The sequence below is a fragment of the Halobacillus massiliensis genome, assembly GCF_900166625.1.
GTDB lineage: Bacteria > Bacillota > Bacilli > Bacillales > Halobacillaceae > Halobacillus_A > Halobacillus_A massiliensis.
Genome location: NZ_LT800499.1, coordinates 1,111,699 through 1,196,371 on the forward strand (window position 1 = coordinate 1,111,699; position 84,673 = coordinate 1,196,371).

Below are 84,673 nucleotides of genomic sequence, written 5' to 3' on the forward strand. Positions count from 1 at the left end.
AAGTATCCTATTAATGCAAACGAAAGAGTGACGGTTCTCATCCCACAGCTGCACCGCGATAAGGAAGCATGGGGAGAAGATGCGGAAGAGTTTCGTCCTGAACGATTTGAAGATCAGGAAAAAGTACCTCACCATGCGTATAAGCCGTTTGGAAATGGACAGCGGGCCTGTATCGGCATGCAGTTTGCTTTACATGAAGCGACGCTTGTCTTAGGTATGCTCCTTCAGCACTTTGAGTTTATTGACCACAAACAATATGAACTGGACATTAAACAGACCTTAACCTTAAAGCCGGGAGACTTTACGATTCAAGTGAAGCCGCGGAAGAAAACAAACTTCGTCCCAGTAGAACATAAGCAGGAAGACGATTATCCTGAGAAAAAGGAACAAGAAGAGCAGGCTCCGTCGATAATTGGTTTGGATGACCGTCCTTTACTTGTGCTTTACGGTTCAGATACCGGCACCGCAGAAGGAGTGGCACGTGAGCTTGCGGATCAGGCTTCTCTTCGCGGGGTGCGAACAGAAGCTGCCGCTTTAAATGACCGAATTGGATCACTACCAAAAGAAGGAGCGGTTCTAATCGTCACTTCTTCTTATAATGGACAGCCGCCAAGTAATGCCGGCCAGTTTGTTCAGTGGCTGAAAGAGCTCAAAGCTGAGGAGCTTGATGGTGTGCAATATGCTGTATTTGGCTGTGGTGATCACAACTGGGCAAGCACCTACCAGGATGTCCCGAGATTAATAGATGAAATGCTTGCTCAAAGTGGGGCCCATCGGTTTTCAAATCGCGGGGAAGGCGATGTGAGCGGAGATTTTGAAGAAGACCTGGATCAGTGGAAACAGCAGATGTGGTCAGACGCTGTTGAGACCTTTGGCCTGCAGGTGAATGAAAATGCAGCTAAAGAACAGAGCGCTTTAAGTCTTGAATTCGTAAAAGGCATCGGAGGATCTCCTCTCGCCCGCACGTATGAAGCTGTTTCAGCAGAGGTTTCCAAAAATACAGAACTCCAGTCAACTGAAAGCGGAAGAAGCACGAGGCATGTTGAGATCGCACTTCCAGAAGGGGTAACTTACCAGGAGGGAGACCATCTGGGAATACTGCCTGGCAATAATAAAGAGAACGTCTATCGTGTTCTAACACGATTTAAGTTAAATGACAACGACCAGGTTATGCTAACAGCAAGCGGCATCAGTGCCCCACATCTGCCATTGGACCAGCCGGTCAGCTTGAAAGACCTTCTGACCTACAGTGTAGAATTGCAGAATGCGGCAACACGTGCTCAAATTCGGGAGCTGGCGGCTTATACTGTCTGTCCTCCTCATAAAATCGAACTTGAAGCTTTGCTGGAAGAAGGGGTTTACCAGAAGAGTGTATTAAGGACACGTATTTCCATGCTGGATTTACTGGAAAAGTATGAGGCTTGTGAAATGCCGTTTGAGAAGTTTATCGAATTACTGCCTTCGCTAAAACCGAGGTATTATTCTATTTCCAGTTCACCGAGCATGAGCCCTCATACGGCAAGTGTAACAGCAGCTGTCGTTCATGGACCTGCCTGGAGCGGTAAGGGACATTACTCAGGAGTTGCCTCTAATTACCTGGCCGAATGTCAGCCGGGAGAAGATGTGATGATGTTTATCCGTACACCTGAATCCAATTTTCAACCTCCTGAAGACCCAGCGACACCTATGATAATGGTAGGACCGGGTACAGGTGTAGCTCCATTTCGTGGATTTCTTCAAAGACGATCTGTGATGCAGCAGAAAGGGAAGGAATTGGGTGAAGCTCATCTCTACTTTGGCTGTCGAAATGAGCTGGACTTTATCTATAAGGAAGAGTTCCAGAAATATGAAGAAGAAGGGATTGTCAACCTTCATACGGCTTTTTCACGCAAAGAAGAGTCACCAAAAACTTACGTGCAGCACTTAATGAAAAAAGAAGCTGAGATGCTCATCTCGATTCTTGAGCAGGGCGGCCGCCTCTATGTTTGCGGAGATGGAAGCCAAATGGCTCCTGATGTAGAAGCTTCCTTGAAGAATGCTTATGCTGATATTCATGAAACAGACGCAACAACAGCGGACGAATGGCTGAATCAGCTGCAAAAAGACGGTCGATATGCGAAAGATGTATGGGCTGGAATTTAAAAAAATAAAAAGTGCGATTTCTCCTTAAGTGGAGGATCGCATTTTTTACTTTCTCGTACTCACAATAAATATACTACAAAAAAAAAGCATGCTCGATGTGCCCCGGCCGGGCATTAAAATTCTATTCCTCAGGGTATCTGTATTAATATGAGGAAAAGGAGGAATGGAAAATGTCAGTGTTCGATTACAAAGTAAAGAAAAGTAATGGAGAGGATTTCCCGCTTTCTACTTATCAAGGAGACGTCCTTCTCATCGTAAACACCGCATCCAAGTGCGGATTTGCTAATCAATTCGAAGGTCTCGAAGAATTGCACCAAAAGTATAATGATGACGGCTTGCGTGTGCTTGGTTTTCCAAGCAACCAATTTATGAATCAGGAGCCGGTCTCTGATGATGAAATGGAACAGGCGTGTAAAGTGAATTTCGGCGTAACTTTCCCGCTTTTTAAGAAAATTAATGTGAAAGGAAAAGACGCCGATCCCCTATTTAAGCATTTAAAAGAACAGCAAAAAGGTTTTTTAAATGAAGAAATTAAGTGGAACTTTACTAAGTTTCTCGTCGATCGTGAAGGAAATGTCGTAAACCGCTACGCTCCAAAGGACAAGCCTAAAGAAATCGAGGATGATATTCAAAACCTTCTGTAAGCATTCAGATGTTCATGATCCGGGAAGCCATACCATCCATAGAATTTTGCCAGCTGATCATTTGAATCAGCTGGCTTTTTTAAATAATTTTATATGCATCCGTTTACAAATGTTTACAGGATTCCCTGGAGAGGTAATTCCCTTACATACACAAAAAATGATTCAAGACAAAGGAGAATGAAAATGGATATTCATAAGCGACAGCTCGGCGGGCAGCCGAAACAGACACAATCGAAGCAGCCGGGAATTGAATCGGAGATGGATCCGCTTCCCGTCCAGCCGCTTGATTATAAAGGAGCAGAAAAGCTGAAAGGTCAAGTAGCCCTGATTACAGGTGGAGACAGCGGGATCGGACGTGCAGTGGCTATTGCTTATGCAAAAGAAGGAGCTCACATAGCGATAAACTTTGTCGACGGTGAAGAGAGTGATGCTGAGCAGACGAAGGAATGGATCGAACAGGAAGGTGTTGAATGTCTGTTTGTGCCTGGAGATATTACTGAAGAAGAGACATGTAAACAGTTAATCGAGAAAACAGTCGATCACTTTGGAAAGCTTGATATCCTCGTTAATAATTCTGCCGTGCAATATCCGACGGAGGATCTTCAGGATATCTCTTATGAACAGTGGGATAAGACGTTTAAAACAAATATTTACTCTATTTTTCATTTAACAAAATTCGCGCTTCCGCATTTAAAAGAGGGTAATTCAATTATCAATACAACTTCTGTAAACCCTTATAAAGGGAACCCTATGTTAATTGACTATACGGCGACTAAAGGAGCGATCGTCGGTTTTACCCGCAGCATGGCAGCTAGTCTTGTTGAAAAAGGCATCCGTGTCAATATGGTAGCGCCAGGACCAATCTGGACACCACTCATTCCATCCACATTTGATGAAGAAAAAGTCGGCGAATTCGGAACAGATACACCAATGAACCGACCAGGCCAGCCTTCCGAATTGGTAGGTCCATATGTTCTCTTAGCTTCAAAAGAAGGTTCCTACATGACCGGCCAGTGCATTCATGTAAACGGCGGCCAAATTATGACATCTTAAGAAAGGAGGCCGTTTAGCATGAGTTTGCAAGAATTATCAGAACGAGAGGTTCAGCGAAAAACGAATGAATATTTTCAAATGGCAGATGTCATTTTAAGTGATGAAGAAATTCAATCCATCCAGGTAAATGATTTTGGACTGAACCGCCTGGATGAGCTCGGCCTTCAACTGTTTGTATATATCAATACAGACCGCTACTGTGCTAAAGAATGGGTGCTGTTTCCGCGCCAGACATGTCCGGAGCACCTGCACCCGCCAGTAACGGAAGGGGATCCGGGTAAAGAAGAAACCTTCCGCGTGAAGTTCGGCACTGTTTACTTATATGTAGAAGGTGAACCAACAGAGAATCCGAAAACCGAGCCGCCAGAAGAAGATAAAGAACATTTTACCGCAGCACACGAAGTAATTCTGACGGCAGGCGACCAATATACGATCCCGCCCAACACCAGGCATTGGTTTCAGGCTGGGGAAGCTGGAGCGGTTACGGCAGAATATTCTTCCCCAAGTACGGACGATTACGACATTTTTACACATTCGGATATTTAAAGAAAAGAAAGCAGAGCCTGTGAGGTTCTGCTTTCTTTTTTTAAATTAACGAAACCAATCAACAAGTGCAATCATGCAAAGCAGACCGCCTAAGAAAGAAAAAGTCGCTGCACGTTCATAGCCGTGACCATGGGTTTCAGGGATCAGTTCTTTATAAACAATAAACAGCATCGCCCCTGCGGCAAAAGCCAGCCCATAAGGAACGAGAAATAAGGCTGTGCTGATTAAATAGTAGCCGAGAAGGCTTGAAAGCAGTTCGATTACTCCGGTAAAAACCGCTAATGAAACTGCCGTAAGCTTGTTTACCTTTTGATTAACAAGGAACAGCGCGACAAGAAAACCTTCTGGAGCGTTTTGAAGTCCCATCGATAACGCGACAACAAGGCCGAGGTTTTCTACTTCACTGCCAAGGCTTGCCCCGACAGAAAGCCCTTCAGGAATATTGTGCAGCGTCATCGCTGCAACGAGCATAAAGGATTGATGAGGCAGTATTTTACCCGCCTGTCCATGATCGAGATCCTGGTGAGGAATGACATACTCCAGTACATTGAGCAGAAAAGCTCCTAATAAAACACCAAAAGCTAATACATATATATTTGTTAATTTCAACGAAGTCGGGATCAAACCGTAAGCGGCTGCTGAAACCATAATTCCTGCAGTAAAAGCAAGAATCATATCCATCTGTCTGTGGGAAATACGGCGGATGAGCAGAACAGGACAGGCGCCGATGCCTGTTGCAAGAGCACATAATGCCATTGTTAATATTTCTATTTCCATTAGCTTCCCCCGTCCAGTCACAGCTTTTTACACTATATGCTTCTTTCTTAAGTAAAAGAAGCACTTGTCTTAAATATTAGGGCAGCTATCCTCCTCATTTAGTCCAAGCACACATTTCTAAAATTAATAAGATAACAGTAATTGGGGAAAAGGAGGAAATGGCAATCGTGGAAAAAAACAATGAGCAATTTCATGACGAGGAAGTAATAGCGGAGGAAGAACCCTTACTAGAAGAGGAAGAGCTAAGTGAAACTCTAATGGATGCGTTAAATTTTTTGCTCCCTTTAATGGACGATTCAGCAGAGTCTAAAGAACATGAAGGGGCTGATGATCGTTCATGTGCACCTAAATGCTGTTTTGGCGGAATCAGTTCAGAAGCAATCAGACCTTGCCTGCTTCATTATACCTATCTATGGCTTAGAAATGAGGAGCAGTTCTGGTTTTATCCTACACTTTTAGATGAAAAATCCTTGGCAGGATACCGCTGGGGTGGTTCCAGCTGGGAATATTATGGAGTAAGTCTGCAGCAAATTCAGTCGTTTACTTGCGTAGAAGAGGAAGAATAGTGTAATGGAAGCTTTTTATAAGCTTCCATTATTTTTTTGTTTTCGCGAGCGGAATTGAATCAATAAAGTAGCTGCATGGACGTGCATTCTCTTCTCCATGAAAGTGGAGCTCATGCCGGATGAAGAAGATGTGAGAAACTGCGGTTCGTTTTCCCACAGTTATGTATTTTAGAAGAATTTTTGAATGAAGGAGAGCTTTAAGTGAAAACTACTGAAGAGGTGATTTTATGAGTAAAGAACAAAAGAAGACATTTAAAATGCCCATTGAAGCTGATGCTAAAGGTGAAATCGGCATGCAGAATTCCGTGAAGTCCGGCCAGCTCTTTGACGTGGAAGAAGAGCTTTCTGGAGATTCTGTAAATGAACATAATCAGCTGGAAGCATTTAATGAAGATCAGGCCGAAAAGGAAATCGGTCAAATTAATAATAATTCCTAACTTAATAGAGCACGGATTTCACTGGGATTACGAGGAAAATGAATAATTTTGGTCGTTAAGCTTACACTAATAATGCCTTTTTACAATAAAGGGCATGGAAAACAATTAAGGAAAAGGGTAAATTGTTTATGAGCCAGCCTAATTTTATGTACGTCATTGGGATCGTATCCTACATTTCCTGGGTTTTGCACTTGATGTTTAACCCCAGTCCTTATGAAGCCGCCGTCTTAAACGAAGGCTGGCTGTATCTTATTATCGCCGTTCCCGTCTATTTTATGTGTGTGTTTTTCTATGGATGGATGGAAAATAAGGGCTCAGAAAGTGCCGATATTATTTCTGATCAGGACCCGGTAAACTAAATAGCCATTTGTCTGTAAAAGCACGCTATCCGCGTGCTTTTACTCTTGAAGAATGACCCGATCTTTTTCTGATAGTGATAAAGACAAAAAAGGAAGGTAAGGACACGCTGTTAACGGTGTGTTCTTTTTTTGATTTTTTGAAACGTCAGTCCGTTCAATACGTAGAAAAATGTAAAGGAAGAATTGGGGGATTTTATGATTGGGATTCATGTGAAAGACAAGGATGATGCTATTTTAGTAACCTGGCAGCTCAGTAAAGTAGAGATTCCAAAATATGAGATTCTTGAAGTTTTGAACGATGACAGTTTTAGCGGTGAGGACGCGGCTGCTTATAGATTAGGGTTTCCTTATGGAACTACGGAAAGAATTATAATTATAACGAAGAAAGAGAACTATGTACTTTTTACGAATGATACGAACTTGAAGAACAAAATTGAACGGATGATATAGGGGATGGAAAGTAAGATAAATCCAAAATTTATTTCTTTTATAACTACATTTATCTTCATTGTTTTAGCGAATATATTATCTGATGAATTTGGATGGCTGATGACTATCTTATTGTTATTGCCGCTTCTCGTTTTACTATCAGCTATACAATCCACATTCTTAATAAATAGAGATTATCTCGTTCACCAAACCTTCCTTTTTAAGTGGCCGATATTAAGAAGGACAGTGTATCCTGAACAGGTTCAATCCATTAAATTTGTTCGGATTGGCTGGGCCCAAAAAGCAGCGGTTATAAAAATGAAAAACTCGAGAAATATCAGGCTTGGCGTGCTCGCACGCACAGAAGGCTATGACCATTTAGTGAGATTCGGAGAGGGAAATAATATAAACGTTATTAAAACAAAGGATTATTTAACATTAGAAAGAAGGAAGTAGCTAAATGCTGTCGTATGGGAGATCGAGGAAATGTCCCTCTTTCGATCTAAATTCAGAGAAAAAGAAAGCATGATTAGAGTTTTTTTTAGGAATATAATTGATTATTTCTTTCCTCTTCATTAGAATAAAGATATGAAACTGATTTCATATTATGGAGTGATGAAGTGTGCCAACGATTTCCGATGTCGCTAAACTGTCAGGGCTGTCTAAAGCTACAGTTTCGCGAGTAATCAACAACCATCCCTACATTTCTAAAGAAAAAAGAGAACGCGTAGAACAAGCAATGAAAGAGTTGGGATATGTGCCCAATCCTTATGCAAGAAGGCTCCGAGGCACACTGACAAGTACGATTGGCGTGATCGTTCCGAGAATAGTCAATCCCTTTTTCTCATATTTAATTAATTCCATTGAGCAGTCGGCTTTTAAAAATAATTATCAAGTGCTTATGTTTCAAAGTAATGAAAACAAAGAAAAGGAACTATATTTTTTAAACCTTTTAAAGAATCGTCAAGTTGATGGTATCGTGATGGCGGCTATTGAAAACGATTGGGAAGTGATTGAGCCTTACACCCAATATGGTCCCATTGTGCTTTGTAATGAATATCTTAATAAAGCAAATGTTCCTACGGTCAGGCTTGATCAGGTAAAGGGAGCCTATATAGGAATAAGGCACCTAATTGAAAAGGGTCACACAAAGATCGCTTATTGTACAGGTGGTCTATTTGCCGAAGATGGAAAAGATAAAGATCGCAATAAAGGTTACCAGCAGGCGTTAGAGGAAGCGGGGCTTACTATTAACCCGAATTGGATTTTTATTAATAAACATACAATGGAAGATGGAAAAAGTGTCTTAAAGAAGATGATGGCCATGAGCGATAGACCTACAGCCATTTTCACTGGAAGTGACGAGATAGCTGCAGGAGTAATTATTGCCGCAAAGCAAAAAGGTGTCAGAGTACCTGAGGATGTAGCAGTCATTGGATTTGATGATCAGCCTGCCGCTGAAATGATTGATCCTAAACTGACAACGATACGCCAGCCGATTGAAGAGATGGGAGAGAAAGCGGTCGAGCAGTTAATTTTGCAGATGAACAATAATGGGGCAGCAGTTGAAATTATTGAATTACCAGTGGAATTACAAGTTAGAGATTCAACATAATTTCGTAAAACAATCAGAAAAATTAAAAAACTATTGAAACCGATATCATACCTGTGTATAATACAAAGTAATTAAACAGAAAGTGTGATATCGGAACAAACGTAATATTTTTTTCGCCTTTTGTGAAACCGATATCACACGAAGTTAATTCACTCGTTAAGAAGTTATTAGTTCAGTTGAATGTAAGCACTATTTTGGATTTTTATTTTTTGGTGTTTTGTGAAACCGATATCATAAAAAGGAGTGGTTCAAGTAATGAAGAAAATTTTATCGGCTGTATTCGTTTCTTGTTTTGTTTTAGGGGGATGTTCGTTTTCTTCAGGATCAGATGGTGGGTCTGAAGATCAGCTCACAATCGAAATCTATCAAGGTAAAGTAGAATTCAAAGATCAGTTTGAAGAGCTGGCAAAAGAATATGAGAAAGAAAATCCTAACGTTAATATTGAAATTACCAGTGTTGGCGGAGGAAATGATTATGCCGGAACGTTAAAGACCAGGTTTGCCTCAGGAGATGAGCCGGAAATTTTCAGTGTTGCCGGGCCCACTGAAGCTCAAAATTTCGAAGATAATCTAGCAGATCTATCGGATACAAAGGCAGCAGATGCAGCTCTTGAAGGAACATTAGAGCCCGTTACAAAAGATGGTGAAGTTCAAGGACTTCCTTTTAACCAGGAAGGATACGGGTTAATTTATAACAAGCAAATCTTTGAAGAAGCAGGAGTTAACCCTGATGATATCTTGACATATGAAGATTTAGAATCGGCAGTGGAGAAGCTGGATCGCCAAAAAGAAGAATTAGGCATTGAGGCTGTGTTTGCCTTTCCGGCAAAAGAGAAGTGGGTTCCTGGAAACCATTTATCTAATGTGTTTATAGCTCCTGAATTTGACCAGAAAGTATTAAATGCCTTTGAGTCAGAGAGCGTAGAGCTTGAAAAAGGAGAAGAATTTCAAAGAATGGTAGATTTACAAAATGAATATTCCATTCAGCCGACGTTAACTCTGGATTACTCACAGCAAGTAGAGCAGTACTTCTCTTTGGGTAAAACAGCGATCATTCAGCAGGGAAACTGGATTTATCCTTCTGTTGAGCAGATGGATCCTGAATTTGCGGAAGAAAATATGGGGATTCTTCCAATTCCTGTGGAAGGTTTTGAAGGGAAAATGCCGGTTGGAATCCCTAATTACTGGGGTGTGAATAAGAACAATGATGACGCGACGATTCAGGCTTCTAAGGACTTTATTGATTGGATGTATACTTCCGAAACAGGTAAAGAAGCAGTCCTCAAAGATTTTAAATTTATTCCGGCCTATGAAGGGTTTGATACAGACAAAATTTCAGATCCTTTGTCTAAAGAAATTTACCAATACGCTTCTGAAGGAAATACGATCGGCTGGGTGCTCCTTGGATATCCGGGTACGTGGGGCGATGACTTGGGATCCTACATCCAGCAGTATGTAAGCGGTGATATTACATGGGAAGAGGTAGAAAACAAAGCAGTTACTAGATGGGAAAATTACAGGCAGGAATAAGAGAATTAAAATTAGAGCTGACAGCTTTATGCTGTTGGCTCTCATCATTTAAATATATAGGAGGATTTTATGAGCAATCGAACCTTCTCTTTCTGGTTATTTCTCTCTCCCGTTCTTTTCGGTTTAGGGATCGTTGTAGTTGTACCGTTTGTATATGGATTTATTTATTCTTTTACAGACTGGAATGGTTTAAGAGTTAATAATTTTCTAGGTTTGCAAAACTATATCCGTTTATTTCAGGAAGGTGAGTTTTTAAACGCTGTTTGGTTTACGACCAAGTTTGCGATTGTAGCCGTGATTCTGCTGAATATTTTTGGCTTGGCGCTGGCGTTAATCGTTACACGCAATATTAAAACCAACAGTCTATTACGTACAATCTTCTTTATGCCGAACTTAATTGGAGGCTTAATCTTAGGGTTCATCTGGCAGTTTATTTTTATCAGTGTATTTGGAGATGTAGCCGAACTCACCGGTATAGAAGGCTTAAACGGATGGCTTTCGACGGCCAACACCGGGTTTTGGGGGATTGTGATTCTAACATGCTGGCAGATGGCCGGTTACATTATGATCATTTATATTGCTTACTTAGAAAATATCCCGAAAGATTTAATTGAAGCGGCTAAAATTGATGGGGCCAGTGCTTTTCAACGGTTTAAGAACATTACCTTTCCGTTAGTGGCTCCTGCTTTTACGATCAGTATGTTCTTAACGCTTTCCATGTCCTTTAAAATTTATGACCAAAACTTGTCGCTTACAAATGGCGGACCGGCTAACCAAACACAGATGGTAGCCATGGATATTGTCAATACCGCCTTTTCCGATAATGACATGGCCTATGCCCAGGCGAAAGCCGTGATCTTCTTCTTGATTGTATCCGTTGTAGCTCTTACGCAAGTATATTACAACAAGAAGCGGGAGGTGGAGATGTAATGAAAAAGAATAACGAAAAGAGAAATATATATTCCATCGAAGTTTTAGGAATCATGCTTGGCCTGTTGTGGATTGCTCCCTTTTATTTAATGATCGTCAACGCCTTTAAGACAAAGCGGGATATTTTCTCTGGGGTTCTCGGTCTGCCGGAAGAGTGGATTACAGAAAACTTTGTGGAAGCTTTTCTTGATTTAGAGTTTCTTCAATCTTTATTCAATTCTGTGATGATTACGGTGCTGAGTGTGGCCGTTATCATTATTTTCTCAGCTATGGCTGGTTATGCTCTCCAGCGAAATAAAAGTAAACTCAGCGGGATTATGTTTTTCGTTTTTGTTGCCGCGATGTTGATTCCATTCCAATCCGTAATGATCCCGCTCATCGCCCTGTTTGGACAGGCGGATATGCTTAATGCCGGCGGGCTGATCTTTATGTATTTAGGATTTGGCTGCAGCCTTTCGATATTTTTGTACCATGGCGCGATGACCGGTGTATCCAAGTCAATGGATGAAGCGGCCATTATTGATGGAGCTAACCGTTTTCAATTATTCTGGTTTATTATTTTCCCGCTGCTTAAACCAATCTCAGTTACTGTCGGCATTCTGAACGTTATTTGGATTTGGAATGACTACCTGCTTCCTTCGCTGGTACTTAATGAATCCAATGCTACGATTCCTTTAAAAATGTTTTATTTCTTCGGTCAGTATACGAAGCAGTGGCACCTGGCGCTTGCCGGTTTAACGATCGCGATTATTCCTGTAATTATCGGTTACTTCTTTGCCCAGAAACAAATTATCCAGGGTGTTTCAGAAGGTGCAGTTAAATAGTTTAAGTGGAGGTTGTAATATGAAAAGGCATTGGTGGAAAGAAGCTGTCGCCTATCAAATATACCCCCGGAGTTTTATGGATTCCAATGGGGATGGGATTGGCGATATTCAAGGGATCAATTCTAAGCTGGACTATCTTTTAGATTTGGGTATTGATGTTATCTGGATATGCCCTGTTTACAAGTCTCCAAACGATGATAATGGTTATGATATTAGTGATTTTAAAGATATAATGGACGAATTTGGGACAATGGAAGATTTCCAGCACCTGCTTAAAGAAATTCATAAACGAAATATGCGGTTAATCATGGATTTAGTCATTAATCATACTTCTGACGAACATCCTTGGTTTATTGAATCAAAATCGTCGAAAGATAATCCGTACAGGGACTATTATATATGGCGGCCTGGGAAGGAAGGGAAGGAACCAAATAACTGGGCTTCTATTTTTGAAGGGTCGGTCTGGGAACTGGATGAAACTACTGAAGAGTACTACATGCATATTTTCTCCCGGAAACAGCCGGATTTAAACTGGGAAAATCAGCAGGTGAGGGAAGATTTATATGAAATGATTAATTGGTGGCTTGATAAAGGAATAGACGGTTTCCGAATTGATGCCATTTCCCATATTAAGAAAGCACCTGGTTTTCTGGACCTTCCCAACCCGGAAGAAGAGGAATTCGTCTGCTCATTTGACGGCCATAGGAATCAAGAAGGAATCCACGAATTTTTAAAGGAACTCAACAGCCGGACATTTTCCCGCTACGACATTATGACTGTGGGGGAAGCAAATGGTGTGAGTGTGGATGAGGCTAAAGAATGGGTCGGGGAACAAGAAGGAAAGTTTCATATGATTTTTCAATTCGAACATACTGACTTATGGGGGAAAAATGGCAGCAAACGACCAGATATCCATAAGCTTAAAAATATTTTTGAAAAATGGCAGACTACACTACATGGTTCGGGATGGAATGCTTTATTTTTGGAAAACCATGATCTTCCCCGTTCAATATCTGTGTTAGGAAATGATGAGGAGTATCGTGAAGTTTCCAGTAAATGTTTAGCGGTCTTTTATTTTCTAATGCAGGGAACCCCTTTTATTTACCAAGGTCAGGAAATTGGGATGACAAACGTTAATTTTTCATCCATTGAGGACTATGACGACGTGGCCGCTAAAAATTTATATCATCACGAGATTGAAAATGGAAAGAAGCATGAGGAAGTGATGGAGGCCATTTGGTATAACGGAAGGGATAATTCCCGCACACCGATACAGTGGAGTGGAGACGAAAATGCAGGCTTTACTTCCGGAGTCCCCTGGTTAAAGATCAATCCTAATTATAAAGCAATCAATGTAGAAAGCTCTTTGCAAGAGAGAGACTCTATTTTTCACTTTTATAAGAGGCTTATTCAGCTTCGAAAAAAGTATCCTGCTTTAATTTATGGTGACTTTGAACTTGTACTTCCTGAGCATGACCAAATATTTGCCTATCGCAGAACCCTGGAAAAAGAGGAAATTCTAATTATCACCAATCTGTTTGAAGGAAAAATAGAATTTAATTTGTCAGAGTCCGGGATAGATGAAGGCTCACTCGAATTGTTAATAAGTAATTATCATGGTTTTGAAGAAAAGGTATGGAAGCCATTTGAAGCAAGAGTATACAGGTTTACGTAAAATATCGTATAGGATTTTTATGATTTTACTTAAGTATTTTATTAAACTGTCCTTGCTGGTATAATCTGATCAATTTGTATTCTCTTCTAGCAATACCTGCAGTTTTTGTCGGGTTTTCTTGGTGTATTCTCCTTTTGCAAAGAAGGAAAAGCCATTCCTTTCGTTGAATAAGTTATAGAAAAGGAGAATGAGTCTTATGAAAAAGATCAGGATTGATAAGGTCTTCCGTGTAGACAGTAACGAAGAAGTTGATTTCAAAAAAGGTCTGCTGCTGATCGATGATAAGGCTATCCAATCAAACTGGACGGTCAGCTTATCCGACGTAAAGGATCCAGGCAGCTTTCAAGCTGAGGACTCGTCCTATCACTTGCGTTTAACAGACAGAATGGGACACACCTATGTGGGGACGGCAGGGACAGATTTAATATCTAACGATGGCTCAGTGCTGATGGTTTCAAAGGGAGATTTAACCGAAGAAGCCTGAAGCTTGTCTTCATAAAAGGAGATAGACACACAGATAGTGTCTATCTCTTTTTTAACGATAAGCATACGGATAATAACGAAACGGCGGGGTGTGATAAGAGGGTTGATTCCGCTCACAATTCTCGTACGGACCAATATAGGCGGCAGGCTGAACAGGTTCTGTCGTCTTGATCCACTGCTGCTCATCCATGCAGTACGTATGGGCCATCACCTGGCTCGGAGTAAATTTAAGGATATCAGAGCCTAAGATTACCTGCGGCACAGGTGCGTTAAAAATAGCGAGCAGATGAGTATTATCTTCAAGCGCCTGCTCATAGTGCCACCAGCCCTGCGGGACGTTGGTAACCTGCCCGGGAGTAATAGTGAAATTGATTATTTCCTGAGTGAATGGGTTTAAGATGGAGACTTGAGCAGAACCCGAAATGCAGTATACCAATTCGGCAGCGTTTTGGTGGTAATGAGGCTCCACGACATTGTTTTTGCTTAAAAAGATATCGAGCAGGGAAGAATTGTCCAATGTATTCAGTTGGTTGACCCCAAGCACGTTTATCAAGTTCTGATCATTCTTTTTAAAAAGCGGACTTTGATTAACGTCAAACCAAAATTGGGCAGACGGTGAGGAATAATCCATGTATTTAGTCATTGCTGATCACCTCTCAGACGTTAATAAGGAATAATGTACGGTATGATAGTTCCGCCCAATTGGTGAATGACTGCTTGTCTCAAATCCCCCATGTCATACTTTTATGTATAATGTAATCATTACTTTTAAAGAATCGGGGTGGAAATGCTGTGATGAAAAGTTTTTGGATCATTATATCCTTTGTCGTTTTTCTATTCACAGGCTATTCTGCTCCTTCTGAAAGTATGGAAAAGCTCACGTTTGATTCAGTCGACCAAACTTCGATTGATGAAGCAGAAGCTTATTATAAAGTCGTTCCAGCCAAACCGGCTAATTCAGCCGGATTCGCTAAGGAACAACACGATCATTCATCTGCCTATGTCCCCGGTCCTTTGCCTGTAGGTGAAGGGAAAACGACGACATATGAAAGCAGGCTGGCGCCGGACTCTTTTATAAAGCGCTCAGGATTTATATATGCAAGAAAGTATCAATCGAGTTATTTAGGATAGTCACTTACTTTTTATTTTGTTCCAAATGATATGGAAGGGAGTATAAGTAAGTGACCTCAAATACAAGCCAAACTATTGAATGCTTTATTGTCATTTTATCCATCCTGCTGATATTTTTCGGAACCATCTGGGTTTCCGGTAATGCTGCAGGGGCGGACTTAACGAACCACTTGCCCTCGTTATCGTGGGATTTAGTGAACACAGAGGAATTGAGAAAAATTGTTCCATTATAGAATTGCAAAAGAACCAGCTCTAACTTTAGAGCTGGTTTTCAACTTATAGAGGAACAGTTTCAGTATGGCAAAATTAGAGACAAGAGAATTAGCTCGTCGGATCCCCCGAGGAAATCGAGGAATCAGCCGTTTTTTTCTATATATGTTTAAAATTTTTCCACTAAACAAGACATGCTAACTATTAGGGCTTGTTCATTATTTTTTTGTAAAGTCTTCTTCTTGCAGGGTTCTCTTATATAGTATCGAACTTAATCATGGAGTTTAAATAGGGAAGGAGTGTGCTATTTTTGAAAAAATGGATGGTGTTAATGGCTGGGGTTTTTATTCTTTTGATTACCAGTCCTGTTCAAGGAGCCGATGTATTATCTGTACAGGACGCCAAAGAACAGCCCAATGGTACGGAAATTACAGTAGAAGGTTATGTCGTAGGTGTCCCAACTGCAGTCAATCAAGTAGAACAAAGCAGCTTTACGAGCAATTATGCCCTTGCTCTAGCGGATGATCCCGATGAAACACAAGTCAGTGAGATGATTTTTGTGAAGCTTGATAACAGCTATAGAAACGAGTTCGGCCTTGTGGACAATCCAGAGAATATCGGTGCTTTACTTAAAGTAGACGGAACGAGAGATCCGTATTTTAGTCATGAAGGAATAGAGAATGTTCGTTACATTCAAAAGAACTGCGGCGGAGGAGAAGATGAACAAACCCCGACCGGTTATTATGACAGTACGGAAGGGTTGTCAGGGGATGCTTTAAAGCAGGAGCTGCATGACATTATTGATGACCATACAGAATTATCGTACAGCAATGTGTGGGAAGCTCTAAGAGAAACCGATGAAGATCCGGATAATCCTGATCATGTCATCCTTTTATATTCTGGTCAGTCTCTTTCAAAATTTGATAACGGAGGAAATGTCGATGACTGGAACCGCGAGCATGTGTGGGCCAAGTCACATGGAGATTTTGGCACTTCCCGAGGACCGGGCACTGATCTTCATCATTTGCGTCCGACAGATGTGACGGTAAATTCAGCCCGTGGGAATCTTGATTTTGATAATGGGGGAGCTGCGCTGCCGGAAGCTTCGGAGAATTACTATGATGGAGATTCATGGGAGCCCCGTGATGAAGTAAAAGGAGACGTGGCACGTATGATTTTTTATATGGCTGTCCGCTATGAAGGAGATGGAGGAGAACTGGATTTGGAAATTGAAGATTACACGGGAACGAGCGGTCCGCATTTAGGGAAGCTCTCCACATTAAAGCAATGGCATGAAAACGATCCAGTTGACGCTTTTGAGAGAAATCGCAATGACGTCATCTACAATGATTACCAAGGCAATCGTAATCCGTTTATTGACCAGCCGGAATTTGTTGAACAAGTTTGGTAGTGTTCTTACGGCCAGTTGTCTAATTAAGGGATGAGAAGGAGTGGAGCGTATGGGGACTGTTTTAAGTGATTTGCCAAATAAGAAGCTTGTCCACCCTGATGGCCGTAAGATTACTTTCCTCGATCATGGAGTAGATAGGGACGGAGAATATCTATTACTGGAACACCGGGTACCATGTCCAAAGATGCTAAGCGGCCCTCACTGGCATCCACTGTTAACAGAAACCTTCCGTATAAAAGAAGGGGAATTGAAAATAGTCGTTGATAAAAAAGAGGAGATCCTCGGTTCAGGAGATCAGCTGACGGTTTACCCAAAGCAGGTTCACCACTTTAGGAATGAGGAGGATAGTGAATTAATAATAACACACCGTATTCAGCCTCCTAGAAATAATTGGAAAATATTTTCGCTGATTCACCACCTCGAATGCAACGGCAAACTATCAAAAAAAGGAATTCCTAAGGATCCCTTATGGCTGGGACTTGCCTGGGAATATATGGACGGTTATCTTTCAGGCCCGCCACTCTTGCTGCAAAAATGTGTGTTAGGTGGTTTGGCAAAGGCAGCTGGAAAAGCAGGATGTAAAACTTGGATATAAAACTCTCGTATGCCGGGAGTTTTATTTTTTGAATTTCAAAGTAGAGAAATATGAGGGTAGAGATTGGGGAGAAGCAAGTGAGTATTCACTATTTTATTATGGCTGGTTTCATCATTTTATCATTAGCCGTGGTGTTTTTTATAAAACATCCTCGCAGGGTAACGGTTAAGGTTGGATTGATTTGCTGGATATTATTAAGCGTCTATTTTCTCATCGAATATTTGGTGATCCAAAAGACAACAGCTGTTTATCAATTTATGGTACAGCCCATGAGTGACCTCGGGGTTACGGCTTGTGGAACAAATACATATGTTTTAGCACCTTACGACATCTGTTCACCATATCATTTACTTATGAATTGGACTTTTACCTTAACTGGAATCGTAATATTGGTTGGAGCGGTATACATTCATCCGCTATGGCCAAAGCAGCGGAAAACGAGAGCAGCAACGATATTATTCGTTATCTTTGGTCTGAGTTATGCCGTTTCTGGTGTTTTTCCGGCAGACGTTCATTTTCTTTGGCACACTTTAGGATCCCTGCCGGGGATGGTTGTTCAAATTCCTGCGTTACTTATGATTGCACTTTCGATTCGTGGCTCTATGCCGAAACTGTCGCTTTGGACGGCTCTTTGTGCGGTAGTTACTTCATGTTCACTGCTTCTTCTATTTTATCAGCCAGAATTTATTTACCTGCCGGCAGGACTGTTACAGCGTACCTTGTACGGTTCTGTATATTTATGGATGGCCGTCACCGCAATTTTGCTTTGGAACAAAAAAATACTGCTTAATAAATTCTTAATAAATTCTTAATCTAAATAAGAAAATCCATAATTAATAAAATTATTGATCATCGCCGCCATCTCTTTAGGCGGCTGGTCCATATCATTCGCAATCCAGTCTTTAATCACAGAGATTGCCCCGCTGATCGCAAAAGAGCTTAAATATCTCGATTCATCCATATTAACATCATTTTCATTCATCAGGTTATTCATCATAAAACGTCTCGTTAATTCCATCAACCGTTTTTCAAACGTAGGAACAGCATCTTTATTGAGAAAGGTTTGAAACATAAATTTGTTTTCAACGATGTATTCAAGAATTTTTTCTGTCAGCTGGCGTGATTCTTCTTCGATTTCGTAGCTGTAGCTGTTTAAATAACTACTCATATCCTCTGTAATCTCTTCTTCTATTTTCTCCAGTAAATCATAGTGATCGGAAAAATGGGTGTAAAAGGTCGAGCGGTTAATATCTGCAATTTCGCATATTTCTTTTACAGTAATATCAGAGATCGGTTTTTTAGAAAGCAATGTAATTAGACTTTCCTTCAGCACATTTCTCGTATATTTTTTACGGCGGTCCAGCTTCTCGTTCATTGTAAAAGCTCCCTTTTTGTTAAAGTTTTGTGACAATCCAACAAAACCCCAACATAGTGTTGGGTAACTGACAAAATATAGAAAACTGTTTGTTGAATATCCAACACCGTGTCAAATACAATATTAGAGTGTACCACTGGGATATGCAAGAGAGGATGACGTCTTATCGACCTGCCATCAAGAATTATTAAACATAGAAAAAGCATTGTTATTATTTTTATACTTGTTACTTTGATTAGTGCGGTGGCTCAGTTTGCCGTATCCGTTAACTATAATATGGTTGACTACCTTCCGGAGGATTCACCGTCCATGGAAGCGGTGGATTTAATGGAGAAAGAGTTTGATACACCGATGGAGAATGCACGGGTCATGATTAAGGATGTCTCCATTACCGAGGCGCTCGATTACAAAGAGAAGCTGGAAGGGATTGAAGGGGTTACGAGCATCATGTGGCTTGATGATGTCACAGATGTGAAAGTTCCCCTGGAAGTGTCCGATCAAAATACGGTGGAAGCCTATTATGAGAATGGAGCCGCTTTGTACTCTATCCATATTAATGAAGGGGATGAAGTGGCAGCGACTGATGCGATTTATGAGCTGATTGGAGAAGAGAATGCGATATCAGGGGAAGCGTTAGACACCGCAGTTTCCCAAAAAATGACTGGCAATGAATCCATGCATGCCGCAGCTCTCCTTGTACCTATTATTATTATAATCTTAATTTTATCCACAACTTCCTGGCTGGAACCTGTATTCTTCCTGACAGCTATCGGAGTCTCCGTCCTTATTAACTTAGGAACGAATATTTTTATCGGAGAAGTTTCGTTTGTCACCCAATCGGTGGCTCCTATTCTGCAGCTCGCGGTGTCACTTGATTATGCGATATTCCTGCTGCACAGTTTTTCTGACTTTCGAAAGGATGGCAGGGAGGCAACTGAAGCGATGAGGATGGCCATCAAACGATCCTTCCCGGCTATAACTGCCAGTGCTTCAACGACGTTCTTCGGCTTTACCGCCTTAACGTTTATGGAATTCGGAATTGGAGCCGACTTAGGACTCAATTTGTTAAAAGGAATACTGTTAAGCTTTATTAGTGTTATTGTCTTCTTACCGGCTTTGACTCTTATGTTCTATCCCTGGATTGACCGGACCCAGCATAAGCCGTTCATCCCAGCGTTTAAAGGGATCGGCAAGCGGGTAATGAAGCTCAGATTCTTAGGCCTATTTCTCGTTCTGCTCGTCATTGTACCTGCCTTCCTTGCCCAGCAGAACACTAATTTCCTATATGGAACGGGAAACCATCCAGAAGAGACGAGAGCTGCGCAAGATGAAGCGGCAATTGATGATACTTTCGGGAAAAATATGCCGATGGTCCTGCTGGTCCCACAAGGAGACCGTGGAAAAGAAGAAGAGCTTGTGCAGGATTTAGAAAGCCTGCCCGAAGTGTCCAGTGTCTTATCTTATGTTAACAGGGTCGGTGCAGCGATCCCACCAGCCTATTTAGATAAGTCGACAACCGAACAGTTTTACTCGGATAACTATGCCAGATTAACCCTATATACAGAAACAGAAGCAGAAGGTGAAGAAACTTTTTCACTGATCGATCAGATACAAGAAACGGCTGATTCCTATTATGACGATACCCATCTGTTAGGTGAAAGTGTCACCCTTTTTGATATTAAAAATATCGTCGAGAAGGATAATCAGCTCGTTAATATTCTGACCATTGTGACCATTGCACTGGTGCTGCTTATTACCTTTCGATCATTATCGATTCCGGTTGTTCTGCTGCTGACCATTCAGGCTTCTGTATGGCTCAATCTGGCCGTACCGTATTTTACGGACACATCGCTTGTCTATATCGGTTACCTGCTGATCAGTACGATCCAGCTTGCCGCAACAGTAGACTACGGAATCTTAATTACAGAGAACTACTATCATCTAAGAAAAGAAATGCCGGCAATGAAAGCTATTAAGAAAACAATTGATGATAAAATCTTTGCGATTCTTATCTCTGCCTCTATTTTATCGAGTGTCGGTTTTATATTAGGCTGGACTTCCTCCAACCCTATCGTGTCGTCTATCGGGCTTTTATTAGGGCGGGGAGCACTGCTTGCATTCATCATGGTTGTATTCGTACTGCCTGCACTGCTAGTCATATTAGATAAAGTCATTGAAAAAACAACGTGGAAATCAAATTTTCATAAGGGGAAATGAAGATGAAACATAAACGTATCACTGCACTTTCCATGTCATTTCTTCTCCTTCTTTCAACTATTCCTGTATCCGCTGAGGAAAACCCCTCTTCGGAAAAAGAGAAAACCGAGGGAGAGGGTTCCTATGCAGAGAAGCATGAAGTGGTATACGCCAATTTGGATGCTGCCGGGGACCAAAAGGAGATGTATGTGGTTAATAACTTTAGTATTCAGGATCCGGGGAAAATCGTGGACCACGGGCCTTACTCAAGTATTCAAAATTTAACCGATACGACAGCCATCGAACAAACGGATGATCGCGTGGAAATGACAGCAACTGACGAAGAATTTTATTACCAGGGGAATCTTGAAGATAAGCCGCTGCCATGGAATGTTGATATTTCCTATAAGCTGGACGGGAAAGAAATGGACCCTGAAGATTTATTAGGAAAAGAGGGTGCTCTTGAGATTCAGATCGAAACGAGTAAGAATGATGAGGCGGATGAAGTATTTTTTGAAAATTATCCGCTGCAGATCAGCTTCACACTGAATTCTAAACTCTATGAAAACATCGATGCCCCTGATGGAACACTGGCAAATGCCGGTAAAAACCGCCATGTCACTTTTATGGCAATGCCTGAAAAAGAAGGCAGCTTTACCTTAACCGCAGATGTAAAAGACCTGGAGATGGAAAGCATCGAGATCGCAGCAGTTCCGTCATCCCTTTCCATTGATGCACCTGATACGGGAGCGATGACCGATGATTTTAACTCCTTAGCTAATGCTACTTCAGAAATTAACACAGGCGTTGGACAATTAAGAAATGGAATTGCAGAGCTGAACGATGGCGCTGAAAGTTTATATAATGGCTCTGCTCAATATAATAATGGAATTCAAGAGCTGGATAATGGATCCGCAGAGCTTGTAGAAGGATCTGCTGCTATTCAGTCTTCCCTGCAGCAAATGAATGAAGCTGTCGGTGCCGGCACATCTGGTGATATCAATCTGGGAGATCTAACAGAAATGGAAGATGACTTACGTGAGCTGGCCGGCGGGCTGCAGGAAGCTGAAGATCGTCTTCGCAGCTTACAAGAACAGTACGGCCAGGCTCGTCAAGACCTCTCACAGTCTGTCGAATCTATCCCTGGCTATGAAATAGGTGAAGAGGACATTCAGGCTCTTTATGACAGCGGAGCTGACGAGGAAGTCGTCGATCAGCTTGTGGAAACATACGAAGCTTCTAAGGAAGTAAAACAATCGTATGGAAGTGCTGCAGAAGCATTTGATGCAGTTCACCCGGCACTTGAAACGAGTATAGGAACATTAAGCGAGATTAATACAAATCTTGATACAGTAACAGAAGAAGTCAGCGGCGCGCTTAAAAGTATCGATATTGATGAATCGATCCGCCAGCTCCAGGATGGTGTAGAGACCTTATCATCCAACTATAACAGCTTCCATGCCGGACTGACGGAATACACAGGAGGCGTCTCGCAATTAGCCGGTTCCTATCAGGAAATTCATAACGGTATAGGCGAATTATCGAATGGAACAAGCGAGCTTGAAAACGGAGCAACTGAACTTCAGGAAGGAACGTCCCAGCTGGCTGATTCTACAAATGACATTCCCGGGCAGATGGAGAGCGAAATCGATAGTATGATGGATGAATACGATACATCAGACTTCGAGCCCGTTTCCTTTGTATCTTCTGAAAATGAAAAGGTAGAATCTGTACAGTTTGTCATTAAAACAGAGAGCATTAAGAAACCTGCCGATGAAGAAGAAACAAACCAGGAAGAAGAGGAAAAAAGCTTCTGGACCCGTTTTCTTGACCTTTTCAGATAATAGATTAAAAGCTTCCCTTATTTAGGGAAGCTTTTTTTATTATTAGATGAATAAGTTTTAGGGGGGACCGTTTGTCATAGATTCGGACCGGGAGAAACATTTTGCTTTCCATGCTTGAACGGCGAGTTTTCCAGAATCTCCTCTGTTCTCTCCTTCCGATATTCTCGCCGTTTCCCCGGCCCTATATGTTTATTGAAGTAAAGAAACATTGTAATAGAATAAATCCGGTAGAAAGTTAGAAAGTGAAGGAAATTCCCTTTTTCCGTTTACCATGGTAAAGAGAGTCGGGCCTGGGGAAACAACTCGCTTTCCATGGGCGAACGGTGAGCTTCCTCGGGCTTTAAGCCCTCCGGATCTCACCCTGTTCTATCCTCTCATAGGAGTCTCGTCGTTTCCTCGGCACTTTATGTTTTTTGGAGTAACGGAACATTGAGAAAGAGAAGATTATTTCCTTTAGAGCGGTTGCTGAAACTCCAGCGTTCTGTTTATACCACCAATGATAAAGAGGCTGGGAAATGGCGAGACTCCTGCAGGGAGAAAGAGCCAGGGTGAGATCCACGAGTGCAACGAGCTAGCTCAGCGGCTCCCCGCGGAAAGCGAACTATTTCCCAGCCTCGTTCCTCCTTATACCATAAACGGACCAGTCTCTTCTCCACCAGGGAAGCAGACCAGCCTTTTTGATCAATTTCCATTTCCAGTTGTGATACACTGAAACTACTAAAATTTTCAAAACTGAAACAGGAGGGAAAAAGCATTGAACATTAAAACAGCCGACTTATGTGATGAGTATCCCGATAAAGTGAAAATCGTAGATCCGGTATTTTCAAGCTTTGGAAAAAGAAAAAGCTTCTATGGGCCGATTACTACCGTTAAGGTGAAAGATGATAATGTTCTCGTCCGAAAAGAACTCGAAGAAATTTCTCCTGGAACTGTTTTAGTCGTTGATGGAGATGCCTCCAAAAACTGTGCATTATTAGGCGGGAATTTGGCTGAAATCGCAGCAGCAAACGGAGCTGCCGGAATTATCATAAACGGTTACGTGAGAGATGTTCTGGAACTGTGTGAAAGTGATGTGGGTGTCATCGCATTAGGATCTATTCCTTTAAAAAGTAAAAAAGAAGGAAAAGGAAATGTGAATATACCCCTGGAGTTTGGGAACACCACATGGGTGCCAAATGATTATGTTTATGTAGATGAAGATGGGATAATTGTTTCCTCCGAATCTTTAGACATCTCAGCTGAATAAAAAAATGAAAGGTACTTTTAAAGGTACCTTTCATTTTTTATCAGTAATAGGGATTTCTTTGATAGTAATAGGGACTAACCATTTGACCCTGGACGCCACCTTGACCTGGAATCATACTTCCACCAGGCATGCCCGGCATCATGCCTCCACCAGGCATACCGCCTTGACCGCCGCCATTGCCCTGTCCGGGCATGCCCGGCATCATGCCTCCGCCAGGCATACCGCCTTGACCGCCGCCATTGCCCTGTCCGGGCATGCCCGGCATCATGCCTCCGCCAGGCATACCGCCTTGACCGCCGCCATTGCCCTGTCCGGGCATACCCGGCATCATGCCTCCGCCAGGCATACCGCCTTGACCGCCGCCATTGCCCTGTCCGGGCATACCCGGCATCATGCCTCCGCCAGGCATACCGCCTTGACCGCCGCCATTGCCCTGTCCGGGCATGCCCGGCATCATGCCTCCGCCAGGCATACCGCCTTGACCGCCGCCATTGCCCTGTCCGGGCATGCCCGGCATCATGCCTCCGCCAGGCATACCGCCTTGACCGCCGCCATTGCCCTGTCCGGGCATACCCGGCATCATGCCTCCGCCAGGCATACCGCCTTGACCGCCGCCATTGCCCTGTCCGGGCATACCCGGCATCATGCCTCCGCCAGGCATACCGCCTTGACCGCCGCCATTGCCCTGTCCGGGCATGCCCGGCATCATGCCTCCGCCAGGCATACCGCCTTGACCGCCGCCATTGCCCTGTCCGGGCATGCCCGGCATCATGCCTCCGCCAGGCATACCGCCTTGACCGCCGCCATTGCCCTGTCCGGGCATACCCGGCATCATGCCTCCGCCAGGCATACCGCCTTGACCGCCGCCATTGCCCTGTCCGGGCATACCCGGCATCATGCCTCCGCCAGGCATACCGCCTTGACCGCCGCCATTGCCCTGTCCGGGCATGCCCGGCATCATGCCTCCGCCAGGCATACCGCCTTGACCGCCGCCATTGCCCTGTCCGGGCATGCCCGGCATCATGCCTCCGCCAGGCATACCGCCTTGACCGCCGCCATTGCCCTGTCCGGGCATACCCGGCATCATGCCTCCGCCAGGCATACCGCCTTGACCGCCGCCATTGCCCTGTCCGGGCATACCCGGCATCATGCCTCCGCCAGGCATACCGCCTTGACCGCCGCCATTGCCCTGTCCGGGCATGCCCGGCATCATGCCTCCGCCAGGCATACCGCCTTGACCGCCGCCATTGCCCTGTCCGGGCATGCCCGGCATCATGCCTCCGCCAGGCATACCGCCTTGACCGCCGCCATTGCCCTGTCCGGGCATACCCGGCATCATGCCTCCGCCAGGCATACCGCCTTGACCGCCGCCATTGCCCTGTCCGGGCATACCCGGCATCATGCCTCCGCCAGGCATACCGCCTTGACCGCCGCCATTGCCCTGTCCGGGCATGCCCGGCATCATGCCTCCGCCAGGCATACCGCCTTGACCGCCGCCATTGCCCTGTCCGGGCATGCCCGGCATCATGCCTCCGCCAGGCATACCGCCTTGACCGCCGCCATTGCCCTGTCCGGGCATACCCGGCATCATGCCTCCGCCAGGCATACCGCCTTGACCGCCGCCATTGCCCTGTCCGGGCATACCCGGCATCATGCCTCCGCCAGGCATACCGCCTTGACCGCCGCCATTGCCCTGTCCGGGCATGCCCGGCATCATGCCTCCGCCAGGCATACCGCCTTGACCGCCGCCATTGCCCTGTCCGGGCATGCCCGGCATCATGCCTCCGCCAGGCATACCGCCTTGACCGCCGCCATTGCCCTGTCCGGGCATACCCGGCATCATGCCTCCGCCAGGCATACCGCCTTGACCGCCGCCATTGCCCTGTCCGGGCATACCCGGCATCATGCCTCCGCCAGGCATACCGCCTTGACCGCCGCCATTGCCCTGTCCGGGCATGCCCGGCATCATGCCTCCGCCAGGCATACCGCCTTGTTCCTGACCGTTACCTCCATTATCGCCATTCCCTCCATTCTGTCCTTGAGGAATTCCGCCTTGTCCGGCTCCTTGAAGGGAAATTGGAAAGCATACAACAGAGAGTTCTTCTTCCTCTGAAGTAGTGATCGTTCCTTCCAAACCGCCTTCAAAACCAGCTTCATCCTTTGGAATACAGACATAGCCTACCCGCTGTCTTGGATACGAGTAAGGATAATAATAATACATGTGACTTTCGCCTCCTTAACATACACCCTCATCGTATGCTTACCCTCTTTTTTGGGAACCTACTTTTTTAAGTTAACGAATCCCCAGTCATTATACTCATGAAATTATTATAAAAAGTGGGGTAGTGAAACTGAAAAGCAATATTATGAAGCTTTGTTGTTTCCTCAGACTGAATGTGTGGGCGGATATCTGTAATACTCTGACCTCTTAGGACGCCTTTAGCGGTGATGTCAATAAATACAGGAAACTCCCGAAAAACAAACATTTCTTCATGCAGAGGAGCCATCATGGTAATGGCATCATGAACAGGGCTTCCTTTAATAGCAGGGTTTCTTTTTTTATAGAAATTATAATAGTAATCTAGTAAAAGTTTAACGATTTTTGCCTTACCTTTTGAACCAATGTATGCAGCCATTTCAGGAGTAACAATCGCATGGTCAGTTACATTAAGTGGAATGATTTTTACGTTTTCCGCATATGTAAGAACGATTTTTACAGCCACTGGATCTGCGTGAAAATTTGCTTCCGAGACGGCCGTGACGTTCCCGGGAACCCAGAATGCACCCCCCATAATATAATATTCTTTCACATTCTCCATAAGGGATCGATAAAGGATAAACATGGAGGCTAGAGAGGTGAGACGGCCAATATTTACGATTGTTAGTTCATTCGCATACTTATTGATAATGGAAATGATGGTATAAAAGTTTTCGACATTACCGCTATACTCTTCGGGTATAATCGGTCCTAAACCGTATTCACCGTGGATTTCCGGGTAAAACTTCGGAGTTTCTCCTGTTTTAGGAACTTCTGCTCCACCTATAATGGGGATGTTTGGATGGACATTAAAAAGGTCAAATAAATAATGGACACTGGCCAAAGCTTTTTCTCTCGGGACATTTCCGTAATCCGCTACAATACCGACTATATCTATCTCATCGTTTAAATAAGCGTAAATAAGAGCGATCGTATCATCAATTCCCATATCTCCAAATATGAGGACTTTTTTACCCATTCTTCTTCCTCCTCACTTTTCCATATTTATACATATATATTCCGCTTAATATCTCCTTATCAATCCATTTATTTGTTATGACTCCTCGGTTTTTTCTAAACTGTAAAAAGGAGGTTGAGTTTCTATGAATCAATTATTTCTAGACCGGATCGGTTTTTCTAATAAAGGAAAAATAACTTTTAAAGATTTAGAAACCATTCTAAAAAAAGCAGCAAAGACCATCCCTTTTGAAAATCTGCGGATTATAAAAAAACAGACTAAACCGATTACAAAAAATAATTTAATAAATAAGTTATTGATCGAGAAAGAAGGCGGTGTCTGTTATGAAATCAATCCACTGTTGTATTACTTCCTTAAAGAGAACCAGTTTAATGTCTATATGGTCAAAGCAGCTGTAGAAGGATCTGAGACAGGGAAAACTCATGTCGCGCTTCTTCTTAATAGTGAAGCACGTGTTTATTTACTAGATGCCGGTTTTGGCGGCAATCTTCCACTCATTCCTGTACCTTTAACCGGAGAGAAGGTGGCAACAGAAAGTGGAGAATTCCAGATTAAATCAGTGAAAAGCGACGGCCTGTTATCTCTAAGAGTAAAGCTGAAGTCTAAAGATGAGCAATGGAGGACAGGGTATACTTTTTATCCGGAAGATATCATTACTGACGTTTCTGAACTAAATGAGATGCAGCACATTATTACAGAGCATGAGGCATCACCATTTAATAAACATCCATTAATGACCCGGTTTACTGATAACGGAACGTTAACCTTAACAAATACATCCTTTACCATCTGGGCCGATGAAGAGGTCCAAAAAAAAGAGATTAATACTAAAAATTTTCATCAGCTTGCCAATAAATATTTTCAGACACAAAGAGAAGTTTGACAATAATCACCAGCGGTAATTAGAGAAGTAGTTTGTTAAAAATGGAGGGTACGCTTGTGAATAATATATTAAATGGAACACTGGGGTTCGGAACGGCCCCTTTAGGCAATATGTATCGCGATATTCCGGAAGAGGAAGCTCTGGCAACAGTGGATGCGGCATGGGAGCACGGCATACGTTATTTTGATACTGCTCCTTTTTATGGTGCCGGTCTGGCTGAGCTGCGTCTTGGAAAAGCGCTGGATAAATATAATCGTGAGGATTATGTATTAAGTACAAAGGTCGGACGTTATATGCTTGATGAAAAAGAGAAGCCGTCCAGCGGAGAACTTTTTGAGCATGGACGAGATAATAAAGTGGTTACAGACTATAGTGCAGATGCCACACTCCGCTCCATTGAGCAAAGTCTCGAACGTCTGAATACGGATCGTCTGGATTTCGTTTATGTTCATGATGTGTCTCCAGACTTTCACGGAGATGAATGGCTGTCCCATTTTGAGACAGCAAGAACAGGAGCTTTTCGAGAACTGACCCGTTTACGAGAGGAAGGGGTTATTAAATCCTGGGGGCTCGGGGTTAACCGTTGTGAGCCGATTGAGCTTACGATGGAGCTTGAAGAAGCAAATCCGGATCTCTGTCTGCTGGCCGGCCGCTATACACTGCTGAGTCATGAGCAGGCCTTGCAGCGTCTCTTGCCCCGTGCTGTTAAGCAAAATGTGAAGATTGTAGCCGGAGGACCGTATAATTCAGGGGTGCTTGTGGGCGGAAGTCATTATGAATATGCAGAAGCGTCTCCGGAGATTGTTGAACGAGTAAAAAGAATTCAGCACATAGCCGACAGTTATGGAATAAGCGTGAAAGCAGCTGCGCTGCAATTTACGCTTGCACACCCAGCTGTTGCTGCTGCTATTCCAGGAGGAAGCCGTCCTGAGCGCATTAAGGAGGATCAGGATGCGCTGAAGGAAGACATTCCTGCTTCCTTCTGGCAGGAAATGCGCGAACAGAAAATCATCGCCCTTGAGGCTCCGACTCCAGTTCAAAAATAAAATGACAAAAAGCGGGTTTCTCTTTCGAGGAGAACCCGCTTTTTAATGATTGACAGGTAGACATATCTGTAAGATACTGTTGTTAAATAAATTTTACCGAGTAAATGGAGTGAACTGATGAAAGATATCAAACTATTGACTACTCATGAGCAGCTGAAAGCCCTCAGTGATACTTTCCGTTGTGAATTGCTTTTGCGCCTCATGGAAAAACCCCGCACCGGACAGCAGCTATCGGAAATATTTAATCTTTCGAGAGCTCGAATTCACTACCATTTAAAAGAACTTGAAAAAAATGATCTCGTCGAAATCGTTCATAAAGAAGAGAAGAATGGAATTGTACAGAAATTTTACCGTGCAACTGCAGGCGGATTTATTCCTGATCGCTCTCTGCTTCCTAATACAGATATGACAGAAACTGTCCGTCAGATGATGGTAAGCATGCTCGATCAGGCAAAACGAAGAATTCTTTCAGCACCGGAGGAATCGCTGAGAAATGAAGCTAATTCTCAAGATCCAGCAGAGTGGAAATATAGATCGAGTGCGTATGAAATTCATGCAAAAGAAGAAGATTTTATGAAGTGGCAGAAAAAGTTTGAATCCTTAATGGAGGAACTTTCGGAAATTCAGCGTTCAGAGGCGTCACCTGATGCCAAGCTTTATTATTTTCATATTCTTGGATTACAGATTGAAGAAGGTGGGTTTGAGAAAAGAAATAAAGAGTCGTAAAAAAGGGGCTCTTTTTTTTGACAGACAGTTAAAAATATTTAACCGTGTAAAAATTTTAAAGGGGTGCGATCGATGAGGCATTTACAAGCTGTTGAAGCAGAAAAGACAAGGTCTTTGTGGGAATCCAAATCGTTTATCTTATTAGCTGGAGCAACAGTCATTTCAAGCTTAAGTATGTCGATGTTTATGTTTATTCAGGCATGGTACATCGTTGAAGGTCTCGGCAGGGAAGCTGCTCTTGGTATTGTCCTCAGTTGTTTAACAGGTGCCCAGATCTTTTCACTTATTGTTGGTGGAGTTCTCTCTGACCGAAGCAGCCAGACGAGAATCATGAGTCTTTCAGAATTTTTTAGAGCTGCATTTGCTCTTGGTCTTGCTTCGCTTTTTATTTCTTTAGAAAATGTACCCATTTGGGTATTGGCAATTAATGCGCTTTTCTTTGGTGTCCTGGGAGGGCTTTTCGAACCGGCAAGAGATTCTCTTCTGCCTAAAATTATTCATAAAGATGACCTGACGAGGGCTAATTCGATTATTCAGGGAATGATCCAGACTGCCCTCTTCTCGGGTCCGCTTCTTGCCGGTGTGCTTCTTAGTGTCACCAGCTATAGTATTCTTTTCTTAACAATCAGCCTCCTTTTGGCGATCGCGGGGACCGGTGTTCTTTTTATTAAACAAACGTCTAAAGGGAAGAAAGAGACCATCTCCTTTAAGATTCAGCTCAAAGAAGGATTTTATTATACATGGAAGAAGCCTCTGCTTCGGGGGGTATTAATTGTGACGATTATCGTCAACTTCTTCATATCAGGACCGCTTATGATGGGGCTTCCTATTTTTGTAGAAGGTGTTCTAAAAGGGGGTTCGATCGATTTCAGCTTTGTACAAGGTGGCTTCACTCTTGGAATGATCATTGGGTCCATTGTAATGGGCTGGCTTAACTTAAGAAGGAAGAGAGGAGCATATGCTTTATACTTAATCGCGTTAATGGGAGTAGGGATGCTGGTATTCAGCCAAAGCACATCTGTCAGCATGGCTGTTGGGATTATTCTGTTCATCGGTATGCTTAATCCGGCGGTAAACATCCCGTTAATCAGTATGATTCAGGCCCATGCACATTCAGAAAAAGTGGGTCGTGTTATGAGTCTCATCCGAATGGGTTCTTTAGGACTGATTCCCCTTTCGTATGCTGCTGTTTCATTTATCTTAAGCTTCGGGATTGAAATTTCTACCATTATGGTTTGGAGTGCGTTTCCTCTTATCCTGACAACAGTCTTGCTGTTCTTTATGTTTCCTATACTTCGTGAAGCTGATTAATAGGAGGTTATCATTTGTGTGTATGTAACATTTACATTTTAAAAATCCATGTAGTAATGGTGTGTTTTTCATTTAGTACTATCATCGTATAACGACAGAGTTGATTGGAAAAACTTAATACGATAACCTTTTTAAAAGTAAGCTATAATAAATATTTGTTACATAAAAAATAATTGAGGTGTCTTTTAAGTGCAGACAAACCAGGACTTGCAGATCATTAGTGGAAAGTTGCGGGAAAATAAATATCAATTTGCAGACTCTATGGAACAAAGTGAGCATGGGAGTTTTCAAGATTGGGAGTTTCGAGCGGGGCTGGTTCAGTTTTTTGCGGATGCTTTAGAAAATGGAATAGAATCAACGAAAGAAGAAGTAAACTCCTGGGGCGAGAACATCGGCCAGCTTGCTGTGGACCACGGAAATCAGCTGGATGACTTGCTAAAAGCAACGATGAAATTTCGTCACTACTTGTGGGATATACTTGAAGAAATAGTTACGGAAGAGGACTTCTCAAAACAGACTATCTTTCAAGCAGCCCGGGTTGTTAATCCACTTTTAGACTACTCAATTTGTGCGTTTAGTACATCCTTTGTACGTTCATTTAAAGCTTCATTAGAAAAAGCACAGCAGGAATTCATGGTTTTATCGGCTCCTGTTGTCCCGCTTTTAAATGGCGTGGCCGTACTGCCGATCGTGGGCAGCATTGATGAGAAACGTGCCTTTTATATGATGGATACAGCATTAAACGAAGCCATAAAGCAGAATCTTTCATACTTACTCATAGATCTTTCGAGTGTATCGATGATTGATACACATGTAGCCAACAGCATTGCAAAAATTATTTCTTCTCTGGGATTAGTCGGAGTGACGGCCATCCTTTCAGGGATACGGCCAGAGGTTGCACAGACAATGGTAAGTCTCGGCATTGATTTTACCGCTCTTAAAACTTATAATTCTTTGCAGCAAGCTCTCTCTATTCATGTGTTTAATGGTTAGGGGGCAGAGTGACACTGTCCCCTTGAATTCCTGCACGTTAATGGACAGGTGCACAAAGATAAGCGTTAAGTTCCGATCATGAGACGAGGTAAATCGCTTTTAGTCTCTGTATATTAAAAAATCCTGCCTCAGAGGCAGGATTTTTCTTGTAAGCATTAATCTTTTTCTTCTTCGGCATTTTTTTTCTGTTGAGCTGCTTCTTTCTTTTCTTCGGCTGCTTCTTTTTTCTCTTCCTCGGCTTCTTTTTTCTCCTCTTCAGATTCCTTAATCTGTTTGTAACGCTGACGTTGACGGTATCCGTAAGTAGAAGAAAGAACTACACTTTCATCTTCAAGCGCAGAGCCGAGGGCCCCGATAATAATCGCTATACTTGTGACGGTCCAGGCAATATAGAAATAATTAATAAAACCGGTAGCTCCCGACAATTGGGATTCAAGCATACCAAATGGAATGATAACAATGACGGCAACCGAGAATAACAGGAATAACAGGACGTAATACATACTTACAGTTATAAAAAGGGTAAGAACGGTAGCCATATTATATAACCTGCTTAAATAACCAGACCCGTCATCCGGCTTTTTCTCCCAGAGACGGTGCGCCAGAATAATCCATCCCACCATCGCCAGTATGGAGACGATTGAAAGCATAGCCATGCGCCAAATCCCATAGTTATTACTGAGCTGCCACAGCGTTGGAAACACAAGGGCGTAAGAACCGGTGGTAAAAGCGATGATGACTACTTTCATAAAAGCAGGGAACATTTCCCATGGACGGTTCGCCCGCACCATTCCTGATAAGACCCTGAGTGCCCCGATAAATCGTGACTTCACGGTAAATCTGACATCAATATTTGATTCATCGTCATCCGGGGTTTCTCGCTGAAGAGGAGCAAACCGCTCAAAAGCCCGCTTCCCAACTAGTCTCTTAGAGCTTTTATTTTTTAACTCTTTATGCTGATCATCATCTTTATCTTGGAGCCTTTGTTCAGCTTTTTCCCGATCTGCCTCTGAACTTCCATAGTACATTTCATTGGTCAACTGCAGGATAGATTCACGAATTCTCTTTAACATACGTGCAGAACCAATTCCGGGGAGACTGATTAAAGCTACATGCTCTTCTTTATATGCCTCGGCTACAATTGGTTTCTTACCCTTAAATAACGGTAAATCAGTAAGACAGATTGCAAATTCCCAATCTTCCTCTAATTTTTTTTCTATAGTTTTTCCGAGTACTTCCAGTGACTTATCAGTGGACCCTGTCAAAGCATCTTCTACATACTCTATCTGCCATTGACAATCCTCATGCACGTAATAACTGAGCAAATCAGGCAGTTCTTTTTTTAAAGTTTTTGCTATATCATTTGGATAGCCTGGAGCAGTAATCAGTCCTAAGGTCCTTGTTGATTTGCTCATTTTGTTTCTCACCTCTATTTCCCCTGTTCATTTTATCTAATACTATATAACCATAATTAACTGCCATTAAACCTAATAAAGGATTAATACTTTAACAGTTGAATTAAGAATTGGTATTTATATACATAAAAAGGGATTATAATTATATTAAAATAATAAAAATAAAAAATTCTAGTTATTTGCTCAACTATGTTTTACAGGTCGTTTCAAGGGAATACACTCTTCAAATGCAAAAAGGAGTGTGAAGATTCATGGCAGATAAAAGTGGAATCAGTGATCAAGTAAAAGGTAATGCTAACAAAGCAAAAGGTGAAGCTAAGGATCAGATCGGTAAGGCAAAAAATGACCCAAATATGCAGACAGACGGAAAGAAAGATAAAGTAAAAGGCGCTACTCAGGATGAAGTAGGTAAATCCAAAGGTAATAACAGACCTTAAACAGAAAAATACACTTCTCGATTTATCGAGAGGTGTATTTTGTTTTGTGATCATATGGTATAACTTGATACACTTTGAAATAATGGAGTAAAACTTTGTTGGAGGAGAAAGCCCTGTAAGTTAACCGGAAGGGGAAGAATAAATGAATAATATAGTGTTTATTCATAGTGCAGGACCTCAGGAAAATAGTCAAGGCAGCTCACCATTTATTTTGAATTTAAAAAAATCCCTCACAACAGAGTATCAACTAAGAACCCCTAAAATGCCTGACCCTGAGAATCCCAGATATATAGCTTGGGAAAACAGACTTAAAGAGGAATTCTCTAAACTTGATGGTGAAGTTATTTTGATTGGTCACTCCCTTGGGGGCAGTGTTCTCTTAAAGTATCTATCAGAGGAAAGGTGCCCTTTCAATATTTCCGGCTTGTTTGTATTGGGATCCCCATACTGGGGGTTGGAGGAGGACTGGCAGTTTCCTGAGTTTTCACTTTCTGATGATTTTGCTTCCCGTCTTCCTGACATTAAACAAATCTTCTTATATCATAGTGTAGATGACGAAGTAGTCTCTATTGCCCATTATGAGCATTATATAAGGCGCCTTCCCGAGGCGGATGCCAGAAAGCTTCAACGTTATGGACATTTATTCAAAGAGGTACCTCCTGAGTTTCTTAAGGATATCTATTCATTATAAAAGGGCCGGAGTTTTATATTTCTCCCAGCCCTTTTTGCTTTTTACGCTGAAAAAACGCCAGCGACCAAATGACATTCAGCCAAACCAGCCCCGCAAGCAAACCGGCTGCTGTGTCTGTCGGATAATGAACCCCAAGGTAAACCCTCGACCATAAAACCATCCCAATGATTGATAATGTCACTACGGCTGCTGCTGTTTTAAGAATAAGACTTCTGCTTAAGTAAAAGACAACCAGTAAGAGCATTCCATATGTAAAAGTCGCATACATGGAATGCCCGCTCGGAAAAGCCTGCAGGCCGGATGAGGTCAAAGCCTCAACAGCTGGACGATCCCTGTCAATAATAGCTTTCAGCACATGGTTAACTTCTTTTACTCCAAAAAAGCCGAGGAAAATCCAAAAAACCATACGAAATCTTCCCAGCGTGAGCAGAAGAAGCAAAATCGCTGCTCCGATTCCAAAACAAATAAAATAATCTCCGAAATGAGTGAAAAAGCGGGCTTCTTCAATAACTGTCCCCTCATGAGAAGTAGTAAACCATTCGACGGCCCGATCATCCCACTTTACTATGTAAGATGTATCTGTGCGAACAGCCCAAGTTAATAAGATGAAAAGCAGCAGAGAACTGCCTGCTGTTATAAGTGATCTCTTCATGATCAATCCCCCACTCTTAAGATATGAAGCTGACGAATCTTTAAACATATCATGGTGCAAATTCCTTAAAATTGAAACGAATAATTCCTTCTAACGTAAAAGAAGGGAAGGATTTTTATTCTTTCTTCCGTATTATCATTTTAATGAAGAGAGGGAGGATGCCGTTTATGATATGGATTCAGGCTTTTATTTTTATAATATTGCCGATGATTTTACTTTTGCATTTATTAAAAAATGTTTATCCCGGCAGAAAGCTGCTGATTGCCGATTGGCTAGGAACCGGGATGTTCATCGCGTTCCTGTTTTTCATTGGGCCGTGGCATATTTTTATTTACTATTTAAGGTATGTCTGGGTTGTCTTATTTATTGTCACCACTTTTTTTGTCATTAAAAAAGTTTCCAGACTTCCTGTGAAGGGACCGAAGAATAAAAGTTATAAGTTTTCCATGGGAATTGCCATCTTCCTTACGATTTACTTTGGGTTTGTAGCTGTTACTGGGATTACTGGTTACTTTTTTACAGACAAAGAAAAGGCGATTAAGCTGGAGTTTCCTATGAAGGATGGTGTGTTTTCTACGGGCCATGGGGGAGCAGATCCATCGATTAATTATCATAATGAATACCCGCCTCAGCAATATGCCTATGATATTCTGCAAATTAACGGATTTGGGATGAGGGCAGCAGGCCTTACTCCTGATGACCTGGAAAAATATAAAATTTACGGAACCCCTCTGTACAGTCCGTGCAGTGGCGAGGTGCTTGCAGCAGTTGACCAATATGATGACATACCTCCGTCTCTATCTTCAGATAGTAAACCCGAGGATCCTGCCGGCAATCACATAATTTTGGCCTGTAAGGGAGCAGAAGTCCATATTGCTCACATGAAGCCTGGAACAGTGGAAGTAGAAAAGGGAGATGAAATGAATACAGGTGATATCCTCGGAGAAGTTGGAAACACGGGGAATACAACGGAACCCCACCTTCACATACATGCGGAAAAAGATGGGGTTGGTGTGCCGATTACTTTTAATGATCGATTTTTGAAACGAAATAGTTTAGTGTTCAACTAGTAAAAAGAGGAGGAAAACAGTGGTTCAGCTAATCGAAAATATATATGAGCTTTCAATCGTTATGCTGCTTATCAGTTCTTTTATGTTTTTTTTATATTTAAAGAAGCGAAAACGGGAAAGAAAACTCACTACTTTTGAGTGGGGAATGATGCTTATAATCCAAATCACTTTTTTTCTATGGGCAGGCAGTTAGCTTCTTCTCATATTGGATAAAAGTTAAAAAAGAGATAGAGGATTTATAGGAAAGTATGAAGAAAATAAATAGAGAAGTTTTAAATAAAAGGAGGTATTTTTATGATTAATCAGCTTGGCCAGGTTATGGTGTATGTGAACGATCAGGATAAGGCCGTGCGTTTCTGGACAGAGAAGGCCGGTTTTCAGGTGCTTGAAGATCAGGAAGAGGGAGGCATGAGATGGATCGAAATAGCTCCAGCAAATCAGACGGGTTCCACGATTGTGCTTCATGATAAGGAAATTATTTCCCGCATGTCTCCTGAATTAAACCTCGGGACTCCATCGCTTATGTTTTTTACGGAGGATTTGGATCAACTGTACAATGACTTTAAAAATAAAAATGTTACTGTAGGGGAAATCGTTGAAATGACATCTACACGTGTATTTAACTTTTCCGATGAAGAAGAGAATTATTTTGCGGTTATGGAAAAATAACGTATCCAAAAACCCCTTGAGATACGTAATCTTAAGGGGTTCTTATCATACATATTGTAAAATACGACCCAGCTCTTTATGTTCCTGATAGTTTTTTATAATCTTGCTTTTCTCAATCATCAATTTTTCTTCAGATCCTTGAAAAATCGGCTTTCGATCGGCAAACAAGAGAAATTCATTACTTAATTTTTTTAGTTCATACCAGTCATGGCTGATATATAGCAGCGTTTTTCCTTCCTGGTGAAGCTGCTTCAGCCAGTCAATGATGTCTTCTTTAGCCGCCAAGTCCACACCGGCTGTCGGCTCATCCAGCATACAGACGGAAGGGTTTCTCAGCAGACCGACGCAAAGATTCACCTTTCGTCTCCAGCCTCCAGAAAGACGCTCCACACGTTCACCGAACACCTCATGAAGTCGAAGCGTTTCAATCATTTTTGCTAAAAAATTTTCATCTGTTTTTTGTTTCTCAAGGCTGCTCCAAAAAGAGATTTGTTCTTTTACTGTCAGTTCTTCATATAAAGCAATGTCCTGAGGAACATAGCCTATGGCCTTACGTACACGGCTTATCGATTTCTTGTAAGGCGTGCCGGAAAAGGTAATCTCACCGTTGGACGGTCTTTCAATGGAAGCAGCTAATTTTAGAAAAGTGGATTTGCCGGCACCGTTAGGACCGATGATGCCGACAGAGCTTCCTTCACGAATGGTTAATGAAAAGGGATCGAGCACCTGCTTGCGTTTGTATTTCTTCGATACTTCCTTAAATTCAATCATGAATCGGCCTCCTTTCTAAGGTTTTTGTGTCAGCCAGTAATGAGGCCACAGCTCACTCCATCCGATATCCGCTGCCGTTAAAGTAAAAGAACCTATCGCAAGAAAGACGAGTCCCATAAGACTCCAACGTTTTTTTCCCATTCCCATAAATAAACTCCATGTCAGTAGTAAGGTCACTGTAAATACAGCCAACGCCCATAGGTTCCACTCTTGTACAAGATCCATTGGTGTCTCGGAAAAATAGAACAGTGCGTTTATCCCAAGAGCAAATGGAAGCAGGCTGATGATCAGGAAGACTATAAAATGGCCGGCAAAATAAGCATGAGCAGACTTCTGGATAAGAAGAATCCGCTTTAAACGGCCCGATTGTACATCTAACTGAATGGTTCTTAAGTAAAAAATGGATAATATCCACGCATAAAGAAAAACTAGCTGGATCACTGTCACCTGCCATTCCTGCAGGCGCAGTATTTCTATTTCAGGTTCCAGGGGTGAGCGTTCTTCAAAGCTCATTTGAAACAAAGGATTGGGTTCCCAGAAAGAATCCGAATATTGAAATGCTTCATCATAAGTGGTCTGTCCTGCAAGTTCCACTGCATTTCCAGCTTTTGAATTAAGCGCAAGCCTCATCAGCTCAGCTCCTAATGCTTCTTTTGCAAACACATCGAGCAGTGAATCTTCTGATCTGAGCCATGTGATCGTATCTTTTATTTCACCCGACTGTATGGTTTCTTGAAACCCTTCTTCTATAACAAATGCTGCTTCCATATCCCCTCGCTGCACTTCTTCATTTGCTGCTTCTCTTGATAATGGCATAAGACGAACACGGGAGGAGTCTGCCATTCTTTCCAGCACCAATTCAGAAAAAACGCTGTTGTCTTCATTAACAATTCCGATAGGTACAGCTGTCTGCTCGGCTGTATTTTTGAAGTAAGGATAGAAGACTGTCATGCAAATCAGTGGAAAAAGGAGGAGCAGCAGAGGAGCGACCGGACGCTTTTTCCATCGATTAAGATGTAAAGAAAGATAAGTAAGCATCGCGCTTCTCCTTTCCTAAGCCTGCGATGAGCCCTAGTATATTCAGGCCAATTCCCCATACGGCCAGATTGAGCAGCGAGTCAGTCTCCTGTTCGAGAAGAAACGCCTGAAATATATCATAACTGAACCTAAAGGGATTCCAAGCCGTCTGCAGCCATTCAGGAAGGTAAATGCCTGGAAGGAAGACACCTGCGCTAAGTGCTCCAATGATTGCAGCGATAATAAAGATAAGAAAGCGAAAGCTCAGTGGAATGTTCAAACTATAAAGCAGACCGGCAAGCGATGATATCAATAAAGCAATCAAACCAAGACCTATGTGCAATAAACTGCTGTATGGGATATCAGTTACTGCAACGTGGATAAACAAAACAAACAGCTCCAGTATAGTAAATAGAAGCAGCCACCATTTTAACTGTTTAACCAGCACATGATGGGCAAAAGTTAAATGAGCCATCCTCCACCTCATCTGAATGGAGGAAGTCATCGTCTTTCCGTCCAATACTTGATAAAACGCCATAAACAAAATAGCCAATACATGCGTAACTGCAATTACAGCGTGATTTTCCCAGCCGATACTCGCTCCGCTTATAACCAACTCCTCAACAAACGCGTCATTACGATCAAGAGCAAAGAGAGTATATGTCACGATAGCTTCTTGAAGCCGGATCGATCGTTCATCTGCAGGAAGGTTGCGAATATGTAAATCATATACCGTGTTTACGGCACTTTGTGATGCGGAAATATATTGAGCCCCGCTGCTTAAAAGAATATTCAGCAGTGAACCATGCAGCGGCTGATCCTTGCTCGTAATGACTTTTATCGGATCATTTTCTCCATTCATTAAGCTCTCTGTAAAGCCTTCCGGAATGATCATGATACCAGCGGCTTCTCCGTTTTCAAAGGCTTTAAATGCTTCTTCCTCATTCAAGGGCTCAAGCTTCATAGCCTGTTCCATCCGTTTCTCTTCAGAAATTTGGTGAATTAGCGCTTCCGTCTGGAAGGTTTGATCCTTATCGATAACTACAGCCTCCACGGGTTCCTGCTGCTCTGTAAAGAAGCTCTGAAGACTTAGAAAGGTAATAAAAAGCAGAGCGAGTGGTATAACTACAGATAAAAAAAGAGGGGCTGGCCGTCGAACGGTTGCCCTCATTTCATGTCTAAATAACGAGAACCCATTCATAGGGGCTGCCCTCCTCTAACTAATTTAATTAAAATCCGCCCATTCCGCCGAAGTTACCCATGATGGACATCATATGTTTTTCGAAATTCGCCTGGATTTCCATAGAAATTTTTTCCCACTCTTCATCTGTCATTTCCATGGCCTGTATCGTTTCGTCTTCACTTAAAGAAGGGAAGGATAAATCGTCCGTAAAAGTAATGTCCTGATCATAATTAAATTCAAAGTTCATACCGGCTGTTCCCACTTCAGGATTTTCTGCACTGCTTTCAATTCCAATTTCTGTGACTTGGTTCACCTTGTTGTCTTCTTCTTCCGTCATTGTTGTATTTAAGAAGCCGGAGACATCTGGAAATAACATCATACCCTCTTCATTATTCTCATTTGGTTCCTCGATGTTCAATGTAAAGGCAGTCTCTGAACCATTATCTACGTAGTCGGTATTTAAGACCAGTTCACCATTAAACGAATCACCTTCCATATCTCCTGCGAACCCGATGGTATAATTAACATGAAGTCCGTTATCGTTTGGCTTTCCTTCCTCTACATAGTTGATAGTAAAGCTGTCCTTTTTGCTTTCAGGCTGAATATTTACATCTACTGTATTCTTATAAGTGTCTTCATCTTCTTTTAAGTAACTGCTGGTAATCTCGATCATAACTTTTTCTTCACCTTCAGGCTGCAAGTTCATCGTCCATATTTGATGAGCAACTAAATCATCTTTCAGGTATGCTTCAATTGTTATGCCCTCAGGAAGTTTCAAATTTTCCACATCATTGATTGTTTTGTCGATTTCATCTTCAATTTTTATCATCGCACTTTCATTATCCTGCTGCATCAATGTCTGGGTTTCAAGCAAGCCTAATATGGCTTCATCTTCTTTCATTTTTTCTAGGAGAGTGACCAGCATTTGCTGAGCTTCTTCCTCACTGATTTCAATTGTTACTTTGTCATAGTTCTCTCCATCAAATTCTGCATTTTCCGTTAAAGAAAATTGATCTTCATTTAGTTCTTTTCCTAGTGTAACCATATAGTCTTCCAAAAGTTCTTTACTTTCCTCGTAAGTAAGCTGAGACTGCATAAGTTCTGCTATGTTAGGGAGTTCGGTTACTCCATTAACAGGCTGCCCTGATTGCTCCAAAAATTCACCATAGTCATCATTAGCCATAGCGAAATATTTATCATAAACAAAGGGGGCATGTAGAGCTGCTTGATCTTCATTTTGATAAAGTTCTACATTTCCAACGCTTGTGCCCTGCACCTTTAAGTCCAGGGCAGCTGCCATTTCTTTAGTTTCTGGATTGAGTTTTCTATTAACTTCAAGTTCAGAAGAAGACAAGATTCCTTGAGCCATGGCTAACTCCGGAACCATCTGCATGCTATCACCGCTGACCCGCATATCCATTGTCAGTGTTCCAGTTGATTCATTAGCTTCTTTGGCCAGCCGATCGCTTAAAGCTAAATAATCGCCCGCATACTGATCCATTCGCTCAAATTGCTCATCCATTGTGTTCTTCTGGGCTTTCATATACATCGTCATTGGATCACCCGTCCGCAGCACGGCATATGCAGTTACACTGATTACTAATATAACTAGTACTGTTAAAGCCATGATCAGCTTTTTGTTTAACCCTTTTTTTGTTTGTTCTGCGCTCATCCTTCTCTCCCTTTCGTCATTTACTCTTTTATAATTCCTCTAATATTACGAAAATGTTTCAAAATGGTTTCAAATATTGATAGAAAATGTAAAAATAGAGACTAATATACTTATATGGATAACTTGGGTAAGTCTTTTATAAATACTTTCTTCACCTCCGTATAAATGAATGATAGGCTCGTGCTGCACACCATCTTATGTATATGATTCATTACAGGAAAAATAGTGATGATTTTCATTATTTTACCTGTAACTTATTTATATTATAATACGTTTAGGTAATTTAACCTAATCTAAATCTGTTTTAAGTGAAAGTCTAGGGGACTATGCAGTTCTTTAGTATGAAAAAAGAGGATTATCAAACAGAAAATATCGATAAGTCATATGTGAATATGAGGAAAGTTATAGAAAGGAGGAAAAAATTGTTTCAGATTTATTTGGTTCTTTTATTACTGGGAGCTGTTATTGGAAGTTTTGCCTGGTGCCGCAAAAGAGGGGGAGAAGATCTCCAACACTCATGGCTTGTTACTTATCTATCGGATTGAATCTTTTATTAATGGTTATTTTATACATAACGCCTAATATCGAAGAACGTAATGTATTTGAAGCCCTTTACTTTATCCTCATGATAGGGATTCCGGCTGGATTTATTATAAGTGTCATTGCTCTGTACAAAAAGAGTGAAAATTAATACTTCCCGTTATCTCGTTTTTCTTATCACTAATTTTAATGGGAACCTTTATAATTTATTGTCTTACTAGTTTAGTCTTCTCACGATCTAAATCCACCTAAGGAGAAGTTGAAATGAAGAGAATCATTATTTTGATACGGATGGGGCTTTGCTTCACTTGAAGGTACATTTGAAAAAAAGTAATAAGTTATGAGGAGGGGTATTATCCAGTTAATAGTAGGCATATTGGCGATCATATCTTCAGCGCTGTTTTTAGTTTACTGGGGAAAGTCCGGCTATGATTATGAAGGGAGAAATAAGGGAGAGGAGGAAGAATAAATGCACTTTATCGTTAACCTCATTGAGTACTGCCTTTCAAGAAAAAAGACGCTCGTTTATGTAACCTTCAGCATGAAGGAATATTACAAAATTGCCGCTAAGTTAAAAGCAGGTTCCATTAAGTACCGAACGGCCACTACAGCTAATATGTCTTCCTCTCCAGGAGGGCCGTACAGTGATTATGGATCTGAATATAAGGTTTATGTCCAAAAAGAAGATAAAGACAAAGCGTTAGAGGCCATTCACCATTAAAGTTTTGTCCAATGCCGTTTATAAAAATAGGAAATTTACGCCACTTCATGATACCTTCCTTTCGATTATAAAATCGAGAGGTTTTTTATTTTATAAAGATAGAAAGGGTGTATGAAGATGAGCAATAAAATCTTTGCATTAGATGCAGGCCATGGAGGAAAGGATCCTGGAGCCACCGGACTAGGACTTAAAGAAAAGGATGTTGTTCTGGAAATTTGCAAGCAGATAAAGGGGTACATGGACAGCCAGTATCCAGGTATAGACTGCCGGCTGACGAGAAGTAAGGATGCTTTTACATCGCTTGGCGACCGCACGAAGAAAGCGAATCAATGGAAGGCCGACTGTTTTGTCTCTGTTCATATTAATAGCGCTGCTTCAAGCACAGCAAATGGGTTTGAATCTTTCATTTATACGACAGACGATGAAAAGTCAAAGTCCCACTCTCTTCAGCAGAAACTCCACTATCCCCTCGCGAAAATATGGACAGAAAAGGGGCGAAAAGACAGAGGAAAGAAAAAAGCGAACTTTGCGGTAATCAGGGAGTTTAAAGGAGCGTCCGTACTATTGGAGCTTGGATTTATTGTGAACCAGAAGGACAATCAACTTTTGCGACGTCAGGATTTTATAAAATCTAATGTTACCACTATAGGTGACGCAGTGGCTTCCTATTTCGGGATGTCGAAAACTAAACCTGAGACTCCTGTTTATCGAGTAAAAGTAGACGAACGGCAGGTAGGAGCTTTTTCAAAAACAGAAAACGTGGCTCGAGCTGTTACGACTGCTGTTAAGTCAGGCAAGAGTCGTATTAATGTGGAGCTCGTTAAATAAGGGTCTTTCTGGAAATTTACGCTGGGAATTTTACGAAGTGATTTGAAAAGAGAAAAGCCGGTTCTGTTAACTGTAGAAAGAGAAAAGAGGCCTGTGAAATAGCTCGCTGTACTCGCTGATTTCATCTTAGCTCTATCTCCCTGCACAAGTCTAGATAAAGAGCTGTTCCGTTTATGATGTATGAAGAAAAAGCGGCTGGGAAATCGCTCGCTTTCCGCGGGGAGCCGGTGAGCTAGCTCGTTACACTCGCGGATCTCACCCTGGCTCTATCTCCCTGCAGGAGTCTCGCCATTTCCCATCCTCTTTAAATTTAATGGGGGAAAACGGAACGCTGTAATCTCAGTAAGCTCTCTCATGGGATCGATCCTATCTTCTTAAATGTTTCTTTACATTAATAAACATAAATTGCAGGGGGAAACGGCGAGACTCCTATGGGAGGATAGAACAGGGGGAGATCCCGGAGGGCTAAAAGCCCGAGGAAGCTCACCGTTCGCCTATGGAAAGCGAGTTGTTTCCCCCGGCCCGGTTCTCTTTATTCAGGCAAACGGAACAGGACCTTATATTTTTGAATATCAGAGGTCCTCAGCAGAGAAGAACAGGGGGAAATCCAGAAGGTTTTTCCTGAGAATGCTCACCGTTTACCCATCGAAAGCGAGTCTTTTCCCGACCCGATATACTCCTCGACAACAATTCAGAACATTTTCAAAAATAAACGTTGTGTTCTTCCCTACCTTTTGAAATAATTGGTATTGAAACTGTAAACAAAAAATACTTACTTTTCCATAAAATAGAAAAATTACATTTTAAGTGTGAGAAATAAGATGAAATTAACGGTTCTATTTAACAATACCAGGCTATTACAAATAATAATAAAGCAGTTACATATATAGCTCATACGTACTCTGAAACAAGAATGCTTTTTTAAATAAAGATAATTGGAGAATACGGGAGGAGGGAGTACACAGGTTTTTCTTGTGTACGGTCGGATGAAAAAAATAGCTTGCTTCTTATTATTGTTCGTTGTCGGGGTTCTTGCAGGCTGCAGCGAAAGCACCAATAACGAACCGGAAGAAGAACTTCAGACGAGCGAAACAGCTGAAGCTCCGACGGATAAAGATAGCAGTACTCATTCAGATGTGAATGTTGAGGCTTTTGAATTTAATCCAGATGATACGATGGCCTGGATGAAAGCAGAACCTGGTCAGTATTCAGGAGAGGCATATGACGAAGAAGCTGTGAAAGCAGAGATTGACCAATGGCCGGAAGAATTAGAAGCTGAAGAATATTTTTCCAGAATGATGGCTTTAACCGCTGAAGATTATCGGGAATACCAGGAAACCCTGGACTCTGTGGAAGTTGAGTTTAAAGAGATCTCTGCATCGCCTGACGAAGAATCTGGCGAAGAAGGAAACTCGCTTCTGCCAAAACTTAATGTTCAAATTCTCCTCGATGCAAGCGGAAGTATGGCTGGACAGATTGACGGTGAAGTAAAAATGGATCTTGCTAAAGAGGCTATTGCTGAATTTGCTGATCATCTTCCAGAGGATACGAGTGTATCTCTAAGGGTTTATGGTCATGCGGGGAGCAGTGAGGAAGATGGCAAAGAGATTTCATGCTCAACTACCGAAGAAGTTTATCCATTGGGTGAATATGATAAAGAAACGTTTAATGAGGCATTGGATCAGTTTACACCAACAGGATATACACCAATTGGACTAGCCATGGAGGAAGCCGCAGATACCTTGAAAGAGGAAACAGGGGAAGACGTAGAAAATATTATTTATGTGGTAAGTGATGGGGATGAAACGTGCGGGGGAGATCCGGCGGCCGTAGCTGAGAAGCTGCATGCCTCAGAGGTTGAACCTTTAATCAATATTATTGGTTTTGATATTGCTGAATCGGAGCGTGAAGCTTTAGAAGCCATTGCAGAAGCGGGAGAAGGCGAGTATTTCCGTGCAGATACAGCACAAGACCTGCAGGAAACGTTTAGAGAAGAACGTAGCGAACTCATTGATCGATGGTATGAATGGGTAAGCGAAAATGTGACTGCAAGCTATGAGCAAGTCAGCGAATATGTCGATTTATCCAACGAGTACTCAAGTGAAGCTGTCCAACTAAGCAATGAAGAAGAGCAGAGGCAGAGAGATTTAACAAGATATATGGAAGAAGTGTTGGAAGATGCTGATACTATTGCTGTAAGAAGTATGATTTCCACCCGGGCTGTCAGTATGAGACAGCATATCCACGAAGAGTTTTTATCTATGCGGCAGGAAGCAAGGGAGAAAGGTCTCGCCATCCGTCAGCAGGTGCGTGAGAGAGGACTGGAAGAGAGGCAGGAGTTAAGAGAGCTCGATTAAAACCTTCTATAAAATACAACAAGCGCCGTTCAAAAAAGAACTGGTGCTTTTTATTTGAATAATAGTGGCTCATGCTCTATCACCATATTCTACCATTCTTCATAGAATACTATATGTCGAGTATAGGAGGTGAATAAGGTTATGAGTTGTCGCTGCAGCAAATGCGCTAAGAAAAAAGACAAACAAAACACTATCGTCCATCCGACTAGAAAGATTGTAAAAAAAGATACGGAAGTAGAAGTCGTGAAGAATATCTATCCTACTGAAGTTATTAACGTTCATAAGAAAGTAATTAAAAAGAAAAATTACTATCCAGTAGTGGAAAAAGACGTTTATGAAATCGTAGTAGAAGAATTCAATTGCGGGAAAGACAAGAACAAATGCTATCGTATCTGGTAGATGATACTGGAAAAGGAGAATGCTCCTTTTCCATCTTAAATACTATACATATTTGGTGAAGGGGCTTTAAAATGAAAGAAAACTTAAAGTTCGCATGGATAGCTGCATGGTTTGCCCTTGTCGGTCAATTACTTTTTTTATTGGTGTGTCTTTGTATACCGGTAACTGGGGTTATGTAATGTGGAGCTTTATAGTCAGCATGTCTGCAGGATTGCCTGGTGTCATTCGTACGAAACGGGCGCAGAAAAAAGCAAAAGCAGGCTTGAAAGCAGAGAGCACCTAAAAGGATTGTTTTTTGTCACAGAAAGGTCAGAACCTATTCACGAAATTGTTAAGTTTCCCGTTCGTGTCTTCATTATAATTTTGGTATAAATAGAGTGAGTCTAAAGACCTGAAAGGAGTTTACTCATGAAATTAAAATACATGTTTTTTCTAATTCTGTTTATTGCTTTTCCATTACAGGCTGGAGCCCATACCCATTTGGAAAACTCTGAACCTGTACAAGGCGAGACTGTAACAGCTGAAAATCCGCTGATAACTCTAAATTTTGATTCAGCTGTTCGGGATCCAAATACCATAATAGTTACCGATAAAAATGGTGAGGAGACAACAATTGAGGATATTAACCATTCTCCAGAAAATGTAATTGAAATTACTCTGCCAGAGAACTTAACAAGCGGAGAAATCGAACTCTTTTACAGTATCGTAGGCGAAGACGGTCATGTCATGGAGGAGGAACTTCCATTCACTTATGAAGGTCTATCAGAAGAGGAAGCGGCTGAATCTGAAGAGAGTGCAGAAGAACGGGCGGCGAAGATGGCAGAAGAATCTCAGCAGGAGGCTGAGCAGGAAACAGAAAAAGCCAATAATAGTGCTTCTGAAGAAGATACCACAGGGAACTCGTGGCTGCTGCCTGCTATCGCTGTCGGATTAGTTGCTTTAGCAGTCATCGCGTTTTTAGCTACTCGTAAAAAGTCATGATGTACGCGTTAACTAACGGGCTGTTGTATGTCTGTTATTCCATTATTTTAGGAGGAAGCTACCTGGCTTTGCTTCCCAAAGACTCCATAGTTAAAACTACCATAACTAGAAAAACGCTGATTGTAACGGCTGCTTTTATCCCGGTACTTGCTGCTTTTCCGATCATAGAGTTAGCAATAGCTATTAATGAATATCAATCAGGCGGGCTGCTTGAAAGTTTTAATTATGTGATCCATCATATTGAAACAGGCCAAGCATGGGCTGCTTTAGTTTTCTTAACACTTCTATTTGCTGCCGCCATGTTTTTAATTAAAAATACAGGAACTGCTTATTTCACAGGTCTGTTTATTCTGCTTGGAATCATATTGACTCAAAGTGTGGTCGGACACTCGGCAATTATGGCAAGCTATCAGGGTGCTTTATCCCATACCCTTCATCTTTTAGCTGTTTGTTTGTGGGCCGGCATCTTACTGGCAGTGAGCTGGTTTTCAAAAAACGAGCAAAACTGGCAGGCCTTTGTGGAATGGTTCACGTTTATGGCAGTTGCCTCTATAGTCTTCATTACATTCACAGGACTTATAATGACCTTTACGCTTACAGAAAGTATCGTTTCTTCATGGATGCTCTCTTATGGGCAGGCCTTACTGTTGAAGCATATCTTATTTATAGCTCTTTTGCTATTTGCGTTTATAAATGGCTTTCTCATTAGAAAGAAAGTCCAGGAGAAACCCTCTTTTTCACCTAGAATCTGGTGGAGGGCAGAAAGTGTAATCATCCTTCTTATCTTTTGTATCACCGGGTTTATGACAGAACAGGAGCCTCCCCATAATATTGAACAAACATTGAATCGGGAGAATGCATCCGTACTTTTCCAGACGTTTGCTTCTGTAGATATTCAGCCTGCCCTTGTTTTTGCTCCTAATCTGCTGAGTCTTTTCTTTTTCATTTTAGCGGGCTTTTTTCTTTTCTCTATATTCGTTATGTTTAAAAAAAGAGATTCTGCGATAGGAGCTCTTGCTATGGCTGTCATAGCTGTATTTAGTCTATATATTGGTCTGATGAGCAGTGTGACTTCCGGATAAGGGATTCCATGTTTAATGGAATTACAGATTGGGAAAAAATGTTGTGTACCCACTTCCAATAGAAAGGATGAGCACTATGGCAGGAAAATCACAGTATCAGCCCATCAGAGGGAATGGGATCGAATTATCAGATGCCCAGGAAGTTGTCTATGCTAAAGAATTCAAGCAAGCAGATATTGCAGGAGGCTATCGAAAGCCTAAAGTTGAAGAAGCAAAGCAGAAGAACCCTAATTTGAAGAAATAATGAACGATTTTAAAAGCAGCTTTTAATGAGCTGCTTTTTTTATTTACCTAAACTAGACATCTTCCATTAAGGGGCGTATAATTCAATTAGTTTCACTAACTAACTATTATTTGGGAGGGTGCGAATGAAAACTCATCGAACACTATTTTATGAATATGTTATGTTATACCGCCCTTATATCAATAAGTTAAATGAATGGCTCGCTCCATTTCATTTATATGCCTCACAGTGGTCCATTTTAAGTCATTTGTGGCAGCAGGGCGGCCAGACGGTCAGTGAGATTTCTTTACATAAAAAGGTGGAGAAACCAACAACAACAAAAATGGTTCAAAGACTGCTGGAACTCGAGCTTGTGGAAGTCACTTCTGGTCGTGATAAACGTACAAAGACCATTCAAATCAGTGATTATGGATTGGATATCTGTCAACAGATCGAAGAAAAAATAAGTGAATATCAGGCCTACCTTCTAGAGGACTTTTCAGAGGAAGAGCAGGAGCTGGTTATCCGTGTTTTACAAAACGTGTCTGAGAAAATAGGAAAGGGTAAAGGATGAGTGCAATGAATAAAGAAAAGTTGTGGACCAAAAGTTTTATATCTATTTCTGTAGTAAATTTTGTAATGATGCTCTCTATGTATTTATTAATCGTCACAATGGCTTCCTATGCTGTAGAAACACATGGGGCCTCTACAAGCATGGCTGGTCTCGTATCAAGTATTTTTATCATCGGTGTTTTGCTTGGCAGGCTTTACAGTGGAAAGGAAATCGTGAAGCACGGAAGTAAAAAGATGCTTCTGGCTGGTATTATATTCTTTGTACTCATTACCTTGCTGTATTTTATACCTTCTAACATTTATGTACTGCTGATGATTCGTATCTTACATGGAGTCGGAGTGGGGCTGGCAACAACAGCAACCGGTACGATCGTAGCTCAGGTGATTCCAGAGAGCAGAAAAGGAGAAGGAATCAGCTATTTCAGCCTTAGTATTATCCTATCAACAGCTATCGGTCCATTAATTGGAATTGCCTTAATCCAAAACTTTGGATATGCAAGTATATTTATATTTTCTTTAATTGTTGGTATTGCAAGTCTCTTCATTGCACTTCCCGTTGAGGAACCTCAAGTGGAATATAGAGAAGAACAAAAGGAACAGAAAGGGTTTAAGCTTTCAAACTTCCTAGAGCCTATGGCACTGCCTGTTTCGATCGTCATGCTTATAGCTGCACTGGCTTATTCCGGAACTTTGGCTTTTATTACCTCTTACGCGGCAGAGATCAATTTAGTAGGGGCGGGGAGTATGTACTTTTTAGTGTACGCTGTGGCTATTTTAATTTCCCGTCCATTTACCGGGAAGCTGATGGATATTAAAGGAGCTAACAGTGTAGTCTATCCCGCATTAATCCTCTTTGCGATCGGTATGTACATGTTGAGTCAGGCTCAAACCAGCTTAGTCTTTTTAATGGCGGCTGCCTTAATTGGACTTGGGTATGGAAACTTTCAATCTATCATTCAGGCTGTTGCTATTAAAGTGACCCCTAAGCATCGAATGGGATTAGCTAACTCCACCTACTTTATTATGATGGACCTCGGAATTGGAGCCGGCCCCTTTTTACTAGGTTATATCATTCCTGATTTCGGATACAGAGGACTCTATATGTCGATGGTCGCTTTAATTCTGGCTGGAATTTTAGCCTATTATTTTCTGCATGGCAGAAAAGACAGACAGATTACACTGTCTCAAATGGAAGCTTGATACAAAAAGGAGCGGTGTTGATACCGCTCCTTTTTATATTTTTGTAATGGTTTTAAGTTCAAAGTGATCGGCAACCCAGTCGAAATTTTTCCCTGCATGAAACAAATGCTTTTCAGAATAATTATTAATACCTTCCCACACATTATTATCTTTCACTGTAAAGGTATAACTTTCTCCTTCTGTGAAAAAACAGTGGTGGGGAGCGTCGAGCGCTTTTTTAAAAGACTCTTCATCTACCGCTTCATTCAATGACTTAGCTATGTTACTTATAATACTACGCTTACATTTTGCTTCAAATTGCATATCCTGCACCTCTTTTTTTAATGGTATTCTTTAATAAGAGTTTTACCAGAAATTAAGAGATTTATAACTTCATAGATTTCTTTTTTACATAAATGATAGGAGATGGAATAAAAGGTGAGGTTATTTAGTGCATTAGTAAGTTTAAGTTTAATCTGGGGTTTGTCTTTTGTATTTATTGAAAATCTACTGGTACCGGCAGGAGTGTGGGGGACTGTTTTTCTACGCTGCTTAGCAGGTGCCGTTATTTTGACTCCATTCTTCCTCCTGAAAAAGAAGAAGCTCTCTTCACCTCTGCCCTGGAAAGCTGTTATAACCCTTGGTATAGTGAATGCAGCACTGCCATGGGGACTGATTGCACTCAGTCAGACAGTGATCACAAGTAATACCGCAGCTGTCTTAAATGCCACAACTCCCATTATGACTGGATTAATTGGTTTCTTTATTTTTTCGGTAGCTTTAAGAAAGCAGCAATGGGCAGGAATTGCTATTGGGTTTATCGGCATCCTTGTACTTATGAACTTAGATGTGACCACCTTATTCCATGAGAACTTTGTAGGAATTGGAACGATGGTACTTGCAGCTTCGTGCTACGGATTCGGTTCTCAATTTACAAAACGTTATTTAAAAGGCCTTGATATTATTGTTCTAACAACTATTTCCTTATATATAGGGGCCGCTGCCGGTGCAGTACTTACAGCTATTTTCGATCCTTATTTTTATAAAACCATTCTCTTATCGGCAGATAGAAATCTTTTCATATCGCTGATTGGCCTCGGGTGCTTTGGCTCTGGGATTGCCCATCTTCTGCTTTATTACTTAATCAATAACGGGGGTCCCGAGTATGCCAGTACCGTCACATACTTAGTTCCGCTCTCCGCCTTGTTCTGGGGGAATTTTCTTCTAGGGGAACCTGTCACACAAAATTTAGTTGTGGGATTAATCATCATATTCAGCGGAGTCTTTTTAACAAGTCAAAATACAAAGTTTTTAAAAAATCGCCTCACTATGAAGGGAAGGGGGTAGAACGAAAATTCATCGCTCTTTTTATCGTTTTAAAGCGGCAGCCTCTCCTCGTAAACCAACGTAAAAAACTAATTTCTTATCTCTCGCTAATGTTATGATAGGAAGACATAAATATGGGGAGAGGGGCAATACATATGGTGCTGAAAATGGAGAATGTCTCCTTAAGGAGAGGAAACCGATGGATATTAAATAATATCAACTGGCAGATTGAAAAAGGAGATCACTGGGCACTGCTCGGCTTAAACGGCTCAGGAAAGACGCTGATTTTAAATCTCCTAAACGCCTATACTTTTCCAACAAAAGGAGAAATCAATGTACTTGGTATGCAGTTTGGCAAAACTTATCTTGCCGAGCGTCTGCGCCAGCAAATTGGTTTTGTTTCTTCTGCCATCCAGCAAAAAATTCACAGTGGTGATAATGCTTTTGAAGTCGTTTTAAGCGGAGCTTTTGCTTCAATTGGTTTATATGAAAAACCTTCAGAGGAGATGAGGGAAAAAGCGATATCGCTGCTTGAAGAGCTGGGCTGTAATGAGTACGCCAACCGAAATTATGAAACTTTGTCTCAAGGAGAAAGACAGCGGGTGTTGATTGCAAGGGCTTTAATGGGGGAGCCTTCTCTGCTGATTCTTGATGAACCAACTAATGGACTTGATTTTATTGCCCGGGAAAAGTTGTTAGAATCTATTGAAAAGCTTGCAAAGAAACCCGAAGCGCCGACTATGATTTTCGTGACACACCATGTAGAAGAAATTCTGCCTGTCTTTGATAAAACGTTGCTTCTAAAAGAAGGAGAGGTCTTTGCTTCAGGGGACACAAGATCCATGATTAACACCCATCAGTTAACTCACTTTTTTGAACTGCCTGTCGAAGTAAACTGGAAGCAGGAACGTCCATTTTTAGCAAAAGTAGAAGAGGCTGAGATTGACCGTTAGCAGAGACGTCTCCCGTTTCTATAAAAGGGCATTAAAAAAGCGTGAAATCTAATAAGATTTCACGCTTTTTTTCATTTATTTAGGGATTCATTTTTTATTTATTCTGTTGTTTCTTTCCAGCCTTCTTCAAATAACATTTTACCAGGCCACGTATAAGCCATCACTCCACCGTCAGCTGTAATCGTTTCGCCAGTTACAAATGAACTGTCTGACGATGCGAGGAACAATGCAACAGTTGCCATTTCCTCAGGACGGCCGATTCGGCCAAGTGGTGTTACCCATTTCTGTGCATCCCTGAACTCTGAGCCGCTTTCTTCTTCCTGTGATCCAGCCAGTTCGTCAACGAGAGGTGTTTCGATCGTCCCAGGAGCAAGTGCATTGACGCGAATGCCGGAACGCCCGTAATCAATGGCCATTGTTTTCGTCATATTAGTAACACCACCCTTGGCTGCATTATAGCCGGAACGATCCAGATCAGCCGCTAAACCAGACATCGACGTGACATTAATGATAGAGCCCCCATGATCAAGCATTAATGGAATCAAGAATTTACTAACGAGAAATGTACCACGAAGATCGATGCTTATGATTTTGTCGAACAGTTCGATCGGATATTCGTGCAGCTTTCCGCCTTCTTGATCCACACCTGCATTATTAAAAAGGACATCGATCGTTCCATATTTAGACTGGACGGTTTTTGAAAAACTCTCAACCATTTCATCTTTGGCTACATCCAGCCCGAAGGCTTCTGCTTTGCCTCCATCCTGTTCAATCTGCTGAACAAGTTCCTCAAGTTTATCCTTGCTTCTTGCACAGCAAAGCACTGTCGCACCTTCTTTTGCGTACAATTTGGCTGTCGCTCTTCCAATACCTGTGGAAGCACCTGTAACTACTGCTGTTTTATTCTCTAATTTTCCCATAACAAACGTCTCCTTTAGTAATCTTTTAACATTGTCTTCCTCACAGGAAGATCAGATAAACCTTTGGAAACGGATGCAAATAAAAAAACATCAATTAAACTAAATAAACGAAATGGAGACATAAAACAAGACCCTGACAAGTGTCAGGATCCGGCTGCTTAGATTGCTATTCAGCTTTATTTACTTTATAAATTTCTTTGTAGGCTTCTTCAGCCATCCATTTAATAAAATTCTTTTCATCATGCTTTAATTCCCGGCCAACTTTTTCCTTGAAATCTTCCATCAGACCAATATAAAGCTGGGTATGAGTCATGATATCCTCCTCGATATTTATTCCCCTGAATTAAACATCTGAGTTTCTCATAAATCTCTAGTGTCCTATTATATTACCATTATTTTCTTCGATAGAAAACATCTAATATGCATCTTTTTATTATTACAGATAAAGCCCTGAAATTGTCCTTAATTTTCTACGGGCACATAAGTTTCGGTAGAACGGTTCCGTCCTGGCCAGAAATAACCAAGGAACGCTCCAATTAATGCTGGAAGAATCCAACCGAGTCCAATTCCATAGAACGGTAAATAATCCATATAAAGTACTCTTATGGACTCTAGTGAAGCGACCTCTGTACCGGGAAGGCTTTCTGTTAACGCAGAGTAGCCGTCGATGATGCTGACGAATAGCGTCAGCACAACGGCTCCTGAGTAAACGCTGCGTTTATGGGCAAACAATGAGGAAAAGAGCCCTAGGAAAATAAGAACAATAGCAAGCGGATAAAGGAACATTAAGACAGGAAGCGCAAATTGAATGATGTTAGTTAAGCCGAAATTAGCAACACCGAAAGAAACGGCACAAAGCCAAAATACAAACGACTTATAGCTTACTTTCGGGACAATGCTGTGAAAAAATTCACTACAGGCCATAATCAGGCCGATGCTTGTTTTCAAACAAGCAAGTACGATAATAATCGCGAGCAGAATCGCCCCGAAAGCACCGAAGTAATTTTGAGCTACTGCTGCAAAGATCTGGCCTCCGTTGCTAAAGGTGCCGACCGCTGCCACGCTGGAGGCTCCCATATAAGTGATCAAACCATAAATCAGCATCATCAGCCCCATGGCAAACATTCCTGATTTCCAAGTGGCACTGGCAATCATTTTCGTATCTGTTATACCCTGCTGTTTGATCGCATGTATAACGACAATCCCTAAAGCGAGCGATCCGAGAGCATCCATAGTATTATAGCCTTCTGTAAAACCTGTCATGAAGGCAAGACTCGAATAATCGCCTATTGGTTCCTGAAAGCTTCCCATTGGCTGGACGAGTGTTACGATGACTAAGATAAACAAGAATCCTAAAAACGTCGGTGTTAAATACTTACCAATATAGTCCATAATTTTGGCGGAGTTTAGTGAAAAATAATAGACGATGGCAAAATAAATAAAACTAAAAATTCCTAGCCACAAACCGATATTGGTAGAAGATATAAACGGCTGAAACCCGACCTCAAATGGTACTGTCGCCGTACGCGGAATGGCGAAAAATGGGCCGATTGTTAAGTAGAGAGCCACAGAAAATGTCAGCCCAAACAGCGGATGAACACGTCCCGCTAAATCCCGAAGTCCGCTGCTTCCTGATAAAGCAATAGCCAGAATTCCCATTAGCGGCAGTCCCACTGCCGTTACTAAAAAGCCGCTCAAGGCCGGCCAGAAGTTTGTTCCCGCCATCTGTCCAAGCTGAATGGGGAAGATTAAGTTCCCTGCACCAAAGAACAAGCCAAACAGCATCGTTCCTATGATGGCGTAAGTTGAAAATGGTATTTTCTTTTCCATATGAATGTCCTTTCTAGCTGTCATTTTAAAAAATCTAAGGTAAACAATAAGGATAATAGTAACAGGAATCGAGAGAAGCGACAATGGCAGGATTAGCCAGTCTTCAAAACATGACAGTGAAACTTTTTTACTACTCCTTTTGTAAATCGATAATGGCAATAAATCTGAATAAGAGAGGTCCTATATGAAAGGAAAAACCATCCATTAAACCCTTGACTAAATCCCGGGGTTTTTATTTTTTTGGAGATGTTCACAAATCTGTACGATCTTTTAAATTCCTTCTCTCTATTTAAAAGTGTTATAATGTTTCATTGTTGCAATAATGAATAGTCATTCAATCATCGTAGAATGGAAGGATAACATGAAAAGTATTTGGCGGATTTTTACTAATGATATAAAGAACATCGGAACCAACTGGGTGGCAGCCTTATTAATAGGGGGATTGACCTTACTGCCCTCTTTATATGCCTGGTTTAATATTGAAGCTTCCTGGGATCCATACAGCCAGACAGACCAATTGCCGGTGGCGGTCGTCAATGAGGATGTCGGAGGGGATGTACGGGATCAGGATATCCATGTGGGAGACGAATTAATAAAGCAACTCAAAAATAATAAAAAAATGGACTGGAAGTTTGTCGACCGTAAGGAAGCGATGGATAAGGTTGAGTATGGGGAATATTTTGCTGCAATTATCATCCCTGAAGATTTCTCCGAAAAACTGGGAACCGTCGTAAGCGGTCAGCCTGAAAAAGCTGAGATAGAATACTATGTAAATGAAAAAACGAATGCCGTTGCTCCGAAAATTACCGAAACCGGGGCAAGTACGATTGTTGATCAAATTACAAGTGAGTTTATTTCAACCGTAAATGGTGTCATTTTTGATTTGTTTAATGACCTCGGATTAGAACTGGAGAAAGATCTGCCCGATATTAAACGTTTTGAAAACTATATCTTTGAAATGGAAGAAAGTCTGCCTGAAGCTCATAACTTGCTGGAGAATTCGTTAAACGATGCCAATAGCGCTCAGAAGATTATAGATGATGCTCAGGCTTTGATTCCTCAAGCGGAAAAGACAACAGCACAAGGACTGCAGACTATTGATGAGACAACGGCATTTTTAACAGAAGCGGAAAACCGCCTGAATGAAATAGAACCTCAGGTGGAAGAGGACTTGAATCGTATCCAGGAAGAAGCCAATAACGTTAATGAATTTATTCAAAGTGTGCAGGGTGCTGATATTGATCTTAGCGATGGAGAACGGTGGAGTCAGCAGATTGATGAGCAAGTGAATTCTTCTATTGAAAATATAGATTCGATTCAAGCGGCATTAAATCAGCTGGAGGAACAAAGTGCTGAAAGTGAAGAGGAAGAAAATACAGAAGAAGAGGAAAGCACAGAGGATGGAGAAAACCCAGCCTCACGTCCCGATCAAGAGCAGATTGACCAGGCCCAGGATCAATTATCTGCTTTAAAAGAAAGGTTGGAAGGTATCCAGGAAAACAGCGGAGAGATTCGAGCGTTTCTGGAAGAAGAACAGGGAGAAGCAAACGACCTTCTCAGTTCCATTCAGCAAAAGGCAGAAACAACAGCCGAGGAAATTGATGCATTTGTTACTGAATATAACGAAAACATCAAGCCTGTGGTCAAAGAAGAAGTAAATAGTGCTCAAAACACTTTAGCTAATGCTCGAAGTATATTAACAGAGATCCAGACGACGATTCCCGAAGTTGAACAGCTCCTTTCAAATACAGAAGGCAATTTGGCTGAGGGAGAAAAGACGCTGGATGAAATCCTTAAAGAGTTTCCTTATGTGAATGAAAAAGTGAATCAGTTAGCCGATCGAATCAGGGAAATCCAAGGAGAAACAGACATTAATGATATCATTGAACTGCTTCAAAACGATCCCGAAGCTGAGAAAGGATTTTTTGCGGAGCCTGTTCAGCTCAATAAGAATAGTTTGTTTGCCATCGATAACTACGGAACAGCTATGACTCCTTTTTATACGGTTCTTTCCGTTTGGGTAGGATGTCTGCTGCTCGTCTCACTTTTAACTACGGATGTCCATCATTTTGGAAAAGTGTCTGGCAATCAGGAATACTTTGGCAAGCTGATGACCTTTGTAACGATAGGCTTTCTGCAGACAATCATTGTCACAGTCGGTGATATTTTTGTCGTAGGAGCGAGTATCGCTGAGCCGGTCTGGTTTGTCCTCTTCGGACTGTTGATCAGTCTTGTGTTTATGCTTATCGTCTATACGCTCGTCTCTGTATTTGGGGATATTGGAAAAGCAATGGCCATCGTTATGCTTGTGCTGCAGATTGCTGGATCAGGAGGAACTTACCCAATTGCTTTGCTGCCGGAATTCTTCCAGACCATTCACCCATTTCTGCCTTTCTCCTATGCGATTGATCTGATGCGGGAGGCTGTAGGAGGAATAGTCTGGGAACGAGTATATCGTGATGTAATCTTTTTATCTATATTTGGACTGACAGCCTTAATGATTGGCGGATTCTTGAAAAAACCTTTAAGTCGTCAAACGAAAGCTTTGATGAAGAAATCAAGAGAATCAGGACTGTTTCACTAGTCTTTTAAATGTTTAACAAGAAGGACTGACCCTTAGTTGAGGATCAGTCCTTTTTTTCGTTGAAAAGTTATTGATATGGGCTTAGCATTCTTGTTCTCTAAAAAGTACTATGACTTGTAAAAACGCTTTTTAGTGAGGACAAATCCGATAGAAAGTAGTAAGGAATTCCCTTGTTCCGTTTACCTTAATATAGAAAGGTGGGCCAGGGGAAACAACTCGCTTTCCATGGGCGAACGGTGAGCTTCCTCGGGCTTTTAACCCTCCGGGATCTCACCATGTTCTATCCTCCCATAGGAGTCGCCGATTCACCAGACCCTTTATGCTTATTGTAGTAAAGAAACATTGGAATAGTGAGGACAAATCTGATAGAAAGTGGTAAGGAATTCCCTTGTTCCGTTTACCTTAATATAGAAAGGCGGGCCAGGGGAAACAACTCGCTTTCCATGGGCGAACGGTGAGCTTCCTCGGGCTTTTAGCCCTCCGGGATCTCACCCTGTTCTATCCTCCCATAGGAGTCTCGCCGTTTCCCCCGGCCCTTGATGTTTTTCGGAGTAACGGAACATTTTAGAAGAGCGTTCTCATTAAAGAGCTTACTGAGATTACAGCGTTCCGTTTACATCAGCATCATTAAAGAGGCTGGGAAATGGCGAGACTCCTGCAGGAAGATAGAGCCAAGGTGAGATCCGCGAGTACAGCGAGCTAGCTCACCGGCTCCAAGTACTGGGATTTTGTAACACGAATTTCTTAATACACTGAAATAGGACTGATCGTCATTTGTGTTTACATATCTTTATGGTGGAAAGGGCATTTTCCTTCAATCGGTTTAATGTCATCTCCAATAAAAGACTGTTTCCATTCATTGTGATCCGGATCTCCAAAGTGGCTGATATCCGGGTGCTTCGGCAGTCCATCCCAATTTTCTACTCTTTCGCGGACTTTTTCCCGTGACATAATTCCGCCTTTTTCCGTTCCTTCAAGACCTTGAAAGATCTTACGGGGCTGAAACCCTAAAACCATGCTGTTTCCTAAGTTTCTCGTTTTGCGCTGTTTGTACGCAGGGGCATTTCCGAATGTAAAAATAGGTTCTCCGCCAAAGTGAAAGTCCCAAAGGTAATGATCCGGATCTTCAGGAGCATCCTCCGGCCACGGAAATCTATCTTTTTCATGAAGATACTGAAGAATATCCCAGAATTGAGAACGGTAAAATTCTAAAGGCTTTTCTTCATCTTCAGGTTCTACAAAGATAAACAGCCCATGGCGTTTTGCCTCAGGGTTCTCAAAAAGTTTCAGAAAACTTTCCACGGCTTCTGGCAGGTGGTTCCAATTCTCTCGTTCAATATATGAATATCGTAATTCTCCCCGCAAATATCCGGTTCTCCCGAAGAAACACGGAAAGGTTTTATCTGTTACAATCCTGCTGAATGTGTTGAACTCTTTTTTGAGCCAGTCAGGCACATGCTTTCCATTAATAATCTCTTCTTTTGTCAGCAGGTAAGGACTTTGTTTCGTTAACATAAAGGTTCTCCTCTTTGAAAAAAATTGTATATTTTATCTCTGACTTGTTTTTCCTAAATAGAGGAAGATTAAACTTCCAATCCTTTCTTTAAGAAGGAGTATCTCTAGACTGGGAAGTCTTTTTTATAGTAATCAGAAAAATTAGGAGGAGTGAGCAGTCAAAAGATAACCCGCAAAGAAACTTCGAATTTCTGCGTTTTTTGTTTAAGCTGCTTTAAATGTGAAAAACATTTATTTAAGGTACAAAATAATGAAACTGAAAAACAGATTACTATTGTAAAAGAATAAGATTAACCTTTTGCGGCTGTTGAAGCTGCTCTTGAAAGCGTCGGTGTGTTCATTTTTTTCATATGCAAAGTGTGAACGACGATTCCAATGATGATAAGTCCAATTCCCATTGCAGCCAGTCCTGTTGGGAGAGGGCTGTTTAAAAGAAAAGCTTCTCCGGTAATTACGAAAAGAATCTGTGTGGATTGTGTCGCTTCTACAGCAGCTAATTTGCCCTGATGGTTTCTTACACGATTTGTAGCAATAAAAAACAATGTCGTTGCAATTACACCAGAACAGACGGCAACAATGAATGATTGAGTCACTTGGCCAGTACTGGGAAATCCAGTAGAAACGAAAGCAATTGTGCTGAGAATCAGCCAGAAAGGCAGGCTGGCCAATGTCATCCCTAATACTCGTTGAAAAGTATCAAGCCGGCCATCGCACACTTCCATCATTTTGCGGTTGCCGAATGGATAGGCAAAAGCCGCCCCAATAACAGGCAGGACGCCAATAATCATTTGAAGCCAAGATAATTCGTCTGCTTTTTGTTGTTGAATCAATAGAACACCTAATAAAATGAGAGAAGAGATGAGCAGAGCTTTCGTCTGGATACGATGTCTCTGCTGAACAATTCCCCTTTTTGTTGTAACCGTTTGAGTGAAAAAAGGAGCAAGCAGAAGTCCGGCAACAATTGTAAACTGCCAGGTTCCCGCCACGAGCCAGCCCGGTCCATAAGCAGCCGCATAAGTTAGTGGAGCATAGAAAAGGACAAAGCCGACGAAGCTCCATAACAGCCATGGAAGAGGATTATGTTTAATTTCACTAAACACCTGTTTTAAATTCTTTCGAAGGAGTACAATCAAAAGTAATAAAGGGACCATAAAAAGAAATCTCAAGGAAGAACTCCACATCCAGCTTCCTCCGGCAACTTCCATGGAACGATTTAAAATAAAGGTAACAGCAAAAAACATCGAAGACAAAATTCCGAGTGACAATTCTTTCATGAAAAGACCCCTTTGTATATTATAATTAATCAATAGTATATTATTATTTAACGAATAAAACTACTTTTTTTTAGTGAGGTTCTTCAATATGGATAAAAATAGTACGTGGGAATCACCCGAACTTCTGTCAAAACAGGTAGGATTAACTTTAAGAAGAATTAGAAACGAAAGAGGAATCAGCCTGCAGGAGCTTACTCATTTAACCGGTGTAAGTAAATTGACACTCGGAAAGATTGAAAGAGGAGAAGCCAACCCATCACTGACGATTATTTGGAAAATCGCCAATGGATTAAATGTCCCGATTTCCGCCTTGCTTGCAGAAAAAAGGGAAGTGCAGATTTCGAGAAAGAATCAAGGGAACATAGTTTTAAGTTCAGATGAATCATTAGCTCTTGAGACGATGTTTTCCATGTCCGGTTATGGTTCTATCGAAACCCATCGAGCCTTCTTAAAACCAAACAGTGAATATAAGGCTGAGGCGCACCAGCCCGGTGTGATTGAATATGTAACTGTAATGGAAGGAAGAGCGAACGTCAGGGTGAGGGAGGAAATATATAAACTGGACGAGTTTGATTCCATTCAGTTTAACGCAGACCAGGAGCATGGATATATTAATCCAGATTCAGAACCCGCTGTTCTTCATTTTGTCATGATTTATACCAATTCTTAAAAGGGAAGGCCCTTGGAAAGAAGGGGAGTAAACAATGGAAATAAAGGATCAACTAGTTGTAGTTACTGGTGCAAGTCGTGGTTTGGGAGCGGAAATTGCCAAGTCATTTGGCAGGGAAAAAGCAAACGTAGTTGTAAATTATTATCAGAGTGAGGAAAAGGCATGGGAAATCGCCCGGGAAATAGGAAGCCATGCTCTTGCGGTTCAGGCAGATGTAATGGATAAACAGCAGGTAGAAGACATGTTTATTAAAGCAGAACGCCACTTTAAGCAGCCTGTCACTACTGTGATTAACAATGCACTCGTTGGGTTTAAATTTGATGCGGTTAACAGGAAGAATGCTGAAACAATCACTTGGAAAGAATACCAGTCCCAGCTGGAAGGAAGCGTTAAAGCAGCACTGATTACGATTCAGGCTGGACTTAAAGGGATGCGGGAAATGGAATTTGGAAGAGTGATCAATATTGGGACAAATTTGTTGCAAAATCCTGTAGTTCCTTACCACGATTACACAACGAGCAAGTCAGCTCTGCTTGGCTTTACAAGAAACATGGCAAGTGAATTAGGCCAACACGGCATTACCGTGAATATGGTCTCCGGAGGATTGCTTGAGAAAACAGATGCCAGTGCCTCTACTCCAGATCAAGTGTTTGAAGCCATACGTGAGACAACTCCTTTAAAAAAGGTCACTTCTCCTAAAGAAGCCGCAGATGCTGTCTTATTTTTTGCTTCTCCATGGAGTCGTGCGGTAACAGGGCAGAACTTAGTGGTAGACGGAGGATTGGTAATGGACTGATCAACAAAGACTTCTGCTCCTTCTTATCAACTGAATAAGATATTAAGTTTTATATTGCTAAATCCCTTTAGGAAATAAAGTAGGGATTTTTGCTTTGTCATGAGATTTCAGATAAGAAAACAAGGATACTATATTTTTCTTTGGTGATTTCTGCTGACTAATTTTTAGTCATTAAAAAACTTTGCTTCCTGTATTAAATCTTTGAAAATATGGTTAATAATTCTATTTTTGAGGGTAAATGGTAGCTGAGAGAGAGGAGGGAGGGAAGTGGACTGGACAGTCGTTGTCATCTCTTTTTTAATCATTTTCTTCGGAACATTGGCTTTGATGAAATTCAATAACAAGAAGAATTAGGAGAGTGAATCAATGAAAAGGTGTCTGTTTAAACCGGCTTCGCTGTTGATTGTAGTGTTAGCATTGATAATATCCAGCTTCCACTTCTCGACGATGGTATATGCTCATTCTGATGAGTTTACTGCTAGCATGGAATCTAATGTCAGTCAAAAAGAGTTCAATCAAATCCGTAATGACCTTAAACATACTACTGCCTATAAAAAATATAAGGAAAAATCTAAAATTAACTCCATTTCCCAGCACAATATTGTGATTAACAAAGTAGAAGGCGCAGGCGGCGATTATGCTTATATTGAATTTGTTTTCAACAAGAATCAAGCAGCCAATAGCGATAACCTGGTTTATGCCCAGTTTACTTATGATCTAAAAAACAAACAAGTCATTACAGATCAAGGTTTATTTGCTGAATCGCTTGGTACAGATGGAAGTTTTAATATGAATGTGATGTATGGGCTGGGCGATGATGAAGTGGAGCTTTATAATGTCGATGTTGATAAAGATGGAAATCTCACTGATATTGATGGCCTCTCTATTACACAAGAACAAGTCCAAACAGACGCAAGTGGCAAAATCAAAGATTTACTTGGAAAGCAAGCCAATGGAGATGAACTGAAAAGCTTAGGTTTTTGTGAATATGCGGTTACTGCCCTCTGCGGAGCGGGAGGAAGTGTTGGATGTTATGCACTTGCTGGAGCGCTCGGAATTACTTCAGGGATCGGTGGTGTAGCACTAGCTGCTGTCTGCGGTATGATTGGCAGTCTTGGATGTGCCGCTGCCACGGATGCTATCTGCGGATAGAAAATTATAGGCTTGCCTTCCGGATTAATATTTGGGAGGCTTTTTTTGTTGGGATGGAAAATAAATAATTTATACAAAAATTTCTACAATATTTGCTAGTAGAAAAAAAGAGAGGAAAGCGCGAAACGGCTCACCTCACTTCCAATAATTTATTCAACCTATATATCCTTTTTTCAAGAAACAGAAAAACCTTCTTCTTCTTTCACGCCGCCTTTAGCTGCAAATTCATCAAGCAATGATCGCACTTCATCGGTGGAATGTGTACTCATCAGTTGATTTCTCAATTCACTGGCACCCCGGAATCCGCGCACGTAAATTTTAAAGAAGCGGCGAAGAGGTTTAAAGAGACGCGGCTCCATTTCTTCGGAATACTTATCATGAAGATCGAGCTGCAGGCGCAGGAGATCGAGAAGTTCTTCACTGCTATGCTCTTTTTTCTCTTTTTCGAAAGCAAACGGATTGTGGAAAATTCCTCGTCCGATCATTACGCCATCGATGCCGTATTTCTCTGCGAGTTCGAGTCCTTTTTGACGATCTGGGATATCGCCGTTGATTGTCAGAAGCGTATGGGGAGCGACTTCGTCCCGTAGCTTCTTGATTTCAGGGATCAGCTCCCAATGAGCCTCGAAATCACTCATTTCTTTTTTTGTACGCAGGTGGATGGACAGGTTGACGATGTCCTGTTCCAGAAGGTGCTTCAGCCACGGGCGCCATTCTTCCACCTTCGTATAACCGAGACGGGTCTTCACGCTGACGGGAAGTCCTCCCGCTTTAGCTGCCTCAATGATTTCCGCTGCAACCTCTGGACGACGGATCAGTCCGGATCCTTTGCCATTCCCTGCCACGTTCTGTACAGGACATCCCATATTAATATCCACACCGCGAAAACCCATTTTGGCCACACCGATACTCGTTTCGCGGAAGAATTCAGGTTTGTCCCCCCAAATATGGGCAACAATTGGCTGCTCGTCTTCTGTGAACGTCAGCCGTCCCCGTACGCTGTCTTTTCCTTTAGGATGGCAGTAGCTTTCCGTATTCGTAAATTCTGTGAAAAATACGTCAGGTCTCGCTGCTTCGGTCACGACATGACGAAAAACCACATCCGTTACGGCTTCCATAGGTGCCAGAACAAAAAACGGCCGCGGCAGTTCATGCCAAAAATTATCTTTCTTCATATATATGAACCCTTTCCTTATGGGAACCGTGTTCCCGAAAATTAAATAATGAAATGGCTTTTTTCTTATCTATATCCAGTCAGGCTGGATTTCAACCATTATATACTTTAATGGTATTAGACAAAAAGTGCAAGGGGGCCGGCCGTCTCAATATGGAGAAAAAGTTCTCTATGCTTTCCTCATCTTTTAGTTTGAGAGAGTTTCTCTTTAATAGGGTGAAACCCAAAAGGCAATTCCCTTTAGCAGGATTTGGAGCCTGAAAAAGCGTATAAGTTAAAGGAGAGGATTCTATCATAAAGGGAGATGTCCATGAAAAGCTTTATTGATATTCAACAGGAAGCATTTAACTTAGTGAAAAATAAAAAGTATGGGGAAGTCCTCGATCTTTTGGAAAATGCGAAAAAGGAGTTTCCTTTAAAAATGGATCGAATTGGTCATTGGTGTGCAGGAATACATATTTTACAAGATAATCATGGGAAGGCTTTAGAAGAACTGCGGGACGTTTTAAATCACGGGCTGTGGTGGAACCCGGTTATCCTGCAAAATGATCCTGATCTTAATCCTATAAAAAACTCTAAAGAATTTAGCGCAGTAATAAAAGATTGTACGACAAGCTACCAAAAGGAGAAAAAAGAAGCATCTGCCTATTTAGAAGTGAAAGGCAATCAGGAATCCCCTGTTTCACTTTTGGCCCTACACTGGAAAGGATCGAACAGCAGCGATTTTGCAGATCAATGGGACAAGCATGCTATTCATGCAAAATACCTCACGGCTTATTTGCAATCGTCCCAGTTGTTCAGTTATAACTGTTATTCCTGGGATGATTATAAGACAGCAGAAAAGGACATTCGAAGTAATTTTCAAGAATACCAGAAAAAATACAGTTCAAGAAATCAAACACATATTATAGCGGGAGCGTCACAAGGCGGAAAAACAGCTATAGAATTTATATTGCAGGAGAAGAAGGCAGACTTCAAAGGGTTTATCGCTGTTGTGCCATCCTTTACAAATACAATGGAATTGGAAGAAGCATTAAATAAAACTCCCTCGCCAAAAATTAAAGGGTGTGTAATCACAGGAACTGAGGATCCGTTTTACGAGCAAACCCTTCAGGCAGTTGAGATGTTAAATGATAATGGAATCAACTGCCGAATAATCGTAAAAGAAGGAATGGGTCATACCCTTCCCAATGATTTTTCTAGCATTCTTCAGGAAGCCGTTGAGGAAATTATGTTAGATTAAGCAATTTCTGTCCCCGCGGCCAGTAGTCAAGTGGCAGGTGATGCAGCATTATTCCTTCTTTTTTGAATAGCATTCACTCCCATAACGACAGCAATCAATTCTTCTGTTAACAGGGAATCTGAATTATTTCTTAATTCGAAAGCAGCAGCCTCGAAAAGCCCGTTCACTTTTTTGAAGGTGGCTGCTTCCTTTTTGTACTTGTCATAAATGATGTATTCTCTTGATAAAGCTGGTGATTCAATTTCATACTGCTCGGTGCTGGTCTTATATTTATAGCGTTTAGTAAAGAAGGACAAGGAAGACTTCACCTGACCCAGTTCGTTGCCATCAGAGAGGCTGACCGCCCATTTATTTGAAAAGGATGGGAACTTTCCTTCTATGACGACCTCTCCCTTTTTATTTTCAACATTTACGCTTGAAGTAAAAGCGCTTTTTAAATCGAGAGATCCGATTCTGTTTTCTTCTTTATCGTAAATATCTTTCTTGCCTTTAGAAAAGATGTGATCAGAGAAATAAATGTATTTTTCCATTCGAGGCACCTCCTGTATGAAATACGAATAAAACCTCTCATTTGTTTCAAGACCACCTCATAAAATTTAAAAATGGGAGCACGAGTATTTCCTTAGAAATCAAATCAGGGGGCATTCAATGGAACTAATCATTGGCGCGGGTGTAGCAATTGTGACGGCAGCCATTCCCTATTATTTGTACAAAAGAAAATTTAAGAAGTCTATGGATCTGCAATATTTCTTTTCAAGAAACGGCTGCTCGGTGAAAAAGGAGCTTTTTCAAGTGATTGATCAGACGAAAGAAACTTTGGATATTGCGATGTTTCTCCTTACACAAGAGGAATTCGTCAGCCACATTTGTCAGGCGTCACAAAGGGGCGTTAAAGTTCGTTTGATCTCAGACCGAAGGCAGTCAATCGAGCCCAATGACAAGCAGAAAGCTAACATAAAAAAACTTATTGAATGTGGAGTACCTGTGAAAGTTAACAGCTATGACGGCACGATGCATTTAAAAATAATGATCTCTGATAAGCAGACAGTCACAGCAGGCTCTTACAACTGGACATATTCTGCGGAAGAGAAAAATGATGAAGTGATCCTTATTTTACGAAACAAAAAATTGGCTGAGGAATGGGAACTGATTTTCGAACAGAAGTGGAAAGATCTTAAACACTATTCAAGCTTTAACTACTATGTATGTAAAAAAGGAGCCTGAGTAATAAGGAAGGGAGGTTGTTTATGGTTATAGTTATTGATGATTTGACAGGGAGTGAAGTAGCTTCTCTTCTAAAGGAGCATCTGGAAAGTATGCGTGAGCACTCTCCGCCCGAGAGCAAGCACGCACTGGATCTAGAAGGGCTGCGCAAGCCTGAGCTCACATTTTGGAGTGGGTGGGAAGGAGAAGAGCTGGCCGGATTTATCGCCCTTAAAGAACTCGATGCCACCCACGGTGAAATAAAATCGATGCGCACGGCTTCCACTCACTTGAAAAAAGGAATAGGCAGTCAGCTTCTTCAGCATGTCATTAATGTGGTTAAAGAGCGTGGGTATGAGCGCATCAGTTTAGAAACAGGTTCAATGGCTGCTTTTCAGCCTGCCAGAAAATTGTATGAGAAGTTTGGTTTTGAATACTGCTCTCCCTTTGCAGAATACCAGGAAGATCCCAATAGTATGTTTATGACAAAAAAACTGTATGAATAGAATGTAAAAGGCCCATCACTTTTAAATTACTTTCTATAATGAAACGGGCAGCGGGAAAGTGTGCTGTCATCATCTCTTATAAAATATTGACGCCATTCATAATTATCTTCATCTCCGTACTTCTTTAATTCAGGATGTGGCTCAATGCTGTCGTAGGTGACCAGACGCTGTCTGATTTTATTTTTAATTTTACCGGCATGCTTTTCGTTTAAATAAAATTCCTTCAGCACCCATCTTGGAGTAATGGCAAGCATGAAGTATGGAAAGTAGCGGCTGTCTCGCTTCGTATGACTTGGAGTACCACAATACATAAAATACGGCTCCCCGTGGAAGCAAAATTCCCATCCGTTGTTGTGAGGGTCTTTAGGGAGGCGGGCAGGCCAATCCATTTCATCATGATTCGTCAAACGGCTCAACTGTCTCCAGAACTCCGCTTCAAAGTCTTCCACCGTGTAGGTGGATGTTATAGAAACAGGAGTGTTGTAAAAAATAATGAGTGTGGCATATTTCCCGTAAGACTTTGCATTCTGTGTAAATACTTTTAAAAGCCTGGCAGTATCTTTAGATGTTTCTTTCTTGAGGAAGTCATCTACAAATCCATACCTTAAATGGTTTAATGCATAAGCCTGAGTGGCGGGAATACAAGGGAATTTATGTTGTTTATCAGTCATCTTACGACTGAATCTCTCTAAGGCCTCTGCTTTCCATCCGCTCAGCTGTTGAATATCTTTTTGTAATAAACTATAGAGTTCCATGCTATCCCTCCTGGCCGATACTATAGGATAGTTGAATCAACCAATTAGGTGAATGACTGATGAAAAATAGGCGGGATTTAAAGAGCTGAAAGAGCAAAAGAGGTTTTTCAGCAGCTGAGTGAAGAAGGTACCGTTGAAATGGAACTGCAGGAAAACGTTCTCGAGCTTATGGACAGGTCACAGATAAGTTTGGCGTCCAATGGCAGATTAATACTACTTCTTAAGCTTTAACTTCCTCCCTAAATAGTTTGTCTTCTAACAGCACTTGGCATTTCAATACAAAATCATATAGAATAGCATGAGGTCTTAATATTAGCTGTTACAAGGAAAAATGTTTTAGGAGGACAATTATGGAAGACTTACTTCAATTAAAAGATAAAAACATTGTGATTATGGGTGTTGCTAATCAGCGGAGCATAGCTTGGGGAGTAGCGAAGTCTCTGTATAAAGCAGGGGCTAACCTAATCTTTACTTATCGTAAGGAAAGATCTTACGGAAAGCTGGAAAAGCTTCTAAGAGAAAATGAAATCGAAGCAAAACTTGTTTTACAGTGTGATGTAAATAGTGATGAAAGCATTAAGGATGCTTTTGAAAAAATTAAAACCGAAGTAAATAGTATTTACGGAGTTGTACATTCGATTGCTTTTGCTCATCAGGAAGACTTAAAAGGCGGTTTTGTGAACACTTCCAGAGACGGTTTTGCTTTTGCACAGGATACGAGTGCTTATTCTTTAATCGCCGTAGCAAAAGCAGCAAAGCCGTTTATGGAAGATGGCAGTTCTATTATTGCAATGTCTTATCTCGGAGCAGAGCGTGTAGTTTCCGGCTATGACGTGATGGGTGTAGCAAAAGCTTCCCTTGAAGCTTCTGTTAAGTATCTGGCTTCTGACCTGGGTGCAGACAATATCCGAGTTAACGCGATTTCTGCCGGGGCTATCCGCACACTTGCCGCTAAAGGGGTTCCATCCTTTAATAAGGTCCTTCACCAGATAGAAGAAAATGCTCCTCTAAAGCGTAATGTAACACAGGAAGAAGTCGGCGACATGACGTTAGCGATGATGAGTCATTTATCCAGAGGCGTAACTGGGGAAATTGTATACGTAGATGCCGGATATAATATTATGGGACTATAGAAGAAAACAGCCGGCCTGAAAATGGCCGGCTTTGTTTTTATTGCTCACTATTTCCGTTTGATTTATTGATCTTCTTAAGCGTTGTGTTGATGTTATGTAAGCTTATTAATATGAATCCAAGCATAATAAACGTAACAATCTCCCCAGTGAAAATAGCAATGATTCCGAGTATCAAAAAGTATAAAGTAGACTGCCAGCTATCAAACTTCAAATGATCTCCCCTTTTTCTTTTTTTTACTATAACAAATGTTGGAAAAAATAAACAAGCTATTCTACTGTTCAATCATCTATTCCGTTGGAAAGGAAAAAGAATATAACGCTTAAAAGAATCATTAAAATCACTGGTCTCTCCACTAAAGTTTTTACTTCTTCATGATGAGTAGATTCGCTCATTTAAACAGAGGTTAACCAGTTCAGGAATTCATTTTTGAGCTTTTCATATATTTTTTCCAGTGAATTTTCAGTTACATCGCTTTACAAAAGGTGAACTTTGTCAAATTCTAATTATTTATAGCTTTTTTTGAAAAATTATGTAAAATAGTAATCGTGTATTATAATGAACAATAAACAGGAGTGGTTGACTATTTATTTAATAGTGAAGGAAATGAATGGTAGTATTGTAACATTAAAGGATACTTTAAAAAACAAAGAGAAGGTCCTTTATGATGCTCAGTCCGCAGAGCTTTTGGCGAAAATGTTAAACCTAAGCACAGAAAATAAACCTTCTTGGAAAGTTAAACGCCACTATGACTCCTTTGTACAACTTCTATAAGCTTTGAAAAAAGAATCCGTGCCGCTCACGGATTCTTTTTTAGCTGTGAATATGACCAACCAAACAGCTTTTCGGCCGAAAAAAGCCGACTGGAATTTGAATAAGAACCGTTTCTTTTGTCCTTTTGAGATCATAGATTTGGTCACATATATTTACATCGAAACCTAATAAAGGATGGCCATTCATTCCAAGTGAGCTGGCCGCTAGCAATAAGTGCTGAAGGAGAGCCCCTGCCTCCATATGCTGGATACGGTAGCCCCTGCAGCCGAGCTCTCCGGTATAAAAGTTCCGGTCTCCGGCAATATGAAGGCAGAGCGGAACTTGATAAAGGTTAAGGTTATGAAGACTCATGGCAGACTGAAGGGTATAACGGAAATCCCCTTCTTTTAGTTTTATTAATGAATGGCTGCGAGGATCATAACGGTAGGCTCCGTCAGAAATACCTTCCACATTATAAAAACAGCCGTAAATAAAGAGGGGGGACCTCTCCTCTTTTCTAATATCAAAATCGCCGTGGGAACTGAAAGAGTCGTAGGTTTCTTTAAACAAGGATGAGAGCTTGTTAACGTTTAAACCAGTCGATAAGAAATCCATTTCTGGTGAGTAGCGATTCCGACAGATAATGGATAAGTCTTTCATTTTTTTGTCCACTTGAGGAAGCATGGTTTTAGTGCTCGCTTCGTCATTATGACTTTCCTTATAGTTTAAATAACGAAAGACATTCGTAGATTCCTGCATGGAAGCTTGATTCATATTTTGAAGATCAGGACAATCAATGACTTTTCTTGATTTTTGGTAGTAAGTTGTTTTAATTGAGGGAATTTTGTTTAGTAACTCTGCAGTGGAAGTCATTTTTTCTTTGATTGCAGCAGGTTTATTTACAAATAAAGGAACGACGGCATAAATGGATTCCTCCTTGTCGTTAAGACCGAGAAGGTGATTGAGGGCTTGATCAAGAAATTGAAAATGTACTTTAGGTGAGAAGTGGAAATGAGAGCTGAGTTTTTGCAGCTGACCAATAATCACGCCTGCATCTAATCCTTGCAGACGATATGAAAAATTGTTGTATTTAAAAAAGTTCTTCCAAAACATTGTGGAAATGATGGCAACGGCCGGACAGTCTGAAAGATCAGAGTGACTGGCCAAAGCCTTGTTTAAATAGGAATCATAATCGCCCTCACGCAGTAAGAGAAGCTGATGATGTGCGGCATCGTAATGATAAATTCCGTGCGGAAGTTCTTCTGTTTTTAAATAAAGATATAGTTCATTAGGATAAAGGCCTCCTCCAGATGGAGCAAATCGGCGGAAGGATTGCATCGTTTCTACCGAATCTCCATCTTTCGGAAGAGAAGTCTGACTGAGCTGTGTCCATCCAAAAACATACCAGAGAAAGCAGCTTAAAGTATCTAAATCAAGCAGGGAAGATCCTTCCTGTTCTTTTAACGAAAGTGTTATTTCATGGGAAAGAGGATACTTTGGCAAACCGCGATAAATTTTAAAGGGAAGAGGGGCATCGTCCCAGTCGACGTTCCAGTCGGGCGGTACCACTTGGCTGCTTTGAAAGTGTAAATTATAGAGAAACGGGTCAAGCTCCATAATGATTTCCCTCCTTACTGTCTTTAAGGAAATGGATGTGGAAACGGGTTGAGTTCGTCAATCTTCAGGTCGCGTTTTGTATACCCGAGCCTTTTCGGCACAGTCAGTACTCTGTTCAATCCTGTCACACGAGTAAGATGATGCCCAAATGTCATCGGCAGCATGCCGGGAATAAGAACCTTAACACAATGTAATCCGTTGCGGCTGATTTCAGGTGTGGTCTGGTCGATCACGATAACATCCAAACTTAATTCACGTAAAACTTGTAAAATGTTTCGTAAGTCTTCAGTTAAATCAGGATTGCTGGCTGAAGAAGGAAAGCCCTCATCAAAACTCTGCATTGGACGATTCTGACGCAAAAGAAAGTGAAGACGTTCCTCCGCTTCCTGAAGACCATACAACATACCGTGATCATCCATTTTTTTCACAAGGGAAGAATGATCTAGCATTTTTAAGTAATCGCTGCGGTTTTTTTCAAATTCTTTGTTTAATGGCCTGATCATCCCAACACTTTCAAAAATGGCGCTTTTCACAGCTCTTACGGGGTCAAGGTGAGCGCCGGCTGCGCAAATCAGGTGAAGGCCTTCTGACTGTGGATCTCGCTTCTTCGTAATGGTCACGACTGAAGGTATACCATGTTCCATTGTTGCATTGTATAAAAATAAATCGTATCCCGCCTCTTCCCGCATACGATCAATCATTAAGTGGAGTTCTTCATCATGGGAAGAATAAGGGTCAATTGGGGGCAGGCTGAGTCTTGCATACCAAGTCATGAGAAAAGAATCTCGTTCTAAAACTTCCATAATTCCATGGAAAATGGCTTCTTCCAGGCTGCCGCCTAAAGCGCAGCCATTAGAGGTTTCAAACATAATTCCGTCCCCGCAGCCCATGCTGTAGTAAGCGAGCCGTTCAGGAACGAGGATGGGTTCTTCTTTTTGCAGCGAATATCCCCAAACCCAGTTCATTTTTTTATCGGGATCAAAAGCAGTAAATGGAAAGTCCGGTTTTGCATACTGTTCTTTCGAATGGACGCCCACATCTAAAGGGTGAAGTGCGCAGTCCAGGTTTCGATAACAATCGTAAACGACTGTCTTTTTTCCTTTAGGATCAATGCCGCAGGATCGTTCTAATCCTTCTAACATCGCCGTCATCTCACTGCTTGCATAACAATTAGTTCTTCCCGCTGTTCCTTCATTCCCATTAAATAACGGCAGATTAACGATGACGTCAGCGAATGATGTCTGCAGGTCGCTCATCCTGCTGTTGAACATTCCTGTGTTTGGGTCCAGATAATCTTTTGATAGAGCAGAACGTAAGTCTGTCATTGACCGGCACCTGTAACTGTTTTTACTGACTTTCAAACTTGGCTGAAGAGAAATAACGGCGGCCTCCGCTGAATCTTCAGGGAGATGGCTGCACACAGAACACGTCGCCTCCGGTAAAATATAATGCCGGGAACACGCTAACGTTTTCATGCTGACTTTATAAATATGATCCTCTAATAGTGAGGATTCCCCTTTCCATACCTTCTGTACTTCATTAAGAATCAGCTGCACCATCTGCATAAGAAGACTTTCTGAGAGCCACTCATCATTAATATTTTCCTCATTTTGTTTTAACGACTGCTGAATCCTCCATAAATCTGATCGATCGTCTGCTGCTAATATTTTACGACTATCTGCACATTGGGAGCATCCTTCCCGGTCTGGCTGAACCCATGGGCCGACAATCCCTTCTCCAAAGGATAAAAAAACGCGCATCCAATCAATCTTAAATTCACGGGAAACTCTTTCAGCATGTTGATGGTTCTTTGGGTTCCAGAAGTCATCTAATACGAGAAAAAATTTTGTTCCAGCAGGCAGAGGCACCTCCAGCTCCGGCAGTCTTTGCAGCTCATATTGAGGAGACAGTGCTTCTGCCACAGCATCTGCCAGTCTGCCTTTTCCTATAATGGTTAGAATTGAGCTCACGTTGTCTCCTCCTCTTTAATATCCACCCCGCAAATGCTGACAACTCCATCTTCTTCAAATGGTTCAAGAGATATTTTAAAGAATGTAGCCGTCTGGCTGTTTTGATGTAAAATTCTTAAAGCAGTTTGCAGAGATTCTGACAAATCATTTGTTTCATAGGCGGGAATATCAATAGTCTCAACTTCTTTATCCTGAAAGACAAACTCTAAAGGACTTTCGTGATCAGGTGATGTGCTGTTTTGTGCCTGTTTGAGAAGTGTAAGCAGTGCTTCTCTCAAAGCGAGTGTTAGGGTGAAACCGACCTTCCCATACCATTGACTGTTTAAGTCTTTCATCCAAACGACAGGAAACCCAGAGTTGTATCCTAAGCTGATCTCAGGCAGAATTTTCATTGTTTCTAAGGCCTGTAAATAATAGCGGCAGACATGATCTTCTACACGATTGAATTCTATTTTCGTAACATGACCGTTCCACTCCTGAGATTTAAGATGCCACCTGGCTTCTATACTCTTTTGTAAAGCCCGGGCAGCAGCTTCTAAAAATGTCTCTCCTGCTCCAAGCTGGAGTGAAGCAATTTCACCGTCTAATGAATCTGATAGCTTATTTTTCAATGGAAGCACGTATTGCTCTATCCCTCTTAATCCAGCTTCCCTCCTTGCTTCCTCGTGGGTCATTGCTCCGATAACAAGGGGACGGTGCAGTTTATTTGATAGAACATCGATTACTTGAACTTCACATTGAGAAAGCGGCAGTTGAGAAAGCTCTCCTTCTTCCCAATGGTGGAAAATACCTGTCTGGCGGGAAGTAAGCTGGCTGAAATAATAAAAAAACTGACCTTCGTTTTTTATTTCTGATTCTATTGTGTTTAAGTTTTTTACTCTCTTTACTGTTATTTGTCCTGAGACAAGAGGATGGTTCTTAAAAGGGTGCCATTTACCTTCTAACGTTTTCAAGTTCAAAAGATATAGATGATTGTTCGTGTGAGCTTCGGATACTCCGGTGATTTTTTTAAACGCTTCAAAGACAAGGATATTGGCAAGCATAGATCCGGCCGGAGAAGAATAGCTGCTGCTTTGGTGAGGGCTTTTCATAACGTCATTGTGAATGCTCCGCCATGCTGACTCCCAGCAGTTATTGGAATCCGGGCTTACCAACGGTCCTGCAAGTCCCCGCTCCCCAATGCACAGCGCAGAATTAAAAATTTTTTCTTTTTCTTTACACACTTCAAGAATGTTTCGCAGCTCTTTAACATTGCCTTCTTGAGAGACGTAAAAAACAACGTCAAAGTCTTCAATCACTTCATGCCACGATCCTCCATTTTCGATTGGCGAACTACTAATAATTACTTCAGCATCCATTTTTTTTGCGGACGCTTTTAATTCCCTTAACCTGGGGATACAGTCTTCCGCCGTCAGTGCATGTATGCTTGCGGCGCCGGAGGAGATCAGAGCAGAAACCAGACCAATAAGCATGGAACCTTCCCCTATGGCTAACGTTTTTATTTCACGATATTTTTGAAAGCGGAAGGCAGCTGAATCTCCAAAGCTTTCTAAGTACTCGATTTGAGAGGCGAATTTTTCCAGCACAGACTCTGGTAAAGTATGAGGCAGATCTCCGCTGACATCACGCAGAAATCCGTTTGTATATAGGGCATCTGAAATTGCGTATATCCGGTCCTTATAAGGCTGAGGCAGCCCATCCGTGAGACTGGCTAATGAATTCTCTCCAGTAAACATAGGCATAAGTTTTTCCACCCATTGAAATACGGTACTTCCTTCCATCCGGAATGAACCGGAGCTGTTCCTGAAATACACACTTCCACTAGGTTCGGGCATGAAAAAAGTGCCCCTTTTTACCTTTAAGCACATAGAGTGTTTTACATTCGACATGTCCTTCCTCCTTACCGAAGACTTCTTATAACGATTCTATGTTTATCCCTGTGTACCATATGTATGGACATAAAGCAGCCCCCTGAAGATCAAGCATCAGAGGGCTTTCTAAAATTAAGGTTTGAATTAGTAATTAACGACCGCCACAGCGTCCGCCGCAACCGCCGCAACCGCCGCCGCACCTAGCACAACCCGCACAGCCCGCACATCTCGCGCATCCGCCACACCCGGCACAGCGGGCACATCCGCCGCATCCCGCACATCCGCCACAGCCCGCGCAGCCGGCACAGCGAAAACACCCAAAACAGACAAACCCTATGCCTGGAAATAGGCGAGATTGGTCTTCATACACTACGGCTTGCTCACTTGGGACCATGTTATGAGTTTGAAACTCTCCTACCTCTAAATTTTGAATTTCATTTTGGAATTGATTCATTTTTTCAACCTCCATTGTGTTATAAAAAAGACGCTCAGCTTCTTTCACTTTCGTTAAGAAACCCATTCTCCAACAAAATATGAAGGGAGTCTGGGTTTTGTTACTAATGATGAAAACCTAGTTTAAATTGCAATTTGGAAAAATAATGCTCAGCTTATAGAAAAAGCAGCACAGAAAATTTATATTTAAGAGGAAGGGGGGACCGAACAAGTTCTGCGATTTAGAATAATCGATTGAAGATGAAGCAAAGAGGGGTTCAATTTCTCGACTACAGCTTTAAAAAAGGGAGGAATGTTTAAATGTTTTCACTGCGAGTGGATGATGATATTTCATTGAAGCTTTTGGAGAAGAAGGATGCAAAAGAAATCTATTCTTTAGTCGACGAACATCGAACTTATTTAAGGGAGTGGCTGCCCTGGGTAGATAACATGAAGAAGCAAGCAGACTATGAACCTGTGATTGAAATGTGGCTCAAACAGTTTGCCTCTAACGATGGTTTTCAAGCAGGCATTCTTTATAAGGGAAAGCTGACAGGAATGGCAGGTTTCCATGGAATCGACTGGTCCAACAGGAAGACAAGCATCGGATACTGGCTTGCAGACAATTATCAAGGCCGGGGGATTGTGACGAAAACAGTTCAAGGCTTAATCGATTGCGCCATTGTTGAGTATGGCCTTAACCGTGTGGAGATTCAGTGTGGAGTGGAGAACTATAAAAGCCGCAGTATTCCTGAAAGAATCGGCATGACTAGAGAAGGTGTCATAAGAGACGATGAACTTCTTTATGATCATTTCCATGATACGGTTCTGTACAGCGTTCTTGCTAGAGAGTGGGAGCATAAGAAATAACCATTTCCAATGAAGAGGAATGGTTTTTAGTACAATAGACGGATTTATACAATTTAAGGCATTTACTCTGGTTCTTTTCAAATGAAAAGTTATAATCACTGGTATACTAGCTGTGTAGGAAAAAGCGTCCATGGATATAGTTTTATACAGAGTAATAGCTGGAGAGGAAGAAAAAGAACATAGAGAAAATATAAAACTATAAAATTAAGAAAGAGTGCATAATCTATGTTGAGAATTTTTTTAGTAACAATAGATTTCGGGGGTAGAAAATCTTATGAAAAGGTTTTGAGAAATGAAAATATTCATGCGATATATTCAAGTTCAGATTTAAACACACAAGAAATAGCCTCTGTTTTTAAAGGAGAAAATAATACACCTCTTTACTTTGAGGATCGGCTAAAACCTATGCAATTAAAGGGGTTAGAAAAGATAGAAATCGATAAGTTAATGGAAACACATCCTGAAGTTTGTACTTCTTTTATGACGACTCCTCATCTTTTTGAATTCGAGGGTTTAGAGAATTTTTATGATTTATATAAAAGAACTTCTTCTTTGTTGAATGATATTAAAGCCATCCATACTTCAGGTAACATCCTGATAATAGCGAAATATTTGGTGGCCGGTATGCTGTTTAATCAGATAAAGAGAAGGCCGATTGAGGAATTGTGGAAATTTCCTGTTTTTCCCGTGTATGGTATGGTTATTGCTGAAAAAAGAGGAGATTGGTTTGGAATTTCCAGAGAGAATTACTATTAGAGGCGGCTAAAGACAATGAGGAGGCTGACCCGTGAAAGAAGAAGTCATTAAGAAAATTAAAGCACTCGAGGAAAGTCATTTAAAAATAGAAAACCGTAACTCTTCGGAACGTTTGGGAGAGATTTTATCTGATGATTTTTTAGAGTTTGGAAGTTCGGGAGGTATAATCACTAAAGAGGATTGCCTGAAGGAAGGGGTAACTTTGCATGAGCTGGAGATGTTCAACTTTGAACTTCACCCCCTTGGACCTGAAGCCGTTTTAACTACATATCTAGTAAAAAACTATACATTAAACCGAAACACACTGCGAAGTTCTGTTTGGAAGCTTCAGAACAACAAATGGCAGTTGTTTTTTCATCAGGGGACTGTTACAGAGATAGAACATGAAGTAAAAAGCATCTATACAAAATAGATGCTTTTTTAACTCTTAATCAAATAGTAAATATAATATTAGAATCAGCAAAATCAAGCAGCATGCTGAGGACTGGCAGCCGAATTGCCATGGCCACGGACTGTCGCAAGCATTACCATATCCACAGCCGCAAGTATCTCCATACCAGTCCCTGGCATCACCAAAACCTCCGCCGCTATCTCCGAATCCACTGCTTCGCTCTCTGGCGGATTCTTCATGATCACTGCTTCCCAGATAAGCATTTTTCAATAAACCTATCGTTCTCTCCTCCTTTCGATAGAGGAAGAAAATTGTTTTCTTCCTGCCAAGATATGATATTTTATGCTGGAAGAGTAGAGCTTGAATAAACATTTGGTCCACAAATCTATTAAAAAGGCTCTAATTTTAATATTAAGACTTTTAATTGACCCAAAAAAAGAAGCTCCATTTGAAATGGAGCTTCAAATTATATGGCGGGCGAGACATTACTCGTTTAGACTCGTTTTTCAACAAATCTCTTCATTCGTTCCGTGGCTTCATCCAGCTGCTTCAAGGAAGTTGCATAAGAGCAGCGCACGTGTCCTTCCCCGCTTTCGCCGAAGACATTACCAGGTACGACAGCTACTTGTTCTTCCTGGAGCAGTTGTTCGGCAAATTCACCGGAAGTCAGTCCTGTTGCTTTTATGGAAGGAAAGGCATAAAACGCCCCTCCCGGCACGGGACAGTTTAATCCAATTTCATTAAGACTGCTTACGATAAAGTTCCTTCTCTGTTTATAGCTTTCAAACATATCCTGCACGCTTTGTCTTCCATTTTTCATGGCTTCCAGCGCGGCATGCTGAGCCATCGTCGGAGCGCACATCATCGTATACTGGTGAATCTTCACCATTGCGGAGATAATTTCTTCAGGCCCTGCGGCATAGCCTAAACGCCAGCCAGTCATCGCAAAAGCTTTGGAAAATCCACTGATTAAAATGGTACGTTCTTTCATCCGGCTGACGGAAGGAAAGCTTGTATACTTTTCGTCATATGTTAATTCTGCATATATTTCGTCAGATAAAACAAGAAGGTTATGCTTCTCTATAACTTCAGCAAGCTGCTCTAATTCCTGACGGTTTAAAAAAGTGCCTGTTGGGTTATTCGGATTACATAAGATAATAGCTTTAGTTTTTGACGTAACCGCTTGTTCAATCTGCTCCGGTGTCACTTTAAATTCATTTTCTGCCTGAGCTTGAATGGTTACGGGTACACCTCCAGCCAGACTTACGGTTGGTACATATGCGACAAAACCAGGTTCGACTACGATGACCTCATCTCCTGGTTCCACCACGGCTCTAAGCGCAAGGTCAATAGCCTGGCTTGCTCCGACTGTTACAATTACCTGGTCTTCGGCTTCATAGCTCAACTGATAATTTTTATCTAGATATGTACTGATCTCTTTTCTAAGTTCAAGCATCCCGGCATTTTCTGTATAAGAGGTATAGCCTTGCTCTAAGGAGTGAAAGCTTTGTTCAATAAAATTCCATGGAGTGACGAAATCAGGTTCGCCGACTCCAAGAGAGATAACATCTTCCATCTGTGCCGCCAGGTCAAAAAAGCGGCGGATGCCTGATGGCTTTAAACTTGCGACTTGTTTAGAGATAAAAGATGTTTGCTTCATGGGGATACCACAATTCTTTTATCATCGTCGTCATCGTCATGCAGAATAATTCCGTCGTGTTTATACTTTTTCAACACAAAATGTGTGGTTGTAGAGATGACCGAATCAAGGGTAGATAATTTTTCGGAAATGAAGTTTCCAATATCCATCATTGTTTTTCCTTTTACAGAAACGGATAAGTCGTAGGAACCGGACATTAGATACACGGAATTCACTTCCGGAAAACGATAAATACGTTCGGCCACTTTGTCAAAGCCGACACCACGGGCTGGCGTTACCTTTACATCGACCATAGCGGTAACGTCTTCTTTATCTAATACTTTGGCCCAGTCTATCAGAGTCGAGTAGCCGAGAATGGCTTTCTTTTCTTCAAGACCGTCAATCAGTTCCCTGACTTCTTCTATACTAATCCCCATTAATTTGGCGATTTTTTCCACTTCTAGATTGGCATTTTTTTCGATTAGTTTTAACAATTCTACTTCTTTTTCATTCACTGCTAACACCCACTTCTTTATTATGCCTCTCATTCTATCAGTATAAGGGTTAAATTTAAATACTTAACATTGGGACGGAAAAGAGAAGGAGTTTACCGTTAACTCTTTACTTTAGCTTCAGATATGGCAGACTGGATTAACTCGATATGGCTAGTGATTAACTCTTTAATATTGTTATTGTCTGCTTCAGCTTTTTTAAGGTCAGCTTTCAACCTTCTCAGTTCTTTATAAAAAAGCTTCATTTCAAGATGTGTAATCATGTGAAAAATTCTTCCCCCTAAAAGTTCGATTCACCCACATTATTTACGAGAGTATGAGATTTTATTCTATTAAAAAAATAAAAGCCGAAAAGAACAGGGGATCCCTGTTCTTTTCGGCTTATGTCTGACACAGTTTGTCCAGCTCACTACTGCCTGTTCATTTTTTATTTGGTTTTAATATAAAAGCAATTACGCTATCATCACGGGCAAAATCCCAGTCCACAAATACATCTTGAACTTCGGTTTTAAATATCTCAGCAAAGTGAGTATTATTAAGGAGCAGTTCACCCTCCAGCTGCCGCTTAGCTACTCGAAGATTTTCATCAAAACCGAAAGAAATCAACTGCTTTTCAATAGGCACTAAGATACCTTCGCGGATCACAATTATGGCACGGGAACTCACCATATGGGAGTCAACATGTGCGGGAGCTTTTTCCGCCTGTTCACTAACCCATGAAATCTCTTTATGCACATCCTGTTTACCGGGATAATCGTCTGTCTGCTCCGGTTTTTCAGAGCTGACGCCGACAATGCATCCCGTTTGATTGGCAAGGTTCCAATCATAGTAAATCTGCTGTATATCTAAATCTGTAATACCTTTAATCTGTCCGAGAATTTCGGGCTCGAGTGATTTCATTACATATTCCCTGGTTGTTTTTACGGTTAGCTCCTGTTCTTGCTCTAAGAGAACTTGCTCAGTCGCAGAGACAAAACCGCTTAAATATATAAGTACATATGGCGGGCTGATTGTTACATGAATAGCTTGAGGACCTTTACCAAATTTGTCCCGCAGCAGTTTCCCGAAATTGTTAGCCATTTTCGTTTGCTGTTCTCTTACTTCCATAAAATCAAACATCCTTTTTAAAGAAGAAGCATTCAATCTTCCTCTCTATTTTATTTTAATATTTTTAGAATTTTATGTAAATATTTTTATGATTTTAAATTTATTTTCCCGGATAAATTATCAGAGAAACATCTTTTTATACTGTTTTAAGTAGGGTAGAAGAAACTCTTATTAAGCTGGTTCAAGCTGAAATTTTGCCTTAAGTCACAGCTCTTATTAAAATAGTAGCTATAGCAACTATTTTATAGTAAAGGAAGAGACTGCATGAATCTGGGCTTTCAGGATTATATAAGCATAAGAATACATCAGACAGATTTAAAGCTTACCGGCTATATAAAATCTAAGCTAGAACCTTATAATCTCGCACCTGAACAGAATCTAATTATGATGCTGCTGTGGGAAAATGATGGCTTATCTCAAAATAAACTTGCCGATCTTTTAGGGAAGGATAAGACAAATATAGCTCGAATGGCTTCGAACCTTGAAAAAAAAGGCTTTATAAGGCGTAATTATTCGAAGGAAGATCGCAGGAGTCTGCAGCTATATTTAACTGATAGTGGAGTGAAGCTTAAAGATAAAGTAATACCTGTGGCTGAAGCGTTTAATAAGACTGTAACAGAAAAGATTTCCGAAGAAGAAATAATAGAACTTGATCGGATATTAACAAAAATGGTACAAAATCTTGAAAAGGAAGAGATAAATGACAGAAAAAAAGCGTTATAAAAGAGAGATTAAAGATCATTGGTATGTGCAGTATAATGAAATGGGATTCCCAGCAATACAAAAAGGCTGGGTGTTATCTGTAGATCGCTGGCGTGACTTTGATCCTTTTATCTTAATGGCAGAGGACTGGTTTAAAAAAGGAACGTTTCCCGATCACCCGCACCGTGGTTTTCAGACAGTAACCTATGTAGTGGACGGCCGGTTAGAACACATTGATAATGGAGGCGGCCGCGATATTTTGGAGCCTGGGGATGTCCAGTATATGAACGCTGGCTGGGCGGCACGTCATGCAGAAGACGGCGTGGAAGATGATGTAGCTCATACGCTGCAGCTTTGGCTGAATCTTCCAAAGGAGCAGAAGAAGTCAGAAACAATCTATCAAAATATATATAATGAAGAAGCTCCAGTTGTGCCGTTTGAGGGAGGCTCTCTCAAAGTCTTCTCTGGAAAAGTGGCTGGCGTGGAAGGGCCGATGAATTCACTTGTTCCTATTACACTTAGCGAAATAACATTATCTGAAGGTACAGAGTTTACGCTTAATACTCCCAAAAACCATAATGCATTTCTGTACGTCCTTGCCGGTGATATAAAAGCGGGAGAAAACGAAGTCCGCTTAAAAAAGCATGGAGTTGCGACTTTATCGTTTATTGAAGAAGGAGAAGGAGAAAGCGAACTGAAAATCCGGGCTAATAAGAGGCGAACGAAAGTTTTAGTTTATTCCGGGAAACCGATTAAGGAAGAAATTGTTCCGCATGGACCGTTTGTAATGAATTCCATGGAAGAGATCCGACAGGCGTATGACGATTTTCGGAGCGGTAAATTCGGACCTCCGGCCGTTTAATAAAGAAAAGCGGAAGGGTAGTGCCCCCTGAAAGTTAGAGTTTTTATTATGCAGCTGATTGGCTGGTTTGAGTTCGGTATTGTATGGGACTTAAACCAGCCAATTTTGCTTTTATGCGTTCATTATTATAGTAGTTCACATATCCCTCAAGTTTTCTTTTAAGCTCTTCATAAGAAACCAGTTCTTCTCCGTAATACATTTCCTGTTTGAGAATCCCGAAAAAATTCTCCATCGCTGCGTTATCTGCGCAGTTTGCTTTTCTGGACATACTTTGAAAGATTTGATGTTTCTTTAAGGTTTTCACCCACGTGTTATGTTGATAATGCCAGCCTTGATCGGAGTGGATGGTTGTTCGGTATTCGGCTTCCGTTCGACACTGCTTCATTCAACGGCTTTAAAACAAGGTCCAGGGTTGGTCGTTTAGAAATTCCAAAAGAGACAATTTCCCCATTAAATAAGTCCATAATCGGGCTTAAATAAAGCTTCTCATTTCCTGCACATTTGAATTCCGTCACATCTGTGACTAATTTTTGGAGCCGTATTGGCGTGTGGAACCTGCGTTTTAATCGATTATGAGCCACTTTCCCAACTGTACCTTTGTACGATTTATACCGGGATTTTCTAGTGAATTTCTCACACTTCAATCCGAGCTCACCCATGATCCGATGAACTTTTTTATGGTTGATCCTATACCCCTGATTTCTAAGCTCGAAAGCAATGCGGCGATAGCCATATGTCCCGTTGTGCTTATGAAAGAGTTTCGTAATTATTTCTTTCCACTCTTTATTCGGATCTTCCTTCTGTAACTGCTTCTTCTGGTAATGATAAGTGGCTTCAGGAATGTCCACTCTTCGTAAAGCGTCTTTTACTTTGAATCCTTCTTGTTTGAGTTCGAATACCAGCGCTGCTTGTGCTTTTCGAGATAGGCGTCCGGATTCTCCTGAAAAGCTTTTAACTTTTTTAGATAAGAATTCTCTAAACGTAGGAGTTCATTTTCACGTTCCAATTGTTCTTCCCGAGTTGGTGCTTTTTCTGTTTTGGGTAACTTTTTCTTAGGTTTTTTTGACATAGAAGGCCGTCCTTTCGCTTTTTCCCGGAGGCCCTCGCTCCCTTCCTTCTGAAATATGTTGGCCCAGCTCGCAATTAAAGCAGGGTTGTTCAGTTGGAAGGCAATCGCAGTCTCCTGAAGAGAAGCTCCTGTCTGTTTCCTAAAGTTTAATACATCCATCTTGAATTGGACAGGGTGGACTTGTTTGGAATGCTTCCTTTTTAACCCTTCTTCTCCAAATGCTTGATAAGCACGAACCCAACGTAAGATTTGAGCATCACTAGGAATGGAGTACTTTTTAGCTAATAAAACGTATCCTTTATGTCCTTGAAGATATTCCCTTACCACCTTCAATTTAAATTCCTTACTATACTTTGCCATAGAAAACACCCCGGAAGTTAGATTTTTCACTCTAACTTCCGGGGTGCACTACCAAGA

The 84,673-nt window shown here is 41.5% G+C and carries 91 protein-coding genes and 1 pseudogene (1 of these 92 cut by a window edge); 59 read left to right on the forward strand and 33 right to left on the reverse strand.

Annotated elements, in window-relative coordinates; genetic code table 11:
- The 4 genes from B7E06_RS05530 to B7E06_RS05550 all read left to right on the forward strand — a co-directional run.
- Window positions 1-2,142, forward strand: partial view of a bifunctional cytochrome P450/NADPH--P450 reductase gene (locus B7E06_RS05530; protein WP_082233045.1) — the 3' portion only. Its footprint begins 1,038 nt before the window's first position; only the last 2,142 of its 3,180 coding nucleotides appear in the window; its start codon lies off the left edge, out of view; its stop codon occupies window positions 2,140-2,142.
- Between the two features lie 170 nt (window positions 2,143-2,312).
- The gene (locus B7E06_RS05535; RefSeq protein WP_082233046.1) at window positions 2,313-2,786 is read left to right on the forward strand and encodes a glutathione peroxidase; all 474 of its coding nucleotides are present in this window, start codon (window positions 2,313-2,315) and stop codon (window positions 2,784-2,786) included.
- 183 nt (window positions 2,787-2,969) lie between these two features.
- Window positions 2,970-3,839, forward strand: coding sequence for an SDR family oxidoreductase (locus B7E06_RS05545; RefSeq protein WP_082233048.1), 870 nt, complete (start codon window positions 2,970-2,972; stop codon window positions 3,837-3,839).
- A gap of 18 nt (window positions 3,840-3,857) precedes the next feature.
- Window positions 3,858-4,385: a cupin domain-containing protein gene (locus tag B7E06_RS05550; RefSeq protein ID WP_082233049.1), complete on the forward strand. Its 528-nt coding sequence runs from the start codon at window positions 3,858-3,860 to the stop codon at window positions 4,383-4,385.
- 45 nt (window positions 4,386-4,430) lie between these two features.
- Here the strand turns inward: B7E06_RS05550 and B7E06_RS05555 are convergent, their stop codons facing one another.
- Window positions 4,431-5,162, reverse strand: coding sequence for a ZIP family metal transporter (locus B7E06_RS05555; RefSeq protein WP_082233050.1), 732 nt, complete (start codon window positions 5,160-5,162; stop codon window positions 4,431-4,433).
- Between the two features lie 158 nt (window positions 5,163-5,320).
- On the opposite strand from B7E06_RS05555, the gene B7E06_RS05560 reads away from it, so the two are divergent.
- From B7E06_RS05560 to B7E06_RS05610, 11 genes are all read left to right on the forward strand, one after another.
- Window positions 5,321-5,728, forward strand: a complete 408-nt coding sequence (locus B7E06_RS05560; RefSeq protein ID WP_143414460.1) for a hypothetical protein — start codon at window positions 5,321-5,323, stop codon at window positions 5,726-5,728.
- Between the two features lie 227 nt (window positions 5,729-5,955).
- Window positions 5,956-6,165 carry a hypothetical protein gene (locus B7E06_RS05565; protein WP_082233052.1) on the forward strand — a complete coding sequence of 70 codons (210 nt, stop codon included), beginning with the start codon at window positions 5,956-5,958 and terminating at the stop codon, window positions 6,163-6,165.
- A gap of 128 nt (window positions 6,166-6,293) precedes the next feature.
- Window positions 6,294-6,524 (forward strand): hypothetical protein, encoded by a 231-nt coding sequence (locus B7E06_RS05570; protein ID WP_082233053.1) that lies wholly within the window; start codon window positions 6,294-6,296, stop codon window positions 6,522-6,524.
- A gap of 195 nt (window positions 6,525-6,719) precedes the next feature.
- Entirely contained in the window at window positions 6,720-6,974 is a 255-nt protein-coding gene (locus B7E06_RS05575; protein WP_082233054.1) for a SunI/YnzG family protein, read from the forward strand.
- Window positions 6,975-6,977: 3 nt separating this feature from the next.
- Complete coding sequence (locus B7E06_RS05580; protein ID WP_082233055.1) at window positions 6,978-7,409, forward strand: hypothetical protein; 432 nt, start codon at window positions 6,978-6,980, stop codon at window positions 7,407-7,409.
- Window positions 7,410-7,575: 166 nt separating this feature from the next.
- Entirely contained in the window at window positions 7,576-8,568 is a 993-nt protein-coding gene (locus B7E06_RS05585) for a LacI family DNA-binding transcriptional regulator (protein ID WP_082233056.1), read from the forward strand.
- 255 nt (window positions 8,569-8,823) lie between these two features.
- Complete coding sequence (locus tag B7E06_RS05590) at window positions 8,824-10,098, forward strand: ABC transporter substrate-binding protein (protein ID WP_082233057.1); 1,275 nt, start codon at window positions 8,824-8,826, stop codon at window positions 10,096-10,098.
- Window positions 10,099-10,167: 69 nt separating this feature from the next.
- The gene (locus B7E06_RS05595) at window positions 10,168-11,028 is read left to right on the forward strand and encodes a carbohydrate ABC transporter permease (RefSeq protein ID WP_082233058.1); all 861 of its coding nucleotides are present in this window, start codon (window positions 10,168-10,170) and stop codon (window positions 11,026-11,028) included.
- Window positions 11,028-11,852: a carbohydrate ABC transporter permease gene (locus tag B7E06_RS05600; RefSeq protein WP_082233059.1), complete on the forward strand. Its 825-nt coding sequence runs from the start codon at window positions 11,028-11,030 to the stop codon at window positions 11,850-11,852. The genes B7E06_RS05595 and B7E06_RS05600 overlap by 1 nt, the downstream gene beginning before the upstream one ends.
- Before the next feature lie 19 nt (window positions 11,853-11,871).
- Window positions 11,872-13,527: a glycoside hydrolase family 13 protein gene (locus B7E06_RS05605; protein ID WP_082233060.1), complete on the forward strand. Its 1,656-nt coding sequence runs from the start codon at window positions 11,872-11,874 to the stop codon at window positions 13,525-13,527.
- 196 nt (window positions 13,528-13,723) lie between these two features.
- A complete protein-coding gene (locus B7E06_RS05610; protein ID WP_082233061.1) occupies window positions 13,724-14,011 on the forward strand; it encodes a hypothetical protein in 288 nt (95 codons plus the stop codon).
- Between the two features lie 51 nt (window positions 14,012-14,062).
- Here the strand turns inward: B7E06_RS05610 and B7E06_RS05615 are convergent, their stop codons facing one another.
- Window positions 14,063-14,653 (reverse strand): cupin domain-containing protein, encoded by a 591-nt coding sequence (locus B7E06_RS05615; RefSeq protein WP_082233062.1) that lies wholly within the window; start codon window positions 14,651-14,653, stop codon window positions 14,063-14,065.
- 149 nt (window positions 14,654-14,802) lie between these two features.
- Between B7E06_RS05615 and B7E06_RS05620 the strand changes: the two genes are divergently transcribed.
- From B7E06_RS05620 to B7E06_RS05640, 5 genes are all read left to right on the forward strand, one after another.
- Entirely contained in the window at window positions 14,803-15,141 is a 339-nt protein-coding gene (locus B7E06_RS05620) for a hypothetical protein (RefSeq protein ID WP_143414461.1), read from the forward strand.
- Between the two features lie 50 nt (window positions 15,142-15,191).
- Window positions 15,192-15,374 carry a hypothetical protein gene (locus tag B7E06_RS05625; RefSeq protein WP_082233064.1) on the forward strand — a complete coding sequence of 61 codons (183 nt, stop codon included), beginning with the start codon at window positions 15,192-15,194 and terminating at the stop codon, window positions 15,372-15,374.
- A gap of 278 nt (window positions 15,375-15,652) precedes the next feature.
- Window positions 15,653-16,762: an endonuclease gene (locus tag B7E06_RS05630; protein ID WP_425432189.1), complete on the forward strand. Its 1,110-nt coding sequence runs from the start codon at window positions 15,653-15,655 to the stop codon at window positions 16,760-16,762.
- Between the two features lie 49 nt (window positions 16,763-16,811).
- Window positions 16,812-17,357 carry a cupin domain-containing protein gene (locus tag B7E06_RS05635; RefSeq protein ID WP_082233065.1) on the forward strand — a complete coding sequence of 182 codons (546 nt, stop codon included), beginning with the start codon at window positions 16,812-16,814 and terminating at the stop codon, window positions 17,355-17,357.
- A gap of 77 nt (window positions 17,358-17,434) precedes the next feature.
- The gene (locus B7E06_RS05640) at window positions 17,435-18,169 is read left to right on the forward strand and encodes a DUF998 domain-containing protein (RefSeq protein ID WP_245807684.1); all 735 of its coding nucleotides are present in this window, start codon (window positions 17,435-17,437) and stop codon (window positions 18,167-18,169) included.
- On the opposite strand, the gene B7E06_RS05645 is transcribed toward B7E06_RS05640, so the two are convergent.
- Window positions 18,166-18,732: a TetR/AcrR family transcriptional regulator gene (locus B7E06_RS05645; RefSeq protein WP_082233067.1), complete on the reverse strand. Its 567-nt coding sequence runs from the start codon at window positions 18,730-18,732 to the stop codon at window positions 18,166-18,168. The genes B7E06_RS05640 and B7E06_RS05645 overlap by 4 nt on opposite strands.
- A gap of 276 nt (window positions 18,733-19,008) precedes the next feature.
- Between B7E06_RS05645 and B7E06_RS05650 the strand changes: the two genes are divergently transcribed.
- The 3 genes from B7E06_RS05650 (at window position 19,009) to rraA (ending at window position 24,018) form a co-directional block, all read left to right on the forward strand.
- On the forward strand, window positions 19,009-20,949 hold the full coding sequence (locus B7E06_RS05650; protein WP_245807800.1) for an efflux RND transporter permease subunit: 1,941 nt from the start codon (window positions 19,009-19,011) through the stop codon (window positions 20,947-20,949).
- A gap of 2 nt (window positions 20,950-20,951) precedes the next feature.
- On the forward strand, window positions 20,952-22,772 hold the full coding sequence (locus B7E06_RS05655; protein ID WP_082233068.1) for a coiled-coil domain-containing protein: 1,821 nt from the start codon (window positions 20,952-20,954) through the stop codon (window positions 22,770-22,772).
- Window positions 22,773-23,532: 760 nt separating this feature from the next.
- Window positions 23,533-24,018 (forward strand): ribonuclease E activity regulator RraA, encoded by a 486-nt coding sequence (gene rraA / locus B7E06_RS05660; protein WP_082235924.1) that lies wholly within the window; start codon window positions 23,533-23,535, stop codon window positions 24,016-24,018.
- Window positions 24,019-24,058: 40 nt separating this feature from the next.
- Here rraA and B7E06_RS21770 read toward each other — a convergent pair whose 3' ends face one another.
- Window positions 24,059-26,239 (reverse strand): hypothetical protein, encoded by a 2,181-nt coding sequence (locus tag B7E06_RS21770; protein ID WP_082233069.1) that lies wholly within the window; start codon window positions 26,237-26,239, stop codon window positions 24,059-24,061.
- Between the two features lie 67 nt (window positions 26,240-26,306).
- A complete protein-coding gene (locus B7E06_RS05670; protein ID WP_082233070.1) occupies window positions 26,307-27,254 on the reverse strand; it encodes a nucleoside hydrolase in 948 nt (315 codons plus the stop codon).
- Window positions 27,255-27,378: 124 nt separating this feature from the next.
- On the opposite strand from B7E06_RS05670, the gene B7E06_RS05675 reads away from it, so the two are divergent.
- The 5 genes from B7E06_RS05675 (at window position 27,379) to B7E06_RS05695 (ending at window position 32,213) form a co-directional block, all read left to right on the forward strand.
- Entirely contained in the window at window positions 27,379-28,137 is a 759-nt protein-coding gene (locus B7E06_RS05675) for an arylamine N-acetyltransferase family protein (protein WP_082233071.1), read from the forward strand.
- A gap of 56 nt (window positions 28,138-28,193) precedes the next feature.
- Window positions 28,194-29,183, forward strand: coding sequence for an aldo/keto reductase (locus tag B7E06_RS05680; protein WP_082233072.1), 990 nt, complete (start codon window positions 28,194-28,196; stop codon window positions 29,181-29,183).
- 117 nt (window positions 29,184-29,300) lie between these two features.
- The gene (locus B7E06_RS05685) at window positions 29,301-29,909 is read left to right on the forward strand and encodes a winged helix-turn-helix domain-containing protein (protein ID WP_082233073.1); all 609 of its coding nucleotides are present in this window, start codon (window positions 29,301-29,303) and stop codon (window positions 29,907-29,909) included.
- A gap of 72 nt (window positions 29,910-29,981) precedes the next feature.
- Window positions 29,982-31,220: an MFS transporter gene (locus B7E06_RS05690; RefSeq protein ID WP_082233074.1), complete on the forward strand. Its 1,239-nt coding sequence runs from the start codon at window positions 29,982-29,984 to the stop codon at window positions 31,218-31,220.
- Window positions 31,221-31,409: 189 nt separating this feature from the next.
- Window positions 31,410-32,213 (forward strand): STAS domain-containing protein, encoded by an 804-nt coding sequence (locus B7E06_RS05695; RefSeq protein WP_082233075.1) that lies wholly within the window; start codon window positions 31,410-31,412, stop codon window positions 32,211-32,213.
- A gap of 155 nt (window positions 32,214-32,368) precedes the next feature.
- Here the strand turns inward: B7E06_RS05695 and B7E06_RS05700 are convergent, their stop codons facing one another.
- Window positions 32,369-33,628 carry a hypothetical protein gene (locus B7E06_RS05700; protein ID WP_082233076.1) on the reverse strand — a complete coding sequence of 420 codons (1,260 nt, stop codon included), beginning with the start codon at window positions 33,626-33,628 and terminating at the stop codon, window positions 32,369-32,371.
- A 251-nt stretch (window positions 33,629-33,879) separates the two neighbouring features.
- On the opposite strand from B7E06_RS05700, the gene B7E06_RS05705 reads away from it, so the two are divergent.
- Both B7E06_RS05705 and B7E06_RS05710 read left to right on the forward strand, forming a co-directional pair.
- On the forward strand, window positions 33,880-34,065 hold the full coding sequence (locus B7E06_RS05705) for a CsbD family protein (protein WP_082233077.1): 186 nt from the start codon (window positions 33,880-33,882) through the stop codon (window positions 34,063-34,065).
- 142 nt (window positions 34,066-34,207) lie between these two features.
- Complete coding sequence (locus B7E06_RS05710) at window positions 34,208-34,756, forward strand: alpha/beta hydrolase (protein ID WP_082233078.1); 549 nt, start codon at window positions 34,208-34,210, stop codon at window positions 34,754-34,756.
- A 13-nt stretch (window positions 34,757-34,769) separates the two neighbouring features.
- On the opposite strand, the gene B7E06_RS05715 is transcribed toward B7E06_RS05710, so the two are convergent.
- Window positions 34,770-35,408, reverse strand: a complete 639-nt coding sequence (locus B7E06_RS05715) for a phosphatase PAP2 family protein (RefSeq protein WP_179133978.1) — start codon at window positions 35,406-35,408, stop codon at window positions 34,770-34,772.
- Between the two features lie 167 nt (window positions 35,409-35,575).
- Between B7E06_RS05715 and B7E06_RS05720 the strand changes: the two genes are divergently transcribed.
- The 3 genes from B7E06_RS05720 to B7E06_RS05725 all read left to right on the forward strand — a co-directional run bounded on the left by B7E06_RS05720 (window position 35,576) and on the right by B7E06_RS05725 (window position 37,147).
- Entirely contained in the window at window positions 35,576-36,478 is a 903-nt protein-coding gene (locus B7E06_RS05720) for a M23 family metallopeptidase (protein WP_082233080.1), read from the forward strand.
- Window positions 36,479-36,497: 19 nt separating this feature from the next.
- The gene (locus B7E06_RS21775; protein ID WP_179133902.1) at window positions 36,498-36,671 is read left to right on the forward strand and encodes a hypothetical protein; all 174 of its coding nucleotides are present in this window, start codon (window positions 36,498-36,500) and stop codon (window positions 36,669-36,671) included.
- A gap of 101 nt (window positions 36,672-36,772) precedes the next feature.
- A complete protein-coding gene (locus B7E06_RS05725) occupies window positions 36,773-37,147 on the forward strand; it encodes a VOC family protein (RefSeq protein WP_082233081.1) in 375 nt (124 codons plus the stop codon).
- Window positions 37,148-37,192: 45 nt separating this feature from the next.
- On the opposite strand, the gene B7E06_RS05730 is transcribed toward B7E06_RS05725, so the two are convergent.
- Genes B7E06_RS05730 through B7E06_RS05745 form a run of 4 tightly spaced genes read right to left on the reverse strand, consistent with a single transcriptional unit; the run spans window position 37,193 to window position 41,790 of the window.
- Window positions 37,193-37,918, reverse strand: a complete 726-nt coding sequence (locus B7E06_RS05730; protein ID WP_082233082.1) for an ABC transporter ATP-binding protein — start codon at window positions 37,916-37,918, stop codon at window positions 37,193-37,195.
- A 15-nt stretch (window positions 37,919-37,933) separates the two neighbouring features.
- A complete protein-coding gene (locus B7E06_RS05735) occupies window positions 37,934-38,956 on the reverse strand; it encodes an ABC transporter permease (RefSeq protein WP_082233083.1) in 1,023 nt (340 codons plus the stop codon).
- Entirely contained in the window at window positions 38,928-40,136 is a 1,209-nt protein-coding gene (locus B7E06_RS05740) for an ABC transporter permease (RefSeq protein ID WP_082233084.1), read from the reverse strand. The genes B7E06_RS05735 and B7E06_RS05740 overlap by 29 nt, the downstream gene beginning before the upstream one ends.
- A 28-nt stretch (window positions 40,137-40,164) precedes the next feature.
- Window positions 40,165-41,790 (reverse strand): DUF6583 family protein, encoded by a 1,626-nt coding sequence (locus B7E06_RS05745; RefSeq protein ID WP_082233085.1) that lies wholly within the window; start codon window positions 41,788-41,790, stop codon window positions 40,165-40,167.
- A gap of 422 nt (window positions 41,791-42,212) precedes the next feature.
- Between B7E06_RS05745 and B7E06_RS22225 the strand changes: the two genes are divergently transcribed.
- From B7E06_RS22225 to B7E06_RS05800, 10 genes are all read left to right on the forward strand, one after another.
- Window positions 42,213-42,335: a hypothetical protein gene (locus tag B7E06_RS22225; protein WP_281249039.1), complete on the forward strand. Its 123-nt coding sequence runs from the start codon at window positions 42,213-42,215 to the stop codon at window positions 42,333-42,335.
- A gap of 464 nt (window positions 42,336-42,799) precedes the next feature.
- On the forward strand, window positions 42,800-43,051 hold the full coding sequence (locus tag B7E06_RS05755) for a hypothetical protein (RefSeq protein WP_082233087.1): 252 nt from the start codon (window positions 42,800-42,802) through the stop codon (window positions 43,049-43,051).
- A 117-nt stretch (window positions 43,052-43,168) separates the two neighbouring features.
- The gene (locus B7E06_RS05760; protein ID WP_179133979.1) at window positions 43,169-43,879 is read left to right on the forward strand and encodes an N-acetylmuramoyl-L-alanine amidase family protein; all 711 of its coding nucleotides are present in this window, start codon (window positions 43,169-43,171) and stop codon (window positions 43,877-43,879) included.
- 986 nt (window positions 43,880-44,865) lie between these two features.
- A complete protein-coding gene (locus B7E06_RS05765; protein WP_082233089.1) occupies window positions 44,866-46,236 on the forward strand; it encodes a VWA domain-containing protein in 1,371 nt (456 codons plus the stop codon).
- Window positions 46,237-46,377: 141 nt separating this feature from the next.
- Window positions 46,378-46,635 carry a CotD family spore coat protein gene (locus B7E06_RS05770; protein WP_082233090.1) on the forward strand — a complete coding sequence of 86 codons (258 nt, stop codon included), beginning with the start codon at window positions 46,378-46,380 and terminating at the stop codon, window positions 46,633-46,635.
- A 408-nt stretch (window positions 46,636-47,043) separates the two neighbouring features.
- A complete protein-coding gene (locus B7E06_RS05780; protein WP_082233091.1) occupies window positions 47,044-47,616 on the forward strand; it encodes a copper resistance CopC family protein in 573 nt (190 codons plus the stop codon).
- A gap of 68 nt (window positions 47,617-47,684) precedes the next feature.
- Window positions 47,685-48,698, forward strand: a complete 1,014-nt coding sequence (locus tag B7E06_RS05785; protein WP_179133980.1) for a copper resistance D family protein — start codon at window positions 47,685-47,687, stop codon at window positions 48,696-48,698.
- Between the two features lie 76 nt (window positions 48,699-48,774).
- The gene (locus tag B7E06_RS05790) at window positions 48,775-48,942 is read left to right on the forward strand and encodes a YfhE family protein (RefSeq protein WP_082233093.1); all 168 of its coding nucleotides are present in this window, start codon (window positions 48,775-48,777) and stop codon (window positions 48,940-48,942) included.
- Between the two features lie 124 nt (window positions 48,943-49,066).
- The gene (locus B7E06_RS05795) at window positions 49,067-49,495 is read left to right on the forward strand and encodes a MarR family winged helix-turn-helix transcriptional regulator (RefSeq protein ID WP_082233094.1); all 429 of its coding nucleotides are present in this window, start codon (window positions 49,067-49,069) and stop codon (window positions 49,493-49,495) included.
- 5 nt (window positions 49,496-49,500) lie between these two features.
- Window positions 49,501-50,694 carry an MFS transporter gene (locus B7E06_RS05800; protein WP_082235925.1) on the forward strand — a complete coding sequence of 398 codons (1,194 nt, stop codon included), beginning with the start codon at window positions 49,501-49,503 and terminating at the stop codon, window positions 50,692-50,694.
- A gap of 33 nt (window positions 50,695-50,727) precedes the next feature.
- On the opposite strand, the gene B7E06_RS05805 is transcribed toward B7E06_RS05800, so the two are convergent.
- Window positions 50,728-50,997 (reverse strand): hypothetical protein, encoded by a 270-nt coding sequence (locus B7E06_RS05805; RefSeq protein ID WP_082233095.1) that lies wholly within the window; start codon window positions 50,995-50,997, stop codon window positions 50,728-50,730.
- A gap of 114 nt (window positions 50,998-51,111) precedes the next feature.
- Between B7E06_RS05805 and B7E06_RS05810 the strand changes: the two genes are divergently transcribed.
- Window positions 51,112-52,020: a DMT family transporter gene (locus tag B7E06_RS05810; RefSeq protein WP_082233096.1), complete on the forward strand. Its 909-nt coding sequence runs from the start codon at window positions 51,112-51,114 to the stop codon at window positions 52,018-52,020.
- Window positions 52,021-52,154: 134 nt separating this feature from the next.
- The gene (locus B7E06_RS05815) at window positions 52,155-52,952 is read left to right on the forward strand and encodes an ABC transporter ATP-binding protein (protein ID WP_082235926.1); all 798 of its coding nucleotides are present in this window, start codon (window positions 52,155-52,157) and stop codon (window positions 52,950-52,952) included.
- 98 nt (window positions 52,953-53,050) lie between these two features.
- Here the strand turns inward: B7E06_RS05815 and B7E06_RS05820 are convergent, their stop codons facing one another.
- From B7E06_RS05820 to brnQ, 3 genes are all read right to left on the reverse strand, one after another.
- On the reverse strand, window positions 53,051-53,872 hold the full coding sequence (locus B7E06_RS05820; RefSeq protein ID WP_082233097.1) for an SDR family oxidoreductase: 822 nt from the start codon (window positions 53,870-53,872) through the stop codon (window positions 53,051-53,053).
- Between the two features lie 166 nt (window positions 53,873-54,038).
- Window positions 54,039-54,185, reverse strand: coding sequence for a hypothetical protein (locus B7E06_RS21780; RefSeq protein ID WP_179133981.1), 147 nt, complete (start codon window positions 54,183-54,185; stop codon window positions 54,039-54,041).
- Window positions 54,186-54,334: 149 nt separating this feature from the next.
- Window positions 54,335-55,702 carry a branched-chain amino acid transport system II carrier protein gene (brnQ, locus tag B7E06_RS05825; protein WP_082233098.1) on the reverse strand — a complete coding sequence of 456 codons (1,368 nt, stop codon included), beginning with the start codon at window positions 55,700-55,702 and terminating at the stop codon, window positions 54,335-54,337.
- Window positions 55,703-56,063: 361 nt separating this feature from the next.
- Between brnQ and B7E06_RS05830 the strand changes: the two genes are divergently transcribed.
- Window positions 56,064-58,286 carry a YhgE/Pip domain-containing protein gene (locus B7E06_RS05830; protein WP_179133982.1) on the forward strand — a complete coding sequence of 741 codons (2,223 nt, stop codon included), beginning with the start codon at window positions 56,064-56,066 and terminating at the stop codon, window positions 58,284-58,286.
- 780 nt (window positions 58,287-59,066) lie between these two features.
- Here the strand turns inward: B7E06_RS05830 and B7E06_RS05835 are convergent.
- A complete protein-coding gene (locus B7E06_RS05835) occupies window positions 59,067-59,801 on the reverse strand; it encodes a YqcI/YcgG family protein (RefSeq protein ID WP_082233099.1) in 735 nt (244 codons plus the stop codon).
- A 290-nt stretch (window positions 59,802-60,091) separates the two neighbouring features.
- Window positions 60,092-61,075, reverse strand: coding sequence for a DMT family transporter (locus tag B7E06_RS05840; protein WP_082233100.1), 984 nt, complete (start codon window positions 61,073-61,075; stop codon window positions 60,092-60,094).
- Window positions 61,076-61,163: 88 nt separating this feature from the next.
- On the opposite strand from B7E06_RS05840, the gene B7E06_RS05845 reads away from it, so the two are divergent.
- From B7E06_RS05845 to B7E06_RS22060, 3 genes are all read left to right on the forward strand, one after another.
- Window positions 61,164-61,745 (forward strand): helix-turn-helix domain-containing protein, encoded by a 582-nt coding sequence (locus B7E06_RS05845; protein WP_082233101.1) that lies wholly within the window; start codon window positions 61,164-61,166, stop codon window positions 61,743-61,745.
- A gap of 34 nt (window positions 61,746-61,779) precedes the next feature.
- Window positions 61,780-62,541, forward strand: a complete 762-nt coding sequence (locus B7E06_RS05850; RefSeq protein ID WP_082233102.1) for a 3-oxoacyl-ACP reductase — start codon at window positions 61,780-61,782, stop codon at window positions 62,539-62,541.
- A gap of 366 nt (window positions 62,542-62,907) precedes the next feature.
- Window positions 62,908-63,693 (forward strand): halocin C8 precursor-like protein, encoded by a 786-nt coding sequence (locus tag B7E06_RS22060; protein WP_082233103.1) that lies wholly within the window; start codon window positions 62,908-62,910, stop codon window positions 63,691-63,693.
- A gap of 173 nt (window positions 63,694-63,866) precedes the next feature.
- Here the strand turns inward: B7E06_RS22060 and B7E06_RS05860 are convergent, their stop codons facing one another.
- Window positions 63,867-64,868, reverse strand: a complete 1,002-nt coding sequence (locus B7E06_RS05860; RefSeq protein WP_082233104.1) for a tRNA dihydrouridine synthase — start codon at window positions 64,866-64,868, stop codon at window positions 63,867-63,869.
- 309 nt (window positions 64,869-65,177) lie between these two features.
- Here B7E06_RS05860 and B7E06_RS05865 point away from each other — a divergent pair, with 309 nt between their 5' ends.
- A complete protein-coding gene (locus tag B7E06_RS05865; RefSeq protein WP_082233105.1) occupies window positions 65,178-66,110 on the forward strand; it encodes an alpha/beta hydrolase in 933 nt (310 codons plus the stop codon).
- A 26-nt stretch (window positions 66,111-66,136) separates the two neighbouring features.
- On the opposite strand, the gene B7E06_RS05870 is transcribed toward B7E06_RS05865, so the two are convergent.
- Window positions 66,137-66,640, reverse strand: coding sequence for an LURP-one-related family protein (locus B7E06_RS05870; protein ID WP_082233106.1), 504 nt, complete (start codon window positions 66,638-66,640; stop codon window positions 66,137-66,139).
- 118 nt (window positions 66,641-66,758) lie between these two features.
- On the opposite strand from B7E06_RS05870, the gene B7E06_RS05875 reads away from it, so the two are divergent.
- Both B7E06_RS05875 and B7E06_RS05880 read left to right on the forward strand, forming a co-directional pair.
- The gene (locus B7E06_RS05875) at window positions 66,759-67,334 is read left to right on the forward strand and encodes a phospholipase D-like domain-containing protein (protein ID WP_082233107.1); all 576 of its coding nucleotides are present in this window, start codon (window positions 66,759-66,761) and stop codon (window positions 67,332-67,334) included.
- Between the two features lie 23 nt (window positions 67,335-67,357).
- Window positions 67,358-67,819, forward strand: a complete 462-nt coding sequence (locus B7E06_RS05880) for a GNAT family N-acetyltransferase (RefSeq protein ID WP_082233108.1) — start codon at window positions 67,358-67,360, stop codon at window positions 67,817-67,819.
- Window positions 67,820-67,845: 26 nt separating this feature from the next.
- On the opposite strand, the gene B7E06_RS05885 is transcribed toward B7E06_RS05880, so the two are convergent.
- Window positions 67,846-68,574 (reverse strand): YqcI/YcgG family protein, encoded by a 729-nt coding sequence (locus tag B7E06_RS05885; protein WP_082233109.1) that lies wholly within the window; start codon window positions 68,572-68,574, stop codon window positions 67,846-67,848.
- 105 nt (window positions 68,575-68,679) lie between these two features.
- Here B7E06_RS05885 and B7E06_RS22410 point away from each other — a divergent pair.
- Window positions 68,680-68,798 (forward strand): annotated as a pseudogene (locus tag B7E06_RS22410) (VOC family protein); the annotation flags it as partial.
- A 126-nt stretch (window positions 68,799-68,924) separates the two neighbouring features.
- Window positions 68,925-69,707 carry an enoyl-ACP reductase FabI gene (fabI, locus tag B7E06_RS05890; protein WP_082233110.1) on the forward strand — a complete coding sequence of 261 codons (783 nt, stop codon included), beginning with the start codon at window positions 68,925-68,927 and terminating at the stop codon, window positions 69,705-69,707.
- A 37-nt stretch (window positions 69,708-69,744) separates the two neighbouring features.
- Here fabI and B7E06_RS21785 read toward each other — a convergent pair whose 3' ends face one another.
- The 5 genes from B7E06_RS21785 to B7E06_RS05915 form a co-directional block, all read right to left on the reverse strand.
- The gene (locus B7E06_RS21785; protein ID WP_179133983.1) at window positions 69,745-69,918 is read right to left on the reverse strand and encodes a hypothetical protein; all 174 of its coding nucleotides are present in this window, start codon (window positions 69,916-69,918) and stop codon (window positions 69,745-69,747) included.
- A gap of 600 nt (window positions 69,919-70,518) precedes the next feature.
- On the reverse strand, window positions 70,519-72,075 hold the full coding sequence (locus tag B7E06_RS05900; protein WP_082233112.1) for a SagB family peptide dehydrogenase: 1,557 nt from the start codon (window positions 72,073-72,075) through the stop codon (window positions 70,519-70,521).
- A 23-nt stretch (window positions 72,076-72,098) separates the two neighbouring features.
- Window positions 72,099-74,045, reverse strand: a complete 1,947-nt coding sequence (locus B7E06_RS05905; RefSeq protein WP_082233113.1) for a TOMM precursor leader peptide-binding protein — start codon at window positions 74,043-74,045, stop codon at window positions 72,099-72,101.
- Window positions 74,042-75,934, reverse strand: coding sequence for a putative thiazole-containing bacteriocin maturation protein (locus tag B7E06_RS05910; RefSeq protein ID WP_082233114.1), 1,893 nt, complete (start codon window positions 75,932-75,934; stop codon window positions 74,042-74,044). Before B7E06_RS05910 ends, B7E06_RS05905 begins: the two co-directional genes overlap by 4 nt.
- Window positions 75,935-76,067: 133 nt before the next feature.
- Entirely contained in the window at window positions 76,068-76,370 is a 303-nt protein-coding gene (locus B7E06_RS05915) for a hypothetical protein (protein WP_082235928.1), read from the reverse strand.
- Window positions 76,371-76,669: 299 nt separating this feature from the next.
- On the opposite strand from B7E06_RS05915, the gene B7E06_RS05920 reads away from it, so the two are divergent.
- The 3 genes from B7E06_RS05920 (at window position 76,670) to B7E06_RS05930 (ending at window position 78,386) form a co-directional block, all read left to right on the forward strand.
- A complete protein-coding gene (locus B7E06_RS05920; RefSeq protein ID WP_082233115.1) occupies window positions 76,670-77,218 on the forward strand; it encodes a GNAT family N-acetyltransferase in 549 nt (182 codons plus the stop codon).
- A 225-nt stretch (window positions 77,219-77,443) separates the two neighbouring features.
- Window positions 77,444-77,974, forward strand: a complete 531-nt coding sequence (locus tag B7E06_RS05925) for a histidine phosphatase family protein (RefSeq protein ID WP_082233116.1) — start codon at window positions 77,444-77,446, stop codon at window positions 77,972-77,974.
- Window positions 77,975-78,005: 31 nt separating this feature from the next.
- On the forward strand, window positions 78,006-78,386 hold the full coding sequence (locus B7E06_RS05930; protein WP_082233117.1) for a nuclear transport factor 2 family protein: 381 nt from the start codon (window positions 78,006-78,008) through the stop codon (window positions 78,384-78,386).
- A gap of 15 nt (window positions 78,387-78,401) precedes the next feature.
- Here B7E06_RS05930 and B7E06_RS05935 read toward each other — a convergent pair whose 3' ends face one another.
- The 5 genes from B7E06_RS05935 to B7E06_RS05950 form a co-directional block, all read right to left on the reverse strand.
- Window positions 78,402-78,635, reverse strand: a complete 234-nt coding sequence (locus B7E06_RS05935) for a hypothetical protein (RefSeq protein WP_143414462.1) — start codon at window positions 78,633-78,635, stop codon at window positions 78,402-78,404.
- A 223-nt stretch (window positions 78,636-78,858) separates the two neighbouring features.
- On the reverse strand, window positions 78,859-80,025 hold the full coding sequence (locus tag B7E06_RS05940; protein WP_082233119.1) for an aminotransferase: 1,167 nt from the start codon (window positions 80,023-80,025) through the stop codon (window positions 78,859-78,861).
- Window positions 80,022-80,519 (reverse strand): Lrp/AsnC family transcriptional regulator, encoded by a 498-nt coding sequence (locus tag B7E06_RS05945; RefSeq protein ID WP_245807686.1) that lies wholly within the window; start codon window positions 80,517-80,519, stop codon window positions 80,022-80,024. The genes B7E06_RS05940 and B7E06_RS05945 overlap by 4 nt, the downstream gene beginning before the upstream one ends.
- 98 nt (window positions 80,520-80,617) lie before the next feature.
- Window positions 80,618-80,779 carry a hypothetical protein gene (locus B7E06_RS21790; RefSeq protein ID WP_179133984.1) on the reverse strand — a complete coding sequence of 54 codons (162 nt, stop codon included), beginning with the start codon at window positions 80,777-80,779 and terminating at the stop codon, window positions 80,618-80,620.
- 157 nt (window positions 80,780-80,936) lie between these two features.
- The gene (locus B7E06_RS05950; protein WP_082233121.1) at window positions 80,937-81,623 is read right to left on the reverse strand and encodes a Na-translocating system protein MpsC family protein; all 687 of its coding nucleotides are present in this window, start codon (window positions 81,621-81,623) and stop codon (window positions 80,937-80,939) included.
- 264 nt (window positions 81,624-81,887) lie between these two features.
- Here B7E06_RS05950 and B7E06_RS05955 point away from each other — a divergent pair, with 264 nt between their 5' ends.
- Both B7E06_RS05955 and B7E06_RS05960 read left to right on the forward strand, forming a co-directional pair.
- Window positions 81,888-82,346 (forward strand): MarR family winged helix-turn-helix transcriptional regulator, encoded by a 459-nt coding sequence (locus B7E06_RS05955; RefSeq protein ID WP_082233122.1) that lies wholly within the window; start codon window positions 81,888-81,890, stop codon window positions 82,344-82,346.
- The gene (locus tag B7E06_RS05960; RefSeq protein WP_082233123.1) at window positions 82,324-83,187 is read left to right on the forward strand and encodes a pirin family protein; all 864 of its coding nucleotides are present in this window, start codon (window positions 82,324-82,326) and stop codon (window positions 83,185-83,187) included. The genes B7E06_RS05955 and B7E06_RS05960 overlap by 23 nt, the downstream gene beginning before the upstream one ends.
- A gap of 46 nt (window positions 83,188-83,233) precedes the next feature.
- On the opposite strand, the gene B7E06_RS05965 is transcribed toward B7E06_RS05960, so the two are convergent.
- From B7E06_RS05965 to B7E06_RS05975, 3 genes are read right to left on the reverse strand one after another with little or no spacing between them, the layout of a single operon-like run.
- Complete coding sequence (locus B7E06_RS05965; protein ID WP_082232457.1) at window positions 83,234-83,572, reverse strand: IS3 family transposase; 339 nt, start codon at window positions 83,570-83,572, stop codon at window positions 83,234-83,236.
- Complete coding sequence (locus B7E06_RS05970; protein ID WP_082232459.1) at window positions 83,499-84,089, reverse strand: IS3 family transposase; 591 nt, start codon at window positions 84,087-84,089, stop codon at window positions 83,499-83,501. The genes B7E06_RS05965 and B7E06_RS05970 overlap by 74 nt, the downstream gene beginning before the upstream one ends.
- Complete coding sequence (locus tag B7E06_RS05975) at window positions 84,053-84,616, reverse strand: helix-turn-helix domain-containing protein (protein ID WP_082233124.1); 564 nt, start codon at window positions 84,614-84,616, stop codon at window positions 84,053-84,055. Before B7E06_RS05975 ends, B7E06_RS05970 begins: the two co-directional genes overlap by 37 nt.
- Window positions 84,617-84,673: the final 57 nt, after the last annotated feature.

Coding starts and splice junctions, on each gene's coding strand:
- B7E06_RS05535 (WP_082233046.1), top strand. CDS start 2,313: ATGTCAGTGTTCGATTACAAAGTAAAGAAAAGTAATGGAGAGGATTTC.
- B7E06_RS05545 (WP_082233048.1), top strand. CDS start 2,970: ATGGATATTCATAAGCGACAGCTCGGCGGGCAGCCGAAACAGACACAA.
- B7E06_RS05550 (WP_082233049.1), top strand. CDS start 3,858: ATGAGTTTGCAAGAATTATCAGAACGAGAGGTTCAGCGAAAAACGAAT.
- B7E06_RS05555 (WP_082233050.1), bottom strand. CDS start 5,162: ATGGAAATAGAAATATTAACAATGGCATTATGTGCTCTTGCAACAGGC.
- B7E06_RS05560 (WP_143414460.1), top strand. CDS start 5,321: ATGGCAATCGTGGAAAAAAACAATGAGCAATTTCATGACGAGGAAGTA.
- B7E06_RS05565 (WP_082233052.1), top strand. CDS start 5,956: ATGAGTAAAGAACAAAAGAAGACATTTAAAATGCCCATTGAAGCTGAT.
- B7E06_RS05570 (WP_082233053.1), top strand. CDS start 6,294: ATGAGCCAGCCTAATTTTATGTACGTCATTGGGATCGTATCCTACATT.
- B7E06_RS05575 (WP_082233054.1), top strand. CDS start 6,720: ATGATTGGGATTCATGTGAAAGACAAGGATGATGCTATTTTAGTAACC.
- B7E06_RS05580 (WP_082233055.1), top strand. CDS start 6,978: ATGGAAAGTAAGATAAATCCAAAATTTATTTCTTTTATAACTACATTT.
- B7E06_RS05590 (WP_082233057.1), top strand. CDS start 8,824: ATGAAGAAAATTTTATCGGCTGTATTCGTTTCTTGTTTTGTTTTAGGG.
- B7E06_RS05595 (WP_082233058.1), top strand. CDS start 10,168: ATGAGCAATCGAACCTTCTCTTTCTGGTTATTTCTCTCTCCCGTTCTT.
- B7E06_RS05600 (WP_082233059.1), top strand. CDS start 11,028: ATGAAAAAGAATAACGAAAAGAGAAATATATATTCCATCGAAGTTTTA.
- B7E06_RS05605 (WP_082233060.1), top strand. CDS start 11,872: ATGAAAAGGCATTGGTGGAAAGAAGCTGTCGCCTATCAAATATACCCC.
- B7E06_RS05610 (WP_082233061.1), top strand. CDS start 13,724: ATGAAAAAGATCAGGATTGATAAGGTCTTCCGTGTAGACAGTAACGAA.
- B7E06_RS05615 (WP_082233062.1), bottom strand. CDS start 14,653: ATGACTAAATACATGGATTATTCCTCACCGTCTGCCCAATTTTGGTTT.
- B7E06_RS05635 (WP_082233065.1), top strand. CDS start 16,812: ATGGGGACTGTTTTAAGTGATTTGCCAAATAAGAAGCTTGTCCACCCT.
- B7E06_RS05645 (WP_082233067.1), bottom strand. CDS start 18,732: ATGAACGAGAAGCTGGACCGCCGTAAAAAATATACGAGAAATGTGCTG.
- B7E06_RS05650 (WP_245807800.1), top strand. CDS start 19,009: ATGGTTGACTACCTTCCGGAGGATTCACCGTCCATGGAAGCGGTGGAT.
- B7E06_RS05655 (WP_082233068.1), top strand. CDS start 20,952: ATGAAACATAAACGTATCACTGCACTTTCCATGTCATTTCTTCTCCTT.
- B7E06_RS21770 (WP_082233069.1), bottom strand. CDS start 26,239: ATGTATTATTATTATCCTTACTCGTATCCAAGACAGCGGGTAGGCTAT.
- B7E06_RS05670 (WP_082233070.1), bottom strand. CDS start 27,254: ATGGGTAAAAAAGTCCTCATATTTGGAGATATGGGAATTGATGATACG.
- B7E06_RS05675 (WP_082233071.1), top strand. CDS start 27,379: ATGAATCAATTATTTCTAGACCGGATCGGTTTTTCTAATAAAGGAAAA.
- B7E06_RS05685 (WP_082233073.1), top strand. CDS start 29,301: ATGAAAGATATCAAACTATTGACTACTCATGAGCAGCTGAAAGCCCTC.
- B7E06_RS05690 (WP_082233074.1), top strand. CDS start 29,982: ATGAGGCATTTACAAGCTGTTGAAGCAGAAAAGACAAGGTCTTTGTGG.
- B7E06_RS05700 (WP_082233076.1), bottom strand. CDS start 33,628: ATGAGCAAATCAACAAGGACCTTAGGACTGATTACTGCTCCAGGCTAT.
- B7E06_RS05705 (WP_082233077.1), top strand. CDS start 33,880: ATGGCAGATAAAAGTGGAATCAGTGATCAAGTAAAAGGTAATGCTAAC.
- B7E06_RS05710 (WP_082233078.1), top strand. CDS start 34,208: ATGAATAATATAGTGTTTATTCATAGTGCAGGACCTCAGGAAAATAGT.
- B7E06_RS05715 (WP_179133978.1), bottom strand. CDS start 35,408: ATGAAGAGATCACTTATAACAGCAGGCAGTTCTCTGCTGCTTTTCATC.
- B7E06_RS05720 (WP_082233080.1), top strand. CDS start 35,576: ATGATATGGATTCAGGCTTTTATTTTTATAATATTGCCGATGATTTTA.
- B7E06_RS05725 (WP_082233081.1), top strand. CDS start 36,773: ATGATTAATCAGCTTGGCCAGGTTATGGTGTATGTGAACGATCAGGAT.
- B7E06_RS05730 (WP_082233082.1), bottom strand. CDS start 37,918: ATGATTGAATTTAAGGAAGTATCGAAGAAATACAAACGCAAGCAGGTG.
- B7E06_RS05735 (WP_082233083.1), bottom strand. CDS start 38,956: ATGCTTACTTATCTTTCTTTACATCTTAATCGATGGAAAAAGCGTCCG.
- B7E06_RS05740 (WP_082233084.1), bottom strand. CDS start 40,136: ATGAATGGGTTCTCGTTATTTAGACATGAAATGAGGGCAACCGTTCGA.
- B7E06_RS05745 (WP_082233085.1), bottom strand. CDS start 41,790: ATGAGCGCAGAACAAACAAAAAAAGGGTTAAACAAAAAGCTGATCATG.
- B7E06_RS05755 (WP_082233087.1), top strand. CDS start 42,800: ATGCACTTTATCGTTAACCTCATTGAGTACTGCCTTTCAAGAAAAAAG.
- B7E06_RS05760 (WP_179133979.1), top strand. CDS start 43,169: ATGAGCAATAAAATCTTTGCATTAGATGCAGGCCATGGAGGAAAGGAT.
- B7E06_RS05765 (WP_082233089.1), top strand. CDS start 44,866: ATGAAAAAAATAGCTTGCTTCTTATTATTGTTCGTTGTCGGGGTTCTT.
- B7E06_RS05770 (WP_082233090.1), top strand. CDS start 46,378: ATGAGTTGTCGCTGCAGCAAATGCGCTAAGAAAAAAGACAAACAAAAC.
- B7E06_RS05780 (WP_082233091.1), top strand. CDS start 47,044: ATGAAATTAAAATACATGTTTTTTCTAATTCTGTTTATTGCTTTTCCA.
- B7E06_RS05790 (WP_082233093.1), top strand. CDS start 48,775: ATGGCAGGAAAATCACAGTATCAGCCCATCAGAGGGAATGGGATCGAA.
- B7E06_RS05795 (WP_082233094.1), top strand. CDS start 49,067: ATGAAAACTCATCGAACACTATTTTATGAATATGTTATGTTATACCGC.
- B7E06_RS05800 (WP_082235925.1), top strand. CDS start 49,501: ATGAATAAAGAAAAGTTGTGGACCAAAAGTTTTATATCTATTTCTGTA.
- B7E06_RS05805 (WP_082233095.1), bottom strand. CDS start 50,997: ATGCAATTTGAAGCAAAATGTAAGCGTAGTATTATAAGTAACATAGCT.
- B7E06_RS05815 (WP_082235926.1), top strand. CDS start 52,155: ATGGTGCTGAAAATGGAGAATGTCTCCTTAAGGAGAGGAAACCGATGG.
- B7E06_RS05820 (WP_082233097.1), bottom strand. CDS start 53,872: ATGGGAAAATTAGAGAATAAAACAGCAGTAGTTACAGGTGCTTCCACA.
- B7E06_RS21780 (WP_179133981.1), bottom strand. CDS start 54,185: ATGACTCATACCCAGCTTTATATTGGTCTGATGGAAGATTTCAAGGAA.
- brnQ (WP_082233098.1), bottom strand. CDS start 55,702: ATGGAAAAGAAAATACCATTTTCAACTTACGCCATCATAGGAACGATG.
- B7E06_RS05830 (WP_179133982.1), top strand. CDS start 56,064: ATGAAAAGTATTTGGCGGATTTTTACTAATGATATAAAGAACATCGGA.
- B7E06_RS05835 (WP_082233099.1), bottom strand. CDS start 59,801: ATGTTAACGAAACAAAGTCCTTACCTGCTGACAAAAGAAGAGATTATT.
- B7E06_RS05840 (WP_082233100.1), bottom strand. CDS start 61,075: ATGAAAGAATTGTCACTCGGAATTTTGTCTTCGATGTTTTTTGCTGTT.
- B7E06_RS05845 (WP_082233101.1), top strand. CDS start 61,164: ATGGATAAAAATAGTACGTGGGAATCACCCGAACTTCTGTCAAAACAG.
- B7E06_RS05850 (WP_082233102.1), top strand. CDS start 61,780: ATGGAAATAAAGGATCAACTAGTTGTAGTTACTGGTGCAAGTCGTGGT.
- B7E06_RS22060 (WP_082233103.1), top strand. CDS start 62,908: ATGAAAAGGTGTCTGTTTAAACCGGCTTCGCTGTTGATTGTAGTGTTA.
- B7E06_RS05860 (WP_082233104.1), bottom strand. CDS start 64,868: ATGAAGAAAGATAATTTTTGGCATGAACTGCCGCGGCCGTTTTTTGTT.
- B7E06_RS05865 (WP_082233105.1), top strand. CDS start 65,178: ATGAAAAGCTTTATTGATATTCAACAGGAAGCATTTAACTTAGTGAAA.
- B7E06_RS05870 (WP_082233106.1), bottom strand. CDS start 66,640: ATGGAAAAATACATTTATTTCTCTGATCACATCTTTTCTAAAGGCAAG.
- B7E06_RS05875 (WP_082233107.1), top strand. CDS start 66,759: ATGGAACTAATCATTGGCGCGGGTGTAGCAATTGTGACGGCAGCCATT.
- B7E06_RS05880 (WP_082233108.1), top strand. CDS start 67,358: ATGGTTATAGTTATTGATGATTTGACAGGGAGTGAAGTAGCTTCTCTT.
- B7E06_RS05885 (WP_082233109.1), bottom strand. CDS start 68,574: ATGGAACTCTATAGTTTATTACAAAAAGATATTCAACAGCTGAGCGGA.
- fabI (WP_082233110.1), top strand. CDS start 68,925: ATGGAAGACTTACTTCAATTAAAAGATAAAAACATTGTGATTATGGGT.
- B7E06_RS05900 (WP_082233112.1), bottom strand. CDS start 72,075: ATGGAGCTTGACCCGTTTCTCTATAATTTACACTTTCAAAGCAGCCAA.
- B7E06_RS05910 (WP_082233114.1), bottom strand. CDS start 75,934: ATGTCGAATGTAAAACACTCTATGTGCTTAAAGGTAAAAAGGGGCACT.
- B7E06_RS05915 (WP_082235928.1), bottom strand. CDS start 76,370: ATGAATCAATTCCAAAATGAAATTCAAAATTTAGAGGTAGGAGAGTTT.
- B7E06_RS05920 (WP_082233115.1), top strand. CDS start 76,670: ATGTTTTCACTGCGAGTGGATGATGATATTTCATTGAAGCTTTTGGAG.
- B7E06_RS05925 (WP_082233116.1), top strand. CDS start 77,444: ATGTTGAGAATTTTTTTAGTAACAATAGATTTCGGGGGTAGAAAATCT.
- B7E06_RS05940 (WP_082233119.1), bottom strand. CDS start 80,025: ATGAAGCAAACATCTTTTATCTCTAAACAAGTCGCAAGTTTAAAGCCA.
- B7E06_RS21790 (WP_179133984.1), bottom strand. CDS start 80,779: ATGATTACACATCTTGAAATGAAGCTTTTTTATAAAGAACTGAGAAGG.
- B7E06_RS05950 (WP_082233121.1), bottom strand. CDS start 81,623: ATGGAAGTAAGAGAACAGCAAACGAAAATGGCTAACAATTTCGGGAAA.
- B7E06_RS05955 (WP_082233122.1), top strand. CDS start 81,888: ATGAATCTGGGCTTTCAGGATTATATAAGCATAAGAATACATCAGACA.
- B7E06_RS05960 (WP_082233123.1), top strand. CDS start 82,324: ATGACAGAAAAAAAGCGTTATAAAAGAGAGATTAAAGATCATTGGTAT.
- B7E06_RS05965 (WP_082232457.1), bottom strand. CDS start 83,572: ATGAAGCAGTGTCGAACGGAAGCCGAATACCGAACAACCATCCACTCC.
- B7E06_RS05975 (WP_082233124.1), bottom strand. CDS start 84,616: ATGGCAAAGTATAGTAAGGAATTTAAATTGAAGGTGGTAAGGGAATAT.